The organism is Rhodococcus sp. G6(2025), assembly GCF_058628105.1.
This window is the reverse complement of record NZ_CP179750.1, coordinates 4,900,046-5,015,388: the sequence shown is the minus strand read 5'-3', so window position 1 is coordinate 5,015,388 and position 115,343 is coordinate 4,900,046. Positions and strand designations below refer to the sequence as shown.

At 64.3% G+C, this 115,343-nt stretch carries 95 protein-coding genes and 10 pseudogenes (2 of these 105 running past the window's edge); 67 read left to right on the top strand and 38 right to left on the bottom strand.

The features are described from left to right. A protein-coding gene (locus tag ACLIVD_RS22995; RefSeq protein ID WP_283351824.1) for a lipoate--protein ligase family protein crosses the window boundary here: on the top strand, positions 1–187 show its final stretch. 554 nt of this gene lie to the left of the window's left edge; only the last 187 of its 741 coding nucleotides appear in the window; its start codon lies off the left edge, out of view; it ends in the stop codon at positions 185–187. A 202-nt stretch (positions 188–389) separates the two neighbouring features. On the opposite strand, the pseudogene ACLIVD_RS22990 reads toward ACLIVD_RS22995, so the two are convergent. The 3 genes and pseudogenes from ACLIVD_RS22990 to ACLIVD_RS22980 form a co-directional block, all read right to left on the bottom strand. After that, positions 390–638: pseudogene (locus ACLIVD_RS22990) on the bottom strand (FAD-dependent oxidoreductase); the annotation flags it as partial. Further along, complete coding sequence (locus tag ACLIVD_RS22985) at positions 527–1,372, bottom strand: SDR family NAD(P)-dependent oxidoreductase (RefSeq protein ID WP_283351825.1); 846 nt, start codon at positions 1,370–1,372, stop codon at positions 527–529. The pseudogene ACLIVD_RS22990 and the gene ACLIVD_RS22985, both read right to left, overlap by 112 nt. A 7-nt stretch (positions 1,373–1,379) precedes the next feature. Then, a complete protein-coding gene (locus tag ACLIVD_RS22980; protein WP_491932917.1) occupies positions 1,380–1,673 on the bottom strand; it encodes a 2Fe-2S iron-sulfur cluster-binding protein in 294 nt (97 codons plus the stop codon). Between the two features lie 379 nt (positions 1,674–2,052). On the opposite strand from ACLIVD_RS22980, the gene ACLIVD_RS22975 reads away from it, so the two are divergent. Then, on the top strand, positions 2,053–2,430 hold the full coding sequence (locus tag ACLIVD_RS22975) for a hypothetical protein (RefSeq protein ID WP_491930724.1): 378 nt from the start codon (positions 2,053–2,055) through the stop codon (positions 2,428–2,430). A 444-nt stretch (positions 2,431–2,874) separates the two neighbouring features. Here the strand turns inward: ACLIVD_RS22975 and ACLIVD_RS22970 are convergent, their stop codons facing one another. Then, a complete protein-coding gene (locus ACLIVD_RS22970) occupies positions 2,875–4,884 on the bottom strand; it encodes a fatty acid desaturase (RefSeq protein ID WP_283351827.1) in 2,010 nt (669 codons plus the stop codon). A 197-nt stretch (positions 4,885–5,081) separates the two neighbouring features. On the opposite strand from ACLIVD_RS22970, the gene ACLIVD_RS22965 reads away from it, so the two are divergent. Continuing rightward, complete coding sequence (locus ACLIVD_RS22965; RefSeq protein ID WP_411194629.1) at positions 5,082–5,321, top strand: hypothetical protein; 240 nt, start codon at positions 5,082–5,084, stop codon at positions 5,319–5,321. Between the two features lie 128 nt (positions 5,322–5,449). Here ACLIVD_RS22965 and ACLIVD_RS22960 read toward each other — a convergent pair. Beyond that, a pseudogene (locus ACLIVD_RS22960) lies at positions 5,450–5,759 on the bottom strand (IS481 family transposase); the annotation flags it as partial. A 112-nt stretch (positions 5,760–5,871) separates the two neighbouring features. Between ACLIVD_RS22960 and ACLIVD_RS22955 the strand changes: the two are divergent. The 3 genes from ACLIVD_RS22955 to ACLIVD_RS22945 all read left to right on the top strand — a co-directional run bounded on the left by ACLIVD_RS22955 (position 5,872) and on the right by ACLIVD_RS22945 (position 9,331). Continuing rightward, positions 5,872–7,122 carry a PucR family transcriptional regulator gene (locus ACLIVD_RS22955; protein ID WP_283351828.1) on the top strand — a complete coding sequence of 417 codons (1,251 nt, stop codon included), beginning with the start codon at positions 5,872–5,874 and terminating at the stop codon, positions 7,120–7,122. Between the two features lie 460 nt (positions 7,123–7,582). Continuing rightward, positions 7,583–8,365, top strand: a complete 783-nt coding sequence (locus tag ACLIVD_RS22950) for a DUF3109 family protein (protein WP_283352165.1) — start codon at positions 7,583–7,585, stop codon at positions 8,363–8,365. Positions 8,366–9,037: 672 nt separating this feature from the next. Further along, positions 9,038–9,331, top strand: a complete 294-nt coding sequence (locus ACLIVD_RS22945) for a hypothetical protein (RefSeq protein WP_283351829.1) — start codon at positions 9,038–9,040, stop codon at positions 9,329–9,331. Between the two features lie 178 nt (positions 9,332–9,509). On the opposite strand, the pseudogene ACLIVD_RS22940 reads toward ACLIVD_RS22945, so the two are convergent. Further along, a pseudogene (locus ACLIVD_RS22940) lies at positions 9,510–9,823 on the bottom strand (phospholipase D-like domain-containing protein); the annotation flags it as partial. Between the two features lie 209 nt (positions 9,824–10,032). Between ACLIVD_RS22940 and ACLIVD_RS22935 the strand changes: the two are divergent. Together ACLIVD_RS22935 and ACLIVD_RS22930 are read left to right on the top strand one after the other, a co-directional pair. Then, positions 10,033–10,326, top strand: coding sequence for a hypothetical protein (locus ACLIVD_RS22935; RefSeq protein WP_105422014.1), 294 nt, complete (start codon positions 10,033–10,035; stop codon positions 10,324–10,326). A gap of 352 nt (positions 10,327–10,678) precedes the next feature. Beyond that, complete coding sequence (locus tag ACLIVD_RS22930) at positions 10,679–11,020, top strand: hypothetical protein (RefSeq protein WP_283335122.1); 342 nt, start codon at positions 10,679–10,681, stop codon at positions 11,018–11,020. Positions 11,021–11,413: 393 nt separating this feature from the next. Here the strand turns inward: ACLIVD_RS22930 and ACLIVD_RS22925 are convergent, their stop codons facing one another. The 5 genes from ACLIVD_RS22925 to leuC all read right to left on the bottom strand — a co-directional run bounded on the left by ACLIVD_RS22925 (position 11,414) and on the right by leuC (position 19,207). After that, on the bottom strand, positions 11,414–12,739 hold the full coding sequence (locus ACLIVD_RS22925; protein WP_283351830.1) for a hypothetical protein: 1,326 nt from the start codon (positions 12,737–12,739) through the stop codon (positions 11,414–11,416). Positions 12,740–12,865: 126 nt separating this feature from the next. Then, positions 12,866–16,375, bottom strand: a complete 3,510-nt coding sequence (locus tag ACLIVD_RS22920; RefSeq protein WP_491930723.1) for an indolepyruvate ferredoxin oxidoreductase family protein — start codon at positions 16,373–16,375, stop codon at positions 12,866–12,868. Between the two features lie 30 nt (positions 16,376–16,405). After that, positions 16,406–17,185: an RraA family protein gene (locus tag ACLIVD_RS22915; protein ID WP_491930722.1), complete on the bottom strand. Its 780-nt coding sequence runs from the start codon at positions 17,183–17,185 to the stop codon at positions 16,406–16,408. Beyond that, positions 17,178–17,798, bottom strand: coding sequence for a 3-isopropylmalate dehydratase small subunit (gene leuD, locus ACLIVD_RS22910; protein ID WP_491930721.1), 621 nt, complete (start codon positions 17,796–17,798; stop codon positions 17,178–17,180). The genes ACLIVD_RS22915 and leuD overlap by 8 nt, the downstream gene beginning before the upstream one ends. 2 nt (positions 17,799–17,800) lie before the next feature. Next, positions 17,801–19,207 (bottom strand): 3-isopropylmalate dehydratase large subunit, encoded by a 1,407-nt coding sequence (gene leuC, locus ACLIVD_RS22905; RefSeq protein ID WP_283335118.1) that lies wholly within the window; start codon positions 19,205–19,207, stop codon positions 17,801–17,803. Between the two features lie 255 nt (positions 19,208–19,462). Between leuC and ACLIVD_RS22900 the strand changes: the two genes are divergently transcribed. The 5 genes and pseudogenes from ACLIVD_RS22900 to ACLIVD_RS22880 all read left to right on the top strand — a co-directional run. After that, positions 19,463–19,936 carry an Lrp/AsnC family transcriptional regulator gene (locus ACLIVD_RS22900; protein ID WP_283335117.1) on the top strand — a complete coding sequence of 158 codons (474 nt, stop codon included), beginning with the start codon at positions 19,463–19,465 and terminating at the stop codon, positions 19,934–19,936. Between the two features lie 296 nt (positions 19,937–20,232). Beyond that, on the top strand, positions 20,233–21,642 hold the full coding sequence (locus tag ACLIVD_RS22895; RefSeq protein ID WP_283335116.1) for an SLC13 family permease: 1,410 nt from the start codon (positions 20,233–20,235) through the stop codon (positions 21,640–21,642). Positions 21,643–21,780: 138 nt separating this feature from the next. After that, positions 21,781–21,945, top strand: coding sequence for a hypothetical protein (locus ACLIVD_RS22890; protein WP_283335115.1), 165 nt, complete (start codon positions 21,781–21,783; stop codon positions 21,943–21,945). 133 nt (positions 21,946–22,078) lie between these two features. Then, positions 22,079–22,606, top strand: a complete 528-nt coding sequence (locus tag ACLIVD_RS22885; RefSeq protein ID WP_283335114.1) for a MaoC family dehydratase — start codon at positions 22,079–22,081, stop codon at positions 22,604–22,606. A 197-nt stretch (positions 22,607–22,803) separates the two neighbouring features. Continuing rightward, positions 22,804–23,016 (top strand): annotated as a pseudogene (locus ACLIVD_RS22880) (transposase); the annotation flags it as partial. Positions 23,017–23,184: 168 nt separating this feature from the next. On the opposite strand, the gene ACLIVD_RS22875 reads toward ACLIVD_RS22880, so the two are convergent. The 4 genes from ACLIVD_RS22875 to ACLIVD_RS22860 all read right to left on the bottom strand — a co-directional run bounded on the left by ACLIVD_RS22875 (position 23,185) and on the right by ACLIVD_RS22860 (position 25,608). After that, the gene (locus tag ACLIVD_RS22875) at positions 23,185–23,766 is read right to left on the bottom strand and encodes an ATPase (RefSeq protein ID WP_283335113.1); all 582 of its coding nucleotides are present in this window, start codon (positions 23,764–23,766) and stop codon (positions 23,185–23,187) included. Further along, positions 23,763–24,137: a TA system antitoxin ParD family protein gene (locus tag ACLIVD_RS22870; RefSeq protein ID WP_283335112.1), complete on the bottom strand. Its 375-nt coding sequence runs from the start codon at positions 24,135–24,137 to the stop codon at positions 23,763–23,765. The genes ACLIVD_RS22875 and ACLIVD_RS22870 overlap by 4 nt, the downstream gene beginning before the upstream one ends. Before the next feature lie 227 nt (positions 24,138–24,364). Further along, the gene (locus ACLIVD_RS22865) at positions 24,365–24,817 is read right to left on the bottom strand and encodes a hypothetical protein (protein ID WP_349307436.1); all 453 of its coding nucleotides are present in this window, start codon (positions 24,815–24,817) and stop codon (positions 24,365–24,367) included. 263 nt (positions 24,818–25,080) lie between these two features. Next, on the bottom strand, positions 25,081–25,608 hold the full coding sequence (locus ACLIVD_RS22860) for an ester cyclase (RefSeq protein ID WP_491930720.1): 528 nt from the start codon (positions 25,606–25,608) through the stop codon (positions 25,081–25,083). A 33-nt stretch (positions 25,609–25,641) separates the two neighbouring features. Here ACLIVD_RS22860 and ACLIVD_RS22855 point away from each other — a divergent pair. After that, positions 25,642–26,551 (top strand): IS5 family transposase gene (locus tag ACLIVD_RS22855; RefSeq protein WP_491930719.1). Its coding sequence is split into 2 segments (ribosomal slippage): positions 25,642–25,998 and positions 26,000–26,551, totalling 909 coding nucleotides; the frame shifts between segments, so codons are not numbered across the junction. On the opposite strand, the gene ACLIVD_RS22850 is transcribed toward ACLIVD_RS22855, so the two are convergent. From ACLIVD_RS22850 to ACLIVD_RS22835, 4 genes are all read right to left on the bottom strand, one after another. Next, a complete protein-coding gene (locus tag ACLIVD_RS22850) occupies positions 26,548–27,228 on the bottom strand; it encodes an ester cyclase (RefSeq protein ID WP_491930718.1) in 681 nt (226 codons plus the stop codon). The two genes, ACLIVD_RS22855 and ACLIVD_RS22850, sit on opposite strands and share 4 nt — an antisense overlap. A 147-nt stretch (positions 27,229–27,375) precedes the next feature. Further along, entirely contained in the window at positions 27,376–28,458 is a 1,083-nt protein-coding gene (locus ACLIVD_RS22845; RefSeq protein WP_005256922.1) for an ABC transporter ATP-binding protein, read from the bottom strand. Positions 28,459–28,704: 246 nt separating this feature from the next. After that, positions 28,705–30,078 carry an ABC transporter substrate-binding protein gene (locus tag ACLIVD_RS22840; RefSeq protein ID WP_283335110.1) on the bottom strand — a complete coding sequence of 458 codons (1,374 nt, stop codon included), beginning with the start codon at positions 30,076–30,078 and terminating at the stop codon, positions 28,705–28,707. Beyond that, positions 30,075–30,965: a carbohydrate ABC transporter permease gene (locus ACLIVD_RS22835; protein WP_283335109.1), complete on the bottom strand. Its 891-nt coding sequence runs from the start codon at positions 30,963–30,965 to the stop codon at positions 30,075–30,077. The genes ACLIVD_RS22840 and ACLIVD_RS22835 overlap by 4 nt, the downstream gene beginning before the upstream one ends. A 76-nt stretch (positions 30,966–31,041) precedes the next feature. Between ACLIVD_RS22835 and ACLIVD_RS22830 the strand changes: the two genes are divergently transcribed. The 5 genes and pseudogenes from ACLIVD_RS22830 (at position 31,042) to ACLIVD_RS22810 (ending at position 37,686) form a co-directional block, all read left to right on the top strand. After that, on the top strand, positions 31,042–33,420 hold the full coding sequence (locus ACLIVD_RS22830) for a winged helix-turn-helix domain-containing protein (RefSeq protein ID WP_283351836.1): 2,379 nt from the start codon (positions 31,042–31,044) through the stop codon (positions 33,418–33,420). 83 nt (positions 33,421–33,503) lie between these two features. Then, positions 33,504–33,829: pseudogene (locus tag ACLIVD_RS22825) on the top strand (transposase); the annotation flags it as partial. A gap of 891 nt (positions 33,830–34,720) precedes the next feature. After that, on the top strand, positions 34,721–35,716 hold the full coding sequence (locus tag ACLIVD_RS22820) for an NADP-dependent oxidoreductase (protein WP_283335107.1): 996 nt from the start codon (positions 34,721–34,723) through the stop codon (positions 35,714–35,716). Between the two features lie 105 nt (positions 35,717–35,821). Beyond that, positions 35,822–36,688 carry an alpha/beta fold hydrolase gene (locus tag ACLIVD_RS22815; protein ID WP_283335106.1) on the top strand — a complete coding sequence of 289 codons (867 nt, stop codon included), beginning with the start codon at positions 35,822–35,824 and terminating at the stop codon, positions 36,686–36,688. Between the two features lie 395 nt (positions 36,689–37,083). After that, the gene (locus ACLIVD_RS22810) at positions 37,084–37,686 is read left to right on the top strand and encodes a TetR/AcrR family transcriptional regulator (RefSeq protein ID WP_283335185.1); all 603 of its coding nucleotides are present in this window, start codon (positions 37,084–37,086) and stop codon (positions 37,684–37,686) included. Between the two features lie 67 nt (positions 37,687–37,753). On the opposite strand, the pseudogene ACLIVD_RS22805 reads toward ACLIVD_RS22810, so the two are convergent. Further along, positions 37,754–38,005, bottom strand: a pseudogene (locus tag ACLIVD_RS22805) (AMP-binding protein); the annotation flags it as partial. Positions 38,006–38,071: 66 nt separating this feature from the next. Between ACLIVD_RS22805 and ACLIVD_RS22800 the strand changes: the two are divergent. Continuing rightward, a pseudogene (locus ACLIVD_RS22800) lies at positions 38,072–38,350 on the top strand (transposase); the annotation flags it as partial. A gap of 235 nt (positions 38,351–38,585) precedes the next feature. After that, the gene (locus tag ACLIVD_RS22795) at positions 38,586–39,791 is read left to right on the top strand and encodes an IS110 family RNA-guided transposase (RefSeq protein ID WP_283335105.1); all 1,206 of its coding nucleotides are present in this window, start codon (positions 38,586–38,588) and stop codon (positions 39,789–39,791) included. A 46-nt stretch (positions 39,792–39,837) separates the two neighbouring features. Here the strand turns inward: ACLIVD_RS22795 and ACLIVD_RS22790 are convergent, their stop codons facing one another. The 3 genes from ACLIVD_RS22790 to ACLIVD_RS22780 all read right to left on the bottom strand — a co-directional run bounded on the left by ACLIVD_RS22790 (position 39,838) and on the right by ACLIVD_RS22780 (position 42,861). After that, positions 39,838–41,025 (bottom strand): LacI family DNA-binding transcriptional regulator, encoded by a 1,188-nt coding sequence (locus ACLIVD_RS22790; RefSeq protein ID WP_283335104.1) that lies wholly within the window; start codon positions 41,023–41,025, stop codon positions 39,838–39,840. A 193-nt stretch (positions 41,026–41,218) separates the two neighbouring features. Then, on the bottom strand, positions 41,219–42,001 hold the full coding sequence (locus ACLIVD_RS22785; RefSeq protein ID WP_283335103.1) for an SDR family oxidoreductase: 783 nt from the start codon (positions 41,999–42,001) through the stop codon (positions 41,219–41,221). After that, the gene (locus ACLIVD_RS22780) at positions 41,998–42,861 is read right to left on the bottom strand and encodes a sugar phosphate isomerase/epimerase family protein (protein ID WP_283335102.1); all 864 of its coding nucleotides are present in this window, start codon (positions 42,859–42,861) and stop codon (positions 41,998–42,000) included. The genes ACLIVD_RS22785 and ACLIVD_RS22780 overlap by 4 nt, the downstream gene beginning before the upstream one ends. Positions 42,862–43,024: 163 nt before the next feature. Between ACLIVD_RS22780 and ACLIVD_RS22775 the strand changes: the two genes are divergently transcribed. Together ACLIVD_RS22775 and ACLIVD_RS22770 are read left to right on the top strand one after the other, a co-directional pair. Beyond that, a complete protein-coding gene (locus tag ACLIVD_RS22775; RefSeq protein WP_164065658.1) occupies positions 43,025–44,377 on the top strand; it encodes an MFS transporter in 1,353 nt (450 codons plus the stop codon). Next, a complete protein-coding gene (locus ACLIVD_RS22770) occupies positions 44,374–46,131 on the top strand; it encodes an FAD-dependent oxidoreductase (RefSeq protein ID WP_283335101.1) in 1,758 nt (585 codons plus the stop codon). The genes ACLIVD_RS22775 and ACLIVD_RS22770 overlap by 4 nt, the downstream gene beginning before the upstream one ends. A 1,165-nt stretch (positions 46,132–47,296) precedes the next feature. On the opposite strand, the gene ACLIVD_RS22765 is transcribed toward ACLIVD_RS22770, so the two are convergent. From ACLIVD_RS22765 to ACLIVD_RS22755, 3 genes are all read right to left on the bottom strand, one after another. Next, positions 47,297–47,449, bottom strand: coding sequence for a DUF3263 domain-containing protein (locus tag ACLIVD_RS22765; protein WP_317571319.1), 153 nt, complete (start codon positions 47,447–47,449; stop codon positions 47,297–47,299). Positions 47,450–48,758: 1,309 nt separating this feature from the next. Then, complete coding sequence (locus ACLIVD_RS22760; protein ID WP_491930717.1) at positions 48,759–50,135, bottom strand: APC family permease; 1,377 nt, start codon at positions 50,133–50,135, stop codon at positions 48,759–48,761. Next, entirely contained in the window at positions 50,132–51,010 is an 879-nt protein-coding gene (locus ACLIVD_RS22755) for a carbon-nitrogen hydrolase family protein (protein ID WP_283335098.1), read from the bottom strand. Before ACLIVD_RS22755 ends, ACLIVD_RS22760 begins: the two co-directional genes overlap by 4 nt. A gap of 205 nt (positions 51,011–51,215) precedes the next feature. Between ACLIVD_RS22755 and ACLIVD_RS22750 the strand changes: the two genes are divergently transcribed. The 14 genes and pseudogenes from ACLIVD_RS22750 (at position 51,216) to ACLIVD_RS22685 (ending at position 69,660) form a co-directional block, all read left to right on the top strand. Further along, positions 51,216–52,112, top strand: a complete 897-nt coding sequence (locus ACLIVD_RS22750) for a LysR family transcriptional regulator (RefSeq protein WP_283335097.1) — start codon at positions 51,216–51,218, stop codon at positions 52,110–52,112. Positions 52,113–52,231: 119 nt separating this feature from the next. Next, positions 52,232–54,064, top strand: coding sequence for a serine hydrolase domain-containing protein (locus tag ACLIVD_RS22745; RefSeq protein WP_283335096.1), 1,833 nt, complete (start codon positions 52,232–52,234; stop codon positions 54,062–54,064). A gap of 251 nt (positions 54,065–54,315) precedes the next feature. Then, entirely contained in the window at positions 54,316–54,546 is a 231-nt protein-coding gene (locus ACLIVD_RS22740; protein ID WP_283335095.1) for a DDE-type integrase/transposase/recombinase, read from the top strand. Between the two features lie 606 nt (positions 54,547–55,152). Beyond that, a pseudogene (locus ACLIVD_RS22735) lies at positions 55,153–55,616 on the top strand (transposase); the annotation flags it as partial. Continuing rightward, positions 55,599–56,012: a transposase gene (locus tag ACLIVD_RS22730; RefSeq protein ID WP_491932916.1), complete on the top strand. Its 414-nt coding sequence runs from the start codon at positions 55,599–55,601 to the stop codon at positions 56,010–56,012. The pseudogene ACLIVD_RS22735 and the gene ACLIVD_RS22730, both read left to right, overlap by 18 nt. 122 nt (positions 56,013–56,134) lie before the next feature. Next, the gene (locus ACLIVD_RS22725) at positions 56,135–56,323 is read left to right on the top strand and encodes a hypothetical protein (protein WP_283335094.1); all 189 of its coding nucleotides are present in this window, start codon (positions 56,135–56,137) and stop codon (positions 56,321–56,323) included. A 72-nt stretch (positions 56,324–56,395) separates the two neighbouring features. Further along, on the top strand, positions 56,396–57,610 hold the full coding sequence (locus tag ACLIVD_RS22720; protein ID WP_283335093.1) for an oxidoreductase: 1,215 nt from the start codon (positions 56,396–56,398) through the stop codon (positions 57,608–57,610). A gap of 47 nt (positions 57,611–57,657) precedes the next feature. Further along, on the top strand, positions 57,658–59,394 hold the full coding sequence (locus tag ACLIVD_RS22715) for an FAD-dependent oxidoreductase (RefSeq protein WP_491930716.1): 1,737 nt from the start codon (positions 57,658–57,660) through the stop codon (positions 59,392–59,394). 154 nt (positions 59,395–59,548) lie between these two features. Then, positions 59,549–60,079, top strand: a complete 531-nt coding sequence (locus ACLIVD_RS22710) for a winged helix-turn-helix transcriptional regulator (RefSeq protein ID WP_283335091.1) — start codon at positions 59,549–59,551, stop codon at positions 60,077–60,079. A 1,739-nt stretch (positions 60,080–61,818) separates the two neighbouring features. Next, positions 61,819–62,754 carry an NAD(P)H-binding protein gene (locus ACLIVD_RS22705; protein WP_167114377.1) on the top strand — a complete coding sequence of 312 codons (936 nt, stop codon included), beginning with the start codon at positions 61,819–61,821 and terminating at the stop codon, positions 62,752–62,754. Between the two features lie 64 nt (positions 62,755–62,818). Continuing rightward, complete coding sequence (locus tag ACLIVD_RS22700; RefSeq protein WP_283335083.1) at positions 62,819–64,189, top strand: hypothetical protein; 1,371 nt, start codon at positions 62,819–62,821, stop codon at positions 64,187–64,189. Between the two features lie 82 nt (positions 64,190–64,271). Further along, entirely contained in the window at positions 64,272–65,144 is an 873-nt protein-coding gene (gene purU / locus ACLIVD_RS22695; protein ID WP_095869994.1) for a formyltetrahydrofolate deformylase, read from the top strand. Positions 65,145–65,178: 34 nt separating this feature from the next. After that, positions 65,179–66,021 carry a bifunctional 5,10-methylenetetrahydrofolate dehydrogenase/5,10-methenyltetrahydrofolate cyclohydrolase gene (locus tag ACLIVD_RS22690; protein WP_095869818.1) on the top strand — a complete coding sequence of 281 codons (843 nt, stop codon included), beginning with the start codon at positions 65,179–65,181 and terminating at the stop codon, positions 66,019–66,021. A gap of 360 nt (positions 66,022–66,381) precedes the next feature. Then, a complete protein-coding gene (locus ACLIVD_RS22685; protein WP_283335082.1) occupies positions 66,382–69,660 on the top strand; it encodes a protein kinase domain-containing protein in 3,279 nt (1,092 codons plus the stop codon). Positions 69,661–70,102: 442 nt separating this feature from the next. On the opposite strand, the gene ACLIVD_RS22680 is transcribed toward ACLIVD_RS22685, so the two are convergent. Together ACLIVD_RS22680 and ACLIVD_RS22675 are read right to left on the bottom strand one after the other, a co-directional pair. Further along, complete coding sequence (locus ACLIVD_RS22680; RefSeq protein ID WP_240960385.1) at positions 70,103–71,437, bottom strand: MFS transporter; 1,335 nt, start codon at positions 71,435–71,437, stop codon at positions 70,103–70,105. Between the two features lie 237 nt (positions 71,438–71,674). Then, positions 71,675–72,616: an NAD(P)H-binding protein gene (locus ACLIVD_RS22675; protein ID WP_095869821.1), complete on the bottom strand. Its 942-nt coding sequence runs from the start codon at positions 72,614–72,616 to the stop codon at positions 71,675–71,677. Between the two features lie 288 nt (positions 72,617–72,904). On the opposite strand from ACLIVD_RS22675, the gene ACLIVD_RS22670 reads away from it, so the two are divergent. The 8 genes from ACLIVD_RS22670 (at position 72,905) to ACLIVD_RS22635 (ending at position 79,910) form a co-directional block, all read left to right on the top strand. Continuing rightward, positions 72,905–74,104 (top strand): acyl-CoA dehydrogenase family protein, encoded by a 1,200-nt coding sequence (locus ACLIVD_RS22670; protein ID WP_167114308.1) that lies wholly within the window; start codon positions 72,905–72,907, stop codon positions 74,102–74,104. A 1-nt stretch (position 74,105) separates the two neighbouring features. After that, positions 74,106–74,642, top strand: coding sequence for a flavin reductase family protein (locus ACLIVD_RS22665; protein ID WP_095869823.1), 537 nt, complete (start codon positions 74,106–74,108; stop codon positions 74,640–74,642). After that, on the top strand, positions 74,639–74,923 hold the full coding sequence (locus tag ACLIVD_RS22660; protein WP_095869824.1) for an antibiotic biosynthesis monooxygenase family protein: 285 nt from the start codon (positions 74,639–74,641) through the stop codon (positions 74,921–74,923). Before ACLIVD_RS22665 ends, ACLIVD_RS22660 begins: the two co-directional genes overlap by 4 nt. A 185-nt stretch (positions 74,924–75,108) precedes the next feature. Next, entirely contained in the window at positions 75,109–75,300 is a 192-nt protein-coding gene (locus ACLIVD_RS22655; protein ID WP_095869825.1) for a ferredoxin, read from the top strand. After that, the gene (locus ACLIVD_RS22650; RefSeq protein WP_095869826.1) at positions 75,297–76,493 is read left to right on the top strand and encodes a cytochrome P450; all 1,197 of its coding nucleotides are present in this window, start codon (positions 75,297–75,299) and stop codon (positions 76,491–76,493) included. The genes ACLIVD_RS22655 and ACLIVD_RS22650 overlap by 4 nt, the downstream gene beginning before the upstream one ends. Beyond that, positions 76,490–77,881 (top strand): MmgE/PrpD family protein, encoded by a 1,392-nt coding sequence (locus ACLIVD_RS22645; protein WP_283335080.1) that lies wholly within the window; start codon positions 76,490–76,492, stop codon positions 77,879–77,881. Before ACLIVD_RS22650 ends, ACLIVD_RS22645 begins: the two co-directional genes overlap by 4 nt. Next, on the top strand, positions 77,878–78,690 hold the full coding sequence (locus ACLIVD_RS22640; RefSeq protein WP_283335079.1) for an HTD2 family dehydratase: 813 nt from the start codon (positions 77,878–77,880) through the stop codon (positions 78,688–78,690). Before ACLIVD_RS22645 ends, ACLIVD_RS22640 begins: the two co-directional genes overlap by 4 nt. A 5-nt stretch (positions 78,691–78,695) precedes the next feature. Then, a complete protein-coding gene (locus ACLIVD_RS22635) occupies positions 78,696–79,910 on the top strand; it encodes an NAD(P)/FAD-dependent oxidoreductase (protein ID WP_133987365.1) in 1,215 nt (404 codons plus the stop codon). On the opposite strand, the gene ACLIVD_RS22630 is transcribed toward ACLIVD_RS22635, so the two are convergent. After that, a complete protein-coding gene (locus tag ACLIVD_RS22630) occupies positions 79,874–80,833 on the bottom strand; it encodes a LysR family transcriptional regulator (protein WP_095869829.1) in 960 nt (319 codons plus the stop codon). The two genes, ACLIVD_RS22635 and ACLIVD_RS22630, sit on opposite strands and share 37 nt — an antisense overlap. A gap of 115 nt (positions 80,834–80,948) precedes the next feature. Here ACLIVD_RS22630 and ACLIVD_RS22625 point away from each other — a divergent pair, with 115 nt between their 5' ends. From ACLIVD_RS22625 to ACLIVD_RS22575, 11 genes and pseudogenes are all read left to right on the top strand, one after another. Then, entirely contained in the window at positions 80,949–82,157 is a 1,209-nt protein-coding gene (locus ACLIVD_RS22625; protein WP_095869830.1) for an FAD-dependent oxidoreductase, read from the top strand. A gap of 43 nt (positions 82,158–82,200) precedes the next feature. Continuing rightward, positions 82,201–83,364 (top strand): CaiB/BaiF CoA transferase family protein, encoded by a 1,164-nt coding sequence (locus ACLIVD_RS22620; RefSeq protein WP_283335078.1) that lies wholly within the window; start codon positions 82,201–82,203, stop codon positions 83,362–83,364. Between the two features lie 2 nt (positions 83,365–83,366). Further along, a complete protein-coding gene (locus tag ACLIVD_RS22615; RefSeq protein WP_241031741.1) occupies positions 83,367–84,221 on the top strand; it encodes an HpcH/HpaI aldolase/citrate lyase family protein in 855 nt (284 codons plus the stop codon). Between the two features lie 414 nt (positions 84,222–84,635). Beyond that, positions 84,636–86,111, top strand: a pseudogene (locus tag ACLIVD_RS22610) (aldehyde dehydrogenase); the annotation flags it as partial. After that, complete coding sequence (locus ACLIVD_RS22605) at positions 86,103–86,528, top strand: nuclear transport factor 2 family protein (protein ID WP_240960383.1); 426 nt, start codon at positions 86,103–86,105, stop codon at positions 86,526–86,528. The pseudogene ACLIVD_RS22610 and the gene ACLIVD_RS22605, both read left to right, overlap by 9 nt. A 67-nt stretch (positions 86,529–86,595) precedes the next feature. Beyond that, on the top strand, positions 86,596–87,615 hold the full coding sequence (locus tag ACLIVD_RS22600; RefSeq protein WP_491930715.1) for a fumarylacetoacetate hydrolase family protein: 1,020 nt from the start codon (positions 86,596–86,598) through the stop codon (positions 87,613–87,615). A 2-nt stretch (positions 87,616–87,617) separates the two neighbouring features. After that, the gene (locus tag ACLIVD_RS22595; RefSeq protein ID WP_095869834.1) at positions 87,618–88,823 is read left to right on the top strand and encodes a VOC family protein; all 1,206 of its coding nucleotides are present in this window, start codon (positions 87,618–87,620) and stop codon (positions 88,821–88,823) included. A 51-nt stretch (positions 88,824–88,874) separates the two neighbouring features. Further along, complete coding sequence (locus ACLIVD_RS22590; protein ID WP_283335077.1) at positions 88,875–89,672, top strand: SDR family NAD(P)-dependent oxidoreductase; 798 nt, start codon at positions 88,875–88,877, stop codon at positions 89,670–89,672. Further along, on the top strand, positions 89,669–90,388 hold the full coding sequence (locus tag ACLIVD_RS22585; RefSeq protein WP_206031601.1) for an alpha/beta fold hydrolase: 720 nt from the start codon (positions 89,669–89,671) through the stop codon (positions 90,386–90,388). Before ACLIVD_RS22590 ends, ACLIVD_RS22585 begins: the two co-directional genes overlap by 4 nt. Next, positions 90,385–91,458 carry a maleylacetate reductase gene (locus tag ACLIVD_RS22580; protein ID WP_095869836.1) on the top strand — a complete coding sequence of 358 codons (1,074 nt, stop codon included), beginning with the start codon at positions 90,385–90,387 and terminating at the stop codon, positions 91,456–91,458. Before ACLIVD_RS22585 ends, ACLIVD_RS22580 begins: the two co-directional genes overlap by 4 nt. Then, positions 91,455–92,378, top strand: coding sequence for a dioxygenase family protein (locus ACLIVD_RS22575; RefSeq protein ID WP_167114301.1), 924 nt, complete (start codon positions 91,455–91,457; stop codon positions 92,376–92,378). The genes ACLIVD_RS22580 and ACLIVD_RS22575 overlap by 4 nt, the downstream gene beginning before the upstream one ends. A 9-nt stretch (positions 92,379–92,387) precedes the next feature. Here ACLIVD_RS22575 and ACLIVD_RS22570 read toward each other — a convergent pair whose 3' ends face one another. The 4 genes from ACLIVD_RS22570 to ACLIVD_RS22555 all read right to left on the bottom strand — a co-directional run bounded on the left by ACLIVD_RS22570 (position 92,388) and on the right by ACLIVD_RS22555 (position 98,384). Further along, on the bottom strand, positions 92,388–93,365 hold the full coding sequence (locus ACLIVD_RS22570) for a LysR family transcriptional regulator (protein ID WP_491930714.1): 978 nt from the start codon (positions 93,363–93,365) through the stop codon (positions 92,388–92,390). A 666-nt stretch (positions 93,366–94,031) separates the two neighbouring features. After that, positions 94,032–94,997 (bottom strand): LysR family transcriptional regulator, encoded by a 966-nt coding sequence (locus tag ACLIVD_RS22565; protein WP_283335074.1) that lies wholly within the window; start codon positions 94,995–94,997, stop codon positions 94,032–94,034. Between the two features lie 226 nt (positions 94,998–95,223). Continuing rightward, complete coding sequence (locus tag ACLIVD_RS22560; RefSeq protein WP_283335073.1) at positions 95,224–97,542, bottom strand: ATP-binding protein; 2,319 nt, start codon at positions 97,540–97,542, stop codon at positions 95,224–95,226. Positions 97,543–97,718: 176 nt separating this feature from the next. After that, a complete protein-coding gene (locus tag ACLIVD_RS22555; protein ID WP_164060999.1) occupies positions 97,719–98,384 on the bottom strand; it encodes a TetR/AcrR family transcriptional regulator in 666 nt (221 codons plus the stop codon). Between the two features lie 230 nt (positions 98,385–98,614). Between ACLIVD_RS22555 and ACLIVD_RS22550 the strand changes: the two genes are divergently transcribed. From ACLIVD_RS22550 to ACLIVD_RS22530, 5 genes are all read left to right on the top strand, one after another. Continuing rightward, entirely contained in the window at positions 98,615–99,220 is a 606-nt protein-coding gene (locus tag ACLIVD_RS22550; RefSeq protein ID WP_283335072.1) for a cupin domain-containing protein, read from the top strand. After that, positions 99,217–101,196, top strand: a complete 1,980-nt coding sequence (locus ACLIVD_RS22545; protein WP_283335071.1) for an acetoacetate--CoA ligase — start codon at positions 99,217–99,219, stop codon at positions 101,194–101,196. Before ACLIVD_RS22550 ends, ACLIVD_RS22545 begins: the two co-directional genes overlap by 4 nt. Then, positions 101,193–101,636, top strand: a complete 444-nt coding sequence (locus ACLIVD_RS22540) for a hotdog fold thioesterase (RefSeq protein ID WP_167114286.1) — start codon at positions 101,193–101,195, stop codon at positions 101,634–101,636. Before ACLIVD_RS22545 ends, ACLIVD_RS22540 begins: the two co-directional genes overlap by 4 nt. 2 nt (positions 101,637–101,638) lie before the next feature. Then, on the top strand, positions 101,639–102,559 hold the full coding sequence (locus ACLIVD_RS22535) for a fumarylacetoacetate hydrolase family protein (RefSeq protein ID WP_491930713.1): 921 nt from the start codon (positions 101,639–101,641) through the stop codon (positions 102,557–102,559). Positions 102,560–102,653: 94 nt separating this feature from the next. Continuing rightward, complete coding sequence (locus ACLIVD_RS22530) at positions 102,654–103,889, top strand: ISL3 family transposase (protein WP_491930712.1); 1,236 nt, start codon at positions 102,654–102,656, stop codon at positions 103,887–103,889. 74 nt (positions 103,890–103,963) lie between these two features. Here the strand turns inward: ACLIVD_RS22530 and ACLIVD_RS22525 are convergent. From ACLIVD_RS22525 to ACLIVD_RS22510, 4 genes and pseudogenes are all read right to left on the bottom strand, one after another. Further along, positions 103,964–104,776 (bottom strand): annotated as a pseudogene (locus tag ACLIVD_RS22525) (IS481 family transposase); the annotation flags it as partial. A gap of 424 nt (positions 104,777–105,200) precedes the next feature. Beyond that, the gene (locus ACLIVD_RS22520) at positions 105,201–106,061 is read right to left on the bottom strand and encodes an oxidoreductase (protein WP_491930711.1); all 861 of its coding nucleotides are present in this window, start codon (positions 106,059–106,061) and stop codon (positions 105,201–105,203) included. 78 nt (positions 106,062–106,139) lie between these two features. Continuing rightward, positions 106,140–107,078 (bottom strand): VOC family protein, encoded by a 939-nt coding sequence (locus ACLIVD_RS22515; RefSeq protein WP_095869999.1) that lies wholly within the window; start codon positions 107,076–107,078, stop codon positions 106,140–106,142. Between the two features lie 49 nt (positions 107,079–107,127). Further along, positions 107,128–108,648, bottom strand: a complete 1,521-nt coding sequence (locus tag ACLIVD_RS22510) for a bifunctional 3-(3-hydroxy-phenyl)propionate/3-hydroxycinnamic acid hydroxylase (protein WP_491930710.1) — start codon at positions 108,646–108,648, stop codon at positions 107,128–107,130. A 130-nt stretch (positions 108,649–108,778) separates the two neighbouring features. Here ACLIVD_RS22510 and ACLIVD_RS22505 point away from each other — a divergent pair, with 130 nt between their 5' ends. Then, positions 108,779–109,681 (top strand): ABC transporter substrate-binding protein, encoded by a 903-nt coding sequence (locus ACLIVD_RS22505; RefSeq protein WP_491930709.1) that lies wholly within the window; start codon positions 108,779–108,781, stop codon positions 109,679–109,681. A gap of 266 nt (positions 109,682–109,947) precedes the next feature. On the opposite strand, the gene ACLIVD_RS22500 is transcribed toward ACLIVD_RS22505, so the two are convergent. After that, positions 109,948–110,910, bottom strand: a complete 963-nt coding sequence (locus ACLIVD_RS22500) for a LysR substrate-binding domain-containing protein (protein WP_491930708.1) — start codon at positions 110,908–110,910, stop codon at positions 109,948–109,950. A gap of 122 nt (positions 110,911–111,032) precedes the next feature. Here ACLIVD_RS22500 and ACLIVD_RS22495 point away from each other — a divergent pair, with 122 nt between their 5' ends. From ACLIVD_RS22495 to ACLIVD_RS22475, 5 genes are all read left to right on the top strand, one after another. Beyond that, on the top strand, positions 111,033–112,331 hold the full coding sequence (locus tag ACLIVD_RS22495; RefSeq protein ID WP_491930707.1) for a cytochrome P450: 1,299 nt from the start codon (positions 111,033–111,035) through the stop codon (positions 112,329–112,331). Between the two features lie 16 nt (positions 112,332–112,347). Continuing rightward, the gene (locus tag ACLIVD_RS22490) at positions 112,348–112,674 is read left to right on the top strand and encodes a 2Fe-2S iron-sulfur cluster-binding protein (protein WP_095869849.1); all 327 of its coding nucleotides are present in this window, start codon (positions 112,348–112,350) and stop codon (positions 112,672–112,674) included. Position 112,675: 1 nt separating this feature from the next. After that, positions 112,676–113,914, top strand: coding sequence for an NAD(P)/FAD-dependent oxidoreductase (locus ACLIVD_RS22485; protein WP_095869850.1), 1,239 nt, complete (start codon positions 112,676–112,678; stop codon positions 113,912–113,914). Positions 113,915–114,342: 428 nt separating this feature from the next. After that, positions 114,343–115,050, top strand: coding sequence for an MFS transporter (locus ACLIVD_RS22480; protein ID WP_491932915.1), 708 nt, complete (start codon positions 114,343–114,345; stop codon positions 115,048–115,050). After that, a protein-coding gene (locus ACLIVD_RS22475) for an MFS transporter (protein WP_283335062.1) crosses the window boundary here: on the top strand, positions 114,978–115,343 show its 5' portion. Its footprint extends 276 nt past the window's final position; 366 of the gene's 642 nt are visible here — the first part of the coding sequence; its start codon is at positions 114,978–114,980; its stop codon lies beyond the right edge, outside the window. The genes ACLIVD_RS22480 and ACLIVD_RS22475 overlap by 73 nt, the downstream gene beginning before the upstream one ends.

Genomic DNA, 115,343 nt, shown 5'->3' with positions numbered 1-115,343 from the left:
CAACGCCGCGCTCGAGCTGGAGTTCGACCCCGGTACGGCGGCGTCCCTGACCGACATGAATCCGGCCGTCACCCTCGACCAGGTCCAGGCCGCGGTCCTCGCCGAGGTCGGCGTGGTCCGCGAACTGACCGCAGACCACGACGTACGCGAGGAGGCCGCGACCCTGCGCGACGCACATGTGGCGTGAGGGTCACCGCGCCGGGCGTTGACCCGTTGTCCTAATACGTTGCCGGACAGTGAAATTCACACGTCCGGCGGGGCGCGCGCGAGCATTCTGTTCCAGAGAACGCAGGCATCGGTACAAACTGTTGGGCCGCCGTTCTGCCGGGTTCCAGCGTTGTCGCAAAGCCGAGACCCAGCATCGCGAAGTTCACCGCGCTCACGATCAACTGGGGACCTTCGTGGTCCGCGAATTGTCGGCCGGCTTCGAGTACCGCTACACGGTAACCCCTCTCCACGAGAGGGAGAGCGGCTACGCTGCCGCCGAAACCTGAACCGATGATCACGACATCGAAGTCGAACGTGCTCAACCGGCACCCGCGACGGTCCGGGGGTGCTTGGTTCCGGTATGCCAAGCTAACCAATGAAATGGGCGTGGGATCGCACGCGCGATAGGGTGCAGGGCAGCCCACCTCCATGGTGCATGGACATCGTCCGCATCGCGGCGTAGTGCCGAGACGACGACGTCGGCGACTTGCTCGGGAGTCATAGTGCCGAGGAGCTTCTCAATCCTCGGAATCCGATCTTCAGCACCGGGGTTGCGGTCGAAGTAGGGGGTGTCGACCTTCGCAGGCGTTACCGAAGAAACACGAATGCCAGTGCCGCGCAGATCTTGTCGAAGAGACTCGGTGAACCCGCGGACGGCATAACGAGCTGACGCATAACCGACTGCCCCGGGCCAGGGAACCGTGGCAGCTGGAGTATTTATCTGCAGGATGTTACCGGAGCCCCGGGCTATCATCGGTGTCACGAATGCACGGCTGACAAAGAATGCGGCAAAGTATGGCGCAGCCATCATCTGGACTGCGTCCTCCGGATCGGTTTCGTCGAGGAACAGGAACCGGCCGGCACCAGCATTGTTGACGATGATGTCCGGAACACCGATATCCCCGAGCACCTGGTCGGCCAAGTCTTTGACCTCCGAGTACGACGTAAGGTCAGCGGGAAAATCGTGCGCTTGGCCGCCTCGAGATCGGATCAACTCGGCCGTTTTTGTCAGTGGCCCGGGTGTTCGGGCGACGAGGATCACTTCTGCGCCGGCAGCGGCGAGGGCCGCGGCGGTAGCAGCACCGATACCTGATGACGCTCCCGTCACTACAGCTAGTTTCCCGGTCAATTTCATTGTGATGGTTCGTTTCTGATTGAGGGTCAATGGATGATCAGCTGTCGTAGCTGATGGAGATCGCGGAACTGGTTGGGCGAGATTGGCAGGTAAGAACTGACCCGCGTGCAACGTCATCCTCGCCGAGTGCATAGTTCTGCTCCATGTGAACTGGCCCGCGTGGGAGGATCGCCTTGCAGGTCGAGCAGGCGTCGCCGCTGCAGGAGTGCGGGGCGCCTGAGTTGTCAGGTCCATTGCTGCTGCTTCGTTTTCCGGTGAGACCGGTCGGGCCAGCCCCATACCTCGCTCGGGCTGTTCCGGAAGGGTCATTTCCACTCCGGGGAGGGGCCAGGTGGGCTTTAGAGCAGGGTGACTGTGTCGGAGGTCTTGATTGGTGCTCCTTCTGGACCGGCGGTATGGGTCGAGATCCAGATTGGGTGGTGGCGTTGTTCGCTGGGATTCCATTGCTTCTTCCAGTGACCTCGCACTGTCCAACGATGCGAGTAAGTACGTGTTGGTGTCTCGTCTTGGGTGGCCCGCACTGAGGACCGGGACCGGGAGGAAGAGTACGTGACCTGTGAGGGCTTCCTGCACCGCCGGGTGGTCGCAGACTTCGTGGCAGTCACTGTTGTGGACTCGGTCTGGGTCGTTCGCTGCCGGAGTATGTGAGTGAAGGAGACGAAGACCTCGAGAATCTGCGCGGATGTCCATCCGCGGTAGTTTGTGAGGGCTTGCTGCGGGACATCCGAATCCCCGGCGCGGGTGAAGTCGTCGATCGAGTGCAGGCTCGGTGGAGTGTCGCTTTCGGGCGGGCTGAGTTCGGCTTCCGCGGTCGGGATCGGCAGGTAGTCGTGGTTGCCGAATCGGTATGCCGAACCTGCGCGGAGCTCACCTTCGTCGCCGAGGAATTCTTCTACTCCGGCTGCCGATACGAGCTGGACCGAGAGATGCGTGTCATACAGGATATTCCAGAGAAGGACGAGTCCGCCTTCGGGTCGGGCGAGATACGCACTCCGGAAGGTGACGGCAGGTCATCGGGTGTCACGCTCACTTCGGCAGAAGCCTTGCTACCGGCGCGGATGAGCGCTGTCATTTCCTCGGAGGCGTAGTACGCGTGCCGGTCGGCAGTAGCCCCGCTCGTGCACCGATACGCGCTGTACATTCCAACCGGATCCACCGGCGGTCACTCCCGCGCTCTCGCGCGGACCCCGCGTTGTGCTACCCATTCCGCATCACTGTCGAGTCGCGCGAGTCGCACTATGAGTGGGCGGACGATCAAGTGCGGCATGGGGATAAATGAATTGACGTCCTGCCTGCGAACCTTAGGCATGCGAGTTGTTCCTTTGGTGTTGCTTGGTGGGGATCGGGACGAGCCGAATCGGGTTGGCCAGATCGAAATCGGTGCGTTCGGATCTGGCGCAGCCGACCAAGCGCTTACCGAGGCAGCCGCCAGAATCTTTCAACACCGCCCACTGGCGACCTGGCGATCGCCGATGCCGATCGAGGCGCCGGCGACGCGTGCGACCTTTGGCGGTGTTCGCGCATGTGTGGGCTCAGCTGTCGTAGTCGACTGCGACCGTTGGGGTGGTGGGATGGGACTGACAGGTCAGTATGAAGCCGGCCTCGGTTTCGGCGGTCTGAAGTGCAAAATTTTGCTCCATCGAGACTGCCCCTGTGGTGACTCGGGCTTTGCAAGTGCCGCACGCGCCGCCAAGGCAGGCATAGGGGGCGTCGATGTCGTTTTTCAGCGCGGATTCGAGGACCGTCTCACCGGGGGCGAGTTGCACGATGTGATTCGCGCCGGACAGTGTGATGGTCACTTCGGAGGCGGGAAAGGCCTCGACGTGGGTGGGTCGCTTCGTGCCGCGGAACAGTTCGAGGTGGATCCGCTCGGTCGGCACTTTTTCGGTTGCGAGGTCATCGCGGATTGTGGTGGTGAGTTCGCTCGGGCCGCACAGGTACCACCGGTCGATCGACGTGAGGTCGGTGGCGAGCAGGCGTTGAACCATCGCCAGGTCGATACGGCCGCGAAGCGATGCGGGGTGGTGCGCCTCGGCTGAGCGGACATGGAAGATGCTCAGCCGGTCGGCATATCGGGATTCGAGCTCATCAAGTTCGGCGGCGAACATGGTCGACTCTGCGGTTCTGTTGCCGTAGAAGAGGGTGAATCGGCTCTCGGTCTCGATCTCCATCGTGGTGCGCACGATCGACAGGATGGGTGTGATGCCGCTCCCGGCGGCTACCACGACATGGTGGTGCCGAGCGAGTGGATCGAGGGGTGCGCCGAAGCTACCCGTAGGCGTCATCAGCTCCAGGAGGTCACCGGCTCGCAGCGTTTCGACCGCGAACGTTGAGAACATTCCGCCGGTGATGTGGCGTACTCCGATCGCGAGTTCTCCCGATGTCGCCGAGGTGCAGATCGAGTAGTTTCGTCGCACCTCCTTCCCGCCGACGCGGTGTTGAACGGTCAGGTGTTGGCCGGCCTGGAAGGCGAACTGGTCGCTGAGGTGATCGGGAACGTCGAAAGTGACTTTGACGCTGTCTGGGGTCAGGCGCTCGACGCTTTTGACAGGGATCGGGTGGGTGCTGGCATGGCGTGCCGCGGAGGAACGCGGCATTCGGACGGGGAGCAGTGCGGCGAGGGCGCCGTTGAGGCGTTTCCACTCCTGGTACTGGGTGGCGTCGAGATGTTGGCCAAAGACGGTGCTTATTGCCGGGTCGCGCTCGAGGTAGGCGGCTTCATTGCGTCGCCACGCCGCGACGTAGCGGTAGAAGGGGATGGAGGGGTGTAAGTGGTGGACCAGGTGATAGTTCTGCGACAAGAGCAGGGGAGTCAGGATCCACTCCGAGCCGACCCGGTTGCGGGTCGCGCGATAGCGGTTCTCGCGTTGTGTGTCGTCGAGGTCGTGGTGGGGTAGCCAGTCGAACCACCACGCGAGCGCGAACATCGCCACCCGTTCGGGAATCAGGTAGATCAGCGCGAGCGTCCACAGATGTCCCGCGAAGGCGGCCGACGCGATGACCGTCACCGACAGGGTCATCAAAGCCGCCGTTTCCAGGACCTCGGCGCGCGGGCGGCGACGCAGGTTGCGCACCAAGAAACTGATGTAGGGCAGGTCCATAGCCGGAAACCGGATGGGCAGCTGCCACCAGGGTGAGGCGCTGACGAAGTGATCGGGATCGGACTCACCGTCATTGGTGTTGCGGTGGTGCTCGATATGGATGAACGCGAAAGACCTGAATGAGATCAGAGGCGAGACGAAGAACATTGCCAACCGACCGAAGGCGACGTTGACCCAGCGATGTGAGCTGATCGAGTAATGCGAGGCGTCGTGCAGCACGGTGAACAGGACGAAGATTGCTGCGGAGCTCGCGGCGATGGTGGCGATCGCAGGCAACGTGTCGGTGAGCGCGGCCCAGGTCGAGAGGCCGAAGAGCGTAAGCGCAAATGTGCCGATACCGACAATCGGCCAGGACAGCGCAGGAACCTGCTCGCCCGGATCAGGCAAGGCGTGCTGCGAGGCCGCTACTGGGGGTTGGGGTGCTCGAGTCGTAGTCGGCATCGGACTCCTCCTTCGCGCTTCGGGATGAGATGCCAACCTACTAACGGCCGGTGTCGGTCGACAAGGCCTTCCCAGCCCTCTCCGGTGTGCTGTCAGCACATTCTGCGTGCTCGGTGTCCGTTTAGTAATGCTCTGACCCGCGCAACGCTGAGGCCCCCAGCACATTGCAGACGATCAGCGCTGCGTGTAGTTCGGCGATGTTGATCGTTGCCGGCCGGCTCCAACGCCTCCATATCGGCGCTGTAGCGCCGACCAAACCGCTACAGCTGACCGGTCCTGCAACGGGTGCGTCGCGCCAAGGAGCGCAGTCACGACAGGAGCGGGGTCGTCGTCAGGACGAGGTCGCCGATGCGCTTGCCGCCTCGGGTGCCCTGGACGAGGTGCTCGCCAAGATCGATGTCGGCGAAGTGTTGCCCGGTGATTCGGGCGATCGCTGATGAAAGTCGCTCTCGAACGCGGTCTGAACGCGGAGATCATCTCCTACTCGGCGAGCTGCCGACGCAGCCGGGTCAGCTCGTCACGCTCAGCGGCCGTCAGCGGTTCCTTGCCGTCTCGCTGCGCGGCATCGAGCGCGGTAGCAGGAGCCGTTGTCGGTGACGATCCGATTGATGTTGGCCGACGGAAGTGTGCAGCGAAGAACACCCGGGCTCGATGCATGAATCCGATTGCCGTCAAGGCTTTCTCATCGGTCAGGGCCTCGGTGTATGCGAGCGGAAGAACCCGTCGACGGCGGAGTGCAGGTACCCGTAGCCGGCGCGGGCTCCGGCAGCCTCGGCGCGTTCGACGGCCTTCGCCTGGTCAGAGCGTTTGCCGTGGGCATGCCAGCCACCGCCTTCCGGTATCCGCCCGACCTTCGTCACATCCACGTGCACCATAAGCGCGTGGGTGGTACTTCTCGTCCTGCCGTCGGAGTCCTGTCCCCTTCGCTCAACCCATGCCCCGCCCGGCGTCTACAACGTCATGACTCGCAACAACTAGTGTGCAGATATGGAGGCGCTGGAGCCGGCTCACGCTGCGGAGGCTGGAAGGGGTATCGCTGCGTATTTGCTGGCGAATGTGTCCAGCCTGGCTGACGACATGCTGCGGTACTTAGTCGAACGGATACCGGAGGTCGGTGGGGATGCTGAGCTTCGCGGTCTGACTTTGGGATCGTGCTCGTCGAATCTCGAGGCGGTACTTTCGATGGTTCGTCATGGGATCGATGCAGCGGCTGCGGAGGCGCCGGTAACGGCGCTCGAACACGCGCGGGCAATGGCATCACGAGGGCACAGCGTCGATGTGATGCTGCGGTTCTATCGGTTGGGCCACGAGTACTTCACCGAGAAGCTTTCCGAATCGCTGACTGACTGGATCGAGGACCCCGCGGTCGCGTTGAGGACGTTTGTCGATCTCGAGCGTTTCGGATTTCGATACATCGACCGCATCTCCAGTCTGGTGGCTGCCGAGTACGTCGCTGAGCTCGACCGACGCCAGACCCAGGCACGAGCCGAGCGCGACGACGTCGTGCGGGCACTGCTCGCTGGGGAGCGCGTCGACATCGCTCGCGCTGAACGTGTGCTCAGCCACCGGCTCACCGGTCGGCAGATCGGTTTCGTGTGCTGGGTCGACGACCGCGGCGTCGACCTCGAGGGATTCGCTCGGCGGGTTGGTCGGTTTCTCGGGGCGGGTCACTCACTCGTTGTGGCGGACGGCCCACTCGCGGTGTGGGGGTGGGCCTCGATCACGGGGGACGTGAGGACTTCGCTCACGGGCATGGCGAATGAGTTTCCCGGCGAACGCGACAACGTTCACATCGCGGTGGGCTCACCCCATCCGGGGGCGGCCGGCTTCCGCACCTCCCATCTCGAGGCCTTACGCGCACGCCGAATCATCGAACTGTCCGGGCGCGCGGCGCCATCGATCACCCAGTTCAGCGATGTTGCGTTGGTGGACGCCATCTCGCGCGACCTGGATGCGGCGCGGGCCTTCGTCGCCGCTCAGCTCGGCGCTCTCGCACGGGACGACGCGAAAGAGCGCGGCGAGCGCGCCGCGCTCTTGGCTGTGCTCGACGCGCAAGGGAGCCTGGCGACCGCAGCGAGCACCTTGGGAATCCACCGGAACACGGTCCTGCACAGGGTGCGTCGTGCCGAAGAGCGCAGGGGCCGGCCGGCAACGATCAACATCGCCGAACTGCACGCCGCCCTACTCGTCTGCGACGTGCTGGGGGCCTCAGTGTTGCCCGATTCATCTCGTCACTGACCGGAGCCAACGCGCGCTGGATGAGCTGACAGCACACCGGAGAGGGCTGGAAGGCCTTGTTGGCCGACACCGCCCGTTAGTAGGTTGGCATCTCATCCAGAAAGCACGGCCGAGGAGTCCGACCCGCGACTGCCTGTGCCACACCCTGGCTCCGATGACCATCGGCCTACCCTGGGTCGGGCGAGGACACACTGGGGGAGTTGCGCTTCCACATGGGGTAGTCGCGCCCCGCGGGCTCTTGGAACGGTCGTCGCGGGCTGACCGGGTGCCGGGCGTCTTGGGCCATGCCGCTCACCGTCGCTTCCGATGTGCGGCGCCGGGACTGGGGTTGATCGTCGGCATATCACCGCTGTGGTGCGTTATTTGCTCTCGGACGGGGACCGGATCAGTCCTTGGTTGTTATGGGGGTCGGCTACCGTGGGGGTTTGTGGCAGCAGGTATTCCGGTGCCGTCGGACAAGATGACACCGAGCCCCGAGGTTGGGCTCGACTTCGCTCGGGAGTGGGTGGAGTTCCTCGATCCCGACGACGCCGAGCATCTCATCGCCGCGGACATGACGTGGCTTCTCTCGCACTGGACCTGCGTGTTCGGCACCCCGGCCTGCCAGGGCATCATCGCGGGCCGACCCGACGACGGCTGTTGCTCGCACGGCGCGTTCTTCTCGGACGAGGAGGATGTCGAGAGGTTGCACGAGTCGGTGAAGCTGCTCAGACCCGAGGACTGGCAGTTCAGGAGGCAGGGTCTCGGGAAGAAGGGGTACATCGAGGAGGACGAGCTCGACGACGAGCCGGCGCTGCGGACCCGCCGCTACAAGGGTGCATGCATCTTCCTCAACCGTCCCGGCTTCGAGGGTGGCATCGGGTGCGCGCTGCACTCGATGGCACTCGAGCGCGGCATCGAGCCGCTCGAGGTGAAGCCGGACGTGTGCTGGCAGCTGCCGATCCGGCGCACTCAGGAATGGGTGGAGCGACCCGACGGCGAGCAGGTCCTGAAGACGACGATCAGCGAGTACGACCGGCGCGGGTGGGGTGAGGGCGGCGCGGATCTGGACTGGTACTGCTCCGGCTCGCCGGACGCGCACGTCGGCGCTAAACCGGTGTGGCAGTCGTATGCGCCGGAGCTGACCGAGTTGCTCGGCAAGGCCGCGTACGCCGAGTTGGCGAAGCTTTGCAAGCGCAGGGCGGGCCTCGGGTTGGTTGCCGTGCACCCGGCGACCGCGGTCGCCGGGAAGAATTCCCAGTAACGGAGCGTCGCTCCCCAAAACGTCGACCCCGGCGGCAGCGTGGTTGCCAAGTAGGCTCTCCGATCGCGACTGGTGTCGAGTGTTCGGGGCAGGGACCTCCGGGATCCGCCGCGAAGGGTATCGGGCCGTCGTCGGCCAATCCCGACTGATGTTGAGTGTGCCTCCCGGGGTGCGCGTTTCGGCCCAACCGCCAGGCTGTCGGGGCGTCCGGTACTACCTCCTAGAGCGTCCGGTCGCTCGGGCAGCAGACACGTTCCACAGGCTGGGGGCTCACCGGTGGTGGCCAGACGTGCCTGCTACGTGGAAACGCACGACTTCCCACGGGCCTATATTCGGCAGCAGCACACGATGACTCGATGACGTGCTGCACTACCGAGCAGCGGCTTGCCGCCGAGGCTGGCAGCCGACACGTCGGAATGTGGCTCGCGAAATAAATTAGGTACTTGCTCGAGCCCGTTCAATCAGAAACCGTCGGAATTAGATTACTTGTCCATTTGAATTGGTCGGTTGTTCAAGTTTCGACTTCGAGAAGATTGTCGTATTGGTGAAACTTCTCGGGTGTTGATGCGATATGCGAAGTAGGCGGTGGATCCGATCGTGGCTTCCCTGGTGGGGTCGGCGTCACCGTTCCCTATCCGAGTCGGGACTTTTTCAGAATCGAAGGTGAGCACGATGAACAAGATCGCGTTGCGCACAGCTGTTGCCTCAGCCGTCATCGCCCCCGTGATGCTCGTGGGGGCCGGCACCGCAACGGCGGCACCTACTGTCACCGCGGGCGGTACAGGCGAGATCAGCATTGCGGTACCGCCGGGGGAGAGCTGGAATTGCTTTGCACTTGACTCGAATTTCGGATTCAAAGCCGGCGTCGGAAGGATCGGCGGTTTTGCGTCGGGGTCCAATGTGACCGTCTTCTGCTTCGGCAGTGTGGCCCCGTTCTTCTTCACCGGGAGCGTCAAGGTGACGTAACCACTTCGTCCTGCCGAATCCGCATTCCATCTGTGAGCGACGGGTCTGCCTGGCGCCCGGCTTTCGATCTGCCGGCCGCGCCCGGAACATGTCGTGTATAAGCAGCGACCTCGGATGCCGCCGTTTCGACCCGACCGCACTCGGGGTCAGGGCCGGACCCCGTCCGCCTGGCGCTCGGGAGGGCGGAGCCGTGGGAGGCGTTGGCGGAGCCGATGACTGCCCGCCGGTCGGTGGCGATGACATTGGCGTGCAGGTTCGGCGAAGACAGCACCCGAACCCCGGCGTCCGCGTAGTACGCGAGCACAATAGGGGAGGTCAGGGCGCCCGTACGGCTGCGCGGGAGGCGTTGACGACGAGGACGTCCCCGGCGCGCAGCGGCAGGGTGGGCGCGTCCTGGCCGAGGTGGGCGATCGCGGCATGCCGGGGCCCGCGCGTACGGATCGCGCGGGTGATGTGCGGCCACGGACTCGGACCGTGGAAGGCGGTCCCCATACCCGGACACGGTAGCGGGGTGTGAATGCCCGGCTCGGTATATCCGGATTCAATATCGACCGGTCAGCTTCTACATCGTGTTGGGGTGGGGTGTTTCCCTCCCTGGGGTGGGCGAACGGACCCCTGGGGTTGCTTCAGTTCGGGCGCTGGAATGGGCAGAGTTGTACCTGTCACCGACGCACTTCCCCGACATCCTCAGGAGCGAATGAATGATCAACGCCCGCCGAACCGTTGCCGCTATCGCCTTCACTGCCTTTTCGGTCCTGGGTGCCGTCGGGGCGGCGTCCGTCGCTCAGGCCGAGCCGATCGGTCCGAACGGTCCCACCGGTGGGCCGTGTCCGATCGTGAACACGGACTCGCAGGGCAACGAGACGGTGACGTACGGCAAGCCCGGTGATCGCAATGGTGCCCTGGTGTGCGGTGCGGACGGCGAATGGACGGTCGGCAAGACCAAGGCCAACCCGGGGCAGATCCAGATTCAGCCCGGACTCTCTCGCGGCTAACCGTCGGCAGCCTCTGCTGTCCCCTCTGAGCCAAGTGCCCCGCATCGATGTCGATGCGGGGCACTCTCGTCGGGAGGGACGTGTCGTCAGTCCTGGTAGAAGCGGTTTTGTGGGCTCATCCTCGTCTACGAATCCAGTAGATACCGTCGGCGCCCGGCAGGTACGAATGCGGTACGTAGCAGGGAAACTCGCCGTGTACTACGCGCCGGAAACCACGTGGGGATCGTCCGGAGTGAGCTGCTACCGACCCACACACAATGTCGACTCGCTCTAGGGAACCGGGAAGGATCCGAACCCAGGGTTGACCGGTACTTGAGGCCATCGGTCGCTCGCGGGCGGCAGGACGTGGGCGTTGACATCGGCGGTCGCGACGACTGTTCCGCTGCCGGTGCCCACTGTCGCCGGGGTATATCGGCACCTCTCGTCCGGCGCGATGGGGCGACTGAAGTCGACGGGCCGCTCGGCTCGGAGCACGGTGGTGCCGGTGGCGCCGGTGGTCAGGTTTCGCCAGTTCACCGATACGTCGATACAGTCGAGCGTGGTGATCGCGATTGTGTTCGAGGGCTCTGCCGCCAAAGTCACCATGCCGGGTGCACCGGTTGTTGCGGACGGAGTCACGGTTGCCAGCAGGTACGGTACCCAGCATCTGAATCCCACTGTGCTACAAGCAGAAACGAACGTCACCGGGGCCTGAAACATCGTTGTCGTCGCCGGGACCGGCGGCGGGTTCGCGGTCGCCGCAGCGGACGAGCCGAGCGGTGCAGCGAGGATGGCCACGGACGCCGCAGTCCAGGCGAAGGACGAACGAGGAAGCGAAACCCACCGCATGGTGTGCCCTCCAATGTGGGACCTGTCGCGACCCCTGTTGCAGTGTTAGCGTACTCGCTGAGCGCCCACCAGCTAGTCAACTCGAGTTCGGTGAAATTGCGGGGCGTTGGATTCGTATGCCCTGTTCACCGGCTCAATTCTCCAGCTGGCTTGTCCGCCGGCATCCGTCTTCCGACGCGTCAGGGAACGAAACCGACGGTCGTGGTCAGCCGGTCGCATTGGCTGCCACGGTGTGTGCGAATCCCGTTCCGACGGGTTATCAGCTCAGGTCGAGTTCGGTTGCGGTGGCGAGGTATTCGATCTGTTCCAACGTGATCGGGACGGTGGAACCCTTGATGGGGGTGGTGCTGATGATGATCTGTTGGGTGGAGGGACGGGTGATCGAGAAGTAGGCGCTGCCGTGCGCGGGGTAGAACCCGCGGGTGAGGGTGGACCCTTCTTTTGACACAGTCGTGATGCGGTTCGGGTCGATCTCGTTCAGGTACTCGTCCTGGCGCGAGGACGCGGGTTGACCGCTGACGACGACGATGTCGAGGCGCCCGGCGGCCCCGGTGGCCGATGTCACGGTGAGCACCTCGCAGACGTTGTCTTTTCCGGCGTCGGTCAAGCGGAGTGATCCGATCGGCCGATCCAGGGTGAGGTCGTTGTTGCCGGGCATGCTCGCCCACCGGGCTTCGAGTGCCTGGTCGAGCCGGGTCACCTTGTCCCGGGTCAGCTCCGGGCCGTTCCAATCGGTGAAGGCCCCGCAGGACGGCATCAGTGGCACGGCCGGGATGACGGGTGCCGTGACCGCCAGGGAGGGGGTGGTGGCGATCGCGGTCAGCTCGTCGAGGGTCAACGGGATCTGTCCGCTGTGGCGGCTGCCTGCCCTCGGGTCGGTGTTGTCGGCGTCGTTGGCCGTGGCCACGATCCGGGTGCCGTCGGGAAGGTACGCGTCGACAGTGCGTTCGAGTGTGCGGACGCCGTTGATCTCGTACCAGGTGTCCAGCGTGTCGAGCACCGTGCCGTCCGGGCGGGTGTCGCGTCGATCCAGCGCTCCTGTCACGCACGGCAGGACGGGACGGTTCCAGGCCTGGACATCGACGGTCAAGGTTCCGACGTGTCCGTCTCGGACCAGCGAGCCGCGGGCGTTTGTCGACCCGTTGAACAGGTCTGCATCCTCCTCCTGTGGGAAGTTGGCGGGGTCGACATCGGTGATCGGCTCGAACTGTAGGGACTGGCGTGGGCTGGCGAAGACCAGCTCCACCGAGTCCGGGAGTGCATCGACGGTGGCCTGTGTCATCGCCGCGGCCTTAGCCCCCGAGAACCATGGATATTTCGGGTTGTCGTACTCGCCGGGCCCGACGGTGGCGAAGTTGACGCGTTTAGGGTCCGAGGGCGGTTCGACTACATCGCACCCCGGTATCCGCGCCGGGTACGGCGCGGGTTCGAAAGCGTAGGTGTACGCGCCGTCGGTGGTGTGCTCATTGGGCCCCGGGTCGTTCAGCAGGCCGGCCACCACGGTTCCGGCGGCGATGGTCGAGAGGATGACGACAACGTCGAACCATCTGCTGTCGCGCCATCTGCGAGCACCGTCCTTGACCACTTTGCCCCCTCGGCGAGTCAGTGTTCACCGTAACTCAGGATTCGGCCGAGACGGCTGCCCACAAGCTGCGCCGTGTTCGCCTGCCTGCTCGGCGGGGACCGTCGTCGCGGTCGCGGCACGTGAGGCTCAGCTGGCGAGCTCGGCGGCGGCGGACTGGTGTGGGTATTCGGCGAGCTGCCCTGTCAGGGTGTCGTGATAGCTGTGGACGTTGCCGACCTTGATCTGCTCGTAGCCGCGGATCATGTCGGGCAGGGCGGCGATCTCGACGGCGGCAGGCAGTGATGCTGCGGTCAGGTCGACGAGGAGCCGCTCGATGATCTGGCGGTATTCGACGATGAGTTCGCGTTCCATCTTGCGGATGTGGTGGTAGCCGAAGACGTCCAGTTTGGTGCCGCGGACTCGCCGCAGCCGGTGCAAGGTCTTGAAGCCGGGATTGACCCAGGAGCCGAGGGAGAGCTTGTTCTTCATGCCCATCGCGCGCAGCATCGGCGGGTGCAGGCGCACCGACCGTTTCGCGCTGCGGCCGAAGGCATCGGTGACCGCGGCGTCGAAGGCGGGGTCGAGGGCAAGGCGCGCGACCTCGTACTCGTCCTTGTAGGCCATCAATTTGTGCAGGTGCTGGGCCACGGTTTCGGTCAGCGCGGTGGATCCGCCGATCAGCGTGGTCTCCTGCGCGCGCACGTGTTCGACGAAGGTGGCGTACTGCTGCGCGTAGGACGCGTCCTGGTAGTCGATCAGGTCCGCGGTCCGCAGGGACACGAGTCGCGCCAGCTCGGAGTCATCGGCAGCAGCGACGGTGGCCGCAATCTGGAGTGCTCGAGGTGACGGCGCCGGCGGGGTGTAGACGGCGCGCCGGGTGCTCTCGATGGCGGCGGTCAGGGCGGCCGGGTCGGCAACGGCCTGGCGGCCACGGCGAAAGGCCTGCACGTTGGTGTGGACTGCGGCACCGTTGAGGGTGATCGCCCGCTCGATGGCGTCGGCGGAGATCGGGAGGACACCGGTCTGGTAGGCCGCACCGACGAGGAGCATGTTGGTGTACTGCTCGTCGTCGAACAGATCCCGCGACAGGCCGGCCGGGTCGAGGTAGACGGACCGGTGGGTGGCGCTGTCGATGGCGGTGCGGATCGTGCTCAACTCGGGGAAGTGCACCGTGGTGTCGACCACCATCTGCCCGGTGGGGATCTCGGTGGTGGAGACGACTGCGATGGTGCTGTCGGGGTTGGCGACCTTCAGATTGGTCGGGTCGGTTCCGACGAGGGAGTCGCAGGCCAGGTACAGATCGCACCGGCCCTGACCGATCTTCGATCCTGTTTCGAAGGCGCGGTCGCTGAGCTTGAGGTCGGAGATGACGGCGCCGCCCTTCTGCGCGAGACCGGTCTGGTCGAGGCTGCGCACGAACTTGCCGTCGAGCACTGCGGCAGTAGCGAGGATCTGCGAGACGGTGACGACGCCGGTGCCGCCGACACCGAGAAGCCGCATTCCGAATTCGGACCCGACCGGCGCAAGTGCCGGCTCCGGAACCAGGCCGGGTGCGATGTCAGGTACGGGGGTGCGCTGCTCGGCGGGACCGGGAGTGACCGTCACGAACGAGGGGCAATCACCTTTCAGGCACGAGTAGTCGAGGTTGCAGGAGGATTGGTGGATGGCGGTCTTGCGGCCGAACTCGGTGTCGACGGGGTGCACGGACAAGCAGTTCGACTTCTCGCCGCAGTCTCCGCATCCTTCACAGATGCGTTCGTTGATCATCACCCGCGTGGTGGGGGTGTCGATTGTGCCGCGCTTACGTTTACGGCGTTTCTCTGCTGCGCATTCCTGGTCGTGGATGAGCACCGTGACACCGGAGACGGCGGCGAGGTCCTGCTGCACCTGCACCATGTCGTCGCGGTCGCTGATCTCGACCCCGCGGGGCAGCTTCAGGGCTTTGACCCGGTTACGGTCCTCGGTGGTGACGACGATCTTGTGGACGCCCTCGGCCAGGAGAAGTCGGGTGAGACGGTCGAGTGGCATGGCGCCGACCGGGTCCTGGCCGCCGGTCATGGCGACGGTGGCGTTGTAGAGCAGCTTGTAGGTGATGTTCTCACCGGAGGCGACGGCGGCGCGCAGCGCCAGACTGCCCGAGTGCATGAAGGTGCCGTCGCCGACGTTCTGGACCAGGTGGTTTTCTTCCAGGAAGGGGGCCATCCCGATCCATTGAGCGCCTTCGCCGCCCATCTGGGTCAAGCCGATGACATCGCCGACCTGTTTGTCGTCCATCAGCAACACCATGGCGTGGCAGCCGATGCCGCCGCCGACGAGGCTGTCCGGGGCCACCTTCGTCGACGAGTTGTGCGGGCACCCAGAGCAGAAATACGGTGTCCGGGTCAGCAGCGGCAGCGTGATCCGTGAGGTCTTGGCCCGCTCGCGCCAGCGCTGGACCGGTTCGATGTCGTACTCGTCGCCGAGGCGGCGGGCCAGAGCACCGGCAATCAGATCGGCGTCGAGTTCGCCGAAGGCATTGACCAGGGGCTTGCCGTGGGGATCGGTCTTGCCGAACACCCTGGGGGCGTTCGCCCGTGGGTAGAGGATGTCGCGGACCGCGGTCTCGATGAAGGCGCGCTTTTCCTCGACGACGATGATTTCGTCGAGGCCGTCGGCGAAGGTGTGCACGATCTGCGGGTCGACCGGGTAGATCATGCCGAGCTTGAGGATCCGGATGCCGAAGCGGCGCAGGTCGGTGTCGTCGAGTCCGAGTACGGTGAGGGCTTCGCGCAGGTCGAGGTAGGTCTTGCCGGAGGTGACGATGCCGATGCGGTCGTCGGGTCCGGCGGCGGCAATGCGGTTGAGGTGGTTGATGCGCGCGTAGTCCAGGGCGCGCGGGAGGCGGTCGTAGAGCTGGCTGCGCTCGAGGGTCAGCAGGTTGGGGCCGGCGAGCTTCGCGCTGGGTACGTAGGTGCTCGGTCCCAGGTCTCCGAAGCTGGGGTCGATTCGGTCGGGGTGCACCACCGCGGTGCCGGCGCCGTCGGCGACGGCGGTGACGAACTTGAGCCCCGACCAGAGTCCGGTGAACCGGGACAGGAACGGTGCGTGCAGTCCGTAGTCCAGTACCTCCTGCGGGTCGGCCGGGTAGAGGGTGGGCATCAACAGATCGGCCATGGCGATTTCGGAGGCGCAGGCCAGGCTCGACGATTTACCACCCGGGTCGTCACCGACCAGGGCGACGGCGCCGCCTCGGGGGTCGGTGCCGATGAGGTTGGCGTGCCGGATGGCGTCCGAGGCGCGGTCGAGGCCGGGCGATTTTCCGTACCAGTAGCCGGTGACTCCGTCCGGCCGCATCCGTCCGACCTGGGGCACCATCTGGGTGCCCAGGACGGAGGTGGCTGCCAGTTCCTCGTTGACCCCCGGGCGGTGCACGATGTCGAACCCGTCGAGGAGTTTGCGCTTGCGCCCGATTTCGAGGTCGTAACCGGCCAGCGGCGAGCCCTCGTAGCCGGAGACGAACGAGGCGGTGCGGTGCCCGCGGCGGCGATCGAGGATCGCCCGGTCACGCAGGGTGCGGACAAGTGCCTGGATGCCGGTCAGGTAGATCGTGCCCTCGTCGAGAACGTAGCGGTCGTCGAGCGAGAAGGTGGCGGCGGGGCTGTGCAGGGTGGAGGACAAGGTGGTTTCCTTCGATGATGTGTCGCCCGGTCACGCCGGGGCGTGACCGGAACCGAGGCCGGCGACGAGTTCTTCCAGGGACGAGGCGGCGTCGATCCGGTCGATGAAGGCGGCTTCGGTGGCGCTGGCGTTCTCGCAGAACTCGACGACCCCGGGGACGTCGAAGAACGGGATCACACAGACACCGTCGATGTCCGCGACGATGTAGTCCCCGGGCTGGACCAGGTAGCCGCACAAGGACACCGGACCGTTGAGCTCGATGACTTCGTACCGGTAGCGAGCGGAGTTGGGGCGGCGCGCGGCACTCCACACCGGTAACCCGGTGTCGAGGATGGAGGCGCTGTCACGGACCGCGCCGTCGACGACGCAGCCGGCGATGCCGGCCTTGAGGGCCCACCGAGCCGACAATGTGCCCATCACCGCCCCCGCGCGTGAGCTCGAGCAGTCCATCACCGCGACGTCGCCGGGGCGGCCGAGCCCGTACACGTCCCGGTCCCCGGCGCCGTTCCAGGACTTACTGTCGCGGACGCTGCTCACGTCGCCCCCCAGGGGGATATAGCGCAGGGTTACTGCCGGTCCGCAGAGCGTGTCTCCCGCCGCCAGCGGTTGCAGGGCGGTGGAATCGAGCACGGCGCCGCCACCGAATTCATCGAGCGCGTCCGCGACGGCGGAGGACACGTCGGGGATCGCGAGCAGCCTCGTGGCGAAGTCGGTGTCGTACCGCGGGATCTCGGTGGTGCGGATCTTCGATTCGGGAACGGTCCCGGTCAGCCGGCGGTGATGATCTTCGACGGTCGAGAGGTCAGGCACGGCGGGCCTCCTGGAGGGTGATGCGGCGGGCGATGGGAAGGGTGCTCCGCCGGGTACTTTCGTAGATGTCGATGTCGGCGACCTGCGCCAAGGTCAGGCTGATGTCGTCGTAGCCGTTGAGCAGGCGCCACCGAACGTTCTCGTTCAGCTCGAACGGGTAGATCACCTCGCCGACACGGACCTGCAGTTGCACCAAATCGACGGTGACGGCCGTGCCGGGCCGGGCCTCGATGCTGTCCCAGATCTGTTCGACCACATCGGCGGGGAGTTGCACGGTGAGCAGGCCGTTCTTGAGCGAGTTGTCGCGGAAGATGTCGCCGAACCGGGGCGCGATGATGGCACGGAAGCCGTAGTCCCGCAGGGCCCAGACCGCCCATTCGCGCGAGGACCCGGTACCGAAGTCGGTTCCCGCGACCAAGACGGTCGCGTCGCGGTATTCGGGCTGGTTGAGGACGAAGTCGGATTGGTCGGCTCGCCATTCGCCGAACAGTGCGTCCGCGTGGCCGTTGTCGAAGTCCCCGGTGAAAAGGCCCACCGGATAGATCTGGTCCGTGTCGACGTCGGAGCGACGCAGGGGTGCGGCGATTCCGGTGTGCTCGGTGAAACTGTCCATCGTCAGCGCTCCTCGAGGTCGGTGGGAGAGGTCAGTCGGCCGGTAACAGCGCTGGCGGCCGCCACCGCCGGTGACACCAGATGTGTTCGCGCACCGCGGCCTTGCCTGCCCTCGAAGTTCCGGTTGTTCGTCGAGGCTGCGCGTTGACCTGGACGCAGCCGGTCGTCGTTGAGTGCCACGCACATCGAGCATCCCGACGAGCGCAGCGACGCCCCGGCCGCGGTGAAGATCTCGTCGAGTCCTTCGGCGACGGCCTGGGCGCGCACCGTTTCCGATCCCGGCACCACCAGGACCTCGATGCCGGGAGCGATCCGTCGTCCCTGCCACACCGCCGCGACTTCCCGCAGGTCCTCGATCCGGCCGTTGGTGCACGATCCGATGAACACGGCGTCGATCTCGATCGCCCTCATGGCGGTGCCGGGGGCGAGGTCCATATACGTCAACGCGCGTTCCGCCGCCGCGCGGGCGACGGGGTCCAGGAACGAATGGGGTGCCGGCACCACGCCGTCGAGCGGAACCGACTGTGCAGGGTTGGTGCCCCAGGACACCCGCGGCGCGACGGCGGAGGCGTCGATGTGCACTTCCTTGTCGAACTCGGCGTCGTCGTCGGAGTAGAAGGTGCGCCAGTAGTCGACTTCCTCGTCGAAGACGGCACCGGACGGCACGTGTGGTCGTCCCCGCAGATACTCGACGGTGACCTCGTCGGGTGCGATCAGTCCTGCGCGTGCCCCGGCTTCGATGGTCATGTTGCACACCGTCATTCGACCTTCCATCGACAGCGCGCGGATCGCCTCACCCTGGTATTCGATGACGTGACCCTGGCCTCCGGCGGTGCCGATCTGCGCGATTATCGCCAGGATCAGATCCTTGGCGGTGGTACCGGCGGGCAGCATCCCGTCCACGACCACGCGCATGTTCTTCATCGGGGTCATCGGCAGTGTCTGCGTGGCGAGGACGTGTTCGACCTGGCTGGTTCCGATACCGAATGCGAGGGCTCCGAAGGCGCCGTGGGTGCTGGTGTGCGAATCACAACACACCACCGTCATGCCGGGCTGGGTCAAACCCAGTTCGGGGCCGATGACGTGTGCGATACCCCGCAAGGGGTCACCGAGGGTGTACAGCTCGACGTCGAAGTCGTGGCAGTTTCTCTGCATATGGTCGATCTGCCGGATGGCAGTGGCGCTTGAAAGGTCACGCAACTCGTCATCGGTCGGGTTGTTGTGGTCGACCGTGCCGAGGGTCAGCTCGGGGCGGCGCACTGTGCGGCCCGCAGCTCGTAGTCCGGCGAACGCGGGCGGGGTGTTTGCCTCGTGCAGCAAGTGCAGGTCGATGTAGATCAGATCCGGCTCACCCTCGGCGGATCGCACGAGATGGCTGTTCCAGATCTTCTCCGCAAGCGTGTGGCCCATGTTCAGTGCCTGTCCCTTCCATTTACTCCAGAGCGCGCCGGCCGGACAGCCGTGCCGCTCTCGGCCGGCGGCGAAATGCGGGTTCGATCGATCCCCGATCTCCGCGGTACTCGATGTGACCCACAACATACGCAGACATGTACCGTGAGATAAACACAGCTCCGAAATTTGCTGCCAAATGCTCAACACAGGTGGGCGAGAGCGGTGCCGACTGCGCATTCGGCCTAGTTTCGGACCCTTACGACAGGAGTAGCAATGGACGGCTTCGACAAGCTTGATCTCGACATCCTTCGGCTGATCGTCGAAGAACCCCGTGCCGGTGTCCGCGAGTACTCCCGCAGGCTCAACATCGCTCGCAACACGGCACAGGCACGGATCACCAAACTCGAGAAGACGGGCGTCATCGTCAGCTGGCGCCCGCAGATCAACCCCGCCCCCCTCGGGTACACCGTGATGGCCTTCGTGCATGTCCACATCGCTCAGAGCGAGATCGACCGCACTCTCGACCGCCTCACCGCGATACCGGAATTGATCGAAGCCAACACCGTCTCCGGTGACGGAGATCTGCTGTGCCGCTTCGTCGCCCGGGACAACTCACACTTCGAGGAAGTGCTCCAGGCGGTCATGAGGACCGACGGGGTCCTACGGACGCGCTCGGAGATCGTGTTGAGCCGGCGGATCTGGCCGCGAACCATCCCCATCGTGGAGAAGCTTCGCCAGGAGCGCTGATCCGGACCTTTGGCCGTGGTAGCGCATGACCGGTGAGCATCGAACCAACAGAGGCGGTTAATTCTGAGCCATTGGCTTCATTTCGCGCGGCGGCGAAGATCCACGGTGAGCATCTGGATGCATTTTCGCCAAGCGGGTTGCTTCTGTGACAGCCATCACCCTTCAATAGGCGGGTGCGGGCCGTCGCCCGACGGGCCCGGCCCGACCGCGACGCCGCCCGCAGTCGGCTCACCGCCCCGGCTCGTCACCGGAAGGCGTGCTCGGAAAACCGAGCAACCACCGAAAGGGTTACCTCCATGCTCTATTTCCTCTCGATCGCGGCGTTGGTAGCGCTGTTCGCGATCGCCACCATGACCCCGATCAACATGGGGGTCCTGGCATTCGCCGCCGCCTTCGTGATCGGAGGTTGGGTCTCCGGAATCGCGCTCGAAGACATCTTCGACTTCTTCCCCGGCAACATCGTCATCGCCATCATCGGGATCACCCTGCTGTTCGGGATCGCACAGCTCAACGGCACCGCGGACTTGATGATCGGCGGAGCACTCAGGCTCGTCCGCGGCAAGCGCTGGGCCATTGTGTGGCTGATGTTCTTCCTCGGCGCAGGCCTGATGACCATGGGATCCACGCTTGCCGTCGGCATGCTCGCGCCCATCGCCATGCCGATCGCCAAGCGCTACAAGATCGATCCGCTGCTGATGGGCATGATGATCAGCCACGGCGTGCTCGGCGCCGCCTTCTCCCCGGTCACCGTCTACGGCGCGTTCACCAACGGTTGGCTGCAATCCGCCGGCCTGCCCAACAACCCGTTCGTGTTGTACGCAGTCCCCCTCGGGCTGAACTTCCTGTTCGCCGTCGCCATCTTCCTGGTGCGCGGACGCGACCTGATGCATTCGGGTGAACAGGACATCGACATCGACATCGACAGCATCACCGACACCGCCGAAACGGCCGAAACACCGCCACGGGGCGGTCAACTCGTCACCACGGGAGCGCCGACCGGCCGCAACGCCACCGCAACCCGCCCGGGGACAGCTACAACGGCCACGACCACCGGATCCGCTCAACCGAAGGTCACGCCCGGCAGGATCGAGGAACTCGAAGCCACTGGATTCACCCCGATGCGGATCGCCACAATCGTCGGCATTCTCGCTCTCCTCGTCGGCGGTGCAGCCTTCCAACTCGACATCGGCGTCTGCTCCATGGTCATCTCGGCGATCCTGCTCTGCCTGGCACCGAACAAGTTGAAAACGGCTGTCAACAACGTGCAGTGGTCAGCGGTCCTCCTGGTCTCCGGAATGCTCACCTACATGAGCGTGCTGAACGAGAACGGCACCGTCGACTTCCTCGGCAATGCGGCGGCCTCACTCAGTTCGCCGCTGCTCACAGCCCTGATCCTGTGCTACGCCGTCGCCGTCCTTTCCGCCGTCGGGTCCTCCATCGGCACCATCGGCATCGTCCTCCCACTCGCGGCTCCGCTACTCCTCGCCGGCGACATCGGCCTCATCGGATTCGTCGCGGCGGTCATCTTCGCAGCAACGATCGTGGACGTGAGCCCACTGTCCAGCAACGGCGTCATGGTCCTCGCCAACGCCCAGGTCCCCGACCGCAACAAATTCCAACGCACACAATTCAAATACACCGGCTACGTCGTCCTCGTCGCCCCGATCCTCGCCTGGGCCCTGGTCGTCCTTCCGACCTCCCTGTAGTTCTGCCCCTGCAGCTCGCCGACACCACCAACTGAGCCGCCGCGCCGGCCGCCCACCACACGAGGGGCAGCCGGCGCCGGGCTGGGGATTCCGCACAAGTTCGCAGCGCTGGGCAGGTACCTGTATCTCGGATTGACCATGGGCGCGGTGGCCGCCGAAGGCATTCTGCGTGCCCAGGACATCCCACCGGACCTGATCATCCGAAAGCGGCTCTTGCCCAGCAAGTCCTTAGCGCAACTCATTCTGGACGACGACGTCGAGGTTGCGGTTCTGGACGGACAGCGGAACCTGATCCGGCTCTGATCAGCGTGTTCTTCGTCCGCGAAGCCGACCTCAGCCGGGGCAGCATCGACATGTTCATCGACCACGACGGCACCTATCGCCCAGTCTCCACACAATAACGACCCGCAAAAAGCCAAATCCCTAAGGACATTCGTTGATTTCCACTCACTTCGAGAACATCCGCGTCGGTGATACCACCACAACCGAGTCGCGCACTATCACCGACGAGTACGTGCAGGACTTCGCCGAGCTGACCTGGGACCGGCACCCGCTGCACCTGGACCCCGAGTACGCGCAGCGGACCCGCTTCGGTCGCCAGATCGCGCACGGCGCGCTGATGCTGTCCACCCTGCTCGGACTGGTCGAACTGCATCCGAGCTACTTGCAGTGCTTCTACGGGCTCGACGAGGTCCGGTTCCATGCCCCGACGTTCTTCGGTGACACCGTGCACGCCGTCTCCGAGGTCATCGCAATCCGACCACGACCCAGCGGTGAGGCCGCGGTCGTCACCTGCAAGGGATCATTGATCAACCAAGACGGCACACTCGTCGTCTCCGGGCACTTCTCCCTCCTCGTGGCGGGAAAGGCTCAGGCCATCGATTTGGCGCACTTCTCGGGCGACGCCGTGCGTCGACGGGCCGATTGGATAAGGGCCTTATCAACTTCTGTCGAGATCTCCTGAACGGGGGCTCGCTCATCGTTTCGGGCGCTTGATCGCGGGGTAGCTTCCCATTGGGATTGCCGCGCGGGCGGCGTGGATGTTCATGGTGTTGGGGGTGTAGCCGAGTAGGCGGCGAGGGATGCGGCGTCGATTTCCTTGCTGAGGTCGTGCAGTGCGGCGTTGCGGGCGGCTCGGATGTCGATGCCGAGTTAGAGACTCACAAGGAGATCCGGCGGCGGACCGATGTCGTCGGGATCTTCCCCGACCGCACCGCCCTCATCCGGCTCGTCGGCGCAGTCCTCGCCGAACAGCACGACGAGTGGATCGAAGCCCGCCGCTACCTCGGTCTCGACGTGCTGGCCCGCTCCCGCGGAACCCACACACCATCCGAACCCGCCGAGGAGGTGACACCGGCGGCTCTGACCGCATAACCACCAGCCGAGGAATCACACGACGACGTCGTACACCACCTCACGGGACTTGACCAGGGCAGCATGGTTCGACTGCGCCATCATCTGGCGGAACAGGCACGCCGCGGACGAGACGCTCCGCCGGATCGTCACCGAGGCAGATGTTGCCTGATGCGGCACTGGTCGAGGCTAGCTGTCCGCGCGCAGAGCCGTCGGGGTCCAGGACGGCCAGGTCGGGTCGTCAATCGGATTGCCATTGGTGAAGCTTGCGACAAGGCGAAACGGGTGAGCTGTGGTGGTGTTGTCGTATACGTAGGCTTGATCGGCGGAGGCGATCGCAGCCCGCAGTAGACTCCACAACCGCCCAAACCGCGCCCGGATCTTCTCCTCGGGCACGTGGTGGCCTCCGTTCGCTACACGGTCGACCACGCGCGCGACGGCCAACTCCTCCGGGATCAGGACCACGTGCAAGGTCACGTGGAATCCTGCTTGTTGGGCGTCGCGGAGCAGGTCGAGTTTCGACTCGTGGGAGAACACGGTCTCGGTGACGAACGATCGGCGTTGGGCGATCCGCTGTGCTCGTTCCTCGGCTGCAAGGGCGGCCGCTTCGTACGCGTGGGTGGCCTCCTCGTTCGGCCAACGTGCGGCGGCGATGACGTCTGCGTTGACGAAGTCCAGGTGCGTGACAGGGCGGAACACGAGCTCGTAGAACGTGGTCTTCCCGGCACCGTTCGGTCCGGCGATGGCGTGCAGGACGGGATCAGGGCTCAAGCGCCGGCCGACTTGCCGTCGTGCGCGGCGTGCCGAACGATGTTCCCGTGTTGGTCCAGCTCGACATAGGAACGGCCGGAGTGGGCGAACTGTTCTGCCAGGTCCAGTCCTTCTCGGCGCTCGGTGATTCGCTCGGTCCATTCCGCACGGACGACCGCCTGTTCCCGGTCGGTCAGCTCGTCGTAGTCGCGTCGGCCGTCCAGGACGTCGGCGACGTCGCGGTAGGAAACGCTGTGGGAGGCTTCCAGTTCGCGGCCGATCCGCGCCCAGTGCGCAATCTGTTGCGCGGCGCTGCGACTCATCCGTCCACCGACCAGTTTCGCCGATGCATACAGCTCGTTGTCGATTCGAGTCGGAGATGTACTTGCCATGTCGGGAACCTTCCTCTCGACACCACTGTAGCAGTCTGCAACAGCCCAGGTGGGTGCGGTGCCTTAGGTCACTTCCGAAGCCTTTCTGAGCAGGCCTGCTGCTGGCACTTTCCTGTTATCGGCGAGTTGATCGGGGGACACCGTCGGCGGCATCGTCAACTTGGCCGGCCCAGGGCTGGATCCGCGAGTATGGAGCCGGGTGAGGGGCCCTGTCGGAGTCGCATCGTTCAGGCTGCGGCAGAGACACCGGTGACCGTGTTCCACACGGCGAATCGGTAAGTCGTCTCGCGTCGCCATTCGGAAGCGGTGAGCAGGTGTCGCCGCGCCTGAAAGTGCCCCGCGATGCCGCCGAACGCCGAGAGGAACCGCTGCGCCTGCCCGGGCGAGGCGAACCGTTTCATCCCCCGCTCGCGTCGTCGCGTGGGCCAGAACAGTGCGTCCCATTCGGCGCGGGCTGCGCGGGCGGCGGTGGGCTCGTGCAGCTCGTTCCCGCTGGCGAGGGCAACCAGGGCCTCGGCGAGCGTGAAGACGGACACGCCGTGACTTCGGGCCGCAGTCACCAGTTCGTCGAAAGCGTCTGCGGCCTCGATCCGGCGGGTCCCGATGACCGCCAGAATCCGCCGATCCCGTTCCGGGACGTGCGTCGCCGGCGGGACTGTCGTCGCTCCAAGGCCCGTCAAGGCTTGGCCGGAGAGACCGAACGCCTGCGGTGAACGACGTCCGTAAGCCGTGTGCGGGAGAACCGCATACACGGATTGACGGGCGGGAGCTGGGGCCGGAGCACCTTGACCAAGGTGACGAAGAAGAACACCGAGCGGGAAACCGTTCTGCTCATTGGCTTCCCGACCTACAGTCAGGATCTGCCACCGCGCCAGCTCGCGCCCCTGCACTCCTCGAGTGCGCATCGCCCTCCGCTGGAGCCTCTATCGATCGGGTGCTGCAGTCAGCGGAGAAATTCTGCTGATTCGTCGTCTCGGAGAAGCTGTGCGAGAACGTCGAATTCGTTGAACAGGTTCCACTCTTCGATGATGCGACCGTCGGCGATGTACAACTGGGTAATCCCCCAGAGGTGAGCTCGACGTCCTGTCGGTGTTCCGTAGAACCCGTAACCGCGGTGCGTTCCGGTGCCGGTCCACCGCACACAGACTCGGTAGCCGTCGCGGTCGTTTCCCATCCAGTACACCTCGTCGACGGCTACCCCGAGGTCGGGGAACGTCGAGAGCAGCCCGCGGGCGAAGGCGCGGACGTCGTTTCGGCCGCGTCCTTCCCGGTTTGTTGTGCCGTGGAAGAGGACGGTGGGGGAGTATGCCTTGTTGATGGCGCTGAAGTCGCGCCGGTTGAACACGTCGTGGAACAGTGCGCGCACCATGTGCTCGACATCGAAGCCGGTGCGGGTGCTGGCCTGCGGGTAGGGCAGTGGTTTGCGGCCCCCTGCCAGCCGGGCGACCTCGGTGTAGGGTGTGTCTCCCAATGATTTGTGGTGTTGTGCTGCAGACTCTTCGGTGTGGCAGACGTTGTTGATCGGTTTGAGGTGTTGACGGACAAGCAGTGGGAGTTGCTCGAGCTGCTGTTGCCCAGTTCCGACGGGCTCCGGGGGCGGAAGTTCCGGAACAATCGTGTGGTGGTCGAGGGGATGCTGTATCGACTGCGGACCGGGTTGCCCTGGCGAGATCTCCCGTCGCATTTCGGGCCGTGGAAGACGGTGTGGAAGCGACATCGCCGCTACGCCGGAGACGGAACCTGGGATCGGGTGCTGACGGCTCTGGTCGCGATGGCCGACGCCGGCGGGAACCTGGACTGGGCGGTATCGGTCGATTCCACAGTGGTCCGTGTCCATCAGCACGGTGCGAACGCCGCCCGCCACACAGGGGGATCTACCGAATTACACGAACCTCGGTGACGAGCCTGCCGATCACGGCATCGGCCGGTCGAGGGGCGGGTTGACCAGCAAGGCGCACCTGGCGTGCGACGGTCACGGGCGCCCACTGTCGGTGCTGGTCGGCCCCGGCCAAGCCGGTGACAGTCCGATGTTCGCCCACGTACTGGAGGGAATCTGCGTCCCGCGGCTCGCCGGCGGAGCGCACCGCACGCGCCCCGACGAGGTCCGGGCCGACAAGGCGTACTCATCACGGGCCAACCGGGAACTGCTGCGCAGCAGAGGCATCAAGGCGGTAATCCCCGAGAAGACCGATCAGGCAGCGAACCGGGTGAACAAGGGCCGCTCGGGTGGGCGGCCACCGAACTTCGACCCGGAGTCCTACAAGGGGCGCAACGTGGTCGAACGGGCCTTCAACAAGGCGAAACAGTGGCGTGCGGTGGCCACCCGCTACGACAAACTCGCCCTCACCTACCGCGCCGGATTCCTGCTCGCCGGCATCGTCGAGTGGCTCAAACTATTAGGAGACATGTCCTAGTCGCGTTCAGTCAACGGCGCGGTGCCTCCGTTGTTGCCGTAGGCCCGCGCGGCGTCTACGACGTCGATGCCGAGCTGTTTGAGCTTGGCGCCCATGTTGTAGAGAACCCATTCCTCGACGATCTCGTTCTCGCGCACGAGACAGTTCGCGATAACCCAGGTTTCGAGTTTGCGGCCGGTCGCCGGCCCCCATTGCCACGGTCCGGTGTGGTGGCCGATGTTGATCGCCCGGTGGGAGGTGACGAATCCCTGCTCGTCGTCGCCGGCCCAGATCACGTCGTCGGAGTACACGCGCAGATCGGGGAAGGCGTTGATCGATTGGATAGTGCCTTCCACCATGTGTTCGACACCGAAAGCGAATCCGCTGTCGTTCGAGACCCGGCATCCGGGGGCGTAGGTGTCGTAGATGTAGCCCACGTCCTGGTCCTCCCAGATGCGATGGGTGATACGGACGATGTAGTCGACGATGTCGGTGTACTGGTCTTCGAAGCCGCGCATCGAGTGTCGACGGTCTCCGGTGGGATAACCGGGCATGTCCGCGCCGTTGGCGGGTCGGACGGCGATGTCGAAGTTCGGCGGCATGATGCGAGTCGAACCGGATTTCGCCGTCGTCGGAGCGGCATTGCCGTTGGTAGCCGTTGCAGCGATGGCGGACGACTGGTCGTCAGTCTTGGGCATGGTGAGTGTCCTTCGAGATTATGGTGATGAGCGCGCGCTGCGAGCGCGCGCTGGTCGGGATCTACGAGACGCGGTTTCGGTCGCATCGTGCAGGGTCACCGGACGAAAGCCGATCTGGGGCGGCGCCGTCGGCGGTTGGTTGGTTGCTCAACCGAGCAGTCGTGCCCCGGTGACCGGGTGAAAAAGGTGCGTTTCGGCCACGTTGCGGAGACCGACCCGTACCGTCTGACCGAGACGGGGCGGCGTGCGGCCGTCCACGCGCACGTTGACCCGATGTGCCCCGGATGTGCTCAGAACGGTGCCGTAGATGTAGGCGTCGGCGCCGAGTTCTTCGACCAGTTCGACAGCGAGGTCGAATCCGTCGTCGGCTGGCCCGACCAATTGCAGTGCTTCCGGCCGAATTCCGAAGGTGACGTCATCCAGACCGGAGACGGCGGACCGGGGAACGGGAACGATGAGTTCGCCGAACTCGACGCCCACCGCGGACACCGGCACCGTTGTCAGGTTCATTCCGGGCGAGCCGATGAAGGCCGCGACGAAGGCGTTGGCCGGCCGTTCGTAGAGTTCGCGCGGGGTGGCAGCCTGTTGCAGGATGCCGTCCTTGAGTACCGCCACCCTGTGCCCCATCGTCATCGCCTCGACCTGATCGTGGGTGACGTACACGGTGGTGGTGGCCAGCCGTTGCTGCAGAGCCGCGATGTTGGCGCGGGTCTCGACACGGAGTTTGGCGTCGAGGTTGGACAGCGGCTCGTCCATCAGGAATACCGATGGATCGCGGACGATCGCGCGTCCCATTGCCACTCGCTGCCGCTGGCCACCTGACAATGCCTTGGGCTTGCGATCGAGGAATGGGGTCAGGTCGAGCAGGCGGGCCGCCTCGGCCACCTTCTGTTTGACGACCGTTTTGTCTTCACCGCGGAGTTTGAGCGCGAAGCCCATGTTGTCGCCGACGGACATGTGGGGGTACAGCGCGTAGGACTGGAACACCATCGCGATGTCGCGGTCCTTCGGTGCCACGGCGGTCACCTCGCGTCCGCCGATGGAGATTCCTCCCTCGTCGATATCCTCTAGTCCGGCCAGCATGCGAAGGGCGGTGGTCTTGCCCGAACCGGAGGGGCCGACCAGGACGAGGAATTCGCCGTCTTGGATCTCGAGGTCGAGCTGGTCGACCGCGGCGATGTCGGTGCCGGGGTAGCGGCGGGTGGCGCTGTCGTAGCTGACGGTGGCCATGTTATGCCCTTCCTGAAGGGGTCTGCGGTGGGTCGACGGAGCGGTTTCGGGTGGTGCCGCGGGCGGTGTCGAGGACCACACGGTGGTCGGCGATGCTTGCGAAGGCGCGCGCCGGGGCGTTGCTGCCGAGCGCGGGCGGGAACTGTGCGGTGGTGAGACGGCTTGTGCTGGTCGTGTGATGGGGTTCGCCACTCATTCCGCGCGTCGAGAGGAGGGTACGAGGGGTGCACCTCTTCGTGTCGGTGGTCATCGGTCGAGTTCCCGAATCTCGTCTGCGGTCTCGGCGAGCTTGCCGGGGACGTCTGCGCCGTTCGCCATTTCGTTGACGGTGACGGCGAGGATGTCCATGATGCGTGGCCAGTCGAGATTCATCGGTATCGCCCGCGCCGATTGCAGAGTGTTGTACTGAATCTGGGGAAGCCCTTGGTTGGCTGCGTTGACCTGCGGTTCGAGCATGTTCGAGTTGTGGACCGTGATACCGGTGGTGGTCGCCGGATCGGTCTTGTCGAGGGCGATCTCACGTTCGGTATCGGCGTGGGTGATCCATTTGACGTATTCCCATGCCGCGCCTTGGTGCTGGGAGGTGTTGAGGACCCCGGTGAGCCAGGTGTAGGCATAGCTCGCCGGGTCCTGGCCCGGGAAACCAGGTAGCGACGCGACTCCGACGTTGCCGCCGAGTTCGGGGGCAGCCTTGCCGGGATTGGTGAAGTCTTCGAGGTGCCAAGACCATGTCAGCACGGTCGCGGCGTTCCCCTTCAGGAAATTGGTCGTGGACTCGAGCTCACCCCAGTTGGTGGACTCCGGCGGTGTGTATCCCTGGCGCATCGTCTCCAGATACTTCTGCGTGGCGGCGACGGCTGCGGGACTGGTGAACGCAGGGGCTCCGCTGTCGTCGAACAGTTCGGCTCCGTTGCTCCACAGCATCGTCAGCCAGGTATAGAGGTCTTGGCCGTTGTTGCGGCTGAACTGGCCGGCGAGCGGATTCTTGTCGGTGCGGTTCTTGATCAGCTCCAACTGCTGGTAGTACTCGTCCCAGGTGGTGGGCGGCTCCAGGCCGAGTTGGGCGTAGATGTCCTTGCGGTAGAAGAGGTTGTAGGAGAATCCGCGAAAGGGCAGACCGTAGGTGGCCGTCGGGTCGCCCGCGCTGGCCGCTTCGCGGAAGGGTCCGGAGTAGTCGTCGAGGGTGATGCCGTCATTCTTCATGACCTCATCGAGGGGCTGGACGCCGATCTTCAGCGAGGGCCCCCAAGCGTCGGGCCAAATCAGAACGTCGTAGGTGCCGCCGCCGATAGCACTTTCGGCGACGATCTTCTGCAGGAACGCGGCGTAGGGGATGTTGGACCATTCGACGGTGATGCCGGTGCGTTCGGTAAATTGCTTCGTCCGCTCGTTCAATGCGGCGAACTGCGGCACCGCGGTGCAGCAGGTGAGGAAGCGGATGTGGGTTCCCTCGTAGGGTTTGCCTTCGAGGAGACCGAGTTCGTCGACCGGCCCGGATTTGACCTGGGATGCGAAGTCCTTGGTGATGGGACCGGATCCGCAGGCAGACGCGAGTAGTGCGAGTACGAGGGCGATTGCGGCCGGAACGAGGCTCCGGAGGCGAGGAGTCTTTCGGGTCATTTGACCGCTCCTAGTGTCATGCCCTGTGCGAAGTGCTTGCGGACAAGGGTGGCGAGGATGATCATCGGAACCATCACGAGCAGACCGGCCGCCGCCATCTGACCCCACTCGACGCCGTCGGGTTGATCGAGCGTCATCAGAGAGACGGGCAGGGTGATGGCGTTGGCCCTGGCAAGGAAGGTCGGGAAGAGGAATTCGTTCCAGGACAGGAGGAAGGCGAAAACCACCGAGACGAAGATCCCAGGGGCGGCGAGCGGGGTGATGACGCGCCACAGCAGCATCAGCTGCCCACATCCGTCCAGTCTTGCGGCCTCCTCGACCTCGATGGGCAGTCCGTCGACGAACCCCTTGAGCAACCAGGTGTTGTAGGGAACGACGATCGCGAGATTGGTGACGATCAGGGCGAGGTGGGTGTCCAGCAGGCCGAGATCGCGGAACATCGTGAGGAAGGGGAGGGCGATCGCGACACCCGGAATGAATTGGGTGGCCACGATTCCCAGAAGAACGGACTTCGCACCGGGAAACCGGTACCGGGAAAACGCATAGGCGGCCAGCAGGGCCAGCGGTACCGAGATGACGGTGGTGATCACCGCGATGATGATGCTGTTGAACATCGGGTGCACCAGATCGTTGGCACCACCGATGATTCCGCGAAAATTGTCCAGTGAGGGGCGGAAGAGGATCGAGGTGGTGAATACCTCCCTCTCCGGCTTGAACGCGGTCAGCGCCAACCACAGGATCGGGAACAGCACGAAGAACAGGATGACGAGCGTGGCGAGTAGCCGGGCGACCCCGAGCGCGGTCTGCTTACCGGTCTTGCGGGGCCTGCGCCGCTTGAGTACGGCGGGGCGTGTCCGCGCGCCTTCGCGGTCGAGTGTGTCGGTCATTTCGACTCCTGCCTTCCCATGAGCCAGAGGTACCCGGCGGCGAGGGCCCCGAGGATCACGACGAGGATCCAGACGGTTGATCGTCATTCACGCGCCGACGGGGTTCGGCAAGAGCACCCTGGCCGTGCAGTGGCGCGACGGGCTGGTGGCGGAGGGGGTCACGGTGGCATGGCTGACCGTTGATCACGACGACAACAATGTGGTGTGGTTTCTCGGTCACGTGATCGAGGCGATTCGGGTCGTGCAACCGAGTTTGGCCGCGGAGCTGGGACAGGTGCTCGAGGAACACGGGGATGAGGCCGAGCAGTATGTCCTCGTGTCGTTGATCGACGAGATTCACGAGAGGGGGGAGCGCGTGGCCCTCGTGATCGACGACTGGGACCGGGTCGACGACGCAGGCACGATCGCCGCCCTGGAATTTCTTCTCGATCACGGCTGCCATCACCTCCAGCTGGTGGTGACGAGCAGGAATCAGTCCAATCTGGCGTTGAGCAGGATGCGGGTACGCGACGAGCTGGTCGAGATCGATCCCTCGGCGCTGCGGTTCACCCCTGCGGAGGCGCAGTCGTTGCTCATCGAATTGGGCGGCATCGAGCTCGGGACCGACGATGTAGTGCGGCTGACCACGACGACAGACGGTTGGGCCGCCGCTCTTCAGTTGGCGGCGTTGTCGCTACGGGGCACGACGGATTCGTCCGCACTGATCGGGCAGCTGACGGGTCGCCATCACGCAATCGGCGAGTACCTGGCCGAGAACGTCCTCGACCGACTGGAACCGCAGATGCTCGACTTTCTCCTCGTCACCTCGGTCCCCGAACGTATCTGCGGCGGATTGGCATCGGCTCTCGCCCAGGTAGCTCACGGACAGGCCATGCTGGAGGAAGTCGAGCGTCTCGATCTGTTCTTGCACGGCGTCGATGAGGGCAAACGGTGGTTCCAGTACCAAACGATGTTCGCCGACTACCTTCGGCGACGGTTGGAGCGTGAGCACCCGGACCGGATTGCTCAGCTCCATAGAACTGCATCCGAGTGGTTTGCCGATCACCGATTGCTCAGTCAAGCCGTCGACCATGCGCTGGCCGCGGGAGACGGCAATCGGGCCGTGGTGTTGGTCGAGGAAGCCGGTACGAATCTTCTAGAACATTCACAGATGTCGACGCTGCTAGGTCTCGTTGCGAAACTCCCGCCGCAGGTCGCCGCCTCGAGACCCCTGTTGCAGATCCTCGTCGCCTCCGCAAACAATCTCCTGCGACGATCCGGGGCCGCGGCAGGTGCGCTGCAACTGGCGGAGTCCGCACTCGACGGCGGTTCTGCGAGCGACTCCGACACTGCAGAACTTCGCGTGATGGCCTCCGTGATTCGGGGCGTGGTGGAAGTCTTCGCCGACCGAATCGACGGTGTGGACGATCTGATCGCGGCGAGTTTGGCGCAACCGGAATCACTGCCACCGTGGGTCGTGTCGACCGCCGCGGACGTCGCATCCTGGGTTGCGCTGTACAGGTTCGACTTCGATGGCGCTCGGCGGTGGCAGGACTGGGCCATCGAGTACCACCTCCGCACGACCGGTCCATTCAGTGCGATGTACGGATATTGCTTCGCCGGCATCGCAGCGCACGAGCAGCTCGACATCGACAGGGCCGAAGAGAGCTTCCGGCAAGCTCTGCACGGAGCGAGAGACCCGGCCGGTACACAGTCCCCTGCATCTCGGCTCGCGGGCGGACTCCTGGGTGACCTGCTGTACGAGCGTGGTGACATCGACGAGGCCGAACATCTACTGGACGAGTGTTACATGCTCGGGGCCGAAGGAGGAGTAGTCGATATCACTCTGGCCGCATACGTCACCGGCTCTCGGATCAAGGCCTTGCGGGGCGATCTCGGCCTCGCGAGCCGTCGCCTGGACGAAGGAGAGAGAATCTCCGAAGCGCACTCGTTGCCGCGGTTGAGAGCGGCGATCACTGCCGAGAGAGTCCGGTGGGGACTCGCCACGCTGTCGCACACGAATCAACCTCGCGGCGGCGCGGTGCAGACGAACGGGATCCTGCAGATCGCTGCAGAATATGAGGAGACATCGCGGCTGCGCGCGCTCATGGCCAGTGGGTCGGGCTCCGATTCGACACTCGCCTCCGCAGGAGCGCGAGCCATGGTCACGAAGTTCACCGAACAGGGCAGACCTCGATCTCAATTGCAGGCCAATCTCCTTTTAAGCGCAGCACTCTCGGCGGAAGGCCGAATCGAAGAAGCGAAGCAAGTCCTCGCCGATGCCGCCGTGAAATGCTCCGAATTAGGCCTGATCCGCTTCCTCGTCGATGGAGGACCTCGGGTTGTCTCCATCCTCACCGCCGTACGGGCCGACCGAGCGCAGGGCGTGGGAAATTCCGAATGGTCGAATGTCTCGACCGCGTTTCTGACCGATGCGATCACCGCCGCTGAGTCAAACGGTGTGCCACCCCTTTAGCTATCGCTTAAAAGGGGGTTCCCCCTGAGTGAGGACGTCGTGAACACCGGGGCGTGAGGGTCCCGGAGGAAGAGATGTCACTGATGGCGATGAAGGTGTACTCGGCGGAGTTCAAGGCCGAGGCCGTCGCGCTGTATCTGTCCTATCCGAGCACACCTTCGAGGGCATCGGCAACGACCTGGGCGTCAGTCGCGAGACCCTGCGCAACCGGGTACGGGCCGAACGCAAACGCACCGGCGCCTCCACGGCCGAGCTCCGGGCCAGCGGGGCGGCGCGGCTGGCGTCCCGGCCAGGCGAGGTACCGTCCGAGTCCGTGTTGGAGGACGAGAACAGGCAGCTCAAGACCCAGATCCGGAAGCTCGAGGCCGAGCGGGAGATCCTGCGCAAGGCCGCGCAATATTTCGCGGGCGAGACGTGCGCCACGAGGCGCTGGGTTGGTCGAGAGGTGGTGAAAGACCGCCTCCCTCGGGTCGTCGCAGTGGCCTGAGTGAAGCTGGGGCAGCCCTTGCCGGGGAACGATGGTCAAGGGTGGCAAGCGGCCCCGACGAAGGCGAGTCGCGCCGGAACTACCAGACGGTGCGGGCTCGCTGAGCAAGGTCAGAAGGTACAGCGCGAGCGAACCAGTGGTAGACGCTCCATAAACGGGAAGCCGGCTCAAACCTGGTGGATATCGGGCCGGTATGCAGCGCACCGAACCTGGGCCGTTCGACCCGGGTTTCGACTCCGAAGCCGTGTGTCTCGAGCGGTGAGGAGGCCGCGCCGAATGTCTGCGGCGTAGGCGCGGCGATGCTGCCGGAGTACAGCTGGGTGCTCCCTGACCGATCGATCACCTGGTGAACGTGGGAACCGCCTTAGTGGAAGGACTGGAAGGTCAGGAGGGAAGGTCGCCGGTGAACACCGACGAACCCGAGCACGTAGCGGGATTGAGAGAACTAGCGCGATTTCAGCCTGGCCGGTTCGTTTCCGGCATCGGATCGGCTTCGAGGCCAGACCTTGACAAGGGTTATGAGCACACTCATAATTGAGTTTACTCGGCTAGGGTGCGGAGTGAAGCTCACGAGATGGACATGGCCAGTGCTCATCGTTCACGGTGACCGTGAACCGATGGTGCCGGTCGCGAATGCCACCGAGGTGGCGCGCCGTCTGCCGGGCGCACAAATGGTTGTACCCAGATTCCGGTCATTGGGGTCGACTTTCCAAACTCACCGCGAGTTCGGCGCCGCCGAAAGGGACTTCCTCTGCCGTGAGCAGCGTGCCCTGCGTCAGCCCGGGTCCATCACCGAAGAAGGAGTATCACGCTATGAGAGCGTTCGTCGTCGACAAGTACAAGGGTCCACTGCAGGAGCGGGACGTGCCCGAGCCCGTAGTCGGGGAGGGTGATGTGCTCGTCCAAGTGCAGGCCGCCGGACTCAATCAACTCGACGAAAAGATCCGGGCGGGCGAATTCAAGCAGATCCTGCCGTACACGCTGCCGCTGATCCTCGGCAACGACGTGGCCGGCACCGTCATCCGGGTCGGCGCGCGGGTACGGGGATTCAAGGCCGGTGACGAGGTATTTGCCCGGCCGGACAAGGACCGCATCGGCACGTTCGCCGAACGTATTGCCGTCGCCGAGACCGATCTGGCGTTGAAACCGGCATCGATCAGCATGGAGGAGGCGGGTTCGCTTCCCTTGGTGGCGTTGACCGCGTGGCAGGCACTCGTCGAGCGCGGCAACGTACAGCCCGGGCAGAAGGTCCTTATCCACGCCGGTGCAGGGGGAGTCGGGTCGATCGCGATCCAGCTCGCCAAGCACCTGGGTGCGATTGTCGCGACCACGGCCAGCGCCACCAACGCCGACTTTGTCCGCGAACTCGGTGCCGACACCGTCGTCGACTACCGCAGCGAAGACTTCGAGCAGGTCCTGGGTGGCTACGACCTGGTTCTGGACAGCCTGGGCGGGAAGAATCTCGAGAAGTCGCTGCGTGTGTTGAAGCCGGGTGGCACGGCGGTCGGGATCGCCGGACCCCCGGACCCGGCCTTTGCTCGTGAGGCCGGGCTGAACCCGATACTGCGCCTGGCGACCATCGCCCTCAGCAACCGCATTCGCCGCCAAGCGCGAAAGCTGGGTGTGAACTACCAGTTCCTCTTCATGCGCGCCGACGGCGATCAGCTACGCCGCATCGCGCACCTGGTCGACACCGGGGCGCTACGTCCAGTCGTCGGACGTGTCTTCCCATTCGATCAGACCATCGAGGCTCTTGGGCGGCTCGAGCCAGGCGGCATCCGCGGCAAATCCGTGATCAGCAACACCTGACCGTACGCACCGACCGGACCAACCATCCCGTCTTTACGCCAATCTCACAGCACGAATAGCACCACCTCACAACACGAACGGCAGTCGACAGCGCAAGGGAACATCATGAACACCAGCAACCACACACCCGAGAACATCACCACCACGTACAGAGACGCTCCGGCACGCACCGTCACCGCGGGCGGAGTCACCTACGCGTATCGTGAGCTGGGACCGAAAGGCGGAATCCCCGTCGTCTTCTTCGTCCACCTCGCCGCGACCCTGGACAACTGGGACCCCCGCATCATCGATCCCATAGCCAAGAATCACCATGTCATCGCTTTCGACAACCGTGGCGTCGGTGCCTCCACCGGCACCGTTCCCGACAGCATCGAGGCGATGGCCGACGATGCCGTGACGTTCATCAACGCCCTCGGCTTCGACAAGGTCGATATTTTCTCGTTCTCTCTCGGCGGCATGATCGCCCAGGACCTCGTCGTCAAACACCCTGAACTGGTGCGCAAGCTGATTCTTGCCGGCACCGGCCCTGCCGGTGGGAGGAACATCGACAAGGTCGCAGGCACCACCTATTACGACACGCTGCGGGCGACCCTGACTCGGTCGGACCCGAAGGAGTTCCTGTTCTTCAACCGCAACGCCACCGGCAAACGTGCCGCGAAAGCGTTCGTGAAGCGCCTCGAAGAGCGCACTGCCGACCGCGACGCATCCATCAAAGTGAAAGCATTTCAGACACAGCTGAAAGCGATCAAGAAGTGGGGCCGGGCAACGCCGGTCGATCTGTCCACGATCACTCAGCCCACCCTGATCGCCAACGGCGATAACGACCGAATGGTGCCCTCGGTACTCTCCGGCGACCTCCACCACCGAATCAAGGGCTCCGAGCTCATCATCTACCCCGACTCGGGTCACGGCGGCATCTTCCAGAACCACGACAAGTTCGTCCCCGCAGTGCTCGAGTTCCTCGCCCACTGACCGGGCACGTGCATCGTGTTCGTGCGCACGAGACACTACGAAGCAGCGCGGTTGGCCATACATCGCGAAACGAGCGGAGCAGTTGGTCGTCGCCGATGTAGTCAATGTGTAGGTAGGCCAGGTTCAGCGTGGCGAGCTCACCGACCAGGTGCCATGACTGAGCCCGCACGTCCACGCCGCCGAGTGTGAACGGCTGCCAGAGTGGGGAACTGGTCACATGAGGGTTGATCGTTTACGTCGATCGGTCAAGGAAGGTCGCCGCAGACTGGAGTCGAGCATGCTAGGCCATCCACGTCGACGAGGGATGGTGCGCGAGGGCGATGCATCTCCAGACCCGGGTGACTATACTCAGAACCGAGCGTAGTCAAGAATCTAAATCCGAAGGATTCCCCGTCATGTCAGTCACACCCCGGTCGGTCGGTCGTCGCGAGCGGAACAAGCAGCAAAAGCTCGACCGCATCACCGCGGCCGCTCGCGAGCTCTTCACCGAGCACGGGGTCGACGAGGTCACCACTCAGCAGATCGCGGACAAAGCCGACATCGGTACCGGGACGCTGTTCCTCTATGCGAAGACCAAGAGTGAGCTTCTTCTGCTCGTGCAGAACTCCAGTTATGCCGACGCGCTCACCAGAGGCAGGGTGGCCGCTGAGAGCACGACCGACGTGCTCGAGGCGGTGATCGCGATCGTCCGTCCGGTCGTGGAATGTAACCGAACCCAGATCGACAACGGGCGAACCTATTTGCGGGAAATCGTGTTCGGTGACCCTGAGGAACCCCATCATCGTGACGCGCTTGACCTGACCGTGCAGACCGAGGAAGCGATCGCTGCCGTATTGAACCGCGACGAGAGTGTCAGCGCACGCGATGCAGCCACGTTGGCACACATCGTATCCGCGATCATGCTCCTCAGCATGGCGGCCACGACCAACATCGCCAGCACCGTCGACGACATAGTGCAGGACATCGAACACCAGGTTCGTGTCCTCCTCCAGCACTGAAACCTCGTACAGAATTGAATACCTCCGTAACCGCCTTGCACGTTCCGGGGTTACGGTGCTTGGCGCTGGACTCGAGGAATCCGCTGTGTCCTTCGGCGCCCATGGGCAGGGCCGGGGTGCCTTCGAAGCAGAAGTACGCCACGGCGTCGGAATCGGCGAGTTGGTAGGCGATCTCACGGGTCTTCAAGAGAACGTTGAGGGGGACGACGACGGCGCCCGCCTTGAGAGCCCCGTAGTACATGATGGGAAACCACGGGATGTTGGGGCTGCTGAGGGCAATCTTGTCGCCGGGCTGGATGCCTCGTTCGACCAGTAGGGACTGCCCCGGCTCTGGTTGACACCTGACCTGTGAGGGATCCGCCCTCACGGTGGAAGGATGATCGACATGCCAAAGCCGTACCCGGAGGAGTTCCGCCGCGACGTCGTCGCCGTGGCCCGCAAACGCGAAGCCCCGCTGGAGCAGATCGCGAAAGATTTCGGGATCTCCGAGACTTGCCTGAAGAACTGGCTGCGCAAGGCCGACATCGAGGACGGCACCCGACCGGGCCTCACACGAGACGAATCCGACGAGCTCCGCGAGGCCCGCAAACGTATCCGGCTGCTCGAACAGGAAGCGGAGGTGATGCGCCGGGCGGTGGCCTACCTATCGAGGGACGTCAACCCGTTACCCTTTTCGTAGTCGGAAACAACCCGCTTCCGACCACTGAACTGGACACCTCGGCATGACTACGTCAACCTGTCGCACAATGATCAATTTTGTGATGTCACCGAGGTGGACAGGCGATGAGTGATCGCTGATAGGGGCCGGACCCGCACATACAGGCCGTCGTAACGTGGATGCCGAGACTCACTCGCCACACCCAGCAGTGCACAACATCTCTTTCTCACGAGAGGATGCGATGACCGTCCCGACACACGAACAAATCGAAGTCTTCCTCGGCGTCGACGTAGGCAAGGGACAACACCACGCCGTCGCCGTATCCCGCACCGGCACCATTCTGTTCGACCGGACACTACCCAACGACGAAACCCGCCTCCGCGAACTCATCGGCACACTCACCCACCACGGCCCGACAATCCTCGTCGTCGATCAACCAGCCACCATCGGCGCACTCGCCGTCGCAGTCGCCCAAGACATGGGTATCGCCGTCGGCTACCTCCCAGGACTGGCGATGCGACGCATCGCCGACCTCTACCCCGGCGAAGCGAAGACCGACAAGAAAGACGCCGCGATCATCGCCGACGCGGCACGCACACTCCCACACGCGATCCGACACCTGCAGACGACGGACACACAGGTCGCCGAACTGTCGATCCTCAGCGGATTCGACGACGACCTCGCCATGCAGATCACGGCCACCAGCAACCGACTGCACGGCTTGCTCACCCAGATCCATCCCGCACTCGAACGCGCCATCGGCCGGCACATCGCCCACCCCGCCATCCTCGACCTGCTCGAGCACTACCCGACCCCAGCTCAGATCCGCCGGCTCGGATACGCCCGCCTCGCGACACGGCTGAGCAAAAACGCCCCACGCATGGGAGCAAGACTGGCCGGCGACATCACCACTGCACTCTCCGAACAGAACGTGGTCGTCATCGGAACCAGTGCTGCCGAGACCGTCATTCCTAAACTTGCAGAGCAACTTTCATCACTGCAGCGGCAACGATCAGATGTCGCGGCCAAAGTCGAAGCGCTGGTCGAAGCGCACCCTCTTTACCCGGTCCTGACCTCGATGCCCGGAGTCGGGATCAGGACCACCGCCCGCATCATCACCGAAACCTCCGGCAAGCACTTCGCCACCGCCGGCCACCTCGCCGCCTACGCCGGCCTCGCACCGGTCACCCGCCGATCCGGGTCCTCGATCCGCGGTGAGCACCGATCGCGACGCGGCAACAAGAAACTCAAACGCGTGCTCTATCTGTCCGCGTTCGCAGCCCTGCAAGACCCCGACTCACGCGACTACTACGACCGCAACCGAGCCCAGGGCAAAAGCTACAACCAAGCCCTCGTCGCACTCGCACGTCGTCGCTGCGACGTCCTCTTCGCAATGCTCCGCGACGGCACCACCTACCAAGCCCACCCGCGACCCTCAGCTGCTTGACGAACAGCATAGGGGCACAAAATCCGGCTACACCGCTTCTGGCTACCTAGCCGGTGGACGCGGAGCGTAGCGGGGCTGGGCCGGTGGTACCCCGGATCTGAAGGCTGACCGGGAAGACTCGCTTGCCGGGTTGTTCCGGTGTGTTGTCGTCGAGTCGTGCGAGGAGGAGCTGGACCGCTTCGGCGGCCATGTCCTCGATGGGCTGGTGGATGGTGGTGAGGTTGATCATTGCCCATCGCGCTTGTGGTGAGTCATCGAAGCCGATCACGGACAGTTCGGCGGGTACGGACACGCCGAGACGCGCGGCCGCGTCCAATGATGCGAACGCCAATTCGTCTGTGACGCAGTAGATCGCTGACGGTGGATGATCCATCGACAGCAGTGATGTCGCCATGTCCACGCCGTGCTCGTGAGTCATGGTTGCCCGGCGGATGTAGTGGTCGGGTAGGGCGATGCCGCGGCGTTGGAGTGCGTGCCGGGCGCCGTCTTCGCGGGCGGCACCATTGGTGCGGTCGCGCGGTACCGACAGGATCGCGATGTCGCGGTGACCGAGGGCGGTCAGGTGCTCGATCACCAGCTCGCCGGCACCTTCGTCGTCGGAGAGGACCACTTCGAGAGAGAGGGTGGGATCGTCGCGGCTCAGGAGCACCACTGGGGTGTTTCGTTCGAGAACTCGGCGCACGGTGCGGGATTTGCGGCGAGCGGATACGAAGATCATCCCGTCCACGGTCGCCGGGTCGAGGACGTCCACGCTGTCGACGCCCTCGGGGACGTCCGGGTCGCGTATGAGGGCCATGCGATAACCACGTTCGCTGAGCCGGTGCTGAATGGCGTCGACGACGGTGGGGTAGAACGGCGAGGTCAGGTCGGCGACCACGACACCGATCGCCCGCGCCCGTCGGGTGACCAGGCTGCGAGCCGCCGAGTTGGGGACGTAACCGAGTTCCCGGGCTGCGGCAAGTACCCGTTTGGTCGTCCGCTCGGCGACGGCGGGGTCTCCTCGCATGACACGGGAGACTGTCGACTGGCTCAGTCCCAGGTAGGCGGCGAGATCGACACTGGTTACCACGTGCGGATCATACCCAACGGTGGGCCGGGTTCGGATGACGTCGCCGCGGGCTCCGAGGCCTGGGCGTGGCGCCGTGTGGTCGGCCTCGAACGACTTCGACGGGTCGTCCTCGCACACACCTCGATTGCTGGTGGGTGTGCCTTCCTCGCGGGTTTCATCGGACAACCCCTCCCTCCTCGGTCCGGGATTGGTGTTGCGGGAGTGGGGGAGATTGGCGGCGGGTGCGCCGCGGTCCGGGATTCCCGGCCGCGGCACGCGCGCGGATCGCCGTCGAAGTATGCGCCGGCAACGGCCGTACCTCCGGTTCGGCCCGGCCGAGCGCGGCGCCGGGGGCCGACCCGGATGCGGCTACCCACTGTCAGGCGGTGTTCCGGCCACCGCTGAGGTCCAGTGTCTGTCCGGTGACGTAGCTGGCCTCGGTCGAGAGCAGCCAGGTCGCCAGGGCAGCGAATTCTGCTGTGCTGCCGACCCGGCCCATGGGAACCCGGGCCAGGAGTGCGGCGTTGCGTTCGGGACTGAGGTCGTCGAGCATCCGGGTGTGCATCATCGAGGGTGCGATCGCGTTGACGGTGACGTTGTGTGTGGCGACCTCCTTGGCGGCGGTTTTGACCAGGGACACCACGGCCGCTTTCGATGCGGAGTAGGCGGCCTGGAAGGGATTACCTTCCCGCGCCGAGATTGAGGACAAGATGGCCACCCGGCCGTAACCCTGCTCGGTCAGCGTGGGAAGTAGTGCGGCGAGGCCGTGGAAGCAGCCGTCCAGGTTGACACTCATGGTCTTCGACCAGCCCTCGAACGGCATGGCCGTGATCGTGGTTTCCGGTCCTTGGATGCCGTGCGCGAAGAGTGCGCCATCGAGGCGTCCATGGGTGGCCAACACACGGGCGAGGGTCTCGTCCCAGGCTGCACGGTCGGTCACGTCGAGAGCCGCGATGTCGCGGCCCGTCCCGTCCCCGTCCCCGACGACGTCGGTGCACACCACCGAGGCGCCTTCGTGGATGAGTCGGTCCACTGCCGCTGATCCGAGGCCACCGGCAGCGCCGGTGACGAGGATGACGCGTCCGGCGAATCGGCCGGGATAGAACGTCGAGGGGTCGGCGGTGGTGACGTGCAGGGAGTCGGTGGTGTCGACTGCGGTCATCGAATCGCTTCCGTTCGTTCGGTGTCGGCGGTGGTGATCAGCTGTTGTGTTGCGGTCATGAGTCTGTGCAAATGTTCTGTGATGCCGTGTGATTCGACGAAGGCGACGTCGGGAACTTCCACGCTGACCGGGACGTCGGGCAGCGCCGCGAGGATCTCGATCAGGGGAAACGCGCCGTCCCCGGGCACCTGACGTTTCGCGCGCGATTCGATCTGGCGGTCGGACCCGTTGGTGTCCTGACCGAGCGGCATCCGCGGTGGCGCCTCCAGGTGTGGGACCGCGGCGGGACCGTCGCACAACTGGATCACCTGCACCGCTCCCGGCGGAGCAGCCGCGAGGTCGCCGACGGTGCCCCCGGCGCGGACGAAGTGCAGGACGTCGAGCATGATCCCGCACCCGGTCTGTTCGGCCACGGCGGCGGCGGCGTGGAAGGTATCGACCTTCTGATACGAGATCGGCTCGATCGAGGCGGTGATACCGAACTCGTGGGCATCGCGCACCAGCGCAGCCAGGGAATCGGTCAGGCGATGGCGGTCGTCGTCACCGCCGATCACGTTGAGTACCCGGGCACCGAGGGCGGCGCCGGCCTCGAGCACCGGCATCCACTCACCGCGATTGCGCATCCCGTCGAGGGTGAACACCTCGACATCGAACACGCTCACACCGGTGTCCTCGAGTCGGGCGAGGGTCTGCGCCGACATCGGGGAGCCCGCGGCCATGGGGTACCGGGTCTCCGACGTGGTGGCGGGATGCACCCGCGTACCGATGGAGGTGAAGCCGCAGTCGGCCGCAGCTTCGACCAACTCGGGAGGGGGTAGATGCAGAGCCGACAGGTGGGCCAGCCCGATGGGTCGTGTCATGAACAGTCCTTTACGCGGTTTTCAAGGGTGGGAGTTGACGGACAGCTGCGCCCTACTTATGCTGTGAATCACAAATTTACTACGTAGTCATTCAAGCACTGCGCCCCCTCGGCCGCAACCGCCCCTTCGGCTCGGGCTTCACTCCTTAGAAAGAACCCCACCCATGACTGTTTCGAATGTTCCAGCCTCGGAACCTTATTCGTCCTCCGGCCGCACCGGACCGGTCGACGGCGAGGCGCCCGCACCGGCACCGACCGGCTCCCGGCGGGCGGCGATGGCCAGCACGGTCGGTGCGATCGTCGACTGGTACGACTTCTTCCTGTACGGGACCGCCGCCGCCCTGGTGTTCGGACCGATGTTCTTCCCCTCCGAGGACCCGACCGTGGGTGTGCTCGCCTCGCTGGGCTCGTTCGCGGTCGGGTTCGTCTTCCGCCCGATCGGTGGGGCGATCTTCGGCCACTTCGGTGACCGGGTCGGCCGCCGGAAGATGCTGGTGATCACCATCTTGATCATGGGTCTGGCCAGCACCGCCATCGGTCTGCTGCCCAGCTACGCCGCCATCGGCATCGCGGCCCCGATCCTGCTGGTCAGCCTGCGCGCGGTGCAAGGCATCGCCGTCGGCGGCGAATGGGGCGGAGCGGCCCTGATGGCGGTGGAGAACGCGCCGAAGAACAAGCGCAACTTCCTCGCCAGCGGGGTACAGATCGGATCGTTCCTCGGCCTACTCCTGGGCACCCTGGCGTTCTCGATCGTCACCAATCTCACCACCGAGGCCCAGTTCGACACCTGGGGCTGGCGTCTGCCGTTCCTGGTCAGCATCCTCTTCGCGCTCGTCGGGCTCTGGATCCGCAGCGGCGTCCCCGAGTCGAAGGTGTTCGCCGAGCTCGAAGAGACGAAGAAGAAGCAGGCCGCACCGCTGCTCGAGGCCCTCAGGACCAGCCCCAAGCAGATCCTCGCGATCATCGGGATGCGCCTGGTCGACCAGAGCACGTTCTACATCGGCTTCACGTTCTCGCTGGTCTACGTCAAGAACTACACCGACACCCCGCCGAGCAGCGTGCTCACCGCATCGATGGTCGCCCTCGTCCTCGCCGTGCCGACCACCTCGCTGTGGGGTCTGCTCGCAGACCGGTTCGGCGCCCGCTGGTTCTACATCATCGGCCCGCTGTGCGCGGCCGCAGCCGGTGTCCCGTTCTTCTCCGCCCTCGAGAGCGGATCGATGCCGATGATGATTCTCGGGTTCTTCATCCTGATCAACCTCGGACACAACATCTCCGCCTCGGTGCAGCAGACCTGGTTCACCGACATGTTCGACGCCCGCATCCGCTACAGCGGCGCAGGCTTCGGCTACGCCGTCGCCGGAGCCGTGGGCGGCTTCGTGCCCCTGACCGCCACCGCCCTGCTCGGCGACAGCGGAAACTGGACCCCGGTGGCCATCCTGCTCGCCGCCGCGTCCCTCGTGGCGCTCGTGACCGGACTGTGGTCGTACAAGTGGACCGGGCAGGGCCGGCGATGACCGACACCCTCTCGTGCGATCTGCTCGTCATCGGCGCCGGAGCCGGTGGCCTCGCTGCCGCCGTCACCGCCGCCTACCACGGCGCGAAAGTCATCGTCGCCGAAAAGGCCGACGTCTGCGGCGGGGCCACCGCCTGGTCGGGCGGATGGATGTGGGCACCGCGCAACCCCCTCGCCCGCGCCGACGGCGTCGACGAGGACATCGAGTTGCCGCGCACCTACCTGCAACACCGACTCGGGAAGAACTTCGACGCCGCCAAGGTCGATGCGTTCCTGACACAAGCGCCGCGCATGGTCGGGTTCTTCCACGACAAGACCAGGCTGCAGTTCGTACCCGGAACCACCATCGCCGACATCCACGGCGGCACCCCCGGCGCCGGAACCGGACACCGATCGGTTGCACCCCAGCCCATCGACGCCTACAAGATCCCCGCCCCAGTTCGGGCGAAGCTGCGCTGGCAACTCTACGAAACCTCATTCCTCGGAATGGGAATCATGGCCGGACCCGACCTCCAGGCGTTTCTGCACGCCACCCGCTCCCCGAAGGCCTTCGCACACGCCGCAGGCCGCATCACCCGGCACCTCATCGACCTGGCCACCGCACGCAAGGGCATGCAACTGGTCAACGGCACCGCCCTGATCGGCCGGCTCCTGGCTTCGGCCGACGAACTCGGCGTCGACATCCGCATCTCATCGCCGGCACGCACGCTGACCACCGACGACTCCGGGGCGGTGACCGGGGCACAGCTCGACGGCCCCGACGGCACGGTCACCATCCACGCCGCCCGGGGCGTGATCCTCGCGACCGGTGGCTTCCCGAGCAACGTCGACATGCGCAAAAAGTACTTTCCGCGCACCCCGACCGGGCGTGAACACTGGACCCTGGCGCCCGACACCACCACCGGCGACGGGATCGCGCTCGCCGAATCCGCCGGCGGCCGGCTCGACACCACCCTGGCCTCACCGGTCGCCTACTGCCCGGTGTCGCTGGTGCCGTACCGCAACGGCAAGACAGGTGTCTTCCCGCACATCCTCGATCGCGGAAAGCCCGGTGTCATAGGCGTATTGGCATCAGGTAAGCGGTTCGTCAACGAGGCCGACGGCTACCACGACTACACCACCGCGATGATCGACGCCGTTCCCGACGGGCAGCAAGTGCGCTCGTGGCTGGTCTGCGATCACCGGTTCCAGCGCCTGTATCCGTTGGGAATGTCCAAACCGCGCCCCATCCCGGTCTGGCCGTACCTGCGCTCGGGCTACCTCAAGACCGGTCGCACCCTCACCGAGCTGGCACAGCAATGCGGCATCGACCCCGCCCAACTCCACACCACGGTCGCATCGTTCAACGACAATGCCCGACGCGGACAGGACCCCGAATTCCACCGCGGCGAAACGCCGTTCAACCGCGGCTCCGGGGACCCGGACAACCCGTTCCCGAATCCCTCACTCGCCCCACTGGAGAAGGGACCGTTCTACGCCGTCAAGGTCGTACCCGGAAGCTTCGGGACCTTCGCCGGTATCGTCACCGACGCCTCCGCGCGTGTGCTCGACGATTCCGACACCCCGATAGCAGGCCTCTATGCCGTGGGATCCGACCAGGCCAGCGTCATGGGCGGGCACTACCCGTCCGGCGGCATCAACATCGGACCCGCCATGACCTTCGGATACATCGCAGCACGACACGCCACCACCGCCACGGATTCGGAGGAGGAGTCCGGCAACACCGACGTCCGTGACGCACAACCGGCTGGTTGACACCCAGTCAGCGGTCGGACGACGCCGGCGGACGATTCGAGAACGTCACCGGCGCCGCCCGTCCTGCCGATGTTCGACGACATCAGGGCGCAGTGCTCTTTCGGCACGACCCACCCGCCCGCCGCTTCCGTAGTCCCGATCAGATCTGTGAATTCTTATGAACTCTCGTGAGTATCGCCAATGGCGCCAAAGGCGTCGCGCCACCTGGATCGAAGCCAACCGCACACGCAGCCATCCTGATACCGAGGCGGAGCACCTCATCGAGTTCGCCAGGATGTGGGCACCGTACGGGGGCGCTACCGAGGAGGAAATGCTTGTGCACTTCGGCATGACAACGTCCCGGTTCATCGAGCGATTGTGGCAGGTGATCCCCGAATCGAACTGTGCCCAAGACGAGATACGCAATTTGGCGAACGCATACCCTCACCAACGGACCGGCCACCTGGACCGCTGACCGTCCGACAGGTCGGAACCTGCGTGAAAATCAGAACGGGCAAGCCGTCGCAGGTGCGACATGTGGAATCGCCACGACAGTGGCATTCTCGACAGACCCTGACTGTCCCGGGGCGGTTCCGATGGCTGCGGCCAACTCAGGGTTTGGTTGTCTCATTTTCACATACGCGCGCTGACGATTTGGGCGTGGTAGCGACTGGGGTCGGATGATCTGGGCCAAGCCGGAAAGCGAATCTCCTGCAACTGAATCTTCGGTGCTGCGTCTAGAGGTCCTACATAGAGCACGTGTCCGGGGTCGGCTCCTGCGGATGGCTTCGGAAGCCCACTTCGCACTCGTGGCGAACAGCGCAACCGCGGTGGAGTGACGGCGATCGCTGCGGCGAGGGAGATCAGCACTGGCCCGCCGCATCAGACGATCTCCTGGGAAATGGCGTCGAAGGAATAGAGGGCGGTGTGTTGGAAGGCAGGTACGAGCGCAGGGGTGATTGTCCGGGTGGCGGCTTGGATTGGCGAGGTAGTTAATCCGTCGGCGACGGCGGCTGCAACGACTCCCCACCCGTTCAGCGGAACGACACCGACGGCCATCAGTGTCGCCGGGCTCGTCGCGGCGATCAGTATCAGAACCGGACGGATCCGCGGTGGCTGATTCTCGTGTGCGCTTCCCAACTGCGAAACTTGGTCATCGGGGAGGTTGACTCGCGATAGACCCACATCAATTGTGTTCTTCGAGACTGTCGCAACCGATCTCGTCTAGAATCTGCTTCACTCTTGCTTCGAATCGTTTGGTTGACATTCCAAAGTTGACGAAAATATCCTCCTCGGATTGACCCCCGTAGGGGGCCCATCTCCGCGCAAAGGTGAGTATGTCCTCGACTTCTCTACTGCGTTCAGGGAGTTGGTACGTCGGCGCTCTGCCTCACGTCGTCTATCGCGCCATCGACGGTAACGACGGATCTCCATCTCAACTGGTGTTGTTCGCGCAATTTGTAGATCCGGTGTTTCCCCCTGGCGTCCCCCGGTTTCGGTTGCTGACATGGCATTCTCTGTTTCGAAGTGAAGACCTGTGTCTAGTCGACCAGGTGGCGGGGGGTTAATCGCAGGTTTCGGGGTTCGGATCGACCGAATGTGTTGGTAAGGACGGTGTGTGATGATGCTGTACGGCGAGTGCCGCCAGAACGGATGGGGAGTACACCCGGTCAAGGGTCGCAGCATCGCAGGGGACGAGCGGCCGCTGCTGGTGCCGTTGTATCGCGGCCAAAAGTAGTCGTCGGTACTCGGCGACATCGATGCCGAATTCGGACTGGATCGTTCCGGGTGTAGGTTCGCCGATCGGTGCCCAGAAGATCGCGAGATCGAGGACGTCGTCGAGATGAACGCGTGGCGCCATCATGGCCGCTTTCTGGCTTGTTGCCGGAGCCGTTATTGCACCCGTGGGTGGCGTGGTGATGTGCGGTTTGTTGCGCGCGATCTCTGCGTCATCGCCTCGCGGTCATTCTCGTGTGGAGCGCGACCGGATTTTGAGGATGATCAACTCGGAATCGTTCGCGTCGCTGAGTGTGCCGAGAAGAGTGAATGGCAGACTATCTGCCAGGGGCGCCTCGTGCGCGAGTGTTTGTGCATATCAATCCTGAGGGTCTGGGATCGTGAGCTGCCTCGCGGAGTGTCGAATGTGGTGCGGGCCAGTGCTGTTAGTTCGAGCGAGAGTGGTTCCGCCTGCTCGGCAGCTACCGATGGGCGACTCTGTCGTGTCGGATCTTTGGGCTGCGACCGATTCGCCGGCGAGATGGCCCGGATTGGTACTTAGGAACTGTGCGGTGACATCAGGGTCGACGATATGCGCGGTGCTCCATCGTTCGGTTGCGTATGTTTGTGCCGCAACCGCAAGAAGCGATCCTGCATTCGGCACGCGGCGGCGCAGGACGATCGACATGACTGTGATGACGGCATGGATCAGAAGGAATAGCACTGTGAACGGTCCTGCTGGTCGGAGATTAACGATATTTCGGTAATAGTGTGTCGTTGCGCGTGATTCGCACCGTGCTGGCGCGGCCCGTGGCACGACCGGGCACGTCAGGACCGCTGTTCCTGCTCCACGACCCAGCGTACGGCCGCGCCTCACCCGGCCGGTGACGGCGTCGCGATACCGCACGACGCCGCCGGGCGAGGGAGGGGAGCTACGCGGTGGCTCTGTCGGTGGCCACGGTGTCGTCGTCGAAGGTCATTTCCGGTGCGGGTCGGCGGAAGCCCTTGGTCAGAACGGCCAGATAGACAACGCCGATCGCCAACCATACGCCGCCGATTTGGAGAGCGACGTCACCGAGCCTCGTGAGCAGATAGACGGAGACGGCGCCGCCGACGACCGGCATCACCAGGTACGAGAAGAGGTTGAGGGTGCGACCGTGTCTGTGCTCTCGGACCAGGTGGGCGATCACGCAGACGTTGACCACGGCGAAGCCGAGGAAAGCGCCGAAGTTGATGAACGAGGTGGCTGTGGTCAGGTCGAGTTTCATGGCGATGACACCGGCGGCCGCGGTCAACAGCAGGTTGTTGACCGGGGTGCCGGTCTTCGCCGACAGCCTGCCGAAGACGGCCTTGGGCAGTACGCCGTCGCGTCCCATGACGTACATGAGGCGGGCGGCGGACGCCTGCAGGGCGATGCAGGAGGCAATGGATCCGGCGATGGTGACGAAGTTGATGATCTCGGCGTACGTCTCGCCACCGACCTGGACCTTCAGATGGTAGGCGGCAGCGTCGACGTCGGCGAAAATCGCACCCGGGTGGACGAGTTGCATCATGAAGGACAGCACGAAGAAGATCGCGCCGGCGGCGATGACGCACCCGACGATGCCTCTGCCGATCGTCCTCGCCCCGCCCCTGGCCTCCTCGCCCAGCGTGGAGAGGGCGTCGAAGCCGAGGAAGGAGTACGCGGCGATGGCGGCGGCCGCAGTGACCGCGCCGATCGAAGTGCCGGAGTTCCACAGGGCGTCCGTGGCGGGCGCGGAGGAGCCGTGTTTGCCGAGGAAGACGACACACAGGGTGGCGAAGAGGACCAGCGACCCCAGAGCGATGAACATCAGGACCTTGTTGACGCGGTCCGCGAGTTTCATGCCGAAGACGTTGATGGCGGTGGTGATGCCCACCGAGACGATCAGCCAGACCCACTTGGGTATGCCAGGGAACTGGGCGTTGAAGTAGATCGCCGTGATCAGCCAGCCGACCATCGGAATGAAGAAGTAGTCGAGCAGCATCGCCCAGCCGGACAGGAAACCGATGCGGCTGTCGAGCATCTTGCGGGCGTAGGTGTAGACCGACCCGGAACCGGGCACCGCGCGCGCCATCTTCGCGTAACTCAGCCCGGTGAGCACCATCGCGAGGGTGGCGACGGCGAACGCCGTCGGGGCCACGCCGCCGCTGGTGGCGGCGACCACGCCGAAGATCGTGACGACGATGCCGGGGGAGATGTAGGCCAGGCCGAACAGGATGACGGAGAAGAGGCTCAGGTCGCCTTTCAGTCTCATGGTGTTCCCAGTTGTCTCTGTCTCGCTGTTCATCGTGGGGGCTCCTCGGTGGTGCGGGCGGCGGTCCAGGTGGCGGGGTCGATACGGCCCCCGTACAGCGGGAGTTCGAGGGGCGCGTCACCGGGGCGGAACTGGTCCCAGACGCGGTTGAGGCCAGCGGTGCCGTAGCGCCGGACGTTGCTGACCTCGTCGAGGTCGATCACGTCGGTGAGGGTGGAGTCGCCGGCATCGACGGTTTCGGCGCGCACCGTGCCCTGTGGATCGACGACGAGGCTGCGGCCGATCCCGGACGGGGCGGCGGAGTTGACGCTGGCGACGAAGACCTGGTTGGTGATGGCGTTGGCGCGGCTGAGGACGACTTCCTGCGCGCGGTCGTTCGTCGGGGTGCGGACCACGTTGACGATCAACTCTGCGCCCATCCAGGCCAGATGGCGGGAGACCTCCGGGAACCAGGTGTCGTAGCAGATGGACAGTCCGATACGGCCGACCCCGGCGAGGTCGACGACCTCGAACCGGTTGCCGGGTGCGGTCGTCTCGTAGGGGCGCCACGGGCAGATCTTGCGGTACGCGGCGAGGCGCTCGCCCTGCGGCGAGTAGACGGCTGCCGTGTTGTGGACGCGACCGTCGGCGCCGCGTTCGTAGACGCTGCCGGGTACCAGCCAGATGCCCAGGTCGCCCGCGAGTTCGGCGAGGGCAGCGTCCCGTTTGCCGTCGAGCGGCTCGGCGGCCTTCTCCGGCGCGGCCGGAACGCCTGGGGCGCTCTCGCCGAGGTGTAGCTCGGGGTAGACGACGAGGGCGCCTGGTGCGCGCAGCTTCACGCGCCGCTCCACGTCGGAGATGAAGCCGGCGAGGTCGTCGGCCGGGCGGCCAGGCGCCTGGGCGAGGATCAGGGGCAGGGGGCGGGCCATGCGGGGAACACCAGCCAATCGAAGGTAGGGCTCTGGAGGGAGCAGTTGATGGTGGTTCAGGCGCCGGGGGCGGTGGGCCGGGCGGCCGAGGTGAGACAAGCGTGGGCCCCGTCACATATAATTTCAAATACTTTCTAGGGCTGACTTGCATGCCTTTGAGGCATGCAAGGTCATGTCTCCTCCGTCTTCCGAGAGGCCACTACCAATGGAACTACGGGTGCTGCGCTACTTCCTGACCATCGTGGAGACCGGTTCCGTCACCAAGGCCGCCGAGGAGGTCCGCGTCGCCCAGCCCTCGCTGTCGCGCCAACTGCGCGGCCTGGAGGCGTCGTTGGGCATGACGCTCTTCGACCGCGGCGGCAAACAGCTGATCCTGACCGCCGCCGGCCGGCGCTTCCTTCCGTTGGCCCGAGATCTGGTCGCCCGAGCGGACGCCGCCGAGGCCGCAGTCGGAGCACTTGCTTCCGGTCGCGCCATGCGGATCACCGTGGCGGCGCCGCCCACCACCATCACGGACGTGATCGCACCGTTCCTGTCCACCTGGGGACCGGAGGATCCGCTCGTCACGGTGCAGGCGGAGAGCCCGGCCCGTGCGTACCAGGCCCTGGGGAGGGGCGCCGACGTAGCCATTTCCACGGCGCCTCCGAGGCGCCGTTTCGCCGGGCTGCCCGTGGCGCGGCTACCGCTGTGGGCCTATGTGCGGGCCGACCACGCCTGGGCGAACCGGGACGGCGTCACGATCGGGGAACTCGCCGCGGCGCCCCTCATCGTCCTCACCCCGGCGCACGGCACCCGACGCGTCCTGGACCATGCCGTGCAGGACGCAGACGCCTCGTACGACATCGTGCTCGAATGCGACACTCCGCACGTCGCCCAGGCCATGGCGGCGTCAGGCCACGGAATTGCGGTGGTCTCCGACGATCCCCGCTTCGACCTGCACCCGCTGCTCATCCTCGACGGCGCGGGCGAGCCGCTGCAGATCCATCTGCACGCCGCGTGGGACCCCAGCCACTATGCGCTGCGCAGCATCGAGACCTTCGCCACGGGGCTGTCACGCTTCTGCGTCGAGCAGTACGGGCCTCAGGTCACCGCCCGCAGATGAGCTGGACGTATACCTGGCGGGCAGCCTGATCAGACCGGACAGGCATTGGACGGCGGCCCCGGCGGGCCCCAGGATGCGGCGATATCCGTATCTGCTGCCGGCCCCAGAGGACACACACCATGCCAAGACCGTTCTATGCCCGACGGCTGAGCCGTGCCATCGTCGTTACCGTCGCACTCGCGGCGGCGTGCACCGTCTCGCCAACGACGATCGCAGCGCCCGCCGAAGCCGTGCCCGTACCGGGCGATCCGCTCACCGGAAGCGGTGCGGTGAACCGGACCGAACTCACCGCCGGCCAACTCACCGAGGGCACCGCCACGGACACGGTCCCCGACAGCGCCTTCGCACTGCCCGCCCAGGCAGCACCACCCACCCACAGCTTCGAAGGCACCCTCACCCTCAACGGTCTCTCCACCACCGGCGGCTTCCGCGTACTGAAAGACCCGCACGGATACGGAGACACGGCGGCCACCCGGCACCTGCCACCGGTCGACATCGCCCTCGTGCAGAACGGCAGCCACCTCGTCCCTGCCAAGCGCGGGTTGCAGTACACGGGGAACCAGGCGTGGAACCTGGCGGTGGGCCCCGGCCGCGCGTGGAACGAGGACGGCGACGGCGAACGCACCCGCGCCTCACTGCCGTTCGCGCTCGTCGAACGCAACGCGAACTGCGTGCACAACGGCACCCTGATGTTCCTCTTCGACGCCACATCGGTCTCCGAAATCCGCTACCAAATCACCACGGAGACCTGCGTATACTTCCAGCTCGACATGTGGGGCCAGGTACCGGCCGACTACCGGCCCGGCCCCGTCGCCGGCGCCGAGAACCTGCGCGACGCGTACGCCTCCGAGGTCGGGGACCGGCTCCCGACCAAACCCATCTCGGCGCTGGCCACCGACTACCCGGACAGTGGGGTGGACGTAACGAAGTTCAGCGCCGGCATCACGCCGTCCGCGCTGAGCACCTTCGGCTTCTACTTCGGCGGAGTGCACTATGTGGGCAACTGCCGGACCCGGCAAGGGGAGTACCCGTTCTGCGGCCAGATGCTGTTGCCTTCGTACTCGACCGCGAAGTCGGCGTTCGCGGGAACAGCCATGCTGCGGCTGGCGAAGCGCTACGGCCCTGCCGTGGCCCAGGAGAGGCTCTCCGACCGAATCCCCGAGACCGCCGGCAACACCGCCTGGAGCGGCGTCACCCTCGACCAGACTCTCGACATGGCCACCGGGAACTACATCTCGCACGGCTACGAGACCGACGAAGCGGGCCCCACCATGGCGGACTTCTTCGCAGCCGAGCCCTACGCCGACAAGATGCGACTCGCCCTGTCCTTCCCGCGTAAGGCCGGCCCCGGCAGCCAGTGGGTCTACCACACCTCGGACACCTTCCTCGCCACCCGCGCGATGAACAACTACCTGCAGGACAAGGCCGGTTCGGACGCCGACATCTTCGACATGCTCCGTGACGACGTGCTCGAACCCGTCGGCGTCGGGCCCGACTCGCTCGTCTCCTCCCGCACCGACAACAGCCCCGGCGGAGCAGCCTTCGGCGGGTACGGCATGTTCTGGACGCAGGACTCCGTCGCCCGGTTCGCCAAGTTCCTCAACAACGACCACGGCGCCGTCAACGGCACGCAGATACTCGACCCGGCACTGCTCACGGCTACCATGCAACGCGACCCGGAGGACCGGGGCATGACCACCACCGGCGCCAAGCCCATGAAGTACCAGAACGGCTTCTGGGGCCAGGAGTTCACCTCCGCCGACAACCCCGCCTACACCAGCCCCTTCTACGTACCGTTCATGTCGGGGTACGGCGGCATCACGGTCGCGATGATGCCGAACGGCGCCACCTACTACTACTTCAGCGACAACAACGAGTTCAGTTGGAGCGCCGCCGTCGCCGAGGCCGCCAAGCTCGCGCCCATGCCCGGCGCGGCAGTTGGTGCGAGATAGACCCAGCGAACGTACCCTTATCGGCATGGGATGCGCTTCGCCTGACTATGACCGTTGACGGGGGTGCCCCACCCGAACCCCTTCCAGGTTCGATCGGAGACTTCATCCAACGCCGCGCTTGTGGTCGGCCCCACCGCCGACGACGACGAGGTCGTCGCGCAGGTCTGACCTGCGGTGAAGGTGAAATGTATCTGTGTGCGATTAAGGATGAGCATTCGAAGAAGGTTCTGGGGTGAGCGGTGGCGGATCACATGCGCACCGAACTGGTCCTCGAAGCGCTGAACATGGCTGTCGACGAACGTGGCGGAGACGTCGCAGGCGCAATCATGCGCTCGGACAGGGGAAGTCAATATACCGCCGAGATCATGAAGCAGGCGTGCGCACGGTACGGGTTGCGGCGTTCGCTGGGCGCGACCGGCATCAGGTCATGCTCGAAGCGCCTGGCGTTGCGCCGGTGTGGTGGACGCGGGTTGCTCCGCTGATCGTGGAGACGATGACCGCGCGCTGCGCCGAGTGGGTTCGCTGGTTCAATGCGGACCGGTTGCATTCGTCGAACGATCGGGTCTGGTGCGGGTTGGTTCGACATCCCTCCACTGCGTGGATGCTTCCCCGCCGTGGAGGGATGTCCTCACACTGGAGGCGTTCTCGATACGAGAAGTTTCGCAGCGACGTCATCGTCCTCGCACGCAAGGGGGACTGCAGCTGCGCCAGATTGCGACCTCGGTTTCAGCGAGGATTATTTGTGCGGATGGTTGAAAGCGCGACGACGGCATCAAGACAGGTGGCGCCTCGACCTCGAACTAAGGCGAGTCCCCGAACTGAAAGAAGCCGCCAACCGATCAAACCGCGGTTGCGTTCATGAAGATGGTGTACCGACCGGATTCGGATCTGACCGGCGTGTCCTAGCCCAATAAAGGCGGCCATCGCGTGACTCTTCGAGAGACCGACCAAAGTCACTCGATGAAGGACCACGCGATGACCACTGCCCACGATATCGACCTGCACCAGTTCCTGACCGACCGCCGCACCGACGCCAGCCCCGACCTGCTGCGCAGCCTGCTATCCACGTTCATCGACGCGCTAAACTAATGGGTGCCGAGGCCAGCAGCCTGTGCGGTGCCGATTTCGGTGAACGCTCCGACGACCGCACCAACAGCCGGAATGGCTACCGGCACCGCGACTTCGACACCCGTGCCGGCTCACTCGACGTCGCGATCCCCAAGCTGCGCTCCGTTCGTAATTCCCGGACTGGTTGCTGCAGCGCCGCAAAACGCGCCGAGAAGGCCCTGACCTCGGTGGTGGCCCCCTGTTACCTGCTCGGCGTCTCCACTCGCCGGATGGAGAAGCTCGTCGATTCCCTTGGCATCACCAGCCTGTCCAAGGCGCAGGTGTCCGTGATGGCGAAGGACCTCGACGCCCAGGTCGAGGCGTTCCGCAGCCGACCGTTGGATGCAGGCCCGTACCCGTTCGTCGCAGCCGACGCCCTGGTCCTGAAGGTCCGCGAGAACGGTCGGGTGGTGAACGTGCACGCCTGGTGGCGGTCGGGGTAAACGCCGAGGGCTACCGCGAGATCTTGGGGATCGAGGTGACCTCCGCCGAGGACGGTGCCCGGTTGGTTGGCGTTCTTCCGGTCGCTGGTCGCCCGCGGGCTGTCCGGAGTGCGGTTGGTGACCTTCCCGAAGCAGATCTGGCGTCAGACCTGGTCGAACAATCCCCAGGAACGGCTCACAAGGAGATCCGGCGCAGAACCGACGTGGTCGGGATCTTCCCCAATCGCACCACCCTGATTCGGCTTGTCGGCGCGGTACTCGCCGAGCAGCATGACGAGTGGATCGAAGGCCGCCGCTATCTCAGCCTCGACGTGCTGGCCCGCTCCCGCGGTGTCCACCCCGACGGCACCGCCACCGAACCCACGCAGGAGGTGACTCAAGCGGCGCTGACCGCATAACCACCCAGACGAGGAATCACGCGACGATGTCGTACACCACCTCACGGGACTTGACCCAAACCGCTGCGAGAATTTGAGGGCACAAGTCGCGCAGTCGCCGATCTCTCAGTAGGACGATCGAAATGAGCGCGAATCACTACCTAAGCATCGTTGATGATCTGTACTCAAATCAGATCGTCGAATACTCGATCGACTCGCGCGATGTTGCCGAACCTCATGGTGCGATCGACCGTCTGCGGACCTCTTTGATCACGCTGCCGAACGAAACCGACCGCTCGGCACACTGCGTGGCGTTAGTAGGCACCAAATAGTTCCTAATTGTCACCCAACTGTGACGGACTTAACGTCTTCGGTGACTCGATTTCCAACCGTAAGGCGGTCAGATGCAGACGAACTATGCCGAAGAAGCTGTGTTGAAAGATACAGACGATCTACTGTTTTCGCCTCTTCGAATCAATACCATGACGGTCCGTAACAGGTTTCTTCTTCCTGCCATGCAGCGTGGCTCGCGGGGTTACAAGCCAACTGTGGGCATGGCGGATACGCTGCGCTCGACCGCTGAACGGGGCCCGGGAATAATCATTTCCGAGGGGGCCGCACCAGACCATCCGGCGGGGTACTGGCAGCCGGCGTTCAGCATTCTCGGCCGTGACACCATCAAGGAATGGGGACATGTCGTCCGTGAGGTCCTCAGTACCGGCGACGTAGTCTTGTTGATGCAGCTGTGGCATCCAGGTGCCCTGCGACTGGTTGTCGACGGTATTGAGAATCCACATCCGGACCATCCTGCATGGAGCCCATCAGGGTTGATCCAGGAGGGCCGTACCAACGGTGTTGCAATGTCGAAGCAGGACCTTGAGGATACCAAAAATGCATATGTCGAGAGTTCTCTTATCGCCCAGCGGCTCGGCGCACACGGGATTGAGTTGCATTGCGCTCATGGCTACCTGTTGGATCTATTTTTGTGGCATGAAACGAATAGGCGAACCGATGAATACGGCGGTGAAACCCTAGCCGACCGCGCCGCATATCCTGCTGAAATAGTTTCGGCAATCCGTGCTGCGACGGGCCCTCAATTCATAATTTCAGTGCGTTTCTCGCAGTGGAAGGAGGTGGATTACGGAGCCAAAATCGCGGCGCATCCTGACGAACTGGGCCCGTTTCTGGAACGTTTGCAGCAAGCGGGAGCCGACGTCTTTCATGTGTCGGCTCGCAGATTCGACGCTGTCGCCTGGCCGGAACTCGACTCTAGACGGAGTGTCGCTTCCTGGGTGAAGACAATGACAGATCGCCCGGTCATGACGATCGGCAGCGTCGGGTTGTCCACCGATCTCGCGAGTGATGTCTTCGACAACCAAGACCCCGTACTGCAGGTGGAGGATGACATCATCCGTGTACGGCGCGGTTTGGAGGCCGGCGACTTCGACATGATCGGGGTTGGTAGGGCGCAGATTTCGAATCCGGACTTCGTCGAGCGCGTACGCAGGGCCGACTATTCGAATTTACGAGACTTTCGAAAATATCGCGATTTGGCCGAAGCATACGAAAGCTACTCGCATGAGGGGCAACTCGTGGACCAGTCGCGGAAGAAGGATTAATCGATGAGCCTTATATGTGAATATTTTCAAACCCTAGGAGTTTTATTGTGACAACCGGGACGCCGAAGTACTGGTGGATGGAAGGGCTTTTCAATCCCCCGCCCCGACCTACTGGTTTCTCGACAACTGATCGAGATGAGTTCGATGTAATCATTGTCGGTGCCGGAATGGCGGGAATGTGTGCTGCAATTTTGGCTCACGATCGTGGTGCCGAGGTCCTTCTATTGGAGGCATCAGATGAAGTCGGCGGTACAGCTTACAAGTCCGGCGGGGCGATGTGGATTCCAGACAACTCACTTATGCACGTCTTAGGAATTCGCGACGATCGCGATAGCGTCTTGCGCTACGTTGTCCAGGTCGCGCATCCCGACCAGTACGACGCCGATGCCGAATACTACGGCGCAGAAGAGTGGCAGTGGGAAACAATAGGCGCGTTTTACGATAACGCCGCGAAAGCGATTGATGCGCTGGTTGCGGCAGGTGCCTTCCGGGTCACCACCTGGCCATCCTTTACGGAACGGTACCCAGCCATTGTCAGCTATCACCCGGAATTGGATAACTCTATTCAAGGATTTTTACGGCATCTAGGACCAGCGCGAGAGGACGGCTCCGCTGCACCTGGAGCAGATTTGGTCGATCAACTGGGGGTAGCCGTTAGAAGCCGGGGTATCGAGGTGCGCACAGATCATCGTGTGCAGCGGCTGCTGCAAGATGAAACTGGTGCAGCCGTCGGAGTTGGGGGGACGTGGGGTGATCCCATCTACGCGAGACGAGGGGTGGTTTTCGCTAGCGGTGGCTTTGCACATAACGCGGATTTGATCGATGAATACTGGCGCGGGCCGCTTTACAGCAGTTGCGCAGTTGCCACCGCACAGGGTGATTTCATCCCTATCGCGCACGAGGCCGGAGCTGAACTCGCTCACATGCAGAATGGCTGGCTGTACGAGGACATCTTGGAAAAGGCTGCCATGAATCGCGTGAACGAGGATAAAGGTCTTCCCGTTCCGCCCGGAGACAGCATGATTTATGTCGATCGCAATGGTAACAGGGTCGTCAACGAGAAGCTTGTGTACCAGGACCGAAACCGCGTCATATGGGACCGCGACAAGAACGGCGACTATCCGAACAGGGTTCTATTTATGGTTTACGACGATTACGTCGCCCACGACACCAAGCCGACCCTGTTCTGGGATACGTTTCGCACCCCTAAACCTTACATTATCGAAGGTCAGACATGGGAGGAGATCACCGAGCGCATCGAGGCGCGCTTGAAGAGTCTCACCTCTGTCATCGGTGATTTCGAATTGTCACCTGGCTTCGCCGAGCAACTGGGGCAGACGGTCGACAGATTCAACGGCTTCGCCCGCGCGGGTGTCGACGAAGATTTCCACCGTTGCGAGAACATGTCCGAATACGACTGGCATGGCATCCCGAGGCCAGGTAACGAAAAAAATCCGGGAATGTTTCCGTTCGCCGAGACCGGGCCATATTACTGCGTGCTGATCTGCGGGATGGTGCTGGACACCAACGGAGGGCCCAAGACGAATTCGAACAGCCAAGTCCTGCGTTCGGACGGGTCCGTCATTCCAGGGTTGTATGGGGCCGGAAACTGTGTTGCATCAATAGCCGGTGATGGCTACTTATCTTTAGGGAGCACACTCGGACCCGCCGCCACATTTGCGTACCTCGCCGCCGAAAGTGTAGTGCAGGAGGCACCGCGCGATACTGAAGCTACTCGTGCGCGGTACACTGCAGATACGTTGACGACCAGCCAAAACAGCTAGATATTCACTCGAATTCAGCAGCTACGGTCAGCGTTGCGTGTTAGCATGAATCGATACTGACACGCAACGTTGGCCCATAGTTCCGCCAATCGAGACAGTCTCGAGCGGGACCAAAATCGCCCGAGAGGTCGCGTCGGTCTAAAGGGAGTAACCTATGGGCGCGGATTATGAATCGCACCGTCTTTCCGCAGTGGATCGGATGATGACAAGGATTCGTGAACTTCTCCAACAAGCACCTGCGGTAACTGACGAATCCGAGGAAATATTCGGATTCGTAGCGGCGCTGCTTGTCGAATTTTCTTGGAATCGCAGTGCGCCGGTTGTGGGCATCGTAGGACACGTTGGCAATTACTGGAGAAACTGGCTCTTAGTCATATTACGTGTCGGACCATTGCGTCCGTCGATGATTCAGCGGCTACTGGACACAATGGACCCGTCACACCCGTTGTCGCAGAAAATACTTACGCACAATCTTCGGATGCTCGAACGCGATGGACTACTAAGCCGGACCGTGGTCGCCGACGCGCGGAAGCACGTGGTGTATGACCTCACGCCACTAGGTCGGAGTCTGTCCGACCTAGTGATGAACCTGATCGAGTGGGGATATGCGCGATCAGACCAAATCAATTGCGCACGTGCAGAATACGATGCATCTAACCACGGTGGCGGCGCAGGCGAAGTGTGAGCTTCATCCAGACCGGCCTCCACGGGTTATCCGCATCTGGTTCTCGGCGAGTAGACCATCGAGGCGCCGGGTATCGGCAATCATGTCGCGACGCATCAACGCCGCATAGCGGGCGTAGAAACCCTGCACGACCCTTCGAGAGTTCCTGCGACGCACGCCACAACGACCAGGGCTCCAACTAGGGGATCCCTTCAGTTACAGTCCGTGCGTGAGGCGTTATCGCTGGCTGTGGAAGGCGTGTGTGGTCGCGAGCGCCGTTGCAGTCCCTCGGGTGTTTTGTTGGGAGACGCTTACGACAACGCTGTCCTCGGTGCGACGGTCACCGTCCTGCTAGGTGCTGCGGTGTTCTTTGGAGTGGTTACTATTCGGGGCGGCATGCACAGCTCCGTCGACGAGGAATCGCCCCAGTGGTGCTCGTGCGGACCCGAATCGTAAGGGCCATTCCTGAAGTAGGCGTGTGACGGAGCAGACAGTCAAAGCTTTATCCTAAATGGTCGCTGTGGCGGCTCGCCGCGGATAGGCCGGCCGCGCACCGATTCCGGGCTCACCGTGGTTGGTGCGGAGGCCCGCCGTTCGCCTGCCGCAGCCTTGGGCGACTGGCGGCAGTGAGATCTCACCAGCGGTGCGTCACGGTTCAGCAGGTGGGGTCTCTTGCTGTCAGCCATCGATTGGTTCGGAGATCGGCACCGGCCTGAGGCAGCCCCGGATAGCGCATTTATACAGGTCGGTCTCCCTGAGTAGACCTTCGAGGCTGGCGTAGATGTCTTGCCGCACGTCACACGGTCCGTATCGATTGGATCCACTCGCCTCCCATGACCCAATCCCGAGCTGAACACGGCGCGGTGCCCCCACCTGCGAGATCGAATCGCGGTGGCGGTTACCCGGAGATCCGTATCAGGATTTGAATGGCATGGAGCCGCAGAATCCCATGCTTGCGGGCATAGCACGGCACGTTGCCTTGGCCGTAGGTTGTGCGGAAAGGCTCCGCTGCGTCGTGAGTTCGGAGAGTTCGAGGAGGCTGATCGGTCAAGGAGACGGTCATTTCTCTGAGCGCATATGCCTCGCACGGAGCGGATAGCTGTTCGGGGTGTCTGCCCCACATACGCTATGCAAATGTCCTCCTATGCGAGGCGAGGTGCAGATACCAACGCGACGACGGTGTCGGGCACATCCACGATCGGATGCCGATGGGCGTGGACCCGGGAAACTGGCCCTCTGGCTCGACCTAACCAACACCGACGTCGACTACGCCTAGCCCGCTCCGTGATGGCGCCCGGCACCCGGAAGCCTTGGCCACCTGACCGGTGTCCAAGACCGTCAACAACGTCCGGATCGATGGCAAAGACCTCGTGAAGCCGACCGCAAGCCGAGGACGACATGGTAACCACGGTGTGACCCTCGTGGAGTCTCGGCGGAGACCCACTTCGGAACCGCCAGGCGCCGTCGAAGAGGCTGACGATGGCACGGTGCCACAGAAGGGGAAATGCCGTCTCACCTCGACCGGATACGACCCACCTTGCGTGGCGTCCCCGGATCAGTGCCTGAGGCGGCCCTGGACGCCCGCGGTTCTGCGGTCTCGATCATGCATCTCACACATGGTTCGCTAGAACTTCGTGCTATTGCCCACGTCACTCCCAGCAACGAAGCTTGCAACGTGCGTCGCTCGACTCCGGCTCATGCTGACCCCGTCAAGCCGCACCGCATGGACAAAGATTCGTGATCTACAACCGGAGGAAGATGTGACCCAAATTGTCATCAGTGGAGCCTCGGGCGATTTGGCTCGCCGCGTGACGCAAGGTCTCCTCGAAAGAGCTCCTCTGTGCAACCTGACACTTGTGACTCGATCGCCCGAGGCAATCGAAGCAGGCGGCCCGAACGTCAGCGTGCGGAAGGGCGATTACGAGAAGCCCGAGCTATTGGACGAGGCGTACCACGGCGGAGACATCCTGTTTCTCATCAGTGGGCTCAATCTCGGGCGGCGGACAACCGAACACCGTAATGCGATCCGCGCCGCAGAGAAGGCGGGGATACGCCACATCGTCTACACATCGGTCGGCGGAGTACAACCCGGCAACCCGGCGCTCTCAGCCATCGACCATTACCAGACCGAGCTCGATCTCCGAGCGAGCGGACTGTCGTACACGATCCTGCGCAACGCGCTCTACGCGGAGATCGTCAGTGCGATCTGGCTGGCACCTGCCGCACGCGACGGCGTACTCGAAATGGCCACCGGCCACGGTTCCTTAGCGCCCGTCTCCAAGGTGGACGTCGCGCGCTGTGCGACCGCAATCCTCGCCGACCCCGCCGACCACGATGGCGCTGTCTACGAGATCACCGGTCCTGAACTGTTGAGCATGGACGACATTGTCCGACTTGGTTCCGAGGTCTTCGGCACAGAGATCGCCTACAAGCCGGTATCGGAGGAGGAACGGCTGCAGTTCTTCGACTCGGTCGGTCTCCCGCGGACGTACGACCCGAACATGCCCCCCAGCGCCGAAGGCCACATGTGGGCCAGCGACGAGCTGGTGTCGGCCGATCTGGCGGTGGCCCAGGGCTACCAAGCACTGCTGTCCGGACATGTCGAGCAGATCACGGGGGAGGCGCCCGCGCCGTTGCGATCCGTCCTCGAAAAGGTAAAGGACACCCCGTACGACCGAATCGGTTCGGCGTCCTGACCGCTCGCACCCCGAGCGGAACCACATATCACGTCAGTGCGATCAGAAAGAGAGTAATAGCGCCATGAGTGTCGACCATGCGGTCCAGCAAGGCCCCGGAGCAGCGTCCGTCGGTGACGTTCCTTCCTACCCCGACGTGCCGACCTACCTGAACATCCTAGGTAGCCTCCATATCTGGGAAGGCGACGGGTGGAAGAAAGAATCGATGTCGTGGAAAACCGGCGCGTACATCGCGTCGAATCTCAGCGGCATCCCCGAGTTCACCTTCAGTGGACCCAACGCGCGGGCCTTGCTCTCACGGCTCAGTATTAACAACGTCGACAAATGGCCCATCGGCAAGTCCAAGCACCTCGTCATGCTCGACGAAAACGGATACATCGCCAATCACGGTCTCACAGTGCGCGACAGCGAGGACTCGTATCGCCATTTCGCGGCGATGCCCTGGGCCCTCTTCAAGGCCCCGTCGCTGGGACTAGACGTAGAAATCGGTATGCGGGACATCTTCATCTTTCAGGTGGCGGGCCCGAAGTCGCTGCAGATACTCGAACGCCTCACGGGTGAATCGTTGCGCTCCTTGCAATTCCTGGGCATTCGGCGAATCCAGGTACCCGGAATCGATGCCACGGTGGAAATCGAACTGTCGCGAATCGGGATGTCGGGGACCCTCGCTTACGAGGTGCGTGGCCCCCTCGAACACGGACCAGCGGTGTTCGACGCCGTGTACCGGGCGGGCGAGGATTTCGACATCACGCGCCTGGGATGGCGGACTTACGTCGTGAATCACACCGAGGGTGGCTTCCCTCAGCAGGGTTGTACCTTCCTCCCTGCTGCTTTCGCCGACCCGGAATTCGTCTCTCATCCCCTCTTCGGAGCTGCTCTGCCGCCCAAGCAGGTGAGCGGCCAATTGAGTGGGAGCGCAAATCCCACCGACATCACGGCGCGACTCCGCACCCCCTTCGAAGTCAACTGGGGCTGGATGGCGAAGTTCGACCACGACTTCCTGGGCCGGGAAGCCCTCGAGGCGGAGGCTGCCGCACCGCGCCGCAAGACGGTGGTCCTCAGGTGGAACAAGGAAGACGTACTCGACGTGTTCGCGTCGCAGTTCGAGCCCGGGGAGGAATACCGGCACTTCGAGTTCCCGACGACGCCGCAATCACCAGCGGGCGACCATGCGGACATCGTCACCAAGGACGGCAAGCAGGTGGGTATATCATCGCTGGCCGTCTACTCCTACTACTTCCGCGAGATGATCTCCCATTCCACCATCGACATTGAACTCGCCGAGATCGGCACTGAAGTCGTCCTGCACTGGGGCAACCACGGCGAACGAATCAAGCAGATTCGCGCGACGGTGGAGCGGTTCCCCTACCTCGACCTCCCGGCGAACAAGGATGTCGATCTGGAGTCGTTTCCGTCAGGAGTCGTCGCGCACTGAGTGCATGACCGACTCCGACCTACTCGTCCCGTCACACGATCCTGGCGGCGACGACCACTTCACACGAAAGGACAACAGCACGATGTCACGAACCAGTCGCGACGTGGTCGACCTCGGCACTTTGATCGTGCAAGGCGACGACCGTCAGGGAATCGTCGCGGCGGTCTCGTCCTTGCTCGCGAAATACGGCGCGAACATTGTCTCACTGGACCAGCACTCGACCGACCCTGCCGGCGGCAGATTCTTCCAACGCACGACGTTCCACTTGGAGGACCTACCGGCACAGATTCCGTCCCTGTCCGACGAACTCGACAACGTTCTAGGCATGTTGGGACAGTCGTACAGGTTGACTGAAGCTCGCAAGCCGAAGCGCGTCGCCATCATGGTGTCCAAAACGGATCATTGCCTCCTCGACCTCCTATGGCGGCAGCGTCGTGGCGAAATCCACATGAACGTGGGGATGGTCATCGCGAACCATCCCGATCTCGGGGACGACGTTCGCGGATTCGGCATTCCGTTCATCCACATCCCCGTAAACCGGGCGTCACGGGCACAGGCGGAGGCGGAGCAGTTGAAGCTTCTCACCGACAACGTCGATCTCGTTGTCCTCGCTCGCTACATGCAGATTCTGTCCGGTGATTTCTTACAACAGGTGGGAGTGCCGGTAATCAACATTCATCACTCATTCCTGCCCGCTTTCATCGGTGCGGGGCCGTATCAGAAGGCGAAAGATCGAGGCGTCAAACTGATCGGCGCCACGGCCCACTACGTGACCGAGGACCTCGACGAAGGGCCGATCATCGAGCAGGACGTCGTGCGGGTCTCGCACGTGGAGACTGCAGCTGAGCTGCAACGAAGAGGTGCGGACGTTGAGCGCCAGGTGCTTTCTCGCGCCGTTGCCTGGCACTGCGAGGACCGGGTAATCAGAGACGGGAACCAGACCGTTGTCTTCTGATTCTCGTCTAACCACGGTAGGAGAGGGAGTCGGCATGTCGGCCCGATTGCTGAACGGCCGCGAGGTGTCGCGAGTCATGCGCGAAAAGCTTGGGACCCAGGCACAGCAATACTCGAGGGACTTCGGTCGGCGCCCGGTTCTGGCGACGGTACTGGTCGGCGACGACCCCGCCTCGCACACCTACGTGCGTATGAAAGCCGCTGCCTGCACCGAGGTCGGTATCGAATCGCGCCGAGTGCATCTCGACGCGGGGTTGAGCACGAATGCTGTCTGCGCGGAAGTTCGGGCGCTGTCTGAAGACCCCAATGTAGATGGGATTCTTCTGCAGCACCCGGTGCCACCCGGAGTGGACGAACGCGCTGCGTTCGACGCCATCGATCCGGCGAAGGATGTCGACGGTGTCACCCGAGACTCGTTCGCGGCCATGGCATTGGGAACCGCGGGCTTCGAATCCGCAACCCCCGGCGGCATCATGAGATTGCTCGATTCGTACGCCATTGCACTCAGTGGGCGGCACGCAGTCGTGATAGGTCGCAGCCCGATCCTCGGCAGACCGATGGGAATGCTTCTGCTGGCTCGTGACGCGACGGTAACCTACTGTCACTCACGCACTGCGGATCTGAGCTCCCACGTCGAGTCGGCCGACCTAGTCGTGGCGGCGGTGGGGTCCCCCGGACTGGTCCGAGGCGAGTGGATCAAACCCGGTGCTGTCGTGATCGACGCAGGCTACGCGGACAACAAAGGTGACGTCGACTTCGACTCGGCGTCTCGCAAGGCGTCATACATCACGCCTGTGCCAGGGGGCGTCGGCCCGATGACCATCACCACGCTGTTGGAGCAGACAGTCCGCGCCGCGCGAGAGCGCTCCATGAGCTGATCGATTTGTCCGGGTGTTCTCGTGCAGCGAGACGACTGCCGGAACGGAAATCCTCGTTCTTGCGCCGACCTGTACGCGCCTTGCCGATTCTGGTTGTCGTCGTCGTTGTCATGCGGCAGCGCGAGAACCGCCCACTGCAAAACGCTGTCCACGTCAGTGCGGTACTGGTCGGCTTGTTCAAGAATCGAGGTCATCGCTTACTCAGGCCAATCCGGCGCCGGCGCGTTCCGAACGGGACCACACAACTGAGATGGACGCCTCGGCTCGTGGGATCGGCGATATCCTGGGGGAACATCGTCGAGAGGTGAGCAATGTGGCGTTCGTTGGCCGTGCCTCGAGCGGGATGAATCGATGTAATCGATGACTGATGTCGATCCGTTCGCGACGCAGCGCGACGTGGCCGGTTCGGTCACGGCGGAGCTGGCTGCTGCCGGATTCGAGGACGCCCAAGAGATCGGCAGCGGAGGGTTCGGCGTCGTCTACCGCTGCACGCAGGCTGCGCTCGACCGCACCGTAGCGGTGAAGGTCCTCACCGTGGACCTCGACGAGGAGAATCAGGCACGGTTCCTGCGCGAACAGCGCGCGGCAGGAAGGTTGACCGGACACCCCAATATCGTCAACGTTCTCCACGCCGGTGTGACCGACAACGGTCGCCCCTTCATAGTGATGCCGTACTACCCCCAGGATTCTCTCGATGCGCAAATCCGACGTCGCGGACCGCTTCCACTGGACGAAGCGCTGCGGCTCGGAGTGAAAGTAGCGGGCGCCCTGGAGACCGCGCACCAACTGGGAATCCTTCATCGCGATGTCAAGCCCGGGAACATCCTGTTCACCGACTACGGTGAGCCGGCGCTGGCAGATTTTGGGATCGCCCACATCTCTGGCGGGTTCGAGACCACTGCGGGCATCGTGACGGGTTCACCGGCGTTCACCGCCCCCGAGGTCGTGGCCGGCCAACCAGCCAGTCCAGCCGCCGACGTCTACGGTCTCGGTGCGACACTGTTCGCCGCGATGACCGGGCACGCAGCGTTCGAGCGCCGGAGCGGAGAGCAATTGGTCGCCCAGTTTCTCAGGATCACCACAGAACCCGTCCCGGATCCCTGCGAGCACGGCGTTCCGCACGATGTCGGTGCGATTATTGAAGTTGCCATGTCCGCAGACCCGGGGCGTCGTCCGTCCGTCGCGGAACTGGGTCAGCAACTCGAGACTTCCCAGCTTCACCACGGGTTCGCGGTCGACAAAATGGCCCTTCGCACCGAAACGGGAGTGACACGAGAACATGAAAGTAGCCCGCCGATACGCACACATTTACCCGCGGCAACAGATACGTTAGCCGGACGCCGGGGGTCCCCCACAGGTCGTCTGCCCCTGGAGTTGACCAGCTTCGTTGACCGCCGCACCGAACTAGCAGAGGCGAAGAACGCGCTGTCGACCTCGCGACTGGTGACGTTGACTGGGATCGGTGGGGTCGGCAAGACCCGGCTGGCGTTGCGGGTCGCCACCAAACTGCAGCCCGATTTCCCTGACGGTGCGTGCCTGGTCGAGCTAGGTGAGCTTCGTGACGAGTCACTGTTGGTGGGCATGGTGGCGAGTGCGTTGGGACTACGCGACCAGTCGACGAAACCAATACACGAGGTACTCGTCGACTTCCTCGTCCCCCGCAAACTGCTACTGATACTGGACAACTGCGAGCAGATTGTGGATGCGGTGGCCGAGCTCACCGAAACCCTGCTACGCAGCTGTCCCGAGCTTCGGATCCTCGCGACCAGCCGTGAAGCACTCGACATCGGCGGGGAAGTGGCGCAGCTGATCCCGCCGCTGCCTGTACCGGATCCCGATCACCTGCCCAGAGGGCTGCCCCGCAATGACGCGGTAACGTTGTTCGCCGAACGGGGAGCCGCCGCCGTCCCGGGGTTCGCAGTCACCGAGGCCAACAAGGTCACCATTGCCCGGATCTGCCGGCGCCTGGACGGGTTGCCCCTAGCGATCGAATTGGCTGCGGCCCGGATGCGGGTGATGACGCCCGAGCAGATCGAGCAGCGGCTGACAGACCGTCTCGCGCTGCTAACGCGCGGCAGCCGGAACTTACCTTCACGGCAGCAGGCGTTACGAATGTGCATCGACTGGAGCCACGGATTGTGTAGGCCGGTCGAGCAACGGGTGTGGGCTCAGCTGTCAGTGTTCGCCGGCAGCTTCGAAATTGATGCTGCAGAACAGGTGTGCGGCGGTACCCTGACATCGGAGGCGCTACTCGATACCGTGACCGGCCTGGTCGACAAGTCGATTGTGACCCGGGTGGAGTCGGGCGACACGGTACGGTTCCGGATGCTCGATACCGTGCGCGACTACGGCCGCGAAAAGGCGCACGAGACCGGTCAATATCCCGAACTCTCCCGCCGACACCGAGATTGGTACGAGCAGTTGGTGATCAAAGCTGAAGGTGACTGGATCAGTCCCCGACAACTCGCGTGGATCAACAGACTCGCGCTGGAGCAGCCGAATCTGCGAGAGGCGCTTGAATTTTCGGCGTCCGATAGTCCCGAAGCCGGAATTCGCATCGCAGCCGCGCTCTACCACTACTGGTATACCCGGGGGTTGTTCAGCGAGGGGCGGCGCTGGCTCGAGCGCCTCCTCGCCTGTCAGACCGGCGCACTTACCCGAGACAGGGCCAAGGCGTTCTTTGCGTGCAGCCTCCTGGCCGGCGTGCAGGGCGATCTTCGCGCCCAGGCCGCCTTGGTAGAGGAGTGTCGCACTCTCGCCAGCCAGACGACCAACCCGATGCTACACGCTCACCTCGATCTGGCCGCGGGGGCCTTAGCACTGTTCAGTGGGGATCTTCCCGGCGCACGCTCGCATTTCGAGAATGCCATCGAGGCGGAAGCCACACAGGGAGACCTCACCTTCCAAGTCATTGCTCTCGGCCCCCTTGGAACGACTTACGCACTACTGGGCGATACGGAGCGGGCCATCGAATGCTACGAGCGCCTCCTCGCGATCACCGAGTCGCGGGGAGAATTCGTGTATCGGTCGTATGCAATGTGGGCGTTGGCTGTTGCGGTTTGGCGGCACAATGACCGCGCGCGAGCGGTACGGCTACTCGAGCAGGCACTGCAACTCGGTCGGAAAGTTAAAGACTGGTTGAGCACCAGCTGGTGTCTGCAAGCGCTGGCATGGATCGCAGCCGAGGAACACAACCCCCGCCGTGCGGCCGTATTGTTGGGAGCCGCAGAGCAGCTGAGCCGATCGGTGGGAAGTCCAACAGTGGTGGTATCCGCCCTGGTGGTCTACCAGGAGGAGTGCGAAAAGCAGACCCGCCAGGCGATGAGCGGGCAGGCGTTCGCCACGGCCCACGAGCGCGGTGGGGCACTCGGTTTCGACGCTGCCGTCGCCTACGCGCTGGGCGAGCAGGTTCCGCCGACATCGATATCCGCTCCTAGCTCGACGAAACTGACGAAGCGGGAACATGAGGTCGCCGAATTGGTCGCCGAAGGGTTGACCAACAAGGAAATCGCTGCTCGCCTTGTCATCTCGCCACGCACCGCGCAGGGGCATGTCGAACACATCCTGACCAAGCTGGGATTCGGCTCACGCGCACAGATCGCGGCATGGGTCGTCGAATCGCACAATAGGCCCTCCTGAACCACCGACCGACACTGGACTGCTGAATGCCGGCCTGGCGTACAGACAAGATCGACGATGCCGCGGTCGAACGCGCTTGTCGCGTAGCGCAGATGAATCGGCTACAACACCGCACGTCCTCCTGTGTCAAGCCCCTAGATCGGAATCCGCGGTGTCATTGGGGTTGGTGGCACCAATTACCTCACTGGCTCTCTCGGCACCGAGCACATAACGTACGGGCTAGAGTCTGGTCCTGGATTGTTGGTCGTGCTCGGGCATGTGGTGACATGGGGATACGCGCATTCGAATCGCGGCCTCCGGTTCCCACTTCCACGCTCGTATGAGGAGGAGCGGCACGTGACTGCGATAGTGCTCGCGGGACCGGGTAGCGCCAGACAACGCGAAGGGCACGCTCTCGGCCGACCGCGGAGTGCCTGCCCTTCGTCCGTATGTGTCGCGTAGGTCAGTGCTGGTATGTCGCCAGGTCTCGGTCCTTGCTCTCCTTCGTCAGGACAATGAACACTGAACTGACCACGGCGAGCGCGATCATGTAAGCCGCCACCAGGCCTGTGCTGCCGTCCGTAGCAGCCTGCAACGACACGAGGATTACGGGGGTGAAACCCGCGCCGAGGAGCGTGGCTGCCTGGTAGCCGAGAGAGGCACCCGTGTACCGAGCGGATGTGCCGAACTGTTCGGCGATGTACGCAGCCATCGGCCCGAAAGTCGCCGACTGGAACACGCTGAAGCCCAACACGAAAGCGAGTGCTACCAGTACCACGTTCCCGGAGGACAGCATGGACAGGATGGGGACGACGAACACCGCGAACCCGGCGAGGCCGGCCAACATGACCGGCCGACGGCCGATTCTGTCCGAGAGGCGCGCGAATCCCAGCAGTGCGAAGATGGCGATGAATTGGCAGATCGCGAAACCGATGAGGACGTCCGACCGTGTAGCACCCGACCTCGTGGCATAGCCGATGGCGAATGTCGCGAACATGATCTGTATCGCGACGCTGGCCATGCATCCCCCGGCCACGAGGACGACGTTCTTCGGACGGCGCAGGATGCTCATGAGCGGCGGCGGCGTGACCGGGACAGTGGCGGAATCGCGCTCTGTGCGCCGCGCCAAAGCCTCTTTGAAGACTGGGCTCTCCGAAACTCGACTTCTGATGAAGAGACCGAGCGCGAGGAGGACAGCGGAGAGTAGGAACGGGATGCGCCAGCCCCACAGCAGGAAGTCCTCCTCGGGCAGCACGGCCACGATCGCGAGTGCGATGGTGCCCAGCAAGGAACCGGTGGGTGCTCCCGCGTTGGTGAATGCCGCGGCGAATCCGCGTCCGCGTCCACCGACGTGTTCCAGCGACATCAGTGTGGCGCCGCCCCACTCGCCTCCGATGGCGATGCCTTGGCTCACGCGTAGCAGGACGAGAATGATCGCGGCCCAAGAGCCGATGGCTGACGCAGGAGGAACGAGCCCGATCAGGAACGACGCGCTGCCCATCACCGTCATCGAGACGAGCAACATGGACTTTCGGCCATATCGGTCCCCGAAGTGACCGAAAATTATGCCGCCGAGCGGGCGCGCGAGGTATCCGGCGGCGAACGTCCCCAGGGATGCGATGGTGCCGGCTACAGGCGTGAGATCGGAGAAGAAGACGGGCGCGAACACGATCGCCGCAGCAGTCGCGTAAAGCAGGAAGTCGTAGTACTCGATGGTGCTGCCGAGGTAACTCGACAGCACCACTCGTCGAATCTCCTTCTTCTTCGTGTCGGCGTCGGTGACGAGCGGCGGGTCCATGCTGGGAGTTGGTCGTAGTGGGGTCGGATCGACGGGTGAGCTCATGGTGCCTTCCTTGTGGGGAGTTCGAGGGCGCGCGCTGCTGCGTAGTGATCGCTCGAACCGGAGGCAACGGCGGCGGGAGACAGTCGCGGGCCGCGGTGCGCCGGCCGCCCCCGCCCGGCTCGGATGCTGCCGCCGGGCGAGCCGAAGGTGACGGACATCTGGTGAGAGAAAGTGGTGCCGAGACCCGTGTTTTCAGGAGATGGCGGCGTCGATCTTGTCGTAGCGGACCTCACGCACCCGCTCCATTACGGAACGGAGCGGCTCTGGGGCACGCCCGGTGATTTGCTTTACGTGATGGCTCAGAAGAGCCTGGTAGCCCTGTGCGACAGCCACTTCGGCGGAGACAAGTTCGTCGCTGGCCCATAGGTGCCCGTCCGGGCTAGGGGGCATGTTCGGATCGTAGGTGCGGGGAATCCCGATCGAGTCGAAGAATGCCAGCCGGTCGCGTTCGGTGATCGGTTGATACTCGATCGGTGTCGAGTGGATCTGCGCGCCGAGGGCTGCGATCTGATGAAAGTCCAGCAATTCCGGGCCTGTGATTTCGTAGACCGCGCCGACGTGGCGGGCGGGGTCCATGAGACAGGCGGCAGCGCTACGCGCGACGTCGCCCTTCGCAACGGGAGCCAGAAGCCCATCCCCGGTTGCCTGGGCCAAGATTCCTGACGGCACGGCGGGTGCCACCAGGATGTTGCTGACGATCTCCGCGTAGAGGGCGTTCCGCAGAATGGTGTACTTGAGCCCCGACGCGCGGAGATCCAACTCCGTCTGATGGTGGTCGATAGCGGACAGCGCAGGATTGCCCGGCTGCACACCGCCGACCGAGGTATAGACGATGTGACCGACGCCTGCCTTTTGAGCTGCTTCGATCGCGCCGCGATGCTCGGAAATTCGACGTCCGAGGTTGAGGCCGCTGATGAGGAAGAGTGTGTCGCCGCCTACGTAGGCTTCCTGGACAGAGGCTGGGTGCTGGTAGTCGCTATGCCGGATCTGCACAGTGTCGGAAGCGAGGCCAGCCAGTTTCTCCGGTGTGCGGGTGGTGAGGATCAGCTCCCGGTGCGGATCGGCTGCGAGCAATAGGCCCGTTACCCTCCGGCCTAGGTCACCCGATGCTCCGCTGATGATAATTCGACTCATGTGCACTCCTCGTATGCACGGCCCTGATCCGCTGGGCCGCCTTCGCTCAAACTGGTTGTGATGCAAGCTACATCGGACCACCGTCTGTGGCGTGGGTCCACATCCAAAATTGTCGTCGTTGTCATGCGCGGTGAGTATCGACCGCAGCCGATGTGTTTGGCGTATGAGGTCCGCAAACTTTGTGCCATTGCGACGAGGCGGTCGGCATCACATGCTGGTGTGGTCCGACGTGATCGCAGTCACTAGCAGCAGCCTGATCGCGTCCTACCGAGTGAAGAGAGACATAACATGGCACAGCTCGCCAGCACGGAACTGCCGGATCGCGACAAGATCCAGGTCTCGGATGCCGACCTCGTCGCCCGGGCTGCGGCCCTCGTCCCGCTCATCCGCGAGTACGCGGAACAGGGAACCAAGGACCGCCACATCGCACCCGAGGTGATCGACGCAATCTCGGAGGCGGGCTTGTTCCATCTCATGGTTCCCACGCGCTGGGGAGGCCAGGGAGCGTCGTTCAAGACTGCGGTCGACGTGACCGCCGAAATCGCCCGCGGTGACGGCTCGACCGGTTGGGTCACCGCACTCATGATGGTGGCGACCGGCTTCGCTAGCACGTTCTCCATGCAGGCGCAGGAAGATGTGTTCGGGGTGAACCCGAACGCGAGGATCTGCGGGATCTTCTCCCCGGGTGACCGCAGCGAGCCCGTCGAAGGGGGCTACCTGATGAGCGGCCGCTGGCCCTACGCCTCGGGCTCCTTCGCCGCCCAGTGGGCCAGCCTGACGATCACGCTGGAGGATGGTGAGCAGGGAATGGCGCTCGTCCCCGCAGAAGCCTTCACCATCGAACCGACGTGGTTCGTCGCCGGCATGCAGGGAACGGGTAGCGACACCGTTGTGGTCAAGGACCACTTTGTCCCGGAGTACCGCGTGCAGCGAGTGAAAGACATGTTCGCGTCGAACTTCCGCTCTCCGTTCACCGAGGAGCGGACGGCATCGATGCCCTTCAACGCCGTTGCCGCCGGCATTCTGGTTGCGCCGCAGATCGGACTGGGACGTCACGCCCTCGAGTTGACACGCGCGAAGCTTCCGCTGAAGCCGGTCGCGTACACGGCCTACCGCCAAGCCAAGGAGTCGCCTACCCACCAGATCGGTGTCGCGAAGGCGGCCACCAAGCTGCGCCTTGCCGAGATGTTGATGGCTGGCATGTGCTCTGACATCGACACCGCCGCCGAAAGCCACCAGCTGCCCAACTTGGAGGTGCTCGCGCGCATCCGCAACGACACAGGCGTGGTGGCGGAGCTGATCAAAGAAGAGATCGACTACCTCCTCACCGCGAACGGTGCCGGCTCGTTCGCCGACGTCAACGTGCTCGGACGGGTGTGGCGCGACAGCGAGACCGCGGCCCGGCACGCACTCGTGACACCCGAGATCGGGCGCGAAGCGTACGGACGTCAGCTCCTCGGAAACGATGATCCGACCATCGGATTGTGAGATGACGATGACCTCCGCCGTCGAAGGGAAGGTGTCCGATGTGCTGAGCCCAGCCGATTACAGACGGGTCATGAGTCACGTCCCAACCAGCGTCTCGATCATCACCGCGATGACCGACGCGGGACCCACCGGAATGACGGTGGGTACCTTCACCTCCGTCTCGCTCGACCCGCCGTTGGTCGCGTTCTACGTGGACCAGGGTTCCACGACCTGGCCGGTGCTGGCTGAAGCCGAGTACTTCGGAATCAACATCTTGAGGTCGGGATGCGGAGATGTGTGTCGGGCGTTCTCGCGACGTGGGCAGGATCGCTTCGCCGGTGTGGTGTGGCAGCCCTCAGATCGGGGAGTGCCCCTCCTTGAGGACGCGATCGTCACCGTGGAGTGCTCGCCGCACCGCGTCGACCGCATCGGTGACCACCTGCAGGTAGTGGGTGAAGTCGAGGATCTCATTCAGCAGGGAATCGACGAGCCGTTGATTTTCCTGCGGGGCGGTTTCGTCGACATGTCGGCAATTGCCGGCCGGTCGGTGGAGGCGTGATCTCCGAGCACCTCGAGATCCAGCTCCGTCCGGGAGCCGGCGGCGATCTCGAGGCAGCTTTCGACGAGATCCGGTCGCTGCTTCTGGCAGCGCCGGGATGCTCGGAGGCAACCTTGTCTCGGAGCGTGGATCGGGACGAGACGTATCTCCTTCGCGCTTTGTGGAACCGCGTGGAGGATCACACCGAGTTGTTCGCCGCGTCCGCTGCCGGAACGCGCGTCCGCGAGTTGATTCAGCCGCTGTGCGCTGCCGTACCACGGGTCACGCACTACGAGCACTGACTCCGCCGCGCCGTCGGGGCGGTCTCGCGTGGCGCCCTGGCATACGCAAAAGCTATGACCGGTCCGCCATATTGATATTTGTCGGATAGCTCATCCGGGTCAAGAATGTGGTGTACGACATACCGACCGCTCCTGCAGCTCAGGCGCAACGGTCGCAGCCATCCCAATCACGAAGGATTCTCGCGATGATCGAGGTCAAAGTAGATTTCGCGCGGTGTGACGCGAACGGCACCTGTGCCGCCCTCATGCCCGATGTGTTCCAGATCGCCGACAACGGCCTACTCGAGCAGGTCGCGACGACCGTGCCGGCCGACCGGGACCAGGATCTCGACGAAGTTATCCTCTGCTGCCCGATGGGGGCGATCTCGCGCGCATGAGCACACTTCACGCTTTCGACCCGTTTGCACCCGACTCGCCCAGCCACACCGGTGGTTCCGCGGACGGCGCGTCGCTCGTACAGGGCGACTACGGATACGCCGTTCTCGACTTCGACCTCGCGACCAAGGTTCTTCGGGACACCCGTTTCATCAATGCCGCCCTGACGTTGATGGAACAGTTCGGCATCACCGACGGGCCCGTCCATGACTTCCGTGCCAAGAGTCTGATCATGGCCGAAGGCCCCCGACACATGCGGCTCCGAACCCCGTTGGCGCGCTTCATGGGTCCCACCACGGTCGAAGACATCCGCGCGGTCCTGCGCGGCATCCTCGAAGACATCGATCCGGGAAAGGACGCCGCCGGACCTGTCGATTTCCACGCGGCCGTCGACCAGAAGATCCCCGCGAGGGTGTACTGCCACTTGGCGGGCGCGCCGGCCGAGGACGCCCCTGTCGTGGCCAGTCTGTCTGCGCGGACACTTGCTCTACTGCAAAGGGATCCGAGTCTTACCGAGTCAATACTCAAGGCCTACGACGAATTGTTCGATTACCTTGGCGACCTGATCGCGCGCAAGCGGCAGGCCGGACTCGGTGACGACATGCTGTCTTTCCTCATTCGTCAGGAGGCCGAAGGAAAACTGACCTCCGAGGAACTGCTCAGCGAAGCGACGGCGATGCTCGAAGCCAGCTCCGTGAACACGGCACACCAGACCGGTCTCGTGGTATGGACGCTGCTCCGTGACAGGGCGGCATGGGCCAGGCTCGTCGAGGATCAGTCGCTGATCCCGGCCGCCGTCGTCGAGGCCTGCAGGTTGTACCCCCGCCCCGGCATCGTCAGCAAGATCGCGTCGGTCGACATCGAGCTCGACGGCACGGTCATTCCCGCCGGGTCCGACGTGCACGTCGCCGTCTGGTCGGCGAACCGCGATCCAGAGCGTTTCGCGCAGCCCAACGCGTTCGACCTCGATCGAGAGCGAAACCAGCCGTTGACGTTCAGCACCGGTCTGCACGGATGCCTGGGTCAGAGCCTGGCGAAGGTCGAGATGGAAGAAGTGGTGCGCTACCTTTTGAACCACTACCCCCATGCCAGAGTCGTGGAGAACGGAACCGACATCGGACACGCCGGCGGCAGGTGGCTGGTCGGATCTCTGGCCGTGGACCTCAATCCCTCAACGACGGCGACGACATCGTGACGAGCGACTCCCCGTCGCTGACCGAGCGGCTCGCGACGTTCTGGGCTCGAACAGGCTACGACGATCTGCCGAAAGACGTCGTCGACGGAATCAAGGACCACATCCTCGATACCTTGGCCGTCGCCCTGGTCGGCACGACAACTCCCGAAGTGAGCGGTGTCGTCGACGCGCTGTCACGCTTCTCGGCCGGCGATGCCGGCAGCCTGGTGTGGGGGACCGCCACACGCCTCACCCCGGCGCACGCAGCCCTGGTCAATGGAACTTCCGCGCACGCCAGAGATTTCGACGACGGAGGCGGGCCCGGTCACGCGGGGTCGACCGTACTGCCCGCGGCGCTCGCGGTGGCCGAAAAAGCAGGGAGTACCGGTCGGCAGGTCATCGCCGCCACGGTCGCCGGTTACGACATCGGGTATCGAACCCTGCAAGCGGTCGGCGGATTCGCAGCACACACAGACCGAGGATGGCATTCGAGCGGTACGATGGGCAGCTTCGCCGCGGCGGCAGCGGCAGCGAAATGCCTCGACGCGGATAAGAATGCCTTCGCCGATGCACTGGGAATCGCCGGATCGTTCACCGGTGGGGTGTGGGCATTCATCGACGACGGTGCCTTGACCAAGCGTCTGCACCCGGGCAAAGCGGGTGAGACGGGTGTCGACGCCGCCGTGCTGGCGACCGGGGGAATCACCGGCCCCCGGCGAATATTCGAAGCGAAGTGGGGCGGCCTCTACGCTGTTATCGCCGGCGGCACCGGCCATACCGATCGGGCGCTGACTGGACTGGGGACGGACTTCAACGTCGCCTCGTCGTACCTCAAGCCCTACGCGTGCTGCCGCGGTTGCCATTCGGCCGTCGACGTGATGAAGGACCTCGTGACGAATCGGGGCCTGACGCCGGAAAACGTTCGCTCCATAGTGATCACTGCAGGTACGACCGCGGTGAACATGCTGTCGGTGTACCCGATCGACACCGTGTTCGACGCCCAATTCAGCCTTCCCTACGCGGTGAGCCTCGCGCTGTGCGCAAGCGCCCTGGGACTCGATGACTACGACCCACCACGGCTGAACGATCCGCGGATCGCCGCGACTTTCGCCAAGGTCTCCATGCGCGTCGACGACGCCATCGAGATCGAGGACGGACCCCGGTTGGACATCGAGTTGACCAACGGCGAAACCCTCGTCGTCGAGGCCGGGAACCCGACGTATGCACGTGGGTCCGCTCAGAACCCGATGACACACGACGAGGTCGTCGCGAAGGCAACGCTCTTGCTCGAACCTCTCGGAGGCGACATCGCCTCCCGGTTGGTGGCCGCCGTCGAGGCACTCGACGACGCACCCAACCTGTCCGAACTGCTGTCCGTTCTCGCCGCCGAAAGGGTGCCGACCCCATGACTTCCCCAGACAAGATCGCACGCACGGAGGTCATCTCGGCCGAACCGGTTGAGGCGATGGCTGCGCTGCTGGACATCGATGTTCCTCATGCGATCGGTGACACGGTGCCACCGATCTGGCATTGGCTCCACCTGCTTCCCCGCGACGCTGAGAGCGACCTCGGTGAGGATGGCCACCCCGTTGTCGGTATCCCCGCGCCTCCCGGCGGTGGACGCCGCCGGATGTTCGGTGGTGGCCGCGTCACCGCCTTCGGCAGTCTACGTATCGGCGAGCCCGCCACGAAGGTGACGTCCATTGCCAAGTCCGTGGACAAGGTGGGACGCACCGGCGCCCTGACGCTCGTCACGGTTCTGCAGGAGATCACGCAGGGCGGTGAACTGATCATCCGCGAGGAGCAGGACATCGTCTACCGCGAGGGAGGGTCGACCCCGCTTCCCACGCCTGCTCCGTCGTCGGCCCAGGTGAACGGCCCCACGCTGTCCCTCGCTGTCGACGAGAAACTGTTGTTCCGTTTCTCGGCACTGACTTACAACACGCACCGCATTCACTACGATCTCGATTGGTGCCGCCGAGAGGGATACGACGGCCTGGTGATCCATGGGCCGTTGCTAGCCTTCATGATGGCCGATCACATGCGTCGACAGGACATCTCGTTGCAGGGCAAAACATTCGGATACCGTTTGGTGTCGCCGATGACCCGCCCGCAGACCTTCACCGTGGTTCCGCACGTCGACGGACTGGAACGCGGTGCCGAAGCACACAGCGCCGCCGGTGTCGTGTGCGCCACCAGTACGGTGACGGGGAGCTGATCGCTATGTCCACCACAACGGACGTCCTCATCGTCGGAGGATCGGTCGCCGCTATCCGCGCGGCCGAGACCGTTACCCGGCATGCGCCCGACCTCGGCGTCACCATCGTCAGCGACGAAGCGCATCCCCCATACGAGCGTCCTCCGCTCTCGAAGATCGGGCTCGGCGACGACCTGGATCTCGCGGCGTTGACGTATCCGTCCGTGGCGGATCTGCGCGCACGGGGGGTCGAGTTCGCTCTGAACACCCGTGCCACCGCACTGGACGTGGCGGGTCGCCGCGTCGTCACGTCGAACGGCGAGGTCGAGTATGGAGCCGTCGTCATCACCACCGGGTGCGATCCCATCTTCCCGGAGATGTTCCGCGGGCTGCCGGACGTGTTCGCGCTCAGGCGATTCCAGGATGCACAAGCTTTGCGTGCCGCGGTGTCCGATCACACCAAGTCAGTCGCTGTGATCGGAGCCGGATTCATCGGCGGCGAGTTCGCGGCGACGTTGGTCAAGGACGGCCGCGATGTCACGATCGTCGACCTCGCGGAGAAACCCCTCGGGCGCTTCGGCGACCAGGTTGCGGCGGCTTATGCAGCCCTGCACCGTGAGTCGGGAGTGACACTGCGCCTAGGTGACGCGGTCGTCGGCGTCGAGGACAGTTCGGATGGCCGCGTGCTCCGTCTCGCCGGGGGTGACACCGTACCCGCGGACGTCATCCTCGTCGGTATCGGCGTGCGCCCGTCGACCGAATGGCTGGAGAATTCCGGAATAACCCTGAACAACGGTGTGGAGTGCGACGCGCACTTGCGCGCAGCGGATCGTGTGTACGCGGCCGGTGACCTCGTGCGCTGGCCGAACGGTCGGTTCGGTACCTCGATGCGCGTCGAGCACTGGACCAACGCTGCGGAGCAGGGGCGTGTCGCGGGAACGAATGCTGCCAATACGGTGTCCGGGCTGCCGCCCGTGGAATGCGTCACCGTTCCGTACTTCTGGTCGGATCAACACGGTGTCCGCATCCAGTTCTCAGGGTTTCTGACCGGTGCCGAGGAGATCGTCGAGAGTAAGGAACCGGGCGGTTCGCTGTTCGTGTACAAGCTCGGCGACACCGTGACCGGAGTGTTGGCATTCGAACGTCGCGCGGAATTCGTCAGGATTCGGGCGATGCTGCGACGCGAAACCCGCTGGGACACAGTTCAGGGAATGCTACCCGTCGGGTCCTCGCTCGTCTGATCCGGGCTGGTGGGGTCGTGGTTATCGAGGTTCCGGATAATGTCGCCGAACCGTTCGGCGACGGGGGTGATGACGCCGTCTCGGCGGCTCACCACGCCGAGCGGAAGGTCCGGCCATCCCTCTTCGACGGCAACTTTCGCCACGCCGGGATGCTGTTCGGCCAGCTCGCGACTCAGAACGGACACCCCGACACCGGCAGTAACGAGACTGGCGGCCGTTTCGACGGTAGGCACGGATATCACCGACGCCGGGCTGCCTCCTGCTGTTGCGAACCGGTCGTCCAGCAGCCGGGACAAGCTCCGTGCGCCCGGTAACCGCGACGGAAGGACCCACCGTTCGTGTCGGAGGTCGGACAGGTGCACTCGGTCCTGCGTCGCGAGCCACGATGAGCGCGGCACGACGAGAGTCAGCGACGAGTGGGCGATGATCGTCATGGAGAACGCGACATCGTTGATCGTCGGCAGCGGCTCCTCGGCGAGAACGGGCACGACAGCGAGGTCGAGATACCCGGTAGCCAGGTTCTCCAGCAGCACTTGGGGATTGGCATCGGTGAGCTCCAGTGTGATGCGCGGGTGTTCGGCGAGGAAGACCGCAACTGCGGCACTGACGACCCGCCACATCCCGATCGGCTCCGCGCCGATCCGAAGATCGCCCTCGAGGCCCTGCCCCATTGACCGAAGCGCGGAGGTGATTCTCTGTTCTTCGGCGACGAGCCGCCGGCCGGCGCTTTGCAGATAGCGGCCCGCATCGGTCAGGGCGATACCGCGAGGGTGCCGGTCCAGCAGGCGAACGTCGAGCTCGGCCTCCAGCTTCGTCATCGCGCTGCTGAGAGGCGGTTGCGAGAGGTGCAGAATGCGCGCCGCCTCGGTGATGGACCCCGCATCCGCGACGGCCAGAAAGTATTTGACGCTCCGGATGTCCATGCGCCAAGTGTATGGCAACGGTGCTGCAATGGTATTGGCCTTACGGGGCCGAGTAAAGGATCGTGAACATCGGAGCGACAGCCCAGAGTTGTCGTGAACGCAGTACGGAGGAATCGTGCAAGAAGACCAGCAGGTAACAATCGTCGGAGCCGGGCCGACCGGTTTGCTGACCGCGCTGGGTTTGGCCCAGCACGGAATCAGTGTATCGGTGGTCGAGCGTGCGCCCGCGTTGCAGGACACACCGCGAGCGATCGTCTACCACTGGTCGACGCTGGACGGTCTGTCACGGCTCGGCCTGTTGGAGAAGGCATGTGGGGCGGGCTTCCTCAAGCAGGACTATGCATATCGGGTTCGAGACACCGGGGAGATCATCTCCTACGGGCTTGCTGCCCTGAACGGCAAGGTCGAACGACCGTACAACCTGCATCTGGGGCAGGGTGCGCTCGCCAAAGTCATCCTCGAGGAGCTCGACACGTTCGCCAACGCGCGGGTGCTGTGGGACCACGAGGTCACCGGCATCGATCAGGACGAGTCGGGCGTGACCGTCTCCGTGCGCGGCGTGGACGGCGACACGGTTCTCCGGTCGCAGTGGCTGGTCGGAGCGGACGGTGCGAGCTCGGCCGTTCGACGCACGTTAGACCTGGGCTTCGAAGGTATGACGTGGCCGGAGCGCTTCGTGGCGACGAACGTCCGCTTCCCGGACGACCGCGACGGCTGGGCCCAGTCGACGTTCTACGTCGACGATGTCTACGGGGCAATCATCGCGAAGATCGACGAGTCCGGCGATCACGGGATGTGGCGCTACACCTATATGGAGGATGCCTCGCTTCCGGCCGATTCCATCGACGAACGCATGCCGCGGTTCCTGTCCGCCGTGTTCGGACCCGAAGTGGCCGCCCGGACCGAGGTGGTCGCGGCATCGCCGTATCGGATGCACCAGCGTTCCGCGTCGTCGTTTCGAGCCGGCAGGGTGCTTCTTGCCGGCGACGCCGCGCATGCGACCAATCCCACAGGCGGACTGGGGCTGACCATGGGCTTGTTCGATTCCTACGCGCTCATCGAGGGCCTCGGGGCAGTGGCGCAGCACCGCGCCGACGACGAGGTGTTGACCGCGTACGCGGACCAGCGTCGGGCCGCGTTCGTGGACAAGGCGAGTCCGCGCGCATCGTCGAACAAGAAGCTGCTCTTCCACTCGTCGGATCCCGTCACGCGCGACCAGGACCTCGAGATGTTCCGGCGCATGTCTCGCGACCCAGAATTCGCCGCAGAAGTTCTGTACTTCACCAAGACCCTCGAAAGTCCGTCTCTGCTCTCGTCCGTGTAGGACGCGCCGCCTCGGACGCCACTCGAAACGAAAGAACTGCAACATGAATCCTCTTGATGGACTCACGATCGTGTCGTTGGAGCAGGCCGTCGCCGCTCCCTTCGCCACACGACAATTGGCCGACCTCGGCGCGCGCGTCATCAAAATCGAACGACCGGTCGTCGGTGATTTCGCGCGAGGCTACGACGAGACCGTCAACGGCCTCGCCAGTCATTTCGTGTGGTTGAACCGGTCCAAAGAGTCCGTGGCCCTGGATCTGAAGAGTGCGGAGGGCCGAGAAGCGGTGCAGGCTTTGGTCGACCGGGCCGACGTTCTTGTTCAGAACCTCGCCCCCGGGGCGGCGGATCGGCTGGGGTTGGGCGCCGAGGAGCTCCGTGCTCGGAATCCGCGGTTGATCCACGTGTCCATTTCGGGTTACGGAACGGGTGGGCCGTACTCGTCGAAGAAGGCGTACGACCTGCTCGTCCAGTGCGAAGCTGGCCTGGTATCCATCACCGGTACCGAGGACGAACCGTCCAAGGTCGGTATCTCCATCGCCGACATCGCGTCGGGAATGTACGCGTATTCGGGTGTGCTCACCGCCGTGATTAAACGGGAGCGCACCGGCGAGGGCGCCACGATCGAGGTGTCGATGCTCGAAGCGTTGTCGGAGTGGATGGGCTTTCCGCTGAACTACGCGATATACGGGGGCGCGTCCCCCTCCCGCACCGGAGCCCGGCACGCGGCGATTGCTCCATACGGTCCCTTCACGTGCGGCGACGGCAACCAGGTCTTCCTCGGCATCCAGAACGAACGGGAATGGGCGACGTTCTGCACCTTCCTCGGATCGCCGGAGCTGGCGCGAGACGAGCGCTTCGTGCGCAACTCCCTGCGTGTCGAGCACAACGCGGAGTTGCGCGCCGTTATCGAGGGGGTCTTCCAAGCCTTCACGGCCGAGCGGGTGGCCGAGCTACTGGAAGTGTCGGGTATCGCCAACGCTCTGCTGCGCACCATGGACGGTCTCGCGGAGCATCCGCAGCTCGAAGCGCGGGGCAGGTGGCGCACCTACCAGTCGCCGGTCGGGGAGTTGCGCGCCCTGATTCCACCCGTCACCATGTCCGATTCGACCCCCGTCATGGGTCCGATCCCGGACGTTGGGCAGCACACCGAGGCGATTCTGGCGGAGTTCGGGATCGCACCCGAATCCACGGTTCCGGCGGGGTTCTGACCGTGTCGACAAGTGTCTCCGCGCTCGCGGAGACCACGGCGCGAGTGCAGGAGGCCACGACGTTTCTGTTCGTTCCCGGGAACCGCAGCGACCGGTTCGACAAGGCGCTCGCCACCGGGGCGGACGTCATAGTCCTCGATCTCGAGGACTCGGTGGCACGAGGAGACAAGGCCACAGCGCGAACCGAGGTCGTGCGGTGGTTGTCCGAGGGCGGACGCGCATGCGTGCGCGTGAACTCGGTGGGCGACCCCGAGCACATCGGCGACGTGGATGCACTGTCGGATCTGCCGGGACTCACCGCTGTCATGGTCCCCAAGGCGGACGATTCCGTCCGGTATCTCGATCTCCGCCAGCGACTCCGGTGCCCCGTCATCGCGCTGATCGAATCCGCGGTCGGTGTGGACCGGTCGGGAGTGATTGCCGCCGACCCGGGCGTTGCACGGCTGGCGTTCGGCCATCTGGACTACGCCGTGGATCTCGGCGCGGAACCAACGCGTATCGCGATGCTCCACGCTCGGTCACAGCTGGTGCTCGCGTCACGAGTGGCGAACAAGCCGGGACCGGTGGACGGGGTGACGACGGCACTGAACGACGGTGCGGTTCTCGCCGACGACGTCCGCTATGCCATCGAACTGGGCATGGCCGGCAAGCTGCTGATCCACCCGTCGCAAGTAGAGCCGAGCCGTACGGCTTTCCACCCCAGCGACATCGCCGTCGCTCACGCACGGAAGATCGTCGACGCCGCTGCGTCGGGTGCGGCGGTGCGTGTGGACGGCTTCATGGTCGACGCGCCGGTGTTGGCCCGCGCCCACGCGGTTCTGCGCGCTGCGGGCGCCCCGACCCCCCACGTCGACTGAGACGATGCTGGTCGGTACGACGCCGGTCAGTACGACATAGACAGGATTTGGTCGCGGTCGTACCGGAGATGCGGATGCTGCTCGCGCAGATGGTGCTGAACCTCGTCGACCAGAAGGTCGTCGGTGCGCCCTTCCATGAGCTCCCCGCACGGACATTGCACGTAGCGTCTTCTCTCACCCGTCATGTCTCGACAATAACCGGCGGTCAGGTCTCGGTGTGTCCTCCCATATCGCTCAACCAGCGACAATGCGTCCAGAGTATGAGGACGGGGAACATCCTGGCATTGCGATGACGGGCACGTCAGCACAGGATCGACAGTGATCGGGATCTCGCCGGTGCAGGCGACAAGCCGGCCGTATGCGCCCGCCGACACCGAAGTTCGGGATCACGCGACCTCGCAGCAAGGAGAACTTATGTCCGTCACCGTCGACCGGCCGAGCAGCCTCGACCGCACCCGCTTCTTCATCGACGGCACCTGGATCGACCCGGTGCGCACAGAACTCCGGGACCAGATCGAGGCTGCCACCGGCGAGCGCATCGGGGTGGCCGCGCTCGGGAGCGAGGCCGACATCGACGCAGCCGTTCGCGCCGCCCGTCGGGCCCTGGACGAGGGCCCATGGGGCCGAACCACGGCTGCCGAGCGCGCCACCGTGCTTCGTGCTTTCGCTGACGCCCTCGACGCCCGAGCGGTTGACACGGCAACGCTCGTCAGCCGCGAAAACGGGATGATTCTCGGGCTGTCGCAGGCACTGAACGGCGGAGCCCCGGGGGCTCTGCTGCGCATGTACGCGGACATCGTCGAGAACCTGCCGCTCGAATCGGTCCGCCCGAGCCAGGCGGGATCGACCATCGTCCGCCGCGTGCCAGTGGGCGTCGTCGGTGCGATCGCTCCGTGGAACTTCCCGCAGGCCCTGGCGATGTTCAAGATTGCGCCGGCGCTGGCCGCCGGGTGCACCGTTGTTCTCAAACCGTCCCCCGAGACTGCGCTGGACTCATATGTATTCGCCGATGCAGCGCAGGAGGCGGGCCTGCCGCCCGGTGTCCTCAACATCGTCCTCGGCGACCGCGACGCCGGCGCGGCGCTCGTCTCACACCCTCTGGTCGACAAAATCGCGTTCACCGGCTCGACCGAAGCAGGGCGCATCATCGGTCAGGAGTGCGGTCGGCTGCTTCGCCGTTCCACTCTGGAACTGGGCGGAAAGTCCGCGGCCATCGTCCTCGAGGACGCCAACCTCGAGACCTTCCTCGCGGGCTTGGATAACGCATCGTTCCTGAACAACAGCCAGACCTGCACGACGCAGTCACGCATCCTCATCGCACGCTCGCGCTACGACGAAGTGGTGGATGCCGTCGCGAACTTCGCCGACTCGTACACACTGGGCGACCCGCTGGACCCGTCGGTAACCATGGGACCCATGGCGACCCCCACCCACCGAGACAAGGTGCTCGGCTACATAGACATCGCGAAGAACTCGAACGCACGCCTGGTGACGGGCGGTGGTCGGCCCGACGGTCTCGATCAAGGATGGTTCGTCCAGCCCACGGTATTCGCCGATGTCGACAACTCCGACCGTCTGGCGCGCGAAGAGGTATTCGGTCCGGTCATGGCTCTGATCCCGTTCGAAGGAGACGACGAAGCGGTCCGAATGGCGAACGACAGCAACTACGGCCTCGGTGGATCCGTATGGAGCGTTGACGAGGATCGCGCCCTCGGAGTGGCTCGTCAGGTCCGCACGGGCACGATCGGCCTGAACTACTACACCCTTGATCTCGGCGCACCCTTCGGAGGATTCAAGGACTCCGGCCTCGGACGAGAACTCGGCCCCGAGGGCCTCGATCCCTACCTCGAGTACCAGTCCGTGTACGCCTCGACGCGGTACCTGGAGTCGACCACGTCGGCCGGAGCTGCCCGGAACGCAACGGCATCCAGCCCCGCCGAGGTCGTCGCCGCGTACTTCGCCGGTGTCGCCGCCGGCGACGCCGCCGCGGTGGCGGACCTGTTCGCCCCGGATGCCCTGTTGCATAACGCAGCGGGCACCCTCTCCGGCGCGGAAGCTATCGGACGCATGTACGAAGGTGGCTTGAAGGCAGGGAAGATGATCCCCTCGCCCAGGACACCCGTCGTCGACGGGGAGAACGTGTCAGTGGAGATCGACCTGAACGCCAACGGCTCGCAGATCGTACTGGGAGATTTCTTCACCGTTCGAGACGGCAAGATCACTCGGCTCGCGATCTACAGTCTGACCCCGGACGGCGGGCGCCTGCTCAACGACGTGGGTGTCGATCCGTCCAGCCGCACGCCGTAATCGGTGGCAGTGACCCCGGGTCTGTCAGCACCACCACACCAAGCATCAAACGATCACAGGGAGCATAATGAAGATCGCAGTCTTCGGTCCGAATCGACGAGTCGGCGTTGTCGTGGGCGATGACGTCGTCGACGTCAACGGTGCGTACGCCAAATATCTGACCGAGCGCACGGACAGCGTGCGTCCGGCGGCGCGAGCGGCGCACGAGGTGCCAGCCGAGCTGAATTCCTTCATCGAGCAGGGGGACGACGCACTCGCCGGTGCAAACACGGCGCTCGACTTCCTGTCGGAGGACAGCGACAAGACGGGCGTCGACGGCGAACAGATCGTGTTCCCCCTGAACGCAGTCACGCTGCACGCGCCGATCGAAGGGCAGTCGCGAATCTTCGCCGCACTGGCCAACTTCGCCGACCACATGCAGGCCGCTGCCGACAACACCTCTAACGGGAGTGACAAGGCAACCCTCGACCGGCTGGTGTCCGGTGGTCCGAAGTACTTCATCAAGGACCCGCGAGTCGTCTCGGCCGACGGTGACGACCTGGCCTACCCGCGCCGGACCAACCTGCTCGACTACGAGGCGGAAGTGGCCGTCGTGATCGGTAAGCGTGCCAAGGACATCGCGGCCAACGACTTCGGTTCGTACATCTGGGGTTACACGCTGGTCAACGACTGGTCCATCAGGGATAACGTCTCGTTCGGACCGGACTTCCAGTACTCGAAGAACTTCGATGGCGCCGCAACGGTTGGTCCCTGGATCGTCGTCGACGAGAGCCTGGATCCGCAGGACATCCCGGTGGAAGCACGCATCAACGGCGAGGTTCGGCAGAGCGGGAACACCAAGTCGATGATCCATAGCTTCGCCTCGCTCGGGGAGTACCTGTCCAGGGATTCGACGCTGTTCCCCGGGGATCTGATCAGTGGGGGGACGCCCAAGGGGACGGCCGTCGATTCCAGCACCCGCGACGCCGAGGGAAAGTTCGCGGACGATTCGCTCTTCCTGAACCCGGGTGATGTTGTGGAGGTCAGCTCCACCGCACTGGGCTCCATCACCAACACGATCTCCGGATCGCGCGGCGGGAAGAAGTAGTCATGGCCGCGAAGAAATACTCGGTCGGTGGTGTCTCGTACGACCGACCATTCAAAATTCGTCGTCTCAACCATTTCGGCATCAGCGTCACTGACACCGGAACAGCCGTCGGCTTCTACCGTGATGTCCTCGGCTTCGTGGTCGCAGACATGCTCGATCTGCAGAAGTACGATCCCGGTGTGTGGTTGGACGGCCTGTCCGACACCAAGATCTACTTCCTGCGGCACAACAGCGACCACCACACCCTGGTGCTCATGCCCCGTTCGTGGGTGGACAAGAACGACAACCCTGCTCGGGACGACATCACGGTCAACCAGATCACCTGGCAGGCAGGATCGTTGCGTGAGGTGGTGCAGGCTAGGTTGTGGCTCGAGGAGCAGGGCTCCACGATCGAGCGGTACGGCCGCGACCCCGGTTCCAACTGGCACACCTACTTCCCAGACCCCACCGGTCACACCAACGAACTCGAGTACGGCATCGAGCAGGTGGGCTGGGACGGCGTCAGCAAGCCGGAAGTGATGTGGCCCTGGGCCAACGAACATCCCGCGCTTCCCACGAAGTCGGAGGCGAGCGAGCTCGAGGAAGCCGAGGAAAAGGGCATCGACCTCACCTCGGGGCACCGCTGGATCGACACGCTACCCAAGACCTACGACGTCGGCGGAGTGTTGCTCGCCCGTCCCTTCAAACCGGTCCGCATCGGTCCGGTCAGCATCTTCGTTGCCGATCTCGATGCGGCGGAACACTTCTATACCGAAACGCTCGGACTGGTGAAGAGCGAGGAGTCGACCGTCGAGGGTCACCGCGTGCTCTTTCTGCGCGCCAACACCGAACACCACAGCATCGCACTCTTCCCGCTCGAGGTCCGGAGTGCACTGGGATTGAGCGACAACACGACCCTGCTGTCCTTCGGCGTCCAGCTCGGTTCCTACGAGCAGTTGCGGGACGCGAAGACCTTCCTCGAAGAACGCGGCGTCAAGCTGATCGATCTGCCGCAGGAGATTCACCCGGGCATCGACTACGCCATCCACGCGGTCGCGCCGGACGGTCACGTGATGCAGCTCTACTACTACATGGAGCAGGTCGGGTGGGACGGCACAGTGCGCTCACCTGAGAGCCGACGCCGCGTCGAACCCGGAGTCTGGCCCGAGACGCTCGAACCCATGTCCGATACCTATGGCGGCGAAACGTTCTGGGGTCCGCTCGGGTGACCACGCATCCGACCATCACCATTCATCGTCATCACGAAGTGAGGAAAGTACGTGCCTGAGCACAACGCTGAGAGGCGAGTCGCGGCGGTCACCGGTGCAGCGCAAGGACTCGGCGCCGAAATCGCGCAGCAACTCGCCGAAGACGGATTCTCCGTCGTCCTCCTGGACATCCAGGAGGACGGGCTCGAGACATCGAAGAAGCAGATCGAGACCATCGTGTCCGGCGTCGAGGTGCTCACGCTAGCGGTCGATCTAACCGACGAGGTAGCCGTTGTCGCTGCGTTCGAGAAGATCGACCAGCGGTTCGACCGTCTCGACGCACTGGTCAACACCGCCGGAGGCAGCGGAACGGATCCGGTGCGCTCGCTCGACGACCTCGGCGTCGACGTCTGGCGGCGGGTGCTCGACAACAACGTAACCAGCGCCTTTCTCTGCAGCCGACAGGCAGTGCCACTCATGCTGCGACACGGCTACGGCCGGATCGTGAACTTCTCGTCCGCGGTCGCCAACGGCCTGGCAGGTCCCTCGGGCACCGTAGGTGCCCGGCTGCCGTACGCCGCATCGAAGGCTGCGATCAACGGCTTCACGAAGCAGCTGGCTAAAGACCTCGGCGCAACGGGCATCACCGTGAACGCGGTCTCGCCCGGTCTGGTTCTACCGACCGCCGGCCGGGTGCGGACCATCTTCGAGGCGCTGTCCGACGAGACGCAGGACGCGACACGCGCAGCTATTCCACTGGGCCGCACAGGAACCGGTACGGAGATCGCGGCCGCAGTCGGATACCTCGTGTCCGAACATGCCGGTTTCACGTCGGGATGCATCCTCGCGGTCGACGGAGCTGCATCATGAGCGACGTGCTCGACGTGCCCCTGGTATTCGTTCCGGCGCTGGGATCGGACGCTCGCTCGTGGCGGCCGGTAGCCGACATCCTCGGCGACAAGGTAACCAGCGTCGTGGTGCGCGGTCACGGCAGTTCGATCGAGTACATGGCCGACCGCGTACTCGAGCAGAGCCCGCAGGAATTCTTCCTCGTGGGAAACTCCATGGGTGGGTACGTCTCACTGGAGATCGCGCTCCGGAGAACGGGTCGCGTGCGAGGCCTGGTACTGCTCAACTCGTCCGCAATCGCTGCCGATTCCGATCGGCGCGCGAATTCCCAGCGCCTCGTCGAGAAAGTTCTAGCAGGGGAATTCGACGAAGCGGTGACAATGATTTCGAGCGCTGTCGCCCCGCAGCGGCCGGACGTCGCCGAAGCCGCGGCCACGATGGCGCGAGATCTCGGTGACGAGGTGTTCATCGCACAGCAGACGGCCGTGTCGAACCGACGCGACCGGCGCTCCGAAATCGCCACGCTCGACGTGCCCACACTCGTGATCGTGGGTGAACACGACGCGATCACCCCGCTCGCGCTCGGTTCCGAAGTCGTCGACTCGGTCCCGCATGCGGAACTGGTCGTCCTCCCCGGGGTCGGCCACCTCTCGACTCTCGAAGCGCCGGACGCCGTGGCTTCGCACCTGCTGTCCTGGCTGTCGCGCCAGGTCACTTCCGCGAGGACGGGGCTGTGATCGAGTTCGACCACACCACACTCGGGCAACGGGTGCTGTTCGCCCGCGGGCAAGCGGTCGACAACATCGTCTCGGCCGTGGGGGACCTGTCCGCGTCGCGCGTGCTGCTCGTCGCTGATTCGTTCGTGACGAGCCTCGCGGACGAGATGGCTCACCGGGTACCGGTCGTGGCTCGGATCGACGATGTCGTCCAGCACGTGCCGGTCGCGAACGGTCGCGCTGCTGTCGACCTCGCGCGTTTAGAGGCTGTCGACGCGGTCGTGTGCATCGGCGGCGGCTCGTCGACGGGGCTCGCCAAGTTCGTTGCCCGCGACACTGGGATCCCGATCGTTGCCGTCCCGACCACGTTCGCCGGCTCCGAAGCCACCGACGTGTGGGGACAGACGGACGGGGATCGCAAGACCACCGGATCCGATCCGAAAGTTCTGCCCCGAGTCGTGGTCTATGACGCGGCTCTCTTCGCCTCGCTGCCCGCCCGACTGGCGGTGGCGTCGGGGCTCAACGCCGTCGCCCATGCGGTGGACGCTTTCTGGGCGCCGCGTGCCGACCCGATCGACACGGCACTTGGCACCGAGGGCCTCCGTGCGCTCGTTCCCGGCTTGCGGGCTATGTCCGAAAACCCTGACAATCTTGACGCGCGAGAGGCCACGCTCTACGGGGCCTACCTCGCGGCCGTGGCGTTCGCCTCGGCGGGCAGCGCGCTGCATCACAAGATCTGCCACGTTCTGGGTGGTGCATTCGGGCTGTCACACGCCGACACGCATGCCGTGGTGCTGCCCTACGTGATGGACTTCAACGGCCCCGCCGCGCCCGATGCAGCGCGCCGAGTGTCGGACGCCCTCGGTGGCTCGTCGGCTGCACGCGGGCTCTACGACCTCCGCCGGGACCTGGGTGTCGTCGACTCTCTCTCACAGTTGGGTATGCCGGAGGACGGCATCGACACCGCCGCCGAGCGCATCATCGCGGCGGTTCCTGCCTCTAACCCGCGCCCGGTCGCGCTGGCCGATCTGCGCACTCTTCTCGCCGCCGCGTGGGCGGGCGACCCGATCGATGAGCAGGAGCGAGTATGACGATCGAGCAGGAGCGAGCGAACGCCGAGCTGAACCCGTCGACCGAGCAGGCCGCGCGTGAGCAGGCCGCGCGTGAGCAGGCACTGGTCGACACCGTCCTCGGCTCGTTCGGCGAATCGCCGAACGCCCGATTGAAAGAAGTCATGAAGGCGGTGGTTCGGCACGTGCATGCCGCAGCCCGCGAGGTCAGGCTCACCGAAGCCGAATGGAACACGATGATCGCGTTCCTCACCGAAACGGGCCAGACGTGTACGGACACCCGGCAGGAGTTCATTCTGCTGTCCGACGTACTCGGACTGTCCATGCAGGTGATCGGAATGAACAATCCATCGGTCGCGAACGCCACCGAGGCGACGGTGTTCGGCCCGTTCTTCGTGGAAGGTTCACCCCGAATCGAACTTGGACAGGACATGTCGTTCGGCGCGAAGGGGGAGCCGTGCTGGGTGACCGGCAGTGTCCGCGACGTTCACGGTAAACCCGTTCCCCGCGCGCGTATCGAGGTGTGGGAGGCGGATGAGGACGGGCAGTACGACGTGCAGTACGGCGACGACCGCGTCGCGGCACGTGCGCACCTTTTCGCCGACGACAGCGGGGAGTTTCGATTCTGGGGTATGACTCCAACTCCCTATCCGATTCCGCACGACGGTCCGGTGGGGCGGATGCTTTCGGCCGTAGGTCGTTCCCCCATGCGCGCGAGTCACCTGCATTTCATGGTGACTGCGCCTGGCTTACGGCGTTTGGTGACTCACATCTTCGTCGACGGTGACGAGATCGGCTGGAAGGATGCCGTGTTCGGCGTGAAGGAGTCGTTGATCAAGGCGTTCGAGCGTCACCCGTCGGGACCCACTCCCGACGGGCGCGTGGTGAACGGCTCGTGGAGCGACGTCACCTTCGACATCGTCCTCGCCCCCGGGACCTGATGGTAAGGGTCACTCGTCCTCTCGGTCGATATCCGAGCTGGCGAAGTGGCCCGTCACGAATTCGAGAAATGCTCTCGCTGGGGTTCCCGTCGGCCCGTAATTCCGGGTGATCGCGCCGTAGAAGCGAAATGCGTTGGCGTCGCTGATCGGAATCGTGACCGTCGGTGACTGCTGATCGGCCTGGGGAACCGGCACGATGGCGATGCCGCGGCCATGCCGGACCAGTGCGCGCAGCGTGGACAATTCGGTGGCTTCGATACCGATGGTGGGAGTAAGGCCGGCTTCGTCGAAGAGACGATCGACGACGTGGCGCAGCCCGTAGCTCGGGCCGAGAGCGATCATTGGCCGCGCAGCAATTTCGGCAATGGTGATGGACTCGCGATCGGCGAATTCGTCCCCGGGCGGGACCTCGAGACAGAGAAGTTCTCGGCCCAGCGGCACCCAGGCCAGATCTTCCGCGTTTGGTCGAGGTGCGACGAAGCCGACGTCGATCCGGCCGTTTCGCACGGCATCAACTATGGCGTCCGCGGCGCCTCCCTCGAGTTCGAACGTGGTCAGCGGTGCAACCAGGTGGTATTGGTCCAACAGGGAGGGGACGAGCCAGGATCCGAAGGAATGGAGGAATCCGAGGGACACCACTCCGCGCTCGGGATCCACCAGAGTTCGGATCCGTTCTTCGCCCTGGGTGAGCTCCTGCATTGCTCTGACCGCGTGGGCCCGGTAGATCTCACCGTATTTGTTCAGCCGGATCCGGTTCTGATTCCTGTCGAATAACTTGACGCCCAATTGACGTTCGATTCTCGCCAGTGCACGCGACATAGTCGGCTGGCTGATGTGGAGATGTGTGGCGGCGTTGGTCACGTTCTCGGTTCGCGCCAGGATGACAAACCATTCCAGCTCACGTAGTTCCATGCTTGTAAAGCACTTCCTCTCATAGCGCCAAAGGCGTATCGGTGTCCACGACCCGCAGACGAACCGCGTGTCCACTCGGGTCGGACAGCGCCTACCCCAAGGTGGTTCCGCCCAAGGTCGCAACGAGCGCGCTCGCGGTGTCAAAGTTGACGAAGCCTGCACGGTGAAGTTCCGGAACCGTCACCTGGGCAAGAAGTTCCACGGTGCCGGCGTTCGAGAGAGGGAGAAGTGTGACCCCATCTGCGACTCCCGCTGTGCGGATATCCGCGGCCAAACATGCGAGACCACTCGCTGTTCCCACGAATCGCAAGGTTGTCGGGCCAGAGGGGGTCGCCAATTCGAGTTCTCGAAGTGCCAGCCGCGCCTTCCGCGCAGTCGAAGCGAGCAGAATTTCGACGTCGAGCAGCACGAAGGGCCGATTTGCGGATGCCTGCGCGTGGTCGACCAGCCTCCTTGTGTACGCGTCCGTGGCCAGTTGCAGATCGCGGGCACGGATTCGTTCCGTCCCTTCGTCACCGGGTGGCGCAGTTCGGGGTGAGGCGTCCGGATCGGTCCGGCTGCGTTCGTATCCGACGGCAAAGGCAGGATGATGGCCACCGTCGACGAGATCGAGTGCGACGTGAACGTGCCGCTCGCGGAACGTCGCCGATCCCACGGCGGAGAGGTGCCCTAAGCCGCGCGCCGCGGCGGGGAGTTGCTCCCCGAGCGGTGCCTCATTCGGGCACGACACGTATTCGGTACTCAAGCCGACACCGGCCAGGCGGCAGGTACTGTTGTCGGCAGCGCACGTCTCGGATCTCCTTCGGACGGCGCGCGGTCCGGTCGCGCCGGAAACGGCGAGACACCGGCGACGAATTTCAGGAAACGCCGTGCGGCCTGGCTACTCGGGCCATGCCTGCGGATGACCGCCCCGTAGCACCGGAACGCAGTCGGGTCGCTGAGCGGGACGGTGCCAGTCGCGGACGGGTGCCCCGATGGGGCGGCGGGCACGACCGCCACGCCCAGTCCGGCCGCGACCAGGGCATGCAGTGTGGGGAGTTCGGTGACTTCGAGCTCGATGCGAGGGCCGAACCCCGCGTCCCGGCATAGACGGTCCGTGGCCTGGCGCAAGCCGTGTCCAGCCTTCAGTGCGACCATCGGCTCGCCCGCGACATCGGCGATCGCGATATGGTCATGGCCCTCGAACGCATGGCCCGCGGGAACCCTCAAACACAGGGCCTCATGCCCGAGCGGTATCCACACGAGATCGTCCGCGGCCGGCTCGGGAGCTACGAAGCCGATGTCAATTTTTCCCTGCCGCACGCTGTCTACCACGGAATCGCTAGCGCCCCCGTGTAATTCGAAGGACGTGCTAGACGCGACACCGCGATATCGCTTGAGTAGATCCGGTATCAGCCACCCACCGAAGGAATGCGCAAACCCAAGAGACACCGAGCCTCGATCCGGATCGACCAGGGTGGCGATCCGTTGTTCCGCACGGTCGATCTCATTCAGTGCTCGTAACGCGTGGGCCTGGTAGAGCTTGCCGTATCTGTTCAGTCGCAGCCGGTTCTGGTGGCGGTCGAAAAGCTGCACTCCAAGCTTGCGCTCGATTCGGGCCAACGCCCGCGACAGGGTCGGCTGGCTGATATTCAACCTTATCGAAGCCTCCGTGATGTGCTCGGTTTCGGCCAGCGTTGTGAACCACTGAAGCTCGCGCAATTGCATGGTGAACCTGCCTAGGGGAGAACGCCGTCGCTGGCGGATACCTTCCGGTGGTCCAGCGCTGGGGTTCCAGTCGACAATTAGGACCATCCCTCGCACCTGGGTCCTCGGGATGGGAAGTCCACCTTCCCCCGCGCGGAACGTCCGCGACAGCGTGGGAACACTTAGAAGCTACGTAATTGGGCATCTACGTACCCTGTGACGTGGGACACCGATTCGGGGACGCGCGTCACGCCTTCTTGCCGAGGGCGGCGGCTGCCCACAGACCGGCCTCAGTGCGTGATTTGACGCTAAGCTTCGCCAAAATGTGCTCGACATGAACCTCGACTGTGCGCGGAGAGAGCACCAGCTTGCCGGCTATGGCACGATTGCTGAGACCCTCCGCCAACAGCGCCGCTACCTCCGTTTCCCGCGGCGTCAGCAAGCCGGCCGCAGCCACCGTGTCCGTCGGGTCCGATGGGACGGCGGCGACCGACCCTAGCGCCAAGCGCATCCGCTGGCCGCGGTCCAGTCGCCGGCCGATGTCGTGATGGCGGGCGAACAGGTCGTCCCCGAGCCGATCCTGGACGGCGGATTTGATCGCCTGATAGCGCGAGCCCAGCATGCCCGGTACTTCAGTATCGACAATGGCCAGCAGTTCAGCGACGACCCCCAACAGCTTCGCCGCCTTCTTGGGGTCGCCGTCGTCCAGCGCGATGCCTGCCATCAGATCGAGGACGACTGCACTGCCGAAGTCATCGTGATAGTCCCATCGCAATGTGAGGCTCTGCTCGGCGTACTCCTCGGCGACATCGAGGTCCTGACGCGTCCACGCGTCGAATCCCAACATCCACAGCGAATAGGAGCGGCCCCACGTATCGCCCAGACGTTCGCTTCGTTCGACGGCTTCCCGGCCGGCGTCGGTGGCACCTACATGATCTCCGGATATGCTCCTGACGAATCCGAGTAGGAACAAGGTCATCAGCAGACCCTCGGCATCCGCGTGCTCGAGGTGGGCGGTGTAGGCCATTTCCAGAGATGAGCGGCTAACCTCGAAATCTCCGGTGATCAACGCGGCCAATCCTGTCCACGTCGCGGCGCGCGCTGCAATGCGCGGATCACCGATCTTCCGGGCGATCGTTTCCGCTTCGTCAAGAAGCTCCCGGGCAGTATGCGTTTCGCCGTGCAGCGCCTCAATCCACCCCGCTGCCCACAGGGCATTGCCACGCTCGGCGCAGACGGTCATATCGTTGGCAAGGGCACGCTCCAGCCAGCGGCGACCCTCACGGAGATGGCCATTCATCCAGAAGAAGCGGAGGTCCGCGGCGAGCTCCAAGGCGCCATGAGAGCCGGGAGCCGCGTGGAGGAGATGGTCAAAGGCTAGCTCGAGGTCGGTGAGGTCAGACTCCCACCGCTGGACCATACCGGGTTGGCGCGGGCCGAAGAAGTTCTCGGCGGCTCTGGTCGCCCACGTTCGGTAATACTCCGTGTGGGCACGCCGGACGCGACCGTAGTCTTCGCCGGTCCCGGCTTGGGCCCGCCCGAACTCGCGCAGGGTTTCCAAGAACCGATAGCGCATGTCGCCGTGTGTCGTCTCGGTGAGGACGATCGACTTGGATACCAAGCCATCGAGCGCGTCGAGCAGTTTGGTTCCTTGCAGTGGTGGAAGCCCGCACACGGCGCGGATCGTGGGAAGATCGACGCTGCCGCTGAACACGGCCATTCTCTCCCAGAGCAGCTGTTCGGTGGAGGAGCATAGGTCATAGCTCCACCGCACAAGGGCATCCAAAGACCGGTGGTGCGGTACGACGGTGGGGTCACCCGAGGTCAACAGTGCGAATCGGTCGTCGATGTGAGTCAGCAGCTCGTGCACCGACAGCGATCGCAGCCGCATGGCAGCGAGCTCGATAGCCAGCGGCATTCCGTCCAGATAGGTGCACAGCTGTGCGATCTCCGCCGCAGTGCGGTCGGTGATCTCGAATTGATCGTTGACCGCCTCGGCCCGGGCTTTCAGCATGGCCGGGGCCGGATACTCGCAAAGTTCGTCGGCGGTGAGGACGCGATGATTCGGGGGGATTTCCAGCGGGCGAACGGCGACTACACGCTCGCCTCGGATTCCTAATGGCTCTCTGCTGGTAGCCAATACTCGCAGCTCGGTGGAGGCGGCGAGGAGCCCGGACACCAATCGCCGGCATCCGGGAAGGACGTGCTCGCAATTGTCCAGTATCAACAGCATTGAGCGATCGGCCACATGCCGCCGGAGCTGTTCTTCGGCATCCACGCTGGCCGGTGCGCTCAGGCCGATTTGTGTCACCACGGCTTCGGCTACAGTGTCTGAACTGCGTTGCGCGCCCAGCTCGACGAACCATACGCCGTCTCGGAAGGCCCGGTCGAGCTTGGCGGACAACGCCGCAGACAGTGCGGTCTTGCCCACGCCCCCGGGTCCGGTGAGTGTCACGAGGCGGGTAGCGGTAAAAAGTTCACGTGCGCTCGCCAGCTCGCGCTGGCGCCCGAACAATTCCGCCGCTGGTGGCGTCAGTGCTCGAGCCCGCGAGACTTGCCTACCCATCTCGGGCATTTTACTCCAGCGCCGACAGCGCAGTGAGCAGGGCGTAGTCGAGCGCGGACAGCGCCAGATCGGTGGCCTTCAGGCCTGCAAGCGGGTGCCGCATTGGGTGCCGAACGTCGTCCTGCTACTACACGGTTTCGCCAAAGAACGAGGCCACGGAATGTTTGCGCCTCCTCCTACCTGCCGATGCCTTTCAGGGCGGCGTCGACCATGGCATCGGTGGCCTCCTCGTCCAGGTCCCCGGTCTGGAACAGAAGTCGGAAGTAAATTGGAGCGTAGAGCATTTCGGCGACGACATCAGGGTCGATGTCATCCCGCACGGCACCTTCGGCGACGGCGCGCTCGATCAAAAGCCTTGCGGCGTCGGCGCGTCCTTTCCAGAACCGTTGCTTGAACTCCTCGAGGGTTGCCGGATCATGCTGGCACTCTGCGATGAGCTGCGCGATCAGTCGCCCCTCCGGCCCACTGTAGACGCGTGCGAGTGACGCCAGATGTGCCCGCAGTGCATCGATAGCTGGGCCCTCGTCGTGGATCGGGGTCTGCGCCACGTGGTTGTCGAGGAAGGAATCGATGACTACAGCCGTCTTGCTGGGCCACCACCGATAGATCGTCATCTTGCTGACACCGGCATGCTTGGCGATGCCTTCGATGGACAGCTTCTGCAGCGACACCGGCCCAGGTGGGGTGTCGTTGAGCAACTCCATGGTTGCCTGCAGGACCGCCTTGCGGCTTGCTTCACTCCGTACGGCCATGCCCGAAATGCTATCCGGTCCGTCTCGGATCGCAACTACCCGGGCCCTGGCCTCGTGGTGGTGGTTTGCACTGGCGCTGGTGATGGACACCACAGTGCTGTACGGTACGTATCGAATTGAATTGGAAGGAGTGGTTGAACCGGAACCCACGGAAACGGTCGGTCTCGAGCTCGATCGTCGACGCGAGCCGGGACGCAACTCGACGGAATCGAATCCTGCGTACCCCATCGGAGAACGGGAGGTCGCGTCGTGGCTCCCGAGGAAAAGCCGTACCCATTCGCCACTCAGGCAGTGAACTGATTTCAGAAAGGCAGCACACAATGAATCAGCCCCAGGCGCGAACCGCCTCTATTCGTCGGGTGGTGACGGCGGTCGACGAGCAGGGCCGGTCATACGTCCTTGCCGACGGCAAGGCCCCCAACATTTTCAGGTCACCGACGGTTCCCGGATTCGGCGCCGCGCAGGTGTGGGCCACCGAACCGGGACCGGTGTCCAACGACGGCCGCCTCGACCCAGCTTCCGCCGACGCCGAGATCCCGATGTACCCGGAACTGGGTGGCACGATCTTCCGCGTCGCCGACTTCCCACCCGACAGCGTGTACGAAAAGGCCGGGAAGGACCAGCTATTCTCCGACATCGGCGGCGACCACGCGCGAGAGGAAGCGACCCACAGCGGCAACCGCCACTTCTGGTTCCACAAGACCGACTCGATCGACTTCGCCGTCGTAATCGAGGGCGAGATCTGGCTACTTCTCGATGAGGGCGAGTGCCGGCTCGAGGCCGGTGACGTGATCGTCCAGCGCGGCACCGCGCATGCCTGGTCCAACCGAACCGACGAGAACTGCCGGGTGGCGTTCCTTCTATTCGGCGCCTTGCCGGTATCGACCGACGACACCCAGAGCGAATTGGCGGGGCAGTCGTCGTGACAGAAACACCGGGGGAGGTTCTGTGGTGCCCCGATCAGGCCCGCACAGAGGACAGTGAATTCACCAGATTCGTCACCTGGCTGACCACATCGGGTCTCGTGACGCCGGGCACGATCGACGACTACCACGCACTGTGGCACTGGTCGGTCACCGACCCGAATGCGTTCTGGCGCGCGTTCGCCGACTACATCGGCATCGTCGTCGACACCCCGGACGGCGAACCTGTCGTGCCCGACACGATGCCCGGCGGGCGATGGTTCCCGGGAACGACGGTCAACTACGCTTCATATGCGCTCGCCGACCACGACAACGCCGACGAGGCCATTGTGGCCATCGACGAGGACGGTACGACAACGACGACCACATGGCACGAGCTCCGCCGGCAAGTCGGCGCCCTCGCCGCGTTCCTGCGACAATCCGGGGTCCAGCACGGCGACCGCGTGGTTGCAATCCTGCCCAACCGCACCGAAGCGGTGGTCGGGTTCCTCGCCGCAGCCTCGGTCGGGGCGGTGTGGTCGATCGTCGCGCCCGAGTTCGGCGTCGGCGCCATCGTTTCGCGGCTGCAGCAACTCGAACCCGTCGTGCTGATCGCGGCGAGCGGTTACACCTACGGTGGCCGCCGTCTCGATCGCAGTGACGTCCTTGCCGACATCGTCGCTCAACTGCCGAGCCTGCGCGAAATCGTCTGGGTCGATACCGCTGCGGGTGTTCCCGCCACGTCGATGCGTACGCACTCCTGGCAGGACGTCGTGGCCGCCGAGCACGAATGGGAAGCCGACCAACTACCGTTCGACCATCCCCTGTGGGTGCTGTTCTCCTCGGGCACCACTGGCATCCCGAAGGGGATCGTCCATGGACACGGCGGCGTCGTCCTCGAGCACCTCAAGACACTGACCCTGCACGCCGACCTTCGCCCCGGAGACAAGCTGTTCGTCGTCGGCACCACCAGTTGGGTGGTGTGGAACATGCTCGTCTCTGGGCTTCTGCGCGGGGCCACCATCGTTCTCCTCGACGGCAACCCCGCCCATCCCGACATCGACCGGGTCTGGCGAGTCGCTGCCGAGAACAAGGTGACGATGCTCGGCCTCGGCGCTGCCTACACACACGCCAGCATGCGCGCTCAGCTGCGCCCAGGAACCGACCACGACCTCTCCGCGCTCCGAATGATCCAGGTCACCGGCTCCCCCCTGGCACCGGACGCATTCCGGTGGGTCTACGACGCCGTCGGGCCGGTGTGGCTGGCATCGGTCAGCGGGGGCACCGACATCGCCGGAATCTTCCTCGGCGGCGCGCCGACCGAACCGGTGCGTCTGGGACGCCTCCAGCCGCCTGCGCTCGGGGTTGCCGCCGCAGCATGGGACACCGCCGGCCACCCGGTGGTCGGCCAACCCGGCGAGCTGGTGATCACCAGCCCGATGCCGTCGATGCCGCTGTACTTCTGGAACGACCCCGACGGCTCGCGCTACCGCGAGAGTTACTTCTCGACGTACGCCGGTGTGTGGCGCCACGGAGACCTGGTCGAATTCGACACCGACCGCAGCTCGGTCATCGTCGGACGATCGGATTCGACACTGAACCGCAACGGCATCCGGATGGGCCCAGCGGACCTGTACCAGGTGGTCGAGGCGTTGCCGGAGGTCGAGGAGGCACTCGTGGTGGGTGTCGAGGAGACCGACGGCTACTACATGCCGCTGTTCGTGCAGTTGCACACCGGAACCGATCCCGAAGCCGCGATCACGGCCATCCGCAACGCGATTCGTGCGGCGCTGTCACCACGGTACGTCCCCGACGACATAATTGCTGTCTCGCGGATTCCGCACACCCGCACGGGCAAGAAGCTCGAGGTTCCGGTCAAGCGGATTCTGCTCGGGCACTCCGTGGACCAGGTGGTCGACCCGGGTTCGGTCGACGATGCGCAGGTGCTGATCGAGATCCGTGACCGCACGATACGACAGCGACAGGTGAGCGTGCCATGACGATCACCGAGCCGGTCCGCAGGCTGCTGGCGCAGGATTCGAGCCTGGCCGAATTCGGAATCAAGGTGCTCTCGGCGGGGGAGGGGCGGGCGGTACTGCACATGGTGATCGATGAGTCCGTGGCGAACGGCCACCGCATCGCCCACGGCGGGGTGATCTATGTCCTCGCCGACAGCGCCTTCGCGTGTGCCGCCAACAGCCGCACACCCGGAACAGCCACCGCCGGTGCGTCGATCGAGTACTACACCCCGGCACACGTCGGAGAGGAATTGGTGGCCGAGGCAATCGTCCGGCACCACACCGGTCGGCACTCCCTGGTCGACGTCACCGTCCGCAGCGGCCCCCGTGTCGTCGCGGAATACCGCGGCCGGGGGGCAGTCCTGCGCCGCCCGGACAGTGCGGTCGGCAACCGAACCGCCGACCAATCGGAAGAGAGATGAGGATGGACCAGAAACGATTCACACTGGGGACCTTCGACGCCGGCAACGGCCCATTCCCCGGACTGGTAGTCGACGACGACGTGTACGACATCAGTGCATTCACAGCCTACGACTCGACCGCCGCGCTACTCGAGGACTGGGACTCCGCGTTCAAGACACTGGCCGAGGCCGCGGTCTCACCCACTACGCCCGGAACACCCGCATCGGAACTGCGAACGCTGCCGCCGGTGACCCGGCCGGGCCAGATCTACGGGGCCGGAGCGAACTATCGCGAGCACATCATCCAGATGGCGGTAGCGCACAAGCTGGGCACCGCCGGACTGACGGACGAGGAGCTCGCCGAGGAGGCCGGCCACGACATCGACGAGCGCAAAGCGCACGGCGAACCGTATGTGTGGACCGGTGTCCCCTCGGCGATCAGCGGCGCCTACGACGACATTCTTCTTCCCACCGGATGGTCCGACCACGACTGGGAACTCGAGCTCGGCGTGGTCATCGGTCGTCGTGCTCGCAACGTCAGGGTTTCCGACGCACTCGACTACGTCGCCGGCTACACGATCTGCAACGACCTCACCACACGAAGCCTGGTTCCGCGCAGGGATATTGCGATGATGGGAACGGACTGGATGCGGGCGAAGAACTTCCCGACGTTCTACCCGACCGGCCCGTGGCTCGTTCCGGCAGCTTTCGTGCCAGACCCACTGAACCTGGGTATCCGGCTTCGCCTCAACGGTGACACCATGCAGGACAGCACCACGGGCGACATGGTCTTCGGCCCCGCGGAACTGATTTCCTACATCTCGCGCTTCGTCGAGCTCGAGCCCGGAGACATGGTGATCACCGGATCCCCGCCCGGCAACGGCTCGCACTGGGGCCGGTACCTCCGCCAGGGGGACGTCCTCGAATGCGAGAGGCTCTTCTGACCTTTTGATGGGTGATCTCCGCGAGCCTGATAGACGCAACGCCCTCCCTCGCATAGGTTTTGGTTTGCGAAGACAAGACCTAAGGGAGAAGGCGTTGCGCGCTGCCAGAATACTGCAGAAACTGCTAGGAATCGACAAGGCCCGGATAATCGGTATCGAATTCACGGACGACGAACGAGGGCCGGTGATCCTGGTGACCCTCGAGCCGCACGCCTCGGTGCGATCCCGCTGTCCGCATTGTGAACAGCGCTGTCCCGGATACGATCGCCCGAATCGACCTCGACAGTGGCGTCATCTGGATATGGGCGGCACGCGGTGCTTCGTACAAGCTTCGGTGTCGAGAATTCGATGCCCCGAGCACGGCGTGGTGACCGAGATGGTGCCGTGGGCACGGCCGGCTGCGAACATGACCAGGGCATTCGACGACAACGTGGCGTGGTTGGCCGCGCACAGTCCAGCTACGTCGGTGTGCGAGTACGCCCGAGTGGCGTGGCGATCTGTGACCAGGATCGTCACCCGCGTCGTCGGCGACGCTGTCGGACGTACTGATCGGCTCCAAGGGCTGCGGCGCTTGGGGATCGACGAAATCGCCTACCGGAAAGGTCACCGATACCTCACCGTGGTGGTCGATCATGACACAGGCCGACTCGTATGGGCGGCCGAAGGGCACAACGAGAGCACCTTGAATCGATTCTTCGACGAGTTGGGTGAAGAACGCACAGCTCGTCTGACGCATATCAGTGCTGATGCTGCGAAGTGGATCGCCTCGACCGTGCGCAGTAGGGCGCCGCAGGTGAAGCGGTGTATGGATCCGTTTCATGTGATTCAGTGGATGACGCGGGCTCTGGACCGGCTGCGGTCGCGTGTGTTGTCGCGGTTGTGGGGGTTCACCGACCGGGATCGACGGCACCTGCGGTGGGCATTGTTGAAGAACGTCGAGAATCTCACCCCCGCGCAGATATCAGTCCGAGCAAAGATCCTCGAGGATAGAAACAGCGAACTGTGTCGAGGATATGTCCTGAAAGAGCAACTGCAACATGTCTATTCCGGATCGAAGAAGAGGGCCTCGGTACGACTGCGAGTGTGGGTGCAGATGGCCCAGGATAGTGGGATCCCGGAACTTGTAGGCCTGGCTAAGAGCATCGCTCGCTATCGGCGCGAGATCCTCAACGCAATCGAATACGACCTGTCCAATGCCCGCGTCGAGGCCAACAACACCCACCTGCGGTCGCTGACGAAGCGATCCTACGGATTTCACAGCCCAGAGGCCTTGATTGCGATGGCGACACTTACACGAGGAGGGGCGTGCCCACCTCTTCCGCAACGTTAATCGCCCACCAAAGGGTCAGGACGGCCATGCGAGATCGATGGTCTGGGCATGCAACGCACCCGCTGTATCGACGCCTAGCGGTACTGACCTGCGAGGTTAGGTCCGCGGGTGGCGGGTGGTTGGCCGCCGAGTCCGGTGTGGCCGCGGTGGTGACTGTAGGTGTGCAGCCATCGCGGGAACTCGTCGCAGCGTTCGCGGTCGCTGGTGTAGAGGCGGGCGTAGGCCCATTCGTCGTGCCGGGGTGCGGTGGAAGCGTTCGACTTTGCCGTTGGTTTGGGGTCGGTAGGGGCGGGTTCGGCGATGCTTGATCTCGCCGAGTGCGTCTCGGGCCGCGTGTGATCGGTAGCAGGAACCGTTGTCGGTCAACACTTTTTCGACCGTGATGCGGTGCTCGGTGAACCATGCGTTGGCGCGTAGCCAGAACGCGGCGGCGGTGGCTTTGCGTTCGTCGCCCAACAGTTCGGAGTAGGCCAACCGTGAGTGTGCGTCGATCGCGGTGTGCAGGAAGTGGTAGCCGCGGACCGGACGGTAGTACTTGTCGACCTCGCCGCTGCTTTTGTCGGCTTGGGCATTGCGGCTGCCTGCCGAGCGACCGACCTTCCGCCATCCGCCGCCGGCGGGGATCTTGCCCAGTTCCTTGACATCGACATGAACGAGATCGCCGCAGTGCGGTGAGTGCATGCGACGGATCACCCGTCCGGTCGGGCGGTCGAGCCACCGCAGTCGAGCCAACCCGTACCGGCTCAGGACCTGTGCACTGTCGAAACATTCAAACCCAGCAGATACGCGATCCGGGCCGGACCCCAGCGGCGGATGACGCGGACTTTGATGATGCGCCGCTCGGTGCGCGTCGGGGTCTGGTTCGGGCTGCGATGTGGCCGTGACGTCACCAACGTTGGATCAGTACACCTAGTCGCCGCGGAAGCTGCCCGCCGGAGGAGGCCGGGTGCTTGCGTTGGCTACGAAAACGTGGACATTAAAATTAAGAGGTTCGTCAGCTCGAATGCGAACGCGTCCGGACGGCCGTTTTCCATGTACGCCACGCTGTTGATCGCCTCACCGCTGCGGGTTGACGTATGCAAATGGGGTGCGGGCTCGCTCGACGAGCAACCCGCACCCATTCTCGTACATACAATCTCACTCACCGACGGTGGAGGGCCGGAGGTGTGAATCCCACCGTTGACCCCGCGGACTCATTCTTGGAGGCGATCTTGCTCGCCAAGCCATGACCCGCTCTGAACCGGTCAACCAGATCAGAGCGTCTTCCGCGGGGCGTTTCACGATGCGGGGGAGCGGGGCCGCGCACCCGGCTCACGCCCTTCCCGACCCGTGCGGAGGTTCTGGTGGCAGCGGACGGGAACGTCGATCAGCCACCGCAGGCAGGAGTTTTGGTGGTCGCACCATGACAATCTCGTCGATTCTTCCGTCGCGCACCTTGTTGGCATACTCGGGATCGGCGAGGAGTTGCCGGGCAAGCATCAGAGCATCTCCGTGGCCGGATACGATCGCGTCGGCACCCGTCTGCGGATCGGTTGTGCTGCTGAGGAACAGCGGGACATCGCCGACTGCCCCGCCTCCCGCCGGTGAGGTTCCCGGTGGGAGGCGGTCCTCGGTCATATGAACGTTCTTCGGGCTTGCGGTGAGAATCGGCCGGTCCTTGCCTGGCATTCCCACCCGCCCGAATCCGGCGAAGACTTGGGAGAAGATCGCGGTCCCGTGGGAATGCACGGCGGCGGTGAACCGCCCCAGGTCGGGGATGAGATCGTCGGAGTCGAAACGGAGCAGTGGCCGGAACGGTGCCTCGTCAACTCCTCGTGACGTGGCCGCTGACCCTCCGACGATGATCATGCCGACGCCGGTGGCGCGCTCGGTGAGGAACGCAATCGTTTGTCTGCTCGGACGTCCGCCCTTGTGCTGCTGCAGGACCGCCATCGCACCCATGACGATGCGGTTGGCGATCTCGAGTCCGTTGATACTCGGTGGCTGGAAGAGCCCTTCGCTCGGACGAACAAGGCCCGGGCGGAGTCTGTCATAAATTCTTCCGGTGACGTCTGTGGCAGTCGTGACTGCGGATGTTCTCTTCGGTGCGACGAATTTCGGAGCAATCGGTGTGTACGCCGCATCGATGGGCGAGAAATCCGACGGAGGCCCTCCGGTCGCATCTGTCGTCACCGTGGGGTGCGAACGCGACCGGAGGGCTCCTTGCGGGTGCCCGGGTAGCCCGGGCTGCGGTGTCGGTACGCGAGGCCCCTATACCGGGGGTGCCTGGAACAGGCCCTTGTCCGGATCGTTGAACATCTGCTTGCTGATCCATTCGTTCATTGAGTCGGCGGTGCCCCACTCATCGGAGGTCTCCGGTTCGCTGGTGTCGTACAGGCTCGGGTGCCAGGTGTCCTCGTCGAGAAGTTCGAGTTCGGTGGTGTACTCCATCGTGTTGCCGTTGGGATCGTGGAAGTAGGTGAAGGTGTTGTCGCCGGCGCGGTGTCGGCCCGGTCCCCAGATCTTCGGGACCTCGGCTCGAATGAGCCGTCCGCTACCGCGCATGTATTCGTCGAGCCCACGCATCTCGAACGACACGTGATTGAGCGCGGTATGGGGGCACCGGGCGATCGCCATACTGTGATGCTGCGGTCCACAGCGCAGGAACCACATGAGCCCACCCATGTGAGGATGGACGAGGGTGTCGGAGAGACGCAAGTCGAGGTGCTTCACGTACCAGGCCAACATCTTCTCGGGCTCAGGCGAGTTGAGAACCACGTGCGACAGTCGCACGGGAATGGCTTCACGTTCCTCGATCTTGCGGTGTGTGCGGGTCTCGACGTCGGCGGAAACTTCGAGGACGCGACCTTCGAGGTCGAAGAACCGGAATCCGTAGCCTCCGCCGGGCGTCTGCAAGATGTCGGGTTCGCTGATCAGCGCGACGTTCGCACCGCCGAGGCGGTCGGCGAGCTGATCGACGGATTTGGGGTCTGCTGCGCCGAACGACACGAGATCGAGTCGCTTCTCGTCGGCGCGTCTGACACGCACGATGTACTGCTCAGGCGAGCCTTCGGCCGCGAAGTACGTCAAATTGCTTTCGCCGCCGACATCGGTCAGGCCCCAGTTGTTGCCGTAGAACGCGACCTGCTTGTCGTATTCGGGGACCGCTATGTCGACGTGACGTAGGTGGGTGATCGGACTGAATGACACGGAAATCTCCTTCGGGTACCAGTTCAGGGCAGTGACGGGCAAGGGCTCGTCACTGTGGCAGGGGCGCGGCCTGGACGGCGGGGGCGAGCGCCGCTTTGAGGGTGGGGACGAGTTCGAGCAGTAGCCCGAGCTCCTCACACGTGTCGGCGACACCGAGCACGTACCGGTCCGGGCGCAGGACCACGGCCTTGCCATTCACCGAGGCGAGCAGGTCGGAGAACGTCTCCGGGTCGGTGAGCACCACGGTCTCGCCATCACCGGTGAGCGCCCCCTGAAGCTGTGGTGACAACCCGGCGATCATGTCCTCGGGTGCTGCCACGAGGAACCGGACGCCGACCAGATCGTCGAGGCGTGTTCCGTCGGACAGCCGGGGCTGCAGGGAAAGTCGGCCCGCACTGTCGTTGAGTTCGGCGGTATGCAAGCCGGGACCGAGCGCCGGCGACGGGGGTGCAGATGCACCGGGGTTCGCGCGCACGTAGGCGTCGCGATGTTCGGCGGTCTTGCGGTCCGTGGTCTGCAGAATGCCTGCCATCGTCGCCGCCTGCTCCACCCAGTAATGGGCGTGCGGGCGCCGCTCGCTCTCGTAGGTGTCGAGCAGGTCCACGTCGGCGAGACCCCGCGAGACCAGACTCAGCTTCCAGATCAGGTTGGCGACATCGCGCATGCCGGCGCACAGTCCCTGGCCGAACAGTGGCGGAGCCTGATGGGCGGCGTCCCCGGCGAGGAACACATTGCCCGCACGCCACCGCTCGGCAACCCGTGCGCGGAAGGTATAGATCGCGGCCCGGTCCGGCGTGAATCGGTCCGTCGGCAGAACGCCGTGGCTGATGCGCTCGATGGCGGCCGCGGTGGCGATCTCCTGGGGATCATCGTCCGGCATGACCTTGAACTCCATCCGGACCCGCTTGCCGGGAAGGCGAACCCACAGTGCCGGCCGACTGTAATGACCGAGGAACACCATGTCGCCACTGATGTCAGGCTCCCCGTCCAGTAATCCGTCAACGACCAGCCACGGATCATCGCTACCGAGGCTTTCGGTCCGGACATCGAGCAGTCGCCGCACCGTCGAGGTAGCCCCATCAGCTGCGATGACCCATCGCGCGGTGAGGGTCTCCGTAGAGCCCTCGGCGTCTGTGACCACACAGCGAACCCCGTCGGCAATGTGCTCCAGATCGGTCAAGGTGGTCCCCGAGCGAAGTGACACGCCGGCCTGGCGGTCCACCTCGCTGCGCAGCAGTACCTCAATGTCGGGCTGATGGAACATGACGTCGTCATGCCATGCCTGTGTTCCGAGTTTCCCCGTTGGATGTGAGAACAGCGTCTCGCGTGCTTCATTCTCCATGCGGAAGTCCGTCATCGGCTTACATCGAGCCATCGCCTGTCCGCCCAGGCCGAGGGCTTGAAATGCGCGAAGGGTCTCTCCATCGAAGTGCACCGCCCGAGCCTGTGGCCACACGCTACTTTCGCGTTCGATCCCGATCGCTGAGATCCCGGCCTGGCCGAGAAGAGCGAGGGCGGCCACCCCCACGGGGCCGCCGCCGACGACCACCACTTCGTAATCCCAAGACACGTGAGCTCCTTGCTGTACTAGACGTCTCGTATCGATTTCCGTACTCTAGCCCCATGCGATGTGGATCACAATCACTTTCTGTAGCGACATGGACGAAGGCGTCGAGACGAGTCACGCGGAGGCATGCTCGATGACGGTGCAGCAGTCGGTGTTCGTCGTCCCGCCCGTCGTGGCGGTGGCGCAGCGTCGGGGTCTGTTCGCCGCTGCGGGCGTCGAGGTGGAGACCCAGTTGGTGGCGTCCTCCCACGAACAGCGCCGGCAGCTCGACGACGGCCGAGCGGATGTCGGCATCACCGCGACAGACAACCTGTTCGCCTGGAATGCAACGGGTTCGGACATCGCGGTGATAGCCCAGATCGAAACGACCACCGATCTTGCCTTGACGCTTCGGCCCGAATTGCTCTCGATCGACGGTCTCGACGTGATTCGTCTGGCGGTCGACGCCCCTTCGAACGGCTTCGCCATCGTCGCGTACTCGATGATGGCGCGGCTCGGCCGGACGAAAGACCAGTACGAGGTCGTCGAGGTGGGGGGCGTGCGGGAACGGTTCGAGTCACTGATCGCCAACACGGCGGACGTGACTCTCCTGGCGCCACCGCTGGACGAGATCGGCCGCGGTCGGGGGATGACCGTTGCTATGCGGATAGCGGAACTGGTGCCGTCCTACCCTGGTCTCGGAATCGTGTCCTCCCGGGAGGTTCTCCGGGGAAAGACGGACGAGATTGCCCGGTATCTCGGAGCGTTGGCCGCGGCCCATCAGTGGATGCGACAGGCGGCGGCATCCGAGGTCGAGCAGGAACTGCTCGCGGTGGGGCTGGGGCAGGCTGCGGTCGCCTCTGCTCTCGCCGCGGTGCCGCAGACTCTGGCCCCCTCCACTGCTGGCATTCGAGCGCTCGCGCAGCTGCGTGAGGACCTCGATATGATCGTCGATGGCGCACCCGATGCCGGTGACCTGATCGACCTCCGCCCGCTGCAGGCCGCCAGGCTCGTGCCTCTCCGCGACCGCGAGGACGACCGCTGCGAACTGCTCTGACGGTCTGAATCAGGACACCGAGAGGCCGCCGAGGCGGGCGGAATGACTGGAAGTGCCCGCGAGGGCAGATCGGGCTGCGCGCGCATGTGACCCTCCTGCCCGACCCTTGCGTGAGATAGGCGTCGACCACCGACCGCATTTCACCGGGGCAAATCGGGAATGCTGCAGCCTCCTCTGTGCCCACCCGGTACCAGCCCGCGGACCGACTTGCCGACATGTTGCCCCGCCCAACATGTCTGATGGTGGAAGCGGGTATGCATGACAGGTCACGATGTGACTTTTGCCGTCGGGTCGGGCGCACCAGGGTGTTGATGCGGTGGCCCCCCGGCCGCGGACATGCTGTGCACGAGATGATCGAGGAAGACCTGTGCCCGCGGGCTGAGGGTCATGTGCCGGGGCCAGGTCGCGACCACGCTGGTGCGGCCGGCGCGAGGGGTGAGCGGTCGCGTCACCAGGGGTCGTCCTTCGGAGGTGGTGTCGGGAGAGTTGGGACGGGACATGAGCAGGCCGTATCCGACTCCTCGCCCAATCAGAGCCCGGACGAGATCGATTGTGGGAACGGCGGTGCCGACGGTGGGTTGTACCCCCTGCTCGGCGAAGATTCGATGGGTGTTGGCCGTGCTCGGCGCCGAGTCGAGCAGAACGAGAGGTTCCTCGGCGAGCTCGTGCAAGGCCACGCTGGCCCGGTCGGCGAGTCGATGGTCGGCCGGCAGCACGGCCGTGACCTCGGTCTCGTACACCACCCGCTTGTTGAGGTCCGAGGGTAGAAACATGTCGTACAGAACCGCGAAGTCCAAGGTGCCGTCGGCCAGTGACGGCAGCAGCTCGTCGTCCCCACCGACCCGGACCCCGACCTTGGCCTTCGGGTGTGCGCCTGCGAAGTGCGCCAGCACCGGCGGCAGCACCGTGGCGGCGAACCCTACATAGCAACCGACCCGAATGGGGCCGGTGATCTCCCCACGCGTGGCAGCGAGATCACCGACGAGGGAGGACACTTCGTCGACGAGATGACGCGCACGATGGGCGAAGTACTGCCCCGCCGGCGTCAGCTGCAAACCCTTCGCCTTGCGACGCACGCACAGTTGCTCCCCCACAATTCGCTCTACCTCCGAAACCGCCTGTGACAGACCTGATTCGGATATGTGCAACGCAGCCGCAGCCTCCGACAACGTCCCATATCGCGGGAGGGCGGAAAACAACTCGAGCTGGCGGACGGTGAGCTGACCCATCTGAAACTTCCGTTCAACTGAAGATATTTGCCATTTTTATTCACTTTACGAGAATTACTCGGTGATGTGAACTAAGTCTCAACCCCAATGTGGTGCACAACACGCACAAGATGGAGAACGACATGACCGACACGGCAGCCACGCGGCCAATGTCCTGTCCGGTGACCCACGCCCCGGCTTCCGCCGGCGAGAGCGCACTTCCGCTGAGAGGCACCGTCGACCCGGCTGAATTACCCCCGGCACCCGAAGTCGACTGGGTGGCGCCCGGTGAACTTGCCGCCGACCCGTACCCGACGTACCGGCGTCTTCGCCACGAGGCGCCGGTGGCGTGGGTCCCGGCCGTGAACAAGTATCTGGTCACCAGCTACCACGAATGCCACGAGATCGAGTGCGACCAGCAGACCTACACCGCCGATGTCGGGGGCAGCGGCGCGACCATGCTGCGCGCGCTGGGTGGGCATCCGATGCTGCGCAAGGACGATCCCGACCATGCGTCCGAACGATCGACGATCAATCCCACCCTGCGTCCGAAGATGGTCAAGTCCGTATGGTCCGAGGTGTTCACCCGCAACGCGCGTACCTATCTGGACGTCCTTGCCGATGCCGGTCCCGGGGCTGCCGAACTGAACCGGGACTACGCAGCACCGGTGGCATCACAGAACCTGATCGATCTGCTGGGGCTGCCGGATGTCGATGTCGAGGACATGCGGCGGTGGTCTCATGCCTTCATCGCCGGCACCGGCAACCTGCTCGACGATCCGGACATCTGGGTCCGCTGCGAGCAGGCCCGCACCGAGGTCGACGCCCTGCTCGATGCCCTGATTCCCTTCTACGAGAAGCATCCGAATGAGTCGATGACCTCGGCACTGGTCGGCAGCGGACTGCCTCGGCAGGCGGTGGCCGCGAACGTCAAACTGACCATCACCGGGGGAATGAACGAGCCGCAGCACATGATCACCAACATGGTGTGGGCGCTGTCGAGGCATCCGGACCAGCAACGGCACGTATCCGTGGACCGCTCGCTGTGGCCGGCGGTGTTCGACGAGACCGCGCGCTGGCTGTCGCCGATCGGCATGTACCCCCGCCAGACCACCCGCCCGGTGGTGCTCGGGGGAGTGCGCCTGCCCGCCGGTGCCGCCATCGGTGTGGTGGTCGGCTCCGCCAATCGCGACGAACGCTACTTCGACGCCGATCCCACGGTGTTCGACATTTCCCGCCCACGCCGCCCACACCTGGCGTTCGGCAGCGGGGTCCACCTATGCGCTGGCCACTGGGCGGCCAAGAGCGCCGTCGGAGAGATCGCGGTGCCCCTGCTCTACGAGCGCTTCCCCACCCTGCGCGTCGATACCACCCGCGAAACCCGATGGGACGGATGGGTGTTCCGAGGACTGACCGATCTCCCGGTCACCTGGGACAACTGAGAAAAGAGAGACCTCCATGCCAAAAATCACCTTCCACCAGCCCGACGGTCGCAGCGACGTCCTCGACGTCCCCGACGGCACATCCCTGATGCGCGCCGCGGTCACCAACTCGATCCCCGGCATTGTCGGCGAATGCGGCGGACAGGCCATGTGCGCCACCTGCCACGTCTACATCCGCTCCGCGCATCTGACGGATCTACCCGACGTCGGCGAGGACGAGGACGAGATGCTCGACTGCACCGCCACCGCCCGCGCCCCGCAGCGGTCCCGTCTGGGTTGCCAGATCCTCGTCACCACCACCCTCGACGGTCTCGAGGTCGATCTCCCGGAAAGCCAGATCTGACATGAGCGCGACGATCATCATCGGCGCGGGCCATGCCGGGATCCAGCTCGCCGACTCCCTGCGAACCCGCGGCCACGATCGCCCGATCACGGTGCTCAGCGCCGAATCGGAACTGCCCTACCAACGCCCCCCACTGTCGAAGGACTACCTCGCCGAAGGCGATCCGCAACCGTTGCCGCTGCGTGGCACCGAGTTCTATCACGATCACGAGATCGACCTGCGGCGCGGCACCGCTGTCACCGGAATCGACCCGCGCACCCGCACCATCGGGTGCGCAGACGGCACCCGGATGCACTACGACGACCTTGTTTTGGCCACCGGCTCCCGCAACCGACGCCTCACCCTTCCCAGCGCACAGGGACCCGGGGTGCACTACCTGCGGACAGCCGCCGACGCCACCCTCCTCCACGACGACCTCGACCACGCGACGGCCGCCGTCGTCATCGGCGCCGGTTTCATCGGACTCGAATTCGCCGCCGCGGCGGCCCGGCGCGGCATCGACGTCACCGTCGTCGAATACGGTCCCCGGCCACTCGCCCGCGCCCTGACCTATGCCACCACCGACCAGCTGACCGTCACTCACCGCGCCGCGGGTATCGACTTTCAATTCGACGTGCAGGTGTCGGCGATCGAACACGCCCACGGACGTGTCTCCGCCGTCGTCGGACACGACGGCCGCCGCTTCCCCGCCAACCTCGTGGTCATCGGTATCGGCGCGGACCCTCAGACCGATCTGGCCGCCGCCGCAAACCTGCGAATCGACAACGGCATCCACGTCGACGAATTCCTACGCACCAGCGACGAGCACATCTGGGCGATCGGCGACTGCGTCAGCTTTCCCTGCACACACGCCGGGACCAGGGTTCGGCGGGAATCGGTGCAGAACGCGGTCGACCAGGCCCGGGCCCTGGCGGCCACACTCACCGGGACCCCCACCGGCTACCAGGACCTCCCGTGGTTCTGGAGCCACCAAGGCAGCTGCAAGATCCAGATCGCCGGCGTCGGCGGTCCCACCGATCGCACCGTTGTCCCCACCGACCCCACCACCGGAAAGTTCTCCACTTTCCGCTTCCGCGACGACGTCCTCGTCGCCGTCGAATCGGTGAACCAGCCCGCCGTGCACCTCGCCGCCCGCAAAGTACTGTCCGCACCGCGGCGGCCGAGCCTGACCGACCTGACCCGGGCCGGCTTCGATCTCAAATCGCTCTCCGCGCGATCCGCCGCGATCTCCGCAGGCTGAACAGTCCCTGCACCACCCCGCCCAACTACGACACACCCGCGTGTCGCACCCGCGCACAGTCCTGCGCTCCCGGCGTTTCGCAAACCCGCTGCCACAACAGCTCTCAACTGCGGTTCGAGAGAGCCGAGCGCGCCGCACCGGAGCCTTCGACGGATCGGCACCTGAACCTTCGGTAGCTCTCAGCGGCACGCGGACCGCCCACGGAGCGACAACGAACGGCGCCGCTGGTTCGGCGTGGTCCTCCGCCATCCCTTGCGGGCAGCTTCTACCGTTCAACCGTGGAAGTTCCACGGGTGCATGAAATTTACGAACTCCGTGGGATAGGTTGAGATAGCCCGCAGGCGATGTGACGCCAATTACACGAAGCGATCCCCGCTCGTCTCGAAATACCAATGCTCGATTTCCCTCCCTGTCGAAGGTGTGTGCCCATGGTCAGTAATGAAGAGATCCGGCGCGGATGGCCAACTATCGTCATCGCTGGCTTCGGGTCGGCGGTCGGCATCTCCGGATTGCTGCTGTACACAATAGGTTTGTTCACGGCCGACCTCGAAAACGCCATCGGACTGAGTAAGACCTCGTACGGTCTCGGTCTGCTGCTGGTCAGCGCGGGGGTCGCAGCAGGAACGGTATGCACGGGGCGCGCGATCGACCGCTTCGGGACGAGGAGAGTCATTGTTTTCGGGCAACTGTCCTTCGCATCCGGATACCTTGCCCTCGCGACAATCGTCGACACCGTCCCCGTCTTCCTTGCGGTCATGTTCGCACTCGGCTTCCTCGCCAGCGCATCCGGCCCGGTCGGATTTACGCGAACGGTAAGCCTGTGGTTCGTCAAGTCGCGCGGGTTTGCCCTCGGACTCGCGATGACTGGGATCGGTGTCGCCGCGGCCGTCGCTCCGCTCGTCGTCAATGGCGTCATTGTCGAATATGGTTGGCGCGCAGGGTGTCTTGTGCTCGCTGTGATCGCCGCGAGCGGTATCGATCCCGTGCCCGCCTTTTTGAAAGAGCCCTCGGCAACGGCCACTCGGGGGAGGACGACGACCTCGCCGAGTGCACTGAACTCGATGTGCCTGCTCCCGTGCGTGCCCGCTCGACTTTCGCCGCGATTCGTCGAGACCGGTGCTTCTGGAGATTGTTGATCACGTTCTTCGTGATGTCATTCGCTTTCACGGGCTTGCTCACACATTTCGTTCCAATGTTGCGGTCGATGGATGTGGAGCCGTCGCAGGCCGCGACCTTGGCGTCCCTGATCGGATTCGCTGTCATCGGAAGTCGGGTCATGGTGGGATTTCTGCTCGATCATGTCCGCCCGGGACTGGTTGCCGGAGGGGTCTGCGCCTTGAGTGCTGCCGGTACATGCTTCCTGATCGTCGGAGGCGTCGCTTTCGCTCCACTCGCCGCCATTGCCTTGGGGCTGGCCATCGGCGGCGAG

Bases quoted from the DNA above. Each gene is read 5' to 3' on its own strand.
- ACLIVD_RS22565 (WP_283335074.1), bottom strand. From the start codon at position 94,997: ATGCAATTGCGCGAGCTTCAGTGGTTCACAACGCTGGCCGAAACCGAG.
- ACLIVD_RS22780 (WP_283335102.1), bottom strand. From the start codon at position 42,861: ATGACACGACCCATCGGGCTGGCCCACCTGTCGGCTCTGCATCTACCC.
- ACLIVD_RS22795 (WP_283335105.1), top strand. From the start codon at position 38,586: ATGACCGTCCCGACACACGAACAAATCGAAGTCTTCCTCGGCGTCGAC.
- ACLIVD_RS22600 (WP_491930715.1), top strand. From the start codon at position 86,596: ATGAAGATCGCAGTCTTCGGTCCGAATCGACGAGTCGGCGTTGTCGTG.
- ACLIVD_RS22540 (WP_167114286.1), top strand. From the start codon at position 101,193: ATGACGATCACCGAGCCGGTCCGCAGGCTGCTGGCGCAGGATTCGAGC.
- ACLIVD_RS22690 (WP_095869818.1), top strand. From the start codon at position 65,179: ATGTCGGCCCGATTGCTGAACGGCCGCGAGGTGTCGCGAGTCATGCGC.
- ACLIVD_RS22680 (WP_240960385.1), bottom strand. From the start codon at position 71,437: ATGGACCCGCCGCTCGTCACCGACGCCGACACGAAGAAGAAGGAGATT.
- ACLIVD_RS22675 (WP_095869821.1), bottom strand. From the start codon at position 72,616: ATGAGTCGAATTATCATCAGCGGAGCATCGGGTGACCTAGGCCGGAGG.
- ACLIVD_RS22720 (WP_283335093.1), top strand. From the start codon at position 56,396: ATGCAGACGAACTATGCCGAAGAAGCTGTGTTGAAAGATACAGACGAT.
- ACLIVD_RS22750 (WP_283335097.1), top strand. From the start codon at position 51,216: ATGGAACTACGGGTGCTGCGCTACTTCCTGACCATCGTGGAGACCGGT.
- ACLIVD_RS22850 (WP_491930718.1), bottom strand. From the start codon at position 27,228: ATGCCCAAGACTGACGACCAGTCGTCCGCCATCGCTGCAACGGCTACC.
- ACLIVD_RS22550 (WP_283335072.1), top strand. From the start codon at position 98,615: ATGAATCAGCCCCAGGCGCGAACCGCCTCTATTCGTCGGGTGGTGACG.
- ACLIVD_RS22535 (WP_491930713.1), top strand. From the start codon at position 101,639: ATGGACCAGAAACGATTCACACTGGGGACCTTCGACGCCGGCAACGGC.
- ACLIVD_RS22950 (WP_283352165.1), top strand. From the start codon at position 7,583: ATGACACCGAGCCCCGAGGTTGGGCTCGACTTCGCTCGGGAGTGGGTG.
- ACLIVD_RS22945 (WP_283351829.1), top strand. From the start codon at position 9,038: ATGAACAAGATCGCGTTGCGCACAGCTGTTGCCTCAGCCGTCATCGCC.
- ACLIVD_RS22685 (WP_283335082.1), top strand. From the start codon at position 66,382: ATGACTGATGTCGATCCGTTCGCGACGCAGCGCGACGTGGCCGGTTCG.
- ACLIVD_RS22655 (WP_095869825.1), top strand. From the start codon at position 75,109: ATGATCGAGGTCAAAGTAGATTTCGCGCGGTGTGACGCGAACGGCACC.
- ACLIVD_RS22700 (WP_283335083.1), top strand. From the start codon at position 62,819: ATGAGTGTCGACCATGCGGTCCAGCAAGGCCCCGGAGCAGCGTCCGTC.
- ACLIVD_RS22840 (WP_283335110.1), bottom strand. From the start codon at position 30,078: ATGACCCGAAAGACTCCTCGCCTCCGGAGCCTCGTTCCGGCCGCAATC.
- ACLIVD_RS22770 (WP_283335101.1), top strand. From the start codon at position 44,374: ATGACCGACACCCTCTCGTGCGATCTGCTCGTCATCGGCGCCGGAGCC.
- ACLIVD_RS22595 (WP_095869834.1), top strand. From the start codon at position 87,618: ATGGCCGCGAAGAAATACTCGGTCGGTGGTGTCTCGTACGACCGACCA.
- ACLIVD_RS22585 (WP_206031601.1), top strand. From the start codon at position 89,669: ATGAGCGACGTGCTCGACGTGCCCCTGGTATTCGTTCCGGCGCTGGGA.
- ACLIVD_RS22760 (WP_491930717.1), bottom strand. From the start codon at position 50,135: ATGAACAGCGAGACAGAGACAACTGGGAACACCATGAGACTGAAAGGC.
- ACLIVD_RS22500 (WP_491930708.1), bottom strand. From the start codon at position 110,910: ATGGGTCAGCTCACCGTCCGCCAGCTCGAGTTGTTTTCCGCCCTCCCG.
- ACLIVD_RS22560 (WP_283335073.1), bottom strand. From the start codon at position 97,542: ATGGGTAGGCAAGTCTCGCGGGCTCGAGCACTGACGCCACCAGCGGCG.
- ACLIVD_RS22505 (WP_491930709.1), top strand. From the start codon at position 108,779: ATGACGGTGCAGCAGTCGGTGTTCGTCGTCCCGCCCGTCGTGGCGGTG.
- ACLIVD_RS22725 (WP_283335094.1), top strand. From the start codon at position 56,135: ATGAGCGCGAATCACTACCTAAGCATCGTTGATGATCTGTACTCAAAT.
- ACLIVD_RS22480 (WP_491932915.1), top strand. From the start codon at position 114,343: ATGGTCAGTAATGAAGAGATCCGGCGCGGATGGCCAACTATCGTCATC.
- ACLIVD_RS22835 (WP_283335109.1), bottom strand. From the start codon at position 30,965: ATGACCGACACACTCGACCGCGAAGGCGCGCGGACACGCCCCGCCGTA.
- ACLIVD_RS22665 (WP_095869823.1), top strand. From the start codon at position 74,106: ATGACGATGACCTCCGCCGTCGAAGGGAAGGTGTCCGATGTGCTGAGC.
- ACLIVD_RS22495 (WP_491930707.1), top strand. From the start codon at position 111,033: ATGACCGACACGGCAGCCACGCGGCCAATGTCCTGTCCGGTGACCCAC.
- ACLIVD_RS22640 (WP_283335079.1), top strand. From the start codon at position 77,878: ATGACTTCCCCAGACAAGATCGCACGCACGGAGGTCATCTCGGCCGAA.
- ACLIVD_RS22900 (WP_283335117.1), top strand. From the start codon at position 19,463: ATGGACGGCTTCGACAAGCTTGATCTCGACATCCTTCGGCTGATCGTC.
- ACLIVD_RS22485 (WP_095869850.1), top strand. From the start codon at position 112,676: ATGAGCGCGACGATCATCATCGGCGCGGGCCATGCCGGGATCCAGCTC.
- ACLIVD_RS22955 (WP_283351828.1), top strand. From the start codon at position 5,872: ATGGAGGCGCTGGAGCCGGCTCACGCTGCGGAGGCTGGAAGGGGTATC.
- ACLIVD_RS22870 (WP_283335112.1), bottom strand. From the start codon at position 24,137: ATGGCAAGTACATCTCCGACTCGAATCGACAACGAGCTGTATGCATCG.
- ACLIVD_RS22755 (WP_283335098.1), bottom strand. From the start codon at position 51,010: ATGGCCCGCCCCCTGCCCCTGATCCTCGCCCAGGCGCCTGGCCGCCCG.
- ACLIVD_RS22970 (WP_283351827.1), bottom strand. From the start codon at position 4,884: ATGCCGACTACGACTCGAGCACCCCAACCCCCAGTAGCGGCCTCGCAG.
- ACLIVD_RS22890 (WP_283335115.1), top strand. From the start codon at position 21,781: ATGGGCGCGGTGGCCGCCGAAGGCATTCTGCGTGCCCAGGACATCCCA.
- ACLIVD_RS22635 (WP_133987365.1), top strand. From the start codon at position 78,696: ATGTCCACCACAACGGACGTCCTCATCGTCGGAGGATCGGTCGCCGCT.
- ACLIVD_RS22775 (WP_164065658.1), top strand. From the start codon at position 43,025: ATGACTGTTTCGAATGTTCCAGCCTCGGAACCTTATTCGTCCTCCGGC.
- ACLIVD_RS22620 (WP_283335078.1), top strand. From the start codon at position 82,201: ATGAATCCTCTTGATGGACTCACGATCGTGTCGTTGGAGCAGGCCGTC.
- ACLIVD_RS22490 (WP_095869849.1), top strand. From the start codon at position 112,348: ATGCCAAAAATCACCTTCCACCAGCCCGACGGTCGCAGCGACGTCCTC.
- leuD (WP_491930721.1), bottom strand. From the start codon at position 17,798: ATGGACAGTTTCACCGAGCACACCGGAATCGCCGCACCCCTGCGTCGC.
- ACLIVD_RS22935 (WP_105422014.1), top strand. From the start codon at position 10,033: ATGATCAACGCCCGCCGAACCGTTGCCGCTATCGCCTTCACTGCCTTT.
- purU (WP_095869994.1), top strand. From the start codon at position 64,272: ATGTCACGAACCAGTCGCGACGTGGTCGACCTCGGCACTTTGATCGTG.
- ACLIVD_RS22650 (WP_095869826.1), top strand. From the start codon at position 75,297: ATGAGCACACTTCACGCTTTCGACCCGTTTGCACCCGACTCGCCCAGC.
- ACLIVD_RS22785 (WP_283335103.1), bottom strand. From the start codon at position 42,001: ATGACCGCAGTCGACACCACCGACTCCCTGCACGTCACCACCGCCGAC.
- ACLIVD_RS22820 (WP_283335107.1), top strand. From the start codon at position 34,721: ATGAGAGCGTTCGTCGTCGACAAGTACAAGGGTCCACTGCAGGAGCGG.
- ACLIVD_RS22745 (WP_283335096.1), top strand. From the start codon at position 52,232: ATGCCAAGACCGTTCTATGCCCGACGGCTGAGCCGTGCCATCGTCGTT.
- ACLIVD_RS22895 (WP_283335116.1), top strand. From the start codon at position 20,233: ATGCTCTATTTCCTCTCGATCGCGGCGTTGGTAGCGCTGTTCGCGATC.
- ACLIVD_RS22815 (WP_283335106.1), top strand. From the start codon at position 35,822: ATGAACACCAGCAACCACACACCCGAGAACATCACCACCACGTACAGA.
- leuC (WP_283335118.1), bottom strand. From the start codon at position 19,207: ATGGGCCACACGCTTGCGGAGAAGATCTGGAACAGCCATCTCGTGCGA.
- ACLIVD_RS22710 (WP_283335091.1), top strand. From the start codon at position 59,549: ATGGGCGCGGATTATGAATCGCACCGTCTTTCCGCAGTGGATCGGATG.
- ACLIVD_RS22845 (WP_005256922.1), bottom strand. From the start codon at position 28,458: ATGGCCACCGTCAGCTACGACAGCGCCACCCGCCGCTACCCCGGCACC.
- ACLIVD_RS22670 (WP_167114308.1), top strand. From the start codon at position 72,905: ATGGCACAGCTCGCCAGCACGGAACTGCCGGATCGCGACAAGATCCAG.
- ACLIVD_RS22630 (WP_095869829.1), bottom strand. From the start codon at position 80,833: ATGGACATCCGGAGCGTCAAATACTTTCTGGCCGTCGCGGATGCGGGG.
- ACLIVD_RS22575 (WP_167114301.1), top strand. From the start codon at position 91,455: ATGACGATCGAGCAGGAGCGAGCGAACGCCGAGCTGAACCCGTCGACC.
- ACLIVD_RS22965 (WP_411194629.1), top strand. From the start codon at position 5,082: ATGTTGATCGTTGCCGGCCGGCTCCAACGCCTCCATATCGGCGCTGTA.
- ACLIVD_RS22810 (WP_283335185.1), top strand. From the start codon at position 37,084: ATGTCAGTCACACCCCGGTCGGTCGGTCGTCGCGAGCGGAACAAGCAG.
- ACLIVD_RS22740 (WP_283335095.1), top strand. From the start codon at position 54,316: ATGCGCACCGAACTGGTCCTCGAAGCGCTGAACATGGCTGTCGACGAA.